The following is a 115,343-nucleotide window of genomic DNA, read 5'->3' as shown; positions in this document are numbered from 1 at the left end:
TGCATTATAATGACCGCCAGAACGATAACGCATACGCGCCATTTGTCCACTTATAGAATCCATTACTTCAAATACGAAGCCGAAGAATTGAATTTCTGGTACTGGACGAAATCCTTCTAATGCTAAACCGATCGCAAGTCCGCCGATTCCAGATTCAGCAAGTGGTGTATCAAACACACGATCTTCACCAAATTCATCTTGAAGACCTTCTGTTGCACGGAATACTCCGCCATTTTGTCCAACGTCTTCACCAAAAACAAGCACGTTTTCATCATTTTTCAATTCTACGCGCATTGCATCAGTGATAGCTTGAATCATTGTCATTTGTGCCATGATTTACTTCGACTCCTTTTCTTTATAAATTTCATTTTGCTCCTGTAGATGAGTTGGTAGCTCTTCGTACATATTAGCAATTAAATCAGTAACTTTTTGTTTAGGTTGCTCTTCTGCTTGTTTGATTGCTTTTTTAATATCTTCTTTTGCTTGCTCAATAGCTTTATTTTCGTCTTCTTCTGACCAAAGCTTTTTGCTTTCAAGGTACGTACGGAAACGAACGATTGGATCTTTTTTCTCCCATTCGTTGTCCATATCTTCCGTACGGTAACGAGTAGGATCGTCCCCAGATAAAGTATGTGGACCAAAACGATACGTTAATGTTTCGATTAATGTTGGACCTTCACCGTTAATTGCACGTTCACGAGCAAATTTAGTTGCAGCATATACTGCTAAAACATCCATACCATCAACTTGTATTCCTTCGATTCCGGCAGCAACTGCTTTTTGTGCTAACGTTTTAGCATTTGTTTGTTTTTCTACTGGTACAGAAATAGCAAAACGGTTGTTTTGAACTACGAAAATTGCAGGAGCTTTATATGCACCAGCAAAATTAATACCTTCATAGAAATCACCTTGGGAAGTACCACCATCACCAGTGTAAGTAATAGCTACATTCTTCTTACCACGTTTTTTAATTCCAAGTGCTACACCAGCAGTTTGTACATACTGTGCACCAATAATAATTTGTGGGCTAAGAGCTCTTAATTCATCAGGGTATTGGTTACCGTGAAAATGTCCTTTAGAGAATAAGAATGCTTGATATAGCGGAAGACCTTGCCAAATTAATTGTGGAACATCACGATATCCCGGTAAAATAAAGTCTTCTTTTTCTAGTGCGAACTGGCTTCCAAGTTGAGAAGCTTCTTGTCCAGCAGTTGGTGCATAGAAACCTAATCTCCCTTGACGGTTTAAGGCAGTTGAACGTTGATCAAGTATACGTGTGTATACCATACGTTTCATAATCTCCTTAAGCTCATCATCAGATAGATCGGGCATATCATCTTTGTTAACTATTTTTCCATTTTCATCTAGAATTTGGAACATTTCGAACTGACTCTCAATATTTTCAAGTACTTGTTTCAAAATGGTTCACCTCTTCCTTTCCATATATGCTTTATTATTTTCTTTCCTAGCCTACCCAAGATCGCAAAAAATTACATATTATTCGTCTACCCTTTCTGAGAATATCATAATCATGTCATTCTCCATAAGAAATCTGTTACAAAAATATCCAGAAAGATAATGATACAATTTTTTGTCTCCTATATATTATCTTATTTTCCTATTATGGTCAAACACTTTGTATTCTTAGAATAACACATTTAATAACGATTTCAAAAAACACATTACATCAAATAAAGCATTCCAGTAAAACTGTATTATTATTGAATAAGAACTGTATTAATAAAAAAGATACAGATACTCTATTATGTGTCGACATTATTTGGAACATTTAGAACATATTGTTCTACTCAAACAGTTTATATATCATAAATGAAATTGATTTCAGTGAGAAGTTCTTCTTCCAATTATGCTCTTCGTATAAGCTTTTTAATCTTGAAAGGTCTATCACTCAAGTAAAATATCCCATCAAAAAAACACGCGATAAAACTTGTTTATCGCGTGTTTTTATAAATCTAATTTACTCTTTTTGTTCTGCTTCCGGTTCTTCATCATATGTTACATTTAAATCCGTACTTTCATAAAACTCTCGTTTTAAAGCATTATACTCAACTGTAAATTCATTAAATCCTTCATTCGCTTCGATTACTTTTTCATAACTATCGTTTACAGCATTTATTTGTTCCGTTAATTTTTCTTGCTCTAGATCTTCTTGTTGTAATAGTTCGTATAATTCCTTTTCTAAGCTTAATGAATTCATATATGCATCATTCAATGTATAATAAGATTCATAACGTTGATTCATTACTTCTACCATATTTTCTGCATTTGTTAACGATTCTTCTTTATCAATATCATTAATTAGTTCTTCAATATTGCTAAATTCTTCCTCTGATGCTTCAATACTTCCCCTCTCAGCAGTAATCTTTTCTTCTCTGTCTTCAATAACTGTTATTGCCTCATTTGCCAGTTCATTTATTTTATCAATTTCATCTACGCCTAAATCGATAATTTGATTGTAAATCTCTTGTTCCTTTTCTTCTAACTCCGTAATCTCTTCTTGTTGATTCTCAAAATCCTCTTCTAATGCAACAGCCTCTTCTAAATGACTATGTATTTTTTCCTCAGTAGTTTCATTGTTACAACCTGTAATAACTAGAATAAATATAATTGATAATACCGTTAGCAGTCCCCTCTTAAACACTAATAACTCCTCCTATATCTCTGTTTCGATGTTTACAGTATTTTTGTAAATTATACCATAAATAATTAGATGAAAAAGTAAATAGTTTCCTTAATTCACCTCTATCATATGTATATTCTATGAAGGAATGAATATGATTATGTTAAAATGATAGAGGTATAAAAATGAAGTAACTTTCATTATTATATATGAATACCCATTTATAAACTAATTTACACATGAAAAGGAGTTAGTATCATGATTACAATGAAAGATATTGTTCGTGAAGGCCACCCGTCTTTAACGAAAAATGCAGAAGTTGTAGAAGTACCATTATCAAAAGATGATAAACAATTACTAGAAGATATGATTCAATTCTTGAAAAATAGTCAAGATGAAGAGATAGCAGAAAAATACGGATTACGAGCTGGTGTGGGTTTAGCAGCTCCTCAATTGGGAATTGAAAAACAGATTATCGCTATCCATTTTGAAGACATAGATGGAAAATTGTATAGTATGGGATTAGTAAACCCTAGAATAATCAGCCATTCAGTAGAACAATCTTATTTATCGAGTGGAGAAGGTTGTTTATCCGTTGATCGCCCTGTAGAAGGCTACGTTCCTCGCCATGCAAGGATTACTATTAAAGCAACCGATATCAATGACCAGCCGGTTAAATTACGACTAAAGGGATATCCAGCAGTTGTATTCCAACATGAGATTGATCATATTAATGGAATTATGTTTTTCGATCGGATCAATAAAGAAAATCCATTTAACATCCCTGAAAATTCTTCTCCAATTGAGTAAGTTAGTGTCGGGTTGTTACTACCCGATACTCAGGGATTAATTACGTTAATCCGAGATAGCGAACTAAAAATCGGATTTCTCGGATTTATATTTTTCATTATTGTACATATTAACTTATAACATTGTATATTAGCTTGATATTAGCACTAACATAGTATTTACATCACACGTATAGATTTGTTACTTTGGTAAATCATACTAAATAGATGGTTAAATAATGAAACTATTTTTTATAATTTATGGATTTTTATTTAATTATTTACGATTTCGTACTATACTATAGATAAGAGGATTGGACGGTAGAGGGTTAATGTTGCTTTTCGTAAAATATTGGAAGGAGACGTGAGTCCTCATGCTGAAGCGCCTAAAAGAAAAGCTGAAGAAACGGTTTAAAGATTTTTTAGGCAAAGAAGGACGTGTACCAACTACTTTTAGATAATACCATTTTATGTTTACCAATCAATGCAATTTGCCATTTATCAAAACTAGGTAAGCCCACGGAAACTTACCTAATATAACGGAATGTAATATCATAGAGATAAAATTAATTTTTTATATGTTAGGAGAGATGAAATGATTTTTAAAGTTTTATATCAGGAACTTCCAAACGAAGTTCCAGTAAGAGAACGCACCAAGAGCTTATACGTAGAAGCTGAAACTATACGTGAAGTCCGTAAAAAAATAAGCAATAGTGACCATAACTATAATATTGAATTTGTTCAACCGTTGGATGAGGCACACCTCCAATATGAAAAAGACACTGGAAAATTAGAATTGGAGAACCTCTAGCTCATGAAATTTGTTAAAAATGATCAAGCTGCTGTTTTCGCTCTAGGTGGACTAGGTGAAATCGGTAAAAATACGTATGCCATTCAATTTCAAGATGAAATTATTTTAATTGATGCTGGGATTAAATTTCCTGAAGATGAACTTTTGGGAATTGACTATGTTATCCCTGATTATACGTATTTAGTACAAAACGAAGATAAGATAAAAGGGTTAATTATTACCCATGGTCACGAAGACCACATTGGTGGTATTCCATTTTTACTGCGTGAGATTAATGTGCCAATTTACGCAGGTCCATTAGCAATTGGACTAATTCGCAATAAATTAGAAGAGCATGGCTTACTAAGAAATGCAAAACTAATTACAATTCAAGAAGATGATATTATTAAATTCCGAAAAACATCCGTTAGCTTTTTCCGTACGACACATAGTATTCCTGATTCTTATGGAGTCGTAGTAAAAACACCACCAGGTAACATTGTTCATACAGGTGATTTCAAATTTGATTTCACGCCTGTTGGCGAACCGGCTAACCTTGCAAAAATGGCAGAGATTGGTTCTGAAGGTGTATTATGCCTTCTATCAGACAGTACAAATAGTGAAGTACCTGGTTTTACAATGTCCGAACGTGTCGTTGGAGAAAGTATTCACGATATATTCAGCAGAGTCGATGGCAGATTGATCTTCGCAACATTTGCTTCCAACATCTATCGTTTACAACAAGTTGTGGAAGCAGCTGTTAAGCACAATCGTAAAGTAGCTGTATTTGGTAGAAGTATGGAATCTGCTATAAACATTGGTTTGGAATTGGGTTATATCCAAGCTCCGAAGGATACATTTATTGAAGGTAACCAGATTAATCGTCTTCCAGCTAACGAAGTAACGATCCTCTGTACTGGTTCCCAAGGTGAAACAATGGCGGCATTGTCTCGTATTGCCAATGGTACACATAGACAAATTCAATTAATTCCAGGAGACACTGTAGTATTCTCTTCCTCTCCAATCCCGGGGAATACTGTCAGCGTGAGCAGAACCATTAATAAATTATATCGAGCAGGTGCAGATGTTATCCATGGTAAGTTGAGTAACATTCATACCTCTGGTCATGGAAGTCAAGAAGAACAAAAACTAATGCTTCGTTTAATTCGTCCGAAATTTTTCATGCCAATACACGGAGAATACCGTATGTTAAAAGAACATGTTAAATTAGGAGAACTTTGTGATGTAGAAGCTGAGAATTCATTTGTAATGGATAATGGTGATGTTCTTGCACTAAGTAAAGACCATGCAGCTATCGCTGGAAAAATACCTTCTGGTTCCGTTTACGTAGATGGTAGTGGAATTGGTGATATAGGAAATATTGTACTAAGAGATCGTCGTATCTTATCTGAAGAAGGATTAGTAATTGTTGTAGTCAGCATTAACATGAGTGATTTCAAGATTGCTTCTGGTCCAGATATTATCTCTCGAGGTTTTGTATATATGAGAGAGTCTGAAGACTTGATTAATCAAGCTCAAAAATTAGTATCCAATCATTTAGAAAAAGTAATGGAACGCAAAACAACACAATGGTCGGAAATTAAAAATGAAATTACTGACACGATTGCTCCATTCTTATATGAAAAAACAAAAAGACGTCCGATGGTACTTCCAATTATCATGGAGGTTTAAAGAACACAGGCGCAAGCGCTCGTTTAGAAACGAAGCGCTTGCGCCTGTATTTTCAAATGAGATTGCGACATGTGGAAAGAAGGCCGAGGCGAGATCCCGGAATTCGGAGCCAGAGGCTGACCAGTCGAATTAGAATAACCGGAGTATATTTCTGAAGCGGGATTTCAAAACTTATTCATTCGCACCTTTCGCGTAAATACTTTTGTCCCAAACTCTTTTTCCTTTGAGATAAAGGAATCACGGTGGGGTGACAAACCAATAATAGATTTCCTATATAATAAAAACAAGAACTATCTTCTGAAGGGTTTTAATTACCGCTCTTGAAGATAGTTCTTTTTTATGTGAAAAAGGCCTCGTTAATCAATAACAAGCTCTCTTTCAAATCTTGTGATATCTTTATCCGCTCCAATGACAATTAGTACGTCCCCTTCTTGTAGTGCTTGTTCAGCACTTGGAGATACATTAATATCATGCCCCTTTTTAATTGCTACTATGTTGCAACCAAAATTAGCCCGGATATCAAGCTCAATCAAACTCTTTCCAATCATTTTTTCCCCTGCTTTTACTTCAACAATACTATGATCATCCGATAATTCTAGATAGTCTAAAATGTTACTTGAAATAAAATTATGTGCTAATCGCTTGCCCATATCTCTTTCAGGATGAACAACCTGATGTACTCCAATTTTATTTAAGATTTTTTCGTGATAATCATTTTGTGCTTTAACGGTTATTTTATTTACTCCCATATCCGTCAAAATTACAGCTGTAAGTATACTTGCTTGAATATTTTCTCCTATCGCTACAACTACATGATCAAAATTACTAATACCTATTTGTTTTAACGCATCTTCATCTGTTGAATCAGCTAGCACTGTATGATAGGCTATATTCTTATACTCATTAATTCTTTCTTCATCTGAATCAATCGCTAATACATGCATTCCTTCTTTACTAAGCTCGCGACAAATACTTCCTCCAAAACGACCTAATCCAATTACAGCAAAATCTTTATTCATTATATAGCCTCCAATTATAAACTACAACTACAACTATCATACTAGCACATAAAAAAAGGAGCAACTAATTTTAAAATTGCTCCCCATTTGCTTTACATTGCTTCTAACATGGTAAACTGTGACTTCACTAGTTCATAATACTTTCCTCTTTGTTGTATTAACGATTGATGATTTCCTTGTTCCAAAATTTCTCCTTGTTCAAGAACAAATATTTTATCTGCTTCTCGAATTGTAGAAAGCCTATGCGCAATAATGATAGAAGTTCTTCCTTTTAACAATCGTTTTAAAGCTTTTTGTATCTTCACTTCTGATTCTGTATCAATACTGGCAGTTGCTTCATCAAGGATAATAATACTAGGATTTGCTAACAAAGCTCTGGCAAACGATAATAACTGTCTTTCACCAGCTGAAAGAATATTTCCTCTCTCTTCCACTTCTGTCTGATACCCATCTGCCAGACGTTGAATAAAGTCGTCCGCTCCTACTACTTTAGCAGCATCGATAACTTCTTCGTCGGTTGCAGTCGGTCTTCCAAAACGTATATTTTCCATAATTGTTCCAGAGAATATAAATGTATCTTGTAATACTACACTAATTTTTTGACGAAGACTATCAATCGTAACATCTCGTAAATCTCTTCCATCAATTTTTACTGCTCCAGAAGTAGGGTCGTAGAATCTACTTATTAGATTGGCAATTGTAGACTTGCCGCTTCCTGTATGACCAACTAAAGCAATGGTCTCGCCAGCATTAATATGAATAGATAGTTTTTTCAATGCAATTCTATCTTTATTGTAAGAGAACTCAACTTCATCAAATTCGATTTCTCCATGCATCTCGTCAATGTTATACGCATTGGTCTTTTCTGCTACATTAGGGCGTTCATCCAGGAATTCAAAAATTCTCTCAGATGATGCCATTGCCATTAAGAGCTGATTATACATCTGCCCCAGACGTGATATGGGTTCCCAAAACATTCCCAGAAAAAAAGCAAAAGAAACAAATGTACCCACTGTTATGGTATCATTTAATATTAAATATGCTCCATAAGAGATAAGTATAATTGTACCCGCAGCATCACAAATATCTACAAGCGGACGAAACATGGCACTCTTCTTAGCAGCATCACGAAAACTTTGGAAAAACCCAGTATTTACACCGTCGAAGAACTCCGCATTCTCTTTTTCCTGTGAAAAAGATTGAGTAATACGCATCCCTTGAATACCTTCATTTAAGTGTGAGTTCATCCTAGATTGATGCAGTCTTACCACTTGCCATGAACGACGTATTTTACGACGTAATGTTGTTGATATTAAAAACATTAATGGAATAATAATAATTACTGCTAAAGCAAGCGGTGGACTTAATACAAATAGTATTACTAAAATCCCCGATAACATTAATAAATCCATTAATAAGTTGATAATTCCATTTGTAAATAATTCCTGCAGAGAATTTATATCATTGAGAATTCGAACTAAAATAGATCCTGCTGAACGGCTATCAAAAAATCGGTGTGACAATCGTTGAACATGAGAAAATAGCTTTTGTCGCAAATCATAGATAACATTTTGTCCTAAGATATTCACCCATTTAATTCGAAATGTATTCGCAACAAAACTTATACCATAAAGAATTGCAATACCGATTACTAAATATGTTAATAACGTAGTATCTTTATTTGCAATTGCAACATCAAATGCTACTTTACCAATTAAAATCGGTATTGCTAAGCGGATTGCTGTTGATACCATCATTGCTAAAACTGCTCCAGGTAAATAAGTCTTCGAATACGGTTTTAAAAATTGTAAGAGCCTCCACATCTGCTGCCAGTTAAAAGGTTTTTCAATTGCTTGATCAATTGTATAATGAAACCGTTGTAAATGTTTACTTTCTGATTTTAGATTATCCTTATTTTTCGCCATCTATCTCACCTCCTATTTAACCGCACTCAATATTTCTTCTCGATCTTGGTATTGAATCTTAAATATACGTTCATACGGACCATTATTGTTTACGAGATAATCATGTGTACCTCTCTCTACAATTTCTCCATCTTCTAACACTAATATTTCATCTGCGTGTTTTAACGAAGAAATACGATGAGCTATAATAAAGGAAGTACGATTCTTCATTACTTCACGTAACGCTTTTTGAATATTAAATTCCGTTTCCATATCTACCGCAGAAGTAGCATCATCAAGAATGAGTATACTAGGATTAATACAAATCGCACGTGCAATTGCTATCCTTTGTTTCTGACCACCTGATAATCCCATACCCCTTTCTCCCAGAAGCGTGTCATATCCATTCGGTAGTTCCATAATAAAATCATGTGCTTGAGCTCTTTTCGCTGCTTGAATTATTTGATCTTCTGTGACCTCAGGATTTCCATAAGATATATTTTCTCGAATTGTTGTAGAAAAAAGGAACGGCTCTTGTAATACAAATCCAATCTGACTTCGAAGCGTCTTTAGCTTATAATCACTTACTGGAAGTCCGTCAAGTAAAACTTCTCCTTGTTCAGGTTCGTAAAATCTAGTAATTAATTGGGTAATACTTGTTTTTCCAGATCCAGTTGCACCAATTAAACCAATTGTTTTTCCAGGAGGAGCATCAAAACTAATATTCTTTAATGCTTTATCATCGTTCTTAATATAAGTTAATGTGACATCATTAAATTGTACATGTCCTTTTATAGTTGCTTCTATTGCTGATTCTTTCTCAACAATATCTTCCTTCGCTTCTAATATTTCTAACAATCTTTCTCCAGATGCTTTCGCTTGGGAAAACTGATTAATAATAAATCCTAAATTCATTAATGGTCCCATGATATACCATACCAGACTAAAAAAAGCGACCAATTCCCCTGGATTCAAGGATTCATTAATAACTAAGAACCCACCATAAGCTAGCAGAATCACTGCGGATACATTACCTATAAACTCCATCATTGGAAAGAATCTTGCCCACAGTTTTGATGTAAATAAATACTTCTGTCGATAATTATCATTACTATTAGAGAACCTTCCAATTTCAAAGTCTTCTCTGGATAATGATTTGACAGTATTCATCCCACTTATATTCTCTTGAACTCGTGTATTTAATTGTCCAAAAGATTTTCTTACATTACGAAAAGCTGGATGAACGCGTTTATCAAACTGAAAGACAACGATTGCTAAGAAAGGCATAGCTGCCATTGTTACAAGTGCCAATGGAACAGAGTAATAAAACATAATAGATAAACTAATAAGTATGAGTGATATTATTCGTAACAACTCTGCAAATCCAACTGAAAGAAAAAACCTAAACCCTTCTACATCAGCAGTTAACCGGGACATAATATCTCCAGTTTTAGCATTATCATAATATTTAAATGCTAAAGTTTGTAACTTATCATAAAGAGATTCTCTTAGCTTATAGACGGAAGTCATACCGAATAGATCGCCTAAGTATTGGAACGAAAACGTAGAGAAACCTTTGATAACCATTAACCCTAAGAAAAGTCCGCAAATCCATGGAATTAATTCATAACGTGACTGAAGTACAACATCATCAATCGTAATTTGTAGCATAATCGGATATACTACAGTAATCGAAGTAACAACTAACATAAACAATATAGACCATATAAAATACTTTTTATAAGGCCAATAAAAACGTTTTAGTTTCTTAAATGTTTCCAAATTTATTCCTCCTTTCACTTTTTACGTAATTATTAATATAACGGTTTCCGAAATAAATATCCACTATATTTTTAAATTTTTTTAAAATTATTTTTTTGCGCACTATTTTATGTAGTTAGATAAGCATACAATTTATGTATAAAAAAAGCAGATGGTTGTGTAAGCATCTAACAAGGAACATAAGAATGTAAAGAAAAGTTTTTAAGTCTATATTTACATTCAACTTGTTCCCATCTGAACCTCACAGTTTCATCTGCTTCTTATACTCTAATCGAATTGATATCAATAAATTTTAAATTGAATCAATTTCATAATTGTTTTATTACACTTTATCTCCTGGATAATCTTGCTATTTTGTTTTCAAGTAACGATGTATTACTTTTTCCTGACTGACTAAAACGAAGTTTACTTTCCTGATCAAATAAATAAAATGCAGGTACATATTTCACCCGAAACAATTGGCTTAAACTTTCATCCGTATCTGCAATTTTTGATGCAATTACATTAAATTGTGAAGACTTGTTACGTATTTTATTTAAATCATTGTCTTCATCAACTAGTGGTGTATGAATAAGGATTATTTGAGTATCACTAAAGTTATTTTGAAGTTTAGATAATTGTCTCATTGCCACGGAACAACTATCACAGCTAACCGACCAGAATACAATTAATAGTGGCTTCCCTAATTGAACAGAACGACCTTGATACCATTTTCCTTGTCTATGAAGATTTTCTGGCAAAGTATCATTAATTCGCATATATATTATTCACCTCTTGGAATATAGTCTTTTCTTATATATGTAAGTAATTGCTAATCTGACACAAATAACTGTATTTAAACTTTCCCAAAATAAAAAACTTGTGGAAAAATTATTCTCCACAAGTTTTTTGCGATTATATTTTATTATGATAACTTTTGGTCTACCATGTCACAAATTTGATTGGCACTTTGACCATCAGCATTAATCACAGGGCCAGCAATACTCGTTGTTTGTATCCCCATAACATTATTATCTTGACCAGATACAACACAACAATCACAATTTGATGCATCTTGTTCTGTACGAAGATCTACTACATCATGTCCCATTTCAGATAAAGCTTGCTTTACATCTGTTAAGGTAGATTCTACTGCAATTCGAGCCATTTAATTAACCTCCTAGAAAATATATTTCTAAGAATTAGCTTCTCTAATGCATCCAAATATTATTCATCAAAAAGATTGAATCATTGAAATCACAGCATTCACACCGACTCCAATTGCCTCTTCCTTTGGATTTAACCTTGCATTATGCAATCCATAAGAAGAATCTACTCCTAACCAAAACATAAAACCTGGAATCTCTTTTAACATGTCTCCAAAGTCTTCACCTGTCATTGCAGCACTAGCCTGTTGATAAGCAATGTTTTGTTTTTGATTTATTACATCTTTAAATTGCTGCACATAGGTAGCATTGTTTACTACTTGGTAATAATTAGCACCATAATCTACTTTAATAGAACAATCATAGCTAATTTCAAAACCTTTCATTAAACGGTTTAATTTACTCTTAATCATATCTATTGATTCTGCATCCGTTGATCTTATAGTTCCTTCTAAACGAGCAGTTTCTGCAATAGCATTTTGAACATATCCACTTTCCATTTTTCCTATCGTAATTACAGACCCATCAAGTGGATTTAGTCCCCTGGAGACTATTTGTTGTAATTGTACAACAAAATTACTAGCAGCAACCGTCATATCTTTTGTTAAATGGGGATATGCCGCATGTCCACCTACACCTTCAAAATCGATAAATAATTCACTTGTATTCGCAAATAATAAACCAGGTTTAGAAGAAACAGTTCCTATAGGAAGTTCAGGAGAAATATGCAATGCAAAAATCATATCTGGTTTCCATTGTTGAAATTCCTCAGATTCTAGCATTGGCCTAGCTCCACCGGGGCCTTCTTCTGCAGGTTGGAACACAAAAATAACATCATCATCAATTGGATCTTGAATGACTTTTTCCATCGCCCCTAGCGCAATCGTCATGTGTAAATCATGTCCGCAAGCATGCATCCTTCCTTCATGCAATGATGCATAAGGTAGATTCGTTTGCTCTAAAATTGGCAATCCGTCTATATCTGCACGAAAACCAATTTTTCTAGTTGGAGATTTACCGTGAACGTATACAAGAATTCCGGTTTTCCATTGTTTTATTTCAACATTATCTTTAGCAATTTCATTAATTCGTTCTAAAAGATACGTTTGCGTTTTTAATTCCTGAAAGCCTAATTCTGGTATTTGATGTAAATCCCTTCGAATTTGTTGTAAATTTAACATCATTCAACGCAACCTTAATTATCTAATTTACGAAGTTCTTGCTTAATTTCTGTTTTAGATTTTGTTTGTTCATCAATTTCCTTTAGTACTTTGGCTGGTGTACCACCAACAAGCGTATTAGGAGCAACATCTTTTGTGACGATTGAACCAGCTGCCACAATAGATCCTTTTCCAACAGTAATCCCTTCTAAAACAACAACGTTAGCTCCAATTACTACGTCATCTTCTACAATTACTGGCTTAGCAGAAGGTGGTTCGATTACACCTGCAAGAACGGAACCTGCTCCAATATGACAATTCTTTCCTACAGTTGCTCTACCGCCTAACACTGCATTCATATCAATCATTGTTCCTTCTCCAATAACAGATCCGATGTTAATCGAAGCTCCCATCATAATAACAGCCCCATCACCAATCTCTACTTGATCACGAATGATAGCACCAGGTTCAATACGAGCATTGATATTTTTCATATCAAGCATTGGAATAGCTGAATTTCTACGATCATTTTCAACGACATAGTCTTCAATTAATGATTTGTTTTCTTCTATGTATGCTTGAATATCTTTCCACTCACCAAATAATGTTCCACTTTTAGAATCAACAAACGTTTTTATTGAATTAGTCACTGAAAGCTTGTCTAATTCACCCTTTACATATACCTTAACAGGTGTACTTTTTTTACTATCTGATATAAATTGTATAATTTCATTAGCATCCATCATTATTTCAATCCTCCAATATAATAATCTCTTTATTACTTTAGCAGACGGTAAGTTATGTCGCAACTCAGACTATGTAGATTTTTTGTTTTAGAATTAAAAAAATAAACAGCCTCCATAAAAGAAGCTGTTATTTTTTATAAGCATTTATATATATGTTTTTCTTTACTTGTTTTAGAATTGCCCTTCTAGTTAGTATTCCATCAAAATAACCTTCATTATCTACAATACATATAAACGCATGATTAATTACTGCATTTAAACCATCTAGTATCGTATGATCCCTTGTTAATGTTGGTACATCTGTGTTCATTACTTCTTCGACCTTTATTTCAGCAAGTCTTTCCATTTCAAATTTCTCTAGACCTAATGTTTCATTTAAAATGACTGTTTTCCCTATAATTCCTACAAATTTATACGAGGAATCAAGAACCGGTACCGCTGCATAGCCTGATTTTACTAATACTAATAAAGCATGCTCTAATGGATTATTTATCTGTACATGGGCAACTTTTTCTGAAGGAACAAAATAATCACTAATTAACAAGTCAGATAATTGGGTTTCCTGAATCGTACTCAATACACTCGCCCCTTTCTATTTACATCTTGCAAAATAAGTCCATTCATTCTCCAAAACACTCCAACTATATTTTACCATATAAAAATAAATGACACCTCTATATCGTATTCTCTTTTGCAAATTCCAGAAATAAATTATACAATATGAGCATATGATCATATTGTAAAGGGATGAATCCAATGTCTATTAACTATTTAGAAGAAAACTCAATTGAACATATTTCACAGATATTTAAAGCATTATCTGATCCTACTCGTATTCGTATTTTGCATTTACTATTCCAGCAAGAATGTTCCGTTAATGAGATTGTTAAACATTTGAATCTTACGCAATCAGCTATTTCTCATCAATTAAAATATCTAAGACAATTGCATTTAGTTAAGAAGAGGAGAGAAAAGAATATGTACTTTTATTCTCCTGACGACGAGCATGTTATTAAATTGTTAGAACAAGCTATTGAACATATGAAGCATACAACTAAGGAGGAATAATAATGGATCACAACCATGATCATTCCCATCATCATCACCATACAACAAATAAGAAAGTTCTTTTCTGGAGCTTTATTATTATTTTTTCATTTATGATTGTAGAGGCTGTTGGAGGCATACTCACCAATAGTCTAGCTTTATTATCTGATGCTGGGCATATGTTGAGTGATGCAGCTGCTTTAGGATTAACTCTTCTTGCATTTAAAATCGGAGAAAAGAGCATTACCGCTAATAAAACATTTGGTTATAAACGCTTTGAAATTATTGCTGCCTTTATTAATGGTGTAACGCTTATTTTGATTTCAATTTTTATTTTTATCGAAGCCATTCGACGTTTTGTTGAACCACCTGAAGTTAGTGGAACTATGATGATTATTGCCTTTATTGGTTTATGTGTTAATATACTGGTTGCTTGGCTCTTAATGAGGGGAAATGCTGAAGAGAACTTAAATTTAAAAAGCGCACTACTCCATGTAATGGGTGATTTATTAGGATCTATAGGAGCTCTGGTGGCTGGAGCCTTTATTTTACTTTTTAATTGGCATATTGCTGATCCTATTGCGAGTATTATTGTAGCAATACTAATTATTATATCCGGTATTCGTATAACTAAAGATTCGTTGCATATTTTAATGGAAGGTAAGCCAACTAATATTAATATCGCTGAAATGAGAAGAAGTTTATTGTCATTAACTGGAGTAAAAGACGTACACGACATTCATGTATGGTCTATAACTTCCGAATTTCCATCCATGAGCTGTCATATACAAGTAACAGAACAAACAAATAGAGATCAATTATTAGAAGAAGCAACAAGATTACTTCAAGAATCTTTCCGTATATCGCATAGCACTATTCAAATAGAAGGAATGAACATCTCCTCTTGTGAATCATGTGACCATTCATAACACATTATACTAAAGCTGAAAGAAACTAAATGATAAAACGCCAATTATTAACTGTGTAGTTATCTTTCAGCTTTTTCTTTTGTTTACTTTCAATTCATTCAAAACAATTCACTTTATAATTAAAATTTGTATATATTCATGCTATACTTTGTACATCTGTTTATTAAGAGAGGCATGAGATAGATGAACCGAAGAACTTTTATAAAACGCTCTTTCGGGAGTTTAATAACTTTAGTTGGACTTAGTGGTGGGACATATTTTTATGCACGTGATATAGAACCAAATCTATTAAAAATCACTGAAGAACCCATTCACTATCCTAATATCCCAGCTGCCTTTCATAATTTTAAAATCATTCAATTCTCCGATACACATATCGGCTTCCATTATGATTTAGATCAGTTTAAAGAGCTTGCTATAAAAATAAATCAGCTTCAACCAGATTTAATACTATTTAGTGGCGATTTAGTTGATAAACCAAATCAATTCTATTGGGACGATCGAATCGTCGAAATCCTTCGCTCGATGAATGCAGAGCATGGGAAATATTGGATATATGGAAATCATGACCATGGAGGTTATGGTACGGAGATTGTAAAAGATATTATGGAAGCTGGAGAATTTATATTACTACAAAATGAATCTGTACCCATAAGTAAAGATGGTAGTTATTTTACTCTGGCAGGTATTGATGATGTTATGTTAGGAAAACCTGATTTAAATACGGCTTTGCAAAATCAACAAGAAAATGATTTTACTATTCTATTATCCCACGAACCAGATTTTGCCGATATCACCAAAAACTATCCTGTCCAAGTTCAATTATCTGGTCATAGTCATGGTGGTCAGGTACGTTTTCCATTTATTGGGGATCTTTATACTCCCCCCTACGCTGAAAAATATGTACAGGGAAAATATGAACTTCATCAAAATTTTACCCTTTATGTAAACAGCGGAATTGGTACTACTAGGCTTCCCTATCGATTTTTATGTAAGCCAGAACTTCACATGTATGAATTAAAGGCAAAACGATAAGCACCTTCACACCGTTGTGGTTATCGTTCTGCTACCACTAAATATTAGTACTACAAGGCTATGAATTGGTCATTTATGGACAGTTTATCCCTAACTTATCCTTTTTTGCTTAGCCTCTTTTTTTAAAGTGTGGGAATTACTGACTGTTTTATTCGAATAAATGTCATAAATCGTTCATCACACTCTATTCATTTACATGATACAATTACCATAAAATAGTATTGAAAGGGAATTTATAAAAAATGAGAAATTTAATATTATTACTTTTATTAAGCATGGTTCTTGTAGGTTGCGGTGAAGATTATAATATTGAATCAACGATGTCAGAAAAAGTTACTGATTTTCAATTTACCAATCAAGACAATGAAGCTGTTTCATTAGGCGATCTAGAAGGCGAATGGTGGGTTGCCAACTTTATCTTCACTAATTGTACAACGGTATGTATGCCAATGACATATAATATGTCACAGCTACAAGAAATGATTGAAACTGAAAATCTGGATGTGCAGTTAATTTCATTCAGTGTAGATCCCGAAAACGATTCCCCAGAAGTATTAAAAGAATATGCACAAAATTACGATGCCAGCTTTGATAATTGGTCATTATTAACTGGATATGAATTTGAAACAATTCGAGAATTATCGATAAAATCATTTAAAAACTTTGTTCAAGCTCCTCCTGAAGGCACAGATCAAGTAACGCACGGCACCTCATTTTTCCTAGTGAGTCCGGAAGGTGAAGTAATTAAAAATTACAATGGAATAGAAGAACAGAGTATGGAAACAATTGTACAAGATCTAAATAAGGTACAATAAATAAATATAAAATCCCAGAAGATCCCATCATACTTATTTTGATAGGATCTTCTCTAATTTATAAAGTAAAATACTCTTTCAGCTATTTCCTACTATAAAAACGATATTTTTAAATTGTTTTTACTACAAGTTATTGAAAATGGACAAGCGTTGCGTTAGGATATAGTATATCTTTTCTTATTGGGAGGAGAAAGAAAAATGTCCGACGATGTATCCGTGCATAAACTTGCACAAGCATTATTTTCTATAAATAAACACGCAAAAACCGCTCCAGAGCCAAAGCACTTATACCAAATTAAAAAGAAAGCAATCCATCAATTATTAAAAGAAAAAAAAGCCAGAAAAATTGGATTGCATTTTTCTGACCATCCAAAACTTAGTAGCCAACATTCTACATTACTAGTAAAAGTAGACCACTACTTCTTTCATATCCCTCCAACGAAGGAAGATTTTAAAACTTTGGAGCATTTGGGTTCATTAGATCAAACATACCGAAATCCTCATACAAAGATGCCACTTTCTCAAGCAAAAAAACTAGTTTATCAATATATTGGTTGGAAACCAGAAAAAAAGAATCCTTCTCAAACAAGAAGATATCAATCGAATTATTATACCCCTTCTTCTTTAGGTAAAATGGAATGGCCACCAACTAAATCAAAACGTTTTTAAGATGTTATATTCATTCTTCTTTTGGGTATAGAACAGAAAGGAGGAATGAAGACATGGAACTTCAAGACTTCATTTATGAATTACACAAGTATGCTGAACAAACACATGTATTAAAAGACAAATTTGAGAAACTATCTGAAACAGAAAAGCAACTTGTGATGAACGCAGCTCCAGATAGTTTAAAAACACCTAATGAATATTTCCATCCGGTATATGAATGGTTGGAAAATACTACAGAACAATTGCATACCCATCAAAATATAAAATAACCAAAGGACAATGTCCTTTGGTTATTTTGCTGGTTTTTTTTGCAAAAAACGTGCTATTGGAGATACAATTATGATACAAAATCCAAATAAAGCACTAATCTGTAAACCAACTTTTAATGCTCGGTTTAATTGAAAACTATCAACATAATTTGTCACAATTAATATGAATATAACTAATAAGAGCGTAACTACTATATAAGACATTAAACGATTCATCTTTCTATTTATTGCCCAACGAGATAGTGGTCTGATAAAGTAATAAATAAGCATGCAAAATAGGAAAAAGAGAATTACATAAACATATAATTCATCAATACCTATGTTTCCAAATGTAATAATATCTTGTAACAACATAATCATCTTCCTATATTTATAGTTTATCTTGCATTATTGACATATATAGAAGAGATATACATATTGTTATCATTCATTTCGTTATAAGATCGTCAAGGGGGACTTTAATGTTAAATCGACATATAATACTCATTGTTATTGGAGCAGGACTTTGGGGTACGATTAGTTGGTATGTAAAACAATTGAGTCAATTTGGATTCACTTCGATGGAAATTGTAATATTACGGGCGTGGTCCACAGCAATTATTTTAGTACCTTTCTTATTAATGACCAATAGAAATCAATTAAAATTAAAAGCTTGGTCTGACCTTAAATATTTTATAGGTACTGGAATTTTTAGTATTATTTTCTTTAATTATTGCATGTTTACTGCCATAGAATTAACAACAATTCCAGTTGCTACTTCTTTACTTTACACAGCACCAGCTTTTGTTACTATACTGTCTTGGATTTTATTTAAAGAACAACTGTCCTTATATAAAATTATTGCTTTATTTAGTACACTAATTGGAACTTGTCTAGTTGCTGGTATTGCTGGATCTAGTTGGCAAAATATACATATAACTGGGATATTATTTGGACTAGGTTCAGGATTCGGATATGCACTATATAGTATATTTAGTAAATATGCGCTTCAAAAGTATTCAAGTTTAAGTGTTACCACCTTTACTTTTATCGTCGCAGCTGTTGCATTGATTCCATTTTTCCCATATCAAGCAAAGATGCATTTACTTTTGGATCCAGCTCCTTTCCTTCTTGCTATCGGGCTCGGTTTTCTGCCTACTGCTTTAGCCTATATCTTATATACATATGGTTTACAATTTGTAGAAGCTTCAAAAGCTTCTATATTATCAACGATTGAACCAGTTGTGGCTACATTTATAGGCATTGTAGTTTTTACGGAACCATTTTCTATTATACAATTTATAGGTATGCTCGCGATTATTGGAGCTGTCCTAATCATGCAATTTTCCAATAAACAACAAATAAGACAAGGAACCTAAATACGGTCCCTTGCAGTTATTTTCTCTTAATTCTTTTGTCTCTCAGCAAGAACGATTGCTTCTTGTTTATTTTCTAATCGAAGCTCAATTTGTGTTATACTTTCTTCATCATTTAAAAGTTCTTGTTTATTTTGATTAACTAGCTGCTCAAAATCTAGCGCTTTAGGTCGCATAAGTCATCCTCCTATTTATCTGTTAGTATTATTATACCCGAAAAATATATTATAAATCTAAATTATTTGAACATTTTATTAAAATTTTCCTTAATTATGAAAAAGGTATGGTGAATTATATGGAACATTTATTAAATCAACAAGTACAAAACATAGAAATATCAGGAATTCGAAAGTTTTTTAACCTAGTTTCTAATGAAGAAGACATTGTTTCTTTAACCATTGGTCAACCTGACTTTTATACTCCTAATTCAATTAAACAAGCTTCTATACATGCAATTAAAAATAACCAAACAACTTATACCGCAAATGCTGGTGTTTTGGAATTACGAAAAGCGATTGCTAATTATTACGAATCTCGTTATCAGATTTCATATCATCCAGAATCTGAAATCATTGTAACTTCAGGAGCTTCAGAGGCTATTGATATTACACTCCGCACGATTTTAGAGCCTGGTGATGAAGTAATCTTACCTGCACCCATTTATCCTGGATATGAACCATTAATAACACTGTCAAGAGCAATATCAATCCATGTAGACACAACAAAAACTAATTTTAAATTAACGAAACACCAACTACAAGAAGTAATTACGGACAAGACCAAATGTATAATTATCCCTTCTCCTTCCAATCCAACTGGTGCAGCCTATACAAAGGAGGAGCTAGATGAAATCGTTTCTGTATTAAGAGATAAAAAGATATTTATACTTTCTGATGAAATTTATAGTGAAATTATTTTTGATCAATCTCATGTATCTATAGCTTCATACCCTGAGATGAAAGATCAAACAATTGTAATTAACGGCTTGTCGAAGTCGCATTCCATGACTGGCTATCGTATCGGATACGCTTTAGCACCTAATTGGTTGTCTAAGCATATGTTAAAAGTTCATCAATATAATGTTTCTTGCGCTTCCTCCATCAGTCAATACGCTGCACTAGAAGCTTATAAATCTAACGATAACCATTTACAATTAATTAAAGATACTTATAAAAATAGAAGGGATTTAGTGTATGATCGACTTACTTCAATGGGGGTTGATGTTCAACTACCACAAGGTGCGTTTTACATGTTCCCTCGTTTTCCAATGAAAAATGAAAACTCATTTGAATTTGGTTTGACATTAGTAAAACAGGCGAAAGTTGCACTTGTACCTGGAAGTAGCTTTTCACAACACGGAGAAGGCTTCATGAGATTATCATATGCCTACCACGAAGATGTATTAAATAAGGGTCTAGATCGAATAGAAAAGTTTCTAAACCAGTAAATAATGTTGAGAAAATTTAAGATAATTAATCTCGAAAAATAATAAAATTTATGCTACGATTAATATAACCTATATCATCGGAGGATGGTCCACTGTGACTAACAAAAAAGATAAAAATGAATGGGTCAGTGGCATAAAAGCAATTGTATTAGCTATTATTGTCGCCCTTTTTTTGCGAACGTTCATATTTGCAACCTCTATTGTAGAGGGTGAAAGCATGGCACCTACACTTGAAAACGGGGAAAGAGTTATATTTAATAAAGTAGTTTATATGCTTGATGAACCTGACCGGGGTGATATTGTAATTATTCATCAACCTCCTAAGAATTATGTAAAACGTATTATCGGATTACCTGGAGAGGAAATCGAAATAAAAGATCATCAATTATATATTAATGGAGATGCTTATACGCAATCCTTCCTCTCTAAAGATGCATTATATGCTACAAGCAACTTCGGTCCAATCATCATACCCGAAGAAAATTACTTTGTGATGGGAGATAATCGACTTATTAGTAAAGACAGCCGAAATGGACTTGGATATATACCAAAAGAAGATATCATCGGTAAATCAGAATTAATAATTTATCCTTTTAATGAACTGGGCAGAACAAATTAAAAAAGACAGATTCGATTTTTTAACGAATCTGTCTTTTTATTATTCATTATCCATTAAGCAGTACCCGATATTTAGTACAATAATTCCAAAACAAACAACACCGAATAATAGTTCCATTAAAAAGGCACCCCTTTCCTTTCTATGTACAATTCTATAATTGTAGTATATCCCGCTTCTTTCATATTACCAATAAACCATTTGAAAATAAACATATTTCTCACCTTTTTACAAAAAGGTTTTTTTCATACCCGGTACAAACGTCTATACACATTTACCATATATGCATACAGTATTAATGTAACATCGGGAGGTGAAAAAGCATGGGCTATGGATACGGCGGATACGGCTGTGGCGGTGGCGGTAGCTACGGTAATGGTTTTGCATTGATTGTAGTGCTTTTTATCTTGTTGGTAATTGTAGGTGCTGCATTTTACTGCTAATTTTAGTAAATCAAGCAATGGCTTGTGCTGAACAAAATGCACAAGCCATTTTGTTTTGGGAGTTATGAAAGGTAACGATTGGTGTTATTACTGTTCATTTCTTTAACTTAACCAATTATAATTCTTTCTTTCGGAAAATGATATTTGGCTTTCTTCTTTTTCCGCTTAAAAATAAGTAAAAATGTAACAATTCCAATTCGACCTATAAACATTAATAACATGATTAGAACCTTACTTATATTTGATAATTCACTTGTGATACCTAGTGATAGCCCAACTGTTCCAAAAGCAGAAGTTACCTCAAAAATAATTTCTTCTAATGAAAAAGGCTCTATGGCAGTCAAAATCAATGTTGAAAAAATAACCAATGTAATAGCGAATAATGTGATTGAAACTGCTTTTATTAAATCTTCATTATATACTTCTCGATTAAAAATACGTACACTATTTCCTCCTCTAATATATGTAAAGACAAAGATAATAGCTAAAGCAAAAGTTGTAGTACGTATCCCGCCTCCGGCACTACTCGGTGAGGCCCCAATAAACATTAACCCAGACATAAACAATTGATTTGTCTCTGTAAGTAAGCTAACATCCATTGTTGCCAAGCCACCGCTTCTAGTTGTCACGGATTGAAAAAATGCGTAAAATAAACTCTCATGCCACGTCAAATCTTTAAAGAATGCATTCATATCTAATAAATAAATTCCAAGAGCACCGATCACAATAAGTACAAAAAAAGTAAATGTAGTTACCTTCGTAAATAAACTAAAGTGAAATAAATTTTTTTCAGTCCTTTTACGGAAAAGATACTCTTTCAACTCAATTAATACAGGAAAACCAATTGCTCCAAATATAATCAATAAGATATTAATAAATTGTACAAAATAATCATCCTTAAAAAGAATCAACGATTGTCCAGTTATATCGAAACCACCATTAGAGATAGCACTAATTGTTCCAAAAAAACCTTGTAAATAGGCCTCTTTAGCAGTAGGAAAATATTGTAAAAAATAGGTCCCCAAGATTAAAAATCCAATCAATTCAATGATTAGTAATACATAAATAATTCCTTTGATTAACCTAACCATACCATCAAAATGAGTTTGATTTTGATCAGTCATTATCATACTGCGTTCTTTGAACCCTATTCGTTTCCCTAATACTAACCATATTAATGTTCCAATCGCCATAATACCTACTGCACCAAGCTGCATGATGATTGCTAAAAATATAATTCCGGTTGTACTAAAACTATCCACTATGGTTATTGTACTTAAACCCGTTACACTAATTGCACTAACAGCTGTAAACATGATATCGATAAATGGTATACTCACATTCGGTTTGTGAGCAATTGGTAAAGATAAAAGGATCGTTGAAAAAACGACTGCAATACCATAAAACAGTAATAGTAATTGTACCGGTGATAATTGATTTAGTATATTACGTTGATATTTACTCTTCTTAAACATATATTTTCTCCTAGATAAGTATAATAATTAAAAACTCTTTTTAAATTCACGAATAAGCTCCAGGCCTTCGTAACCTTCTTTCACTAACTTTGTTAATAAGTCCTCTACAATACTTTTTCCTTTATCAACAATCTTTCCTAACAATAATACATTAATTTGATTACCAATTTTATTAATTGATTGTATATTGGTAATAAAAGTTGCTGGTTCATTCGTATCCTTTGTAATAGTGGCTTGTATCATTATTTCTTGGTTTTGTTTCTCTATGAAATAATCCTCATAAGCTTTATCAATATAAGCTTCTACTAGCCATTGATCATGTTCATCTTCTCTATTAATAATTAATCCATCTAGTAATTTTATTTCATATGGATCCATTTGTTTATCGTGCTCAAGTATTTCAAGTTTGCGTAGTTTAAATGTTTTCATAATATCACCATCCTGACTAACATTTTATCCATATACTATCGAGTGTACCAAAAAAAGTACTCTGTGGTAAAAATAATTCTTAATATCCAATTTTTATTATTTACAGAAAAGTAACACAAAATAATATATAATAGGAGTTATATACTAATAATCTGAGGAGAAAAGTCTTATGAAATACATATCCCTTGCATTTTTTATATGCATCATTTTCTTATTTGGATTAGTTGCTTGTTCGGATAATAATGATGCAATTATTAAGAAAGTGGAATCTGCTGAAGAAGTGAAAGACCCTGTACTTATCGAGGAAGTAGATGAAAAAGACGAAGAAGTCGATCAATACATTGAGTTCTTTCTAGAAGATGAACAACTCACCATTAATTTAAATAGAGTCGCTATACTTGATTATTATTTACAAGGAGCTGAAAACAGAGAAGAAGCAATAAGGAATATGAATATGCAACGTCTTCCAATTGAAGAGCAACCAGTATATTTACTTGAATTTTCTTGTATTAATGATAGATGTTCGTATCTTATCTTTAACGATAATGAGAGTAATGCTGCAATATTATTAGCTGATGTTGCAGGTTATTCAAACTACTATGTTTCCCCTAATAACGAAAATATCATTTTTCAATTTATAAGAGAATCGCAAAATGTTCCTTTATCTCATTTAGTTTCTATTGATTTAGACGAGTGGAGTGTTGTTTCTTTGATTATGCCTGAGAGCGATGATACGATAATAGAATATACAAGACCAATATTAGGAGTGGATTGGATAAATGATCATGAGATTAGAATAAAATCACCAAAACTAGACGAATTAACAATCCAATCATACCGTTCTTGGAATGAATCTGAAGAAAAAAAATACGAACATCACACCATGATAATCTCAAAAAAGAGTAATAATGACTAGGAGGTATTAAAATATGAATAAAATTATTGAAACACTTAAAAACCATCGATCGGTTCGCAAATTTACGAATGAGCCTCTAACAGATCATCAAATAAAAGAAATTATTGAATCTGCCCAATGTGCATCTACATCTAGTAACGTTATGGCATATACTATTATTGGAGTTACCGATAGTGCACTGAAACAAAATCTGTATGAAATCTCTGGACATAAACATGTAAAAACAAGTGCACATTTATTACTATTTTGTGCGGATCTCCATCGTATACATCACCTTGAAGAAAATCCAGATGAAAATCCTGACTATCTAAACAATTTAGAAAGTACGGAACAATTTATGGTCTCTGTTATTGACGCTACCTTAGCTTCACAAAATGCTGCAATAGCAGCGGAATCAATGGGATTAGGAATTTGTTATTTAGGAAGTTTGCGTAATAATATACGTAAATTTAATGATTTATTACATTTACCTCAACATGTTATACCATTATTTGGGTTAGCAATTGGATATCCTGATCATCAACCCGATATCAAACCACGCTTGCCTATGGAAGCTATATACCATGAAAATACTTACAGACCATTCGAAGATCAGAAAAGTTACATCCAAAAATATGATGAAACAATAACGGATTATTATGCAAGTCGTTCTTCAAATAATAGAATCGATACATGGACCAATCAAATGAAAAGGAAATTCGCCATTCCAACACGTATGGATGTTAGCTCTTTTGTACAAGAAAAAAATATGAACAGAAAATAAAGTGAAATTTCATTTAATTGGGCTTACCGTTCTTTCCCACCTATCTTCTTCGGCAAGGATTGCTTATTGCCTATTATTACATGGAGATAAACAAAGACCGAGGTTGTTAAGAAATCTAAACGACCTCGGTCTTTTTATATATCAAATTTAATTTTTTCCTTATATTCAAACTCTACATCTTCCCCATCAACTTTGCATTTCACCTTAATTTGAATATATTCATTATCTTCAGGAAAATCTAAATCTGTCTTAGGTTGATAATAAATACTTCCATTACTCATTTGTCTTTGAACCATTTCTCCATCAAATGAATGTGTATTATACGATACAGAGATTAAAGGTTGTTTATGTTCTACTACAACTGTATCATCTCCTAAATACTGTATTGAGTTTTGTACTTGAACTCCCTCTTCTGTCTGTTGAATACGTATATGTAATAAAAAATCATCTTCAAAGGATACTGTTGACGTTTTTCCTAATACTACTTTTTCTTTATCCAAGTTTAAGAAAACCACTATTCCTGTAATTAAAATAAGACAAATAATCCATCGAATCCATTTTTGCATTTTACCTACTCTCCCTACTATATTAGACGACTTACCCAAGTAAAAAGTTTCACTTATTTCACCTGTCATTAAATGGAAATGTATTAAAAGAATAAAAAACGCAGGGTGTTTACAAAATAAATATGTATATCTTTTAAGAAAGGATGAGGTAATGTGACTGTCGGAACACAAGTAAAACAGACCATCGCTGGATTAAAAAGCGCACAAGCAAGCTTTGAACAATTTGCTCTTCAAACAGATAACAAACAAGCGCAACAAATTTATCAACAAGCTGCACAACAAACACAAGCCATTTTAGATAGTGTTGAGCCACGTATGCAACAAATTGAACAAGAAGAACCCCAATATCGTCAATAATTGTTAGAGATTAGGGATATAACAAAAAGGATTAATTCAAAAGATAAATTATTATTCATTGTTGCTTACTCCTTTATGATAAAAGGTAGCAAAAACTAAGAAGGTTTTCTAAACCTGGTACGTTTCATTGTTTATTTATTCTTTGATTGGATGTCTTTTGATTAAGCACTTTTTGTCCCTCTCTCTTTTACATACAAAAAGCGAGGTATTTGATATGAGGAAAATGATTCTTAGGATAGCTATTATGTGTTTATTTATTCTATCAGCATGTAATCAGGAAACAGGTCAGAATACACAAGATCTCAATAATAATCCATCTATTGAACAAATAAATACCAATTCCAACATCACTAGTCAACAACCTTCTAATAAAGCAAAAAAATTACTTTCACAATATGAAGAAGTTACGGAAGTACATGCAGTCAATACGAAACACACATTGCTTGTCACCGTTAATATTGAGCATCATGAACGTTTTACGCTTGCTAAGAAACGTAAACAATATCAAAAGATGTTGGAACAAGAATTTAAAGGTGAACATGTTGAAGTCTCAACTGATAAGAAAATATTAATTGAAACTCGAAAAATTGAAAAGAAAATTAAAGAAAATACGATAACTAATCACAAGATTAATCAGGAAATAGATAGAATTATTCACTTAGCTAGAGAACAAACATAAAGAAAGAGTGAGACAAAATGGCAAATAATAAAAAAAAGAACCTCCCTCCTGAGCAACAAAAATATCAGGATTTCCAACAAAAAAGAGAAGCAAAACGACCGATTCTAATAAATTGTATCAAAGCATTTCTAATTGGCGGTTTGATTTGTCTTATAGGGCAATGTATCTCGACCTTTTATTTATATCAATTTAATTTTACCGAACAAACTGTAGGTAACCCTACGACTGCCACATTAATTTTTATAACTATGTTATTAACAGGATTCGGTGTTTACGATCGAATTGGTCAATTTGCTGGAGCTGGATCTGCGGTGCCTGTTACTGGATTTGGTAATGCGGTTATTTCAGCTGCGATTGAACATCGCACTGAAGGATTTATTTTAGGTGTCGGAGGCAATATGTTAAAGCTAGCAGGACCAGTAATTGTCTATGGGGTATTTTCAGCATTTGTCGTTGCGTTAATTAAAACTATTCTTATTCAATGGGGTGGATTGTAATGTTAATCGGACATCGTACGTGGCAGTTCATCAATAGACCATCAATTATAACAACCGGAACAGTTGGGGGACCTTTCGAAGCAAACGGAAAAATTCCAGAAGCCTTTGACACCTTACACGAAGATATGTGGATCAATCAAGATTCCTTCGAAAAAGCACAACAAAAAATGCTAGAAGAAGCATGTCAAATAGCAATTAAGAAATCCCCTATCGAGAAAGAAAATGTCGGTTTTTTTCTCGGTGGTGATCTAATAAATCAAATCACCCCAACCAGCTTTGCTGCTAAAACAGTAGGTTCACCATACTTAGGAGTGTTTAGTGCTTGTGCAACTTCTATGGAAAGTTTAGCTCTTGCAGCAACAATCATTAATTCAGGTGGTGCAGATTATATTTTAACCGGGGCATCGAGTCATAATGCTGCAGCAGAAAAACAATTTCGTTATCCAACAGAATATGGCGGACAAAAACCACCTACTGCTCAGTGGACAGTAACAGGCGCTGGTTGTGCATTAGTAGCAAAACAAGGAAATGGGCCCTATGTAACATCTGCTACGATTGGAAAAATTGTGGATATGGGAATGACCGACCCATTCAATATGGGTGGAGCAATGGCAGCAGCTGCAGCTGATACAATTGAGGCACATCTACAAGACAAGAAGATTGATCCTTCTTATTATGATTTAATTATTACTGGAGATCTTGGTCATATTGGTAGAGAAGTTTCGTTAGATTATATGCATGAACGAAATATCGATATTAATCCGGATCAATATGTAGATTGTGGCTTAACCATTTATCGAGAAGGTCAGCCAGTGTTAGCTGGTGCAAGTGGTCCAGCTTGTTCAGCTATCGTGACTTACGGACACTTTCTAAAGCAAATGGCAGAAGGTAAACTAAAACGTATTTTAATAGTAGCAACTGGCTCGCTTCATTCTCCATTATCGGTGAATCAAAAAGATCCTATTCCATGTATTGCCCATGCAGTATCTATTGAATCAGGGAGTGATAACGAATGATTTTTTTCTGGGCTTTTGTTGTTGGTGGCCTCATCTGTGTGATCGGCCAACTAATGTTTGATGTATTTAAACTTTCTCCTGCACACACGCTAACTATTTTAGTCATTAGCGGTGCAATTCTCGATGGAATCGGATTATATGAGCCCTTAATTGATTTTGCGGGTGCTGGAGCAACTGTTCCTATCACTAGTTTCGGTAACTCCCTTGTACATGGAGCAATGCAAGAGGCCGAGAAGCACGGACTGATTGGAGTAGTAACAGGAATGTTTGAGGTTACTAGTGCTGGTATTTCAGCGGCAATCATTTTTGGAGTAATTGGAGCATTAATATTTAAACCAAAAGGATAGGGGATGTCATTTATGACTGTAGGATCACAAGTAAAAAGCTGTTACGCTTCTATAAAGAGTATTGAAAGTGCCCTAGAGTCTCTACATGAGACTACTCGAAATAATGAACTGCAAACCGCTATTGAACAAGCAAATATACTTCTATATGAAGTAAAAAATGATATGAACAATCAAGTAATAAAATTGACAAAAGAGGAACCACAGTATAAATCTTAGGAGGATGTCATATGCCAGAATGGACAATTGTAATATTTCGCTCCTTCACTTTGATTATTATTCTTTTTCTTTTAGTTAAATGGCTTGGCACAAAACAAATATCACAATTAAATGTTTTTGAGACCATTACAGGTATTGTGCTAGGAGGAATAGCCGCTGTCCATACAATGGATCCAAGTACTAACTTTTACTATGCACTGCTTGCTATGTTTATCTGGTTTATTGTACCTTTTGGAATAGAAAAGTTCTCGTTAAAAAGTAAACGAGTTAGAGATTTTACAGAGGGAAAAAGTACTGTTTTTATACAAGATGGAAAGATTATGGAGGATAATTTAAAAAAAGAAGGATACTCGACCGATGAATTGATGGAAAAACTAAGGGATAATAATGTTTTTTTAGCATCCGATGTAGAATTTGCTGTACTTGAGCCTTCTGGTACATTCAATATTCTTCCTAAAAAAGAAAACCGACCTTTAACTGCTAAAGATTTAGGGATAACCGTAGCACCTGATAAAGAACCGCAAACAGTAATTATGGATGGCAATATCATGCTAGAACCATTGGCAAATGCTGCTTTAAATCCAGAATGGCTTCATACAGAATTAGAAAAACAAAATATAACACTCGAAAATGTATTCCTAGGACAAGTAGACCACCAAGGTCAATTGTACGTTGATCTTTACGATGATCATCTTGCAGTAGCTACTCCGAATCAATCGGCTTTACTATTAGCAACAATAAAAAAATCACAAGCGGATTTAGAACTTTTTGCCTTAGCAACAGATAATCCTACTTCAAAATCCATCTATCAAGCTTGTAGTGAAAAAATGAACAAAGTGCAAAACATTTTAGAACCACATTTAAATTAGAAAATAAACATACTAAGATTATTTAGTAAGAGGAAGACAGAAGTATTTAGTCAAAATATAAACCCAAATGATTTGATTCAACAATCCGTTTTTAGAAATATACTCCGCCTATCCAACAGGCTGCTGGTGAGCCTCCGGTGTCTCATGAACCGGAGCTCCCTATGCCTTTACCCTCAAACGATTATCAGTATATTACTTACGATTATTTATTATTATCCTTTGTTAATTACATATAATGGTTCTAAGAGATGCGTATTGCTATTTTCCCAAATTGTTTTCCTGCTTTTAAATACTCTAAAGCATCTAAGCTTTCTTCTAAATTAAAAACCTTATCTACAACTGGATGCGTTTCATATTTAATGTAATGATCCAATGCAGCCTCTAACTCTTCTTTACATCCCATCGTAGTACCAATTAGCTGGTATTGTCCATAGAAAAATGAACGTAAATCAAATTCAATTACATCTTCCGTAGTTGCTCCAAATGTAACAAACCGTCCACCTTTTTTTAATACAGCTAAAGAACGATGAAAAGTGGCTTTCCCTACACTGTCAATAACCATATCTATGGTTTCTTCCTTTAAAGCTTTTTCCCAATCATCCGAAGTATCCAGTACAACGTCTGCCCCTAAATGTTTCGCTTTTTCTTGTTTATCTTTACTACGTGATGTAGTAATTACTCGAGCTCCATGATTTTTAGCAAAATGAATTAGAAATGATGCAACTCCGCTTCCTGCACCAGGTATAAATACAGTCTCACCGGGTTGTAACTTACCCTTCGTAAAGATTGCTCGATAACCAGTAATTGCTGCCAAAGAAAACACGGCTGCTTCTTCCCAAGACAAGTAAGCTGGCTTTGGTTCTACTTGGTCTGAGGCAATCACTATTTTCTCAGCTATGGTTCCATGATCGGGCATCCCTAAAATGTCAAATTCTTCTGGGGGAGCATCACTGTTTTTTTTCCATCGTAATGACGGATTAATCATTACTTCATCTCCAACTTGTACGTTCTGCACTCCATCTCCGATAGACTCTATCACTCCAGCACCATCAGAACCAAGAATTAAAGCCTCTTGATTACTGCCTCTTCGTTTCGGAATTGCTAAGTCTCTTCGATTTAAACCTGCTGCCTTTAATTTAACAATAACTTCATTTGAAGCTGGTGTTGGCTCGTCCATATTTTTGATTGTAACTCGATCAAGCTCGTGTACTAATCCTCTCATCTAATCATCCCTTCTACATAAAGCTATTCATTTTCTCTAATTGCTCCATACTTGTTATATCTTCGGTAAATAATGGGATTGTAACTTTATTTTGGCTTTGAAAATACTCATTGATTAAATCCATATACTGTTGTTCATGTTCTTTTCTTCTTTTATAAAACGAGCCATCTACATTTTCAGGTAATACTTTATTTATAATTACAGTATCAACAAGAAGATGGTATCGCCCTAACAAAGCAATTGCTTTTTTGGTTTCCAATATAGGAAGTCTTTCAGGATTTAATACGAATAGAAAACCTGTTTGTTGTTGATCAAGTAAGATTTCCCTTGCTTTAGAAAAGCGAAGCTGTCTTTCGTGTAGAACATCGTATATCGGATCTTCTACAGCTGCTCCGTCATTTAGTAGTTGTGAATAATTATCGTTTGTTTTCTTACGCTTTTTTAATAATCCCTCTATCCATATCCCCATTAATTCCGGTAGAGTTAACAAGCGAATTGTATGTCCAGTTGGAGCAGTATCAAATATTAGTTTATCAAACTGATTCCCTTCCTCCAAAATGATTGAAATCAATTTATCAAATAAAGCTGCTTCGTCGGCACCAGGAGAAGCTTTTGCAGTATCCAACTGTCGGTTAACCTCGTCAATCATTCCGACATGCACCACACCTTGAATATTTTCCTTCACGGATCGAATATAAAAATCGGTCTCTATTTCAGGATCAATTTCTAAGCCATAAAGAGAATCAGCTAATTTTTTTATTTTCCCACCTATTGTTGTTTGAAATATATCACCCACATTATGTGCAGGGTCGGTTGATATAAGTAATGTCTTATTGCCCTCCTTTGCTAATTTCCAAGCAATTGCAGCAGCAGAACTTGACTTACCTACTCCACCCTTACCTCCAACAAAAATAATCCGTTTATGTAATACTTCCATCCCAAATCCCCTCTCTTCTATTAGCAACAACGAATACCACTTAATGGAGATTTATCCATTCCCATTCGCAAATGCCAATCATGAAAATCTTCGATAATATACGGGTACAACTCTAACGTATAGTAGTAAACTGGGTTCGGGATTCCAAGCATTTCAGAATAAAGTAATAATAAGAAGAAATCATCTTCATTTCGTAATTCTCTAGCCACTTCTTGCCGATGTGGCAAACTAATGACTTCCTCGTAATAATAGATTAGTTTCTTGATTTTTTCCAACATCAATTATGAACGCTCCTTTCTTCTACAGCGAATATGAAAATACTGCCTCAAACCAGCACAACATGTATTTATTGTTCCAGTTATTGAGACAGTATCATCAACGTTATTCTCTATCGAATGGATCATCTTGTTTTTTCGTTAATTCATGAAAGGCGGTGAAAGCAATCCAAATTGCAAATACAAAAATAATTGCTCCTAATACAAACAATAACATATTAGATCCAGTTCCAAACCAAGACCATTCAAAGAATACTTGTTGGAACATCGCAAATAAGGTCATAAATATAACGAAAATCATCGGAATAAGTGTAACGAGATAGTTACTTCCTCTACGTTTTAACCAAATAGAAATAAGGAATAAACTTATTGCTGCTAGGAGTTGATTTGCAGTACCAAACAATGGCCATATGAGATAACCACCAGACCCAAATCCATTCGGTCCCTCTGGAATCAATACTAGAGCTGTACTGGATAATACTGCAACCGAGGTAGCAACATGTGTTTTTGTTAATGGCTTAATATTATATTCAATACCTAACTCTGCAATAATATAACGCATAAGACGTACGGATGTATCTAATGTTGTTGCTGCAAAGCTAACAACTATGATGGAAACTATTGTTGTAGCTATATCAGTCGGAATCCATAAACCCTGCGCTAAATTAGCTGCACCTTCTACAAAATTACCTAGTCCTATCGCATTTGCGTCTGAAAATGATGCGTATGCTTGAGAAAATGCATCTGTATTTGCAAATAACGTCCCAACTGCAAGTATAGATACAAGAGCGAGTACTCCCTCACCTACAGCACCAAAGTATCCTACAAATCTTGCATCCGTTTCTTTATTTAATTGTTTCGATGATGTTCCTGATGACACTAATCCATGAAAACCAGAGATAGCTCCACAAGCTATGGTGATAAATAGTAATGGCAATAGACTTTTATCTGGACTCTCATTAATAGCTGGTGCTGAAATACTAGGATTTGTGAAGATGAGTCCTAAATAGAGAATGCCTAATCCTACTACCAACTGATGCGAATTAATAAAATCTCTTGGTTGTAGTAATTTCCATACCGGCAATGTCGAAGCAATATAAACATAAACCATTAAAATGACAATCCAAATTAAAAATGCTGTTGATACACTTCCTAATCCAAACAACCCAGCTCCATCTTCTCCACCCATAAAACGCACAAGATCAATTTGTAAAAAGTCAAATCTACTTGCTAAAATTGCTGTTAAATACATAATTGCAAGCGCAACAAGTGAAGGGATTAACATTTTTTTACTTCGTTTATAAGCAGCGTATCCAATCCAAATTGCTAAAGGGATTTGAATGAATACTGGCAAAACACTAGATGGATAACTAATAAATAAATTTGAAATTACCCATGCAAAAACTGCATTTACCATCAAAACTAATATTAATATAATAAATAAAAATAATAGCTTTCCTCTTCTACCAATTAACTTATCTGCGATAGTACCGACGGAGTATCCTTTATTTCTAACAGATAATGCTAATGTTCCAAAATCGTGAACTCCTGCAGCAAACACCGTACCTAAAACTACCCATAAAAAAGCAGGTAACCATCCCCAGTAGATTGCAATTGCGGGCCCAAGTATTGGAGCAGCACCTGCTACAGAGGTAAAATGATGTCCCCAAAGAACAAATTTATTGGTCGGAACATAATCCACACCGTCCTTATAACGATGTGCAGGAGTGACATAGTTTGGATCTAATCGAAAAATCTTTTCCGCTACAAACTTAGAATAATAACGATAACCCAATATAAAAATAACAATACCGATTAGAGCAATAACAATAGCATTCAATTGCATACCTCCTCTTAAAAATATATTTGTATCAACTTATGTGTAAGCGCTTTTATTTAGTACAACCTAACTACTCTGAATCTATTTTTTATGTACTATCTTTTTTACAATTTAAAAATTGAATACTTTTCGTCATCAATTATCATCACCTCCTTTATTATATTATTAGAATTATTCTAACATATTCGACAAATTTGTATAACCTATTTTTAATTAATTTCAATTAAAAAATGCCCTCACACGTTCTGTAACCTCCAATTATTATTGAAATTGAAGTCTACGAAACAAGTAAAGGCATCGTAATTTGATTGTCTTATCACAGTTCTAAAGAAAGATAACTCCTACGATTGTTGCTATAATTAATCCGACTATTACAGGAATGAAATTCTTTCTAACCAAATCCATTACAGATACTCCACAAAAACCTGCTATTGCAATTAATGATGACCAAGCAACAATGGTGCCGCCACCCGTCCATATAGCTCCTAATTGACCAATACTTGCTAGTGTAGCAGCATCTACTCCACTTGTCTGAAGAGAAGCAGCTAATGCTCCCGTTAAGGGCAATCCTGAAAAACCAGAACCGTCTAAACCAGTAATAATTCCAATGATTAACACACTGAAAGCAACTAAAAATGAGCTTTCTGGTAGATATTGTTGAATGGAAGCAACAATATCAAATAATAATGCAGGCCCTTCTTCTACACCTAATATTTTGCCTGAGAACTCGGGACTACCAAGAAAGAAAAAGCCAGCGATAGGTATAACTGGCCCCATAGCTTTAAAAGCAAATACAAAACCATTAGTAATATGACTTCCTACATAGTCTAGTGCGTTTTGTTTTCCAAACGCTACTGTTGAGAGCAATAACAATATTACTGCAACTCCACCAACAAATGCAGCTCCATCACCACCTACTAATTCTGTATTCGCAATAAACTTACCATACATCATATACACGACTACAGCCAACAAAGCAATTGGTACAATAACTGCAAATAGTTTACTCCATGTTTGTAACTGTTTCGTTTTAGGATGGTGTACAGAATGCTCCGATTGCTGCAGCTGTTCTAATTCTCTTTCATTTTCCGGATCATTTTTTGAACGAATATGTTTGCGATAGAGTGTGTATGCAATTACGATTGCAACTCCACCAGCAACTAATGAGAGGATAAGTGAACGATCTGCAACGATACTTGTATCTATATTTGCTGCAGTTGCCGATAGGTTTGGAGCAACTTGGACGATATAATCAGATGATAATGCCATGCCTTGACCGGCAATTGCAATTGCAACTGCAGCTACCATTGCCGGTAACCCCGCACTAATTGCAGCAGGTACCAATAATGCACAAATTAACGGTACCGCTGGAGTCGGCCAAAAGAATAATGAAATTACATAGGTTACCCCTATTAATACAAAAAATGATACGTGCCCATTTACCATTACTCTTTGTATTGGCTGTATCATTCGCACATCTGCTCCGAGGTCTTTTAATGAATGTAATAAGGCAAGCATAAACGTAATAATCAAGAATATACTGAATAACTCTTGTGCTGCAACTAGATTAGCATGAAAGATGGCTGTAAATCCTGAAACAATACTGCCATTAAATACCCATGATAATATGAAAGTTCCTAATAAGGTCGGCAGTACAATCCCTTTTCGAAAAATCATTGTGATGATAATTACGAGTGTAAACAACCCATAAATGAAATGCGCTAGAGTTAATGTCATCCTACATTCTTCCTCTCTTTGAATGTACTATAGCCTATGCAAAGAGAAGTGTTTTCGCTACTGTAACTATCTTTCACTTAATAATAAAAGCCTGAGAACTTTTGGTCCTCAGACTTTGTTTGTGTGAGCAAATTGCCTACTTTGATTGAAGTAATGTTTTTGGTTGTTTATGGAATAAAAAGAATACAGCTAAAGCACTCAGTATAAAAGAAGGTAACATATACGAGCCATTATACAGAAGAGAATATAACCACGCTGGTTGTCCTTCTACTGCAGATCCAAAGAATACAATCCCTGCAATATAATGTGCAATAAAACGTGCAAATGAACCGATAAATACCCCTAGAGTAATTAAAAATAAGTATGATTTGATCTTATTTTCTCGAACATTTTTTTGTACTGCTTTTGCTACAACTCCTGCTAAACCAATAACTGTAAATGCGATTGCGTAATCTATGAATCCTTGTAATGGCACCATTACATATGCAGTCCCTACAGCAATTTGTAACATTCCCCATAGAAATCCTGATAATAAGCCACCTTTTAGTCCCCACCGAAACGCAACAATGAATATTGGAATCATCGCAAAATCAATAGAGCCGCCTTGTGGCCATAATTTTATTTGTAACGGAATTAAATCTAGTAAAAGTGCAAGCGCCGTAAATACAGCAACCTCGACTAAAAATAATGTCTTTATTTTTGTCATTATCTACTCTCCCCTTTAAGGTCAGAAACCGTTTTTTCACACAACAAAAAAGTAATGCCAAAGGGAAGCTTCTTGATGGGACTGCATTATACAGCCTTTGCTCCGCTCACACATTACTACTAACCATCAAAAAGACTACAATCCCTACGCTAGTATTAACTATCAGGTTCAAAGGGTCAGAACAATCATTGTCCACTCTCAGCCATATGGCTCCCCTTGCAGGCTTTTCTATTTACTTTTTTGCTATATTTTATTGTACGTTAAACTGGTTATTTATACAATAGTTTATAATTGAAGAAATGTCTCAACATCTTCCACACATAAGGAGATTGCCTCTTCCCAAAATCCATCTTTAGTTAAATCAACATGTAAATGTTTTTGTGCTAATTCTTCTACAGACATTCTTCCGGTATCCCTCAGTAAAGCTATATAATCATCTTCAAAACTTCCACCTTTTTCTTGGGCATGTTTATAGATTCCGAGACTAAATAAGTACCCAAATGTATACGGGAAATTATAAAAAGGTACTCCAGTTATATGAAAATGCATTTTTGAAGCCCAGAAGTTTGGATCATATTCATCCAATCTATCGCAGTACGCTTCTTTCTGTGCTTCTACCATCAATTGATTTAAGCGGTCTACCGATACCATTCCTTTTTTTCTTTCTTCATAAAAACGCGTCTCAAACAAAAATCGGGCATGTATATTCATAAAAAATGCAATACTACGCTGAATTTTCACTTCGAGTTGGGATCGCTTTTCTTCCTTTGTTGCCGCAGATTGTACAGATGCATCTGCAACAATCATTTCCGCAAAAGTAGAAGCAGTTTCAGCTACATTCATTGCATATCTTTGATTCAATCCATTAACATCATTCATTACATGTTGGTGATAAGCATGTCCGAGTTCATGAGCCAACGTCGCGATATTAGAAGACGTTCCAGAATAAGTCATAAAAATTCTTGTTTGTTCACTGTTTGGAAAGCTTGTACAAAATCCACCAGGACGTTTTCCTGGTCGATCTTCTGCTTCTATCCAATTTTTTTCAAAAGCCATTTGAGCAAAGTCTGCCATTTTAGGACTAAATTTCGCAAAATGATTAACGATAAATGCTGCACCATCTGAATAACTTTTCTTTTCTTCTTTTTTTCCAATTGGAGCACCAATATCATAAACACTTAATTTATCCAGTTCTAATAATTCAGCTTTCCTGTCTAAGTACTTTACAAAATGATGTTTATTTCTTTCTATTGCGCCCCACATCGCATCAAGAGTTTCTTGCTTCATACGATTTTTTTCTAATGGTTCTTTTAAAACGTTATCCCATCCATAATGCTTATAGGTTTGTAGTCGAAATCCTGCCAGATGATTTAATGTTTGGCTGATTAAATCTGCGTCTTTTTTCCACGCTTTAGACATTTGATCGAATACATACTTTCTGTTTTTACGATCTGGATGATTTGCTTTATTTGCAGCCTGTCCAACGGAGTACGCTTTTATTTCTCCATCTTCCTCAAGTTCAACGTTCATCTTCCCAACAATAGTTCCATACATTTGATTCCATGCATGATATCCATCAACGGAAAGGTCATTTTTTAACATTTCCACTTCTTTCGATAATTGTTTCTGTGCTTTGTCTCTTTTTTCTCTTAACACAAAGTCTAATTCTTTTAATTCAGGTGTGCTTATTAATTCTTCCCATTCTTTCTCTGGAACTCCAGCTACTTTTTGATCAATTAATGTGATTAATCCTTCCATCTCTGCCAATAAATCACTGCGCTCTGCAACAAGAAGATTGGCTTGCTCATCTTTTACGTCTTGAGCGCTTAGACAACTAACAAAAGCAGATGCTTCACGAAATTCTTTTTGTAACTTCTCCAAATTTATAAAAAGTTTAGCCCATTCATCTAAATTAATAGATGACAGATTGATGTGGGTAACTTGTTGTGATAATAAAGTTATATCTTCTCTTATCTGTTGAACATGCTCCCGATATTCCTTAGAATCGCTTCCTCCTGGGAAGATCGTATCTAAATCCCAGACTGGTGTGAGTGTAACTGACATCAAATCTCTCCTTCATTTTAGAAAAATCTTTTATCTTCTTATTATAACGAAAGTTTTGAAAATAAACACTAAAAGAGGTTGGAACCAACAAAGTAATTGATCAAAAAAGAACTATTAACTGCGAGAAATATACTCGCTGACTGCGGGCGATAAGTAAGCGCCACCTTATGCTAGAATGAGAGGGCAACTCTCTTAGTCTTTTCTCATAGCAGTCTACTTATATTCCTTTAGCTTTTTAACAATCGTTCGCCTTTTAAGTTAAACTTTGTATGTTCCAACCATTTGTTGCAGCATCACTTATTTCGTTTTTTTCTTTTGCTTTGCCTGATTTCTTCGATGTGCTTTCTCGATATCAGATTTTGACCTCTTATTTCTAATCCAGGCAATTATAGCGGTTGTTACGGTGAATACTGCAGATAGGAACTGTTCTATAAGTCCACTATCAATTGGCATCGGGGATTTTCCTAATAATACAAATACTTGGTTGACTGCTGCAACAATTACTGCAATGATACTTATAATTGTACCTTTGTCCATTTTTTATAACCCCCTTGTAAACCTTATATTCCATTATTTTCAAATCCCGATGTTTTTGTAACGGCTACCAACCAGTCAGCGTGTTTATTTTAATAGTTATAGGGAAAAATACTAAAAATAGGAAATTACAAACTAATATATTTTTAATTAAAGATACTTGACTTTAATAGTTAATTATTTTACACTTAGTAACATAAAGTAAGTTAGTATAAAATAATCATTATTCGAGAGGATGTTAAGAATGGCAAAAACAAATTGGAATGTCGATCAAGCACATAGTGAAATTGGTTTCTCAGTAAAACACATGATGATTTCAAAAGCGAAAGGTACTTTTGATCAGTTTGAGGCTACTATCGAAGCAGATGTTGAAGACTTAACAGATGCAAAAATTGAATTTGTAATTGATACTAACAGCATCAACACACGTAATAAAGACCGTGATGACCATTTACGCTCTGCTGACTTTTTTGATGCAGAAAATTATCCAAAAATTACTTTTGTAGCGACAGATATAAATAAGACTTCTGGATCTAATTATGAAGTTACTGGTGACTTAACTTTAAAAGGCACTACAAAACCAGTAAAATTAGACGTTTCATTTGAAGGTCAAAGCAAAGATCCAATGAGCGGCTCCACAGTGGCAGGTTTCAGTGGTTCCACTAAGATTAATCGTAAAGAGTTTGGACTTACTTGGAATGCTGCAGTAGAAACTGGTGGCGTACTGGTTGGAGAAGACGTAAATATTAACTTTGAGTTAGAGCTTCACAAAGCTGAATAAGAAATATTAAATAAATACACTAAAATTAATTACCAAAAAACCACATGATTAAGGTTTATATCTTCATTCATGTGGTTTTTCCTCATTCATTTTTTGTCTGTAAATCCATGGTCTCTTTTTTGAAAAGATCAATGTTCTCTGAAGAATAAACGAAAATAGACAACTTCCCTTTTTCCGACCTTGCCCTAATTAATAACGGCTCATTATATAAATTTTTAAATGCAAAGTCAGGTCCCCACCAACTTACCGTTGCATCTCTTCCTGGAGGAACATAAGGAACTCTCTTACTATGTGCATACCTTTCTGTTATCTGTATTCCCTTTAAATCAACTGCATTAAATAATGTTGATGATACCTGACATATTCCCCCTCCAATATCTTCATCTAGCTCACCTTTGATAATAACAGGAGCTTTTTGATATCCCCTTTCTCTTGTACGTTCCCCAACAGTATCATTAAATGAAAAGACTTCTCCCGGAAACAATACTGTATTATTTATCGACTCTGTAGCTAACTTAATATTATTTGCTCGCTGTTTATTACTTTCACGAAATGTAGTAGTATAAAATCCAATTTGTTTTTGACTAATTTCTCGTAATAGTGCATGATTAACCCTAGCATGAATAGGGCGTGTCGGGACTGTTATTTTGTCAGTATTTTTCGTGTAATAAATTTGATAAATAAGCTCTAAGAACCTTTCTCGATCTAGAGTATAACCTTCTTTTTCTATTTTTAGTTGCCCAGCGGAATCATAGTAAGCGTCTTTTGGTTCTGTGTACACTTCATTTTGTAATTCATCCATAAATGAATATAACTTCTGTAAATTCAAAAATCCTTCATTTCCTAAAAGCTGATATTGATTTAAATCCAAATTCCCACGTTCTCTTTCATCAATATACAGTTCAATAATTCCAGCATTTGTTACCTTAGGAACCATAATTATAAGACAAATAAAAAAAATCATACAATATACCTTCATTTCATACCACCTCAAATGTAGTATGCGATTTCCATCATGTTCTATGTAAAAATACTGCTAGCAATAAAGAGAAACATTATCCAGTTTGGAGGTTTTTTGTTCTTCCTCGTCCTTTCACTCAAATTTTAACGTTTTGAAGTGCGAGTATTACTGACTATCATGTATGCAAGGTAAAAAAAGAGGCTTAACAGGAAATTTATCCTGTTAAGCCTCTTTTTTTATCTAAAATCACGATTGTCTTCTAAATACTCACTTGCAGCTCTATACCCTACTAAAGCTGTCACGACAAGTAAAAGATAGCAAAATAATTTTCTCATATTTAACCTTACCTCCCTATGGAGCTTTTTATCATTATTTGATTTTATTATAGAGCTTTTTAACAGTTAGAAAGGACGGAATTTACCTTTCTTCAGTAGCACTTTTGGTCCACCTACAAGGAATAGTGAACGGTCGTCAACAACTTTTTTCATTGCAGCCGCAGATTTCCCTCGAAGTTTGTTACCGTTTAACACATTACCAATACCATCTGATAATCCTAGAGAAGCTACAGTACCTTTATTACTGTAAACAAAATCTTGGATTGGTTGATTGCGAATAAGAGCTGAAATATTTTCTGCTACTTGAGCACCCTCTTGAGTTGCTAATTGTCCAGTTGGTGGATACGGGCGGCCAGTCTCCTGATCCAATGTCCATGAGCAATCACCTACGATAAATACGTTTTCTTCCCCTTCAGGTCGAAGATCTGGACCTACATTAACCTTACCTTTAAATAACTCATAACCAGATTTAGCAAGTACAGGGTTACCTGTTACTCCACCGGTCCATACAACCGTACCAGCTTTAATTAATTCTTTATCATCACCAACTATGAATCCTTCTTCCGTGCACTCTTTAATTGGTGCTCCAATGCGGAATTCTACTCCACGATCTTCTAAGGCTTTCTTCGCATAAGATACTAGATCGTCATCAAATACCGGTAGGATAGAAGGTGCAGCCTCAACGTTAATAATTCTTGCCTTACTGCGGTCAATATCATATTTTTGACATAGTTCTGGAACCTTATCAGCTAATTCACCAACAAATTCTATACCAGTGAATCCGCCACCACCAACTAGAATAGTTAATTGATCATCATTTTTATTCTCATCTGTGGAATACTGAGCAAACTGATACTCAATATGTTCTGCAATATGACGACTAGAATCAATATCTGTAATTGCAAATGCGTGCTCGTCCATTCCTGGGATTCCAAATGTGTTAGAAACAAATCCTAATGCAAAAACTAAGTAATCATAGCTCACTTCACTGTTATCTAGAATAACACGTTGTTCATCCCGATTCACCTCAGTTACAGTGTCATAAATTAAACGAACGCGCTTTGGATTAACAGCATCAGTTAACATAAAACGAGCTTGGTTCGGATTAATCGTACCTGCTGCTACTTCATGTAGCCATGTGCTCTCGTAATGATAATTATGTTTGTTAATAAGTACAATTTCAGCTTCATCTGCTGATAATTTTTGTGTTAAACGTCTTGTTGCAACAAGTCCTGCATAGCCAGCTCCAAGTACAACAACTTTTGGCTTACTCATAAATCATTTTCATTCCTTTCCATCATTCTATAAATAACATAAAAGTAGTATAAGCGCTATCATCTATAGTAATTCATTCTACAAACGTATAGAAACTTATTACTCCATAAAAATATAATATCAAATTTTTTTAGAATAGGCTAATTTTCCTTATTAATATTGTAAATATCGTTTAATACGACTTACATATATTATTCTTTATTTAGAAGTTTGAGGGCGAGGGTTTGGATCCTGCCCACCATCCCCAGGTTCATTTTCTTGTTCAGGGTCTTCTACTTGATCTGGATCCTTCTCTTCTTCATTATCACCATCTGGCGCTTCCTCTTTTGGGGGAATATCCGGGTTTGGTTCACTAGTTCCGTTTTCTCCATCTTTCTCGCCTTCTGGTTTTTCTTTTTGATCAGTTTTATCCTTGTTTTCTCCCTTTTCTTCACCCTTGCCTTTATTTTTATCAGTACCAGTATTCGAGTCATTGTTTTTCGGTTTAGTATCATCTTTTTTCTCAGCGTTAGGAGATGATGACGTTGTTTCCTTCACATTACTAGACCCCGAACGGTTACTTTCATTACTAGAACTAGCAGAATGGGTTTCAATGGTAACCTGTTTGTTGGATTGATTCAAATTACTATTATGTGTATTACCAGTCGGCACTTCCACTTCGTCACCTTCTGTTGACGCTTCTTTTACATTTCCAGAATTTAACACGAATGATCCATTATCTCCTCGTTCTAATAAATTGCGTGGTTTATATATCTCTTTTCCTGAAAAGACAACTTTTTTACTTAATTGAGATAGTCCGGATATTTGCGTGGATTGATTCTCTCGTTTGCTTTTGCTAATAGATGGTTGTTCTTCTTCCGTTGTTGCGTTCACTCTTGAAATCCCAATAATAACAACGACCATAAAGACAAAAAGGATCCCGAGATTTACAAAAAGTAATTTTTTATTCCTCACATCTTTCCGCTCCTATTTTAGACTATATGTATATATCTAGTTGCACTCTTTCCTATTGTAAGCCTAAATCGCCATTTTTTTCAAATCTTTTTTTCAGATTCGACATCTATAAAAAAATTTTGTTTAAGAGGTGCAGTCTCCGCTTCCTTTTCACCCAAAAAAAAAGGATGAAAAACCGCTTCTACGATTCTTCATCCCTTTTTATTTACTTACATTAGCCCTTTACGAGCCCTAAATCTAATTTCCACTGCAACCATAAATGTTCCCTTGTCTTTCTTGGCAGGAATTGTCGTATATCGTCCTCGTGATAACCTACTTGAAAACGTTTTTCATCCATTAATATCGGACTTTTTAATAATCTGGGGTGTTCGTGGATTAATTCTAACAAGGTCTGTAATGGTAATTCTTCCAAGTTTAAATTAAGTTCCTTAAATATTTTTGAACGTGTAGAAATAATCTCATCTGTACCTTCTACCGTCATCCGTAAAATTTCTTGTAATTCGTTAATTGTTAAAGGTTGTCTTAATATATTTCTTTCTTTATAAGCTATTCCGTGTTTTTTAAACCATTGTCGAGCTTTTCTGGTTGATGAACAAGATGCTCCATATATATTGACTGTCATGTTCATTCTCCTTATTTTTTTGACATTCTAAAAAGGACATCTAGTATCCTACATCTAAACCTTATCACTGAAATGTGGTAAAATTATGGTAAAGTAGTGGAAAATTATTTCACTACTATTTTTTACTCACTATACCTTTGCACTATCATGTGCATGTATGTAAGCGATTATTTCATCCTCAATCTCTTTACCTATTTCTTCATCAATTAAATTATTCAACAAGATCGAGAAGATCACCCTTTGCTCAGTCTTCACATTAATATACCCAGATAAAGTACTTACTCCTTCTATTGTTCCGGTCTTCGCTTTGACAGAAAATCCTTTCATACGTTCTCGTAAAGTCCCGCCCACCATTCGATTTTGCTCGCCTGCTACAGGTAGAGTATCTAACAGCAAAGGAAACCATTTTTCCGATTGAATTCGATATAATAATTTGGACAACTCATTTGCGGGTAACAAATTACTGTGCGAGATTCCTGAACCGTCCTTAATTTGCAATGTTTCCATATTTACTCCATAGGATTGAATTTGTTCTTTTACTACCTTTAATCCTGCATCCCATGTACCTTCTCCATATACAAAACGCCCCATTTCTTTTACAAGTATTTCTCCAATTCCATTATTACTTAATTTCATAAATGGAATTAAGATCTCTGCTAATTTTGGAGAAGAATGTTTACATATACACATGGTGTTGTTTGGAACGGCTTTTCCTGTTTTAGATTTTCCTTTAATCGTTATTCCCATTTCTTTTAATGTTTGAACAAATGTATCTACTACATAATCCGTCGATCTCCATACAGCCATCCATTCTTGCCTTACATCATGATCAATACCGATGTTTCCTTTCATATAAATATGGTTACCACCATGTTCTCTAGTAATACACAATTCTTCTTCTTCAGCTTGAGCTACGGTAACCGCATGGTTCTCTATGGTGACATAAGATGTGTTAGGATATAGTCGATATTGAGGTGGTTCACCCAATTGACTCGGTTGAATAATAATTTTTACAGATCCAGTATCATAATCCTCGTCAGGCGATATTGTTAATGCTGATACTTCCGCTCCATAATAATATTGTGCATCCGACCAAATTAAATCTTCCGATAAACGTATATCATCGTACCATGTATCATCCCCAATAATTCTACCTGTAATTGTTCTGATACCATACTTGTAGAGAATAGCTGCAAACTTCTGATAATCATTAATTTGCAAGGTAGGATCACCTTTGCCAACGATATAGACATCTCCTTCCCACACATCCCCAACAAGTTTTCCGTCCAATCTTATCTCCGTCGAAAATTTATAGTCCGGTCCTAATATTCGTAAAGCAGCTACAGCAGTTAGGATCTTCATATTCGAAGCTGGATGCAGTCGAATATCTCCATTATGACTTAGATAAATATCTCCCGTGTCTGCAGAACGAATACTAAGACCAAGTATCCCACCTGCCCATTTTTTCTGTTTACTGATATATGTTAAAAGCTCTTCCATTACTCCCACTCCTGTTCTCAAGTGAAAAACATACCTTTATTTAATTATATTTCTACAGAAACCAATGAGATTCCTTTTTAATCGTAAACTTATGCGGGTCTTAATTCATATGGTGCTAAACGGATGATCTACACTTTTCTTGTAATTTTTATGTCCATGACTAGTGAATCGGCCCTCCCTGTTCTTTATTTCCGCACATATAATAGCCATATATCGTAGGAGGTGGTAAGTATGAGCGAATATGAAAAACGTGGTGAATTTGGCTTTACTTTTTTGGTAGTATTATTTATTTTGCTTATCATTGTCGGCGGCTCTTACTGGTACTAGTAAAATCGAACCCCTCTTCATGATTAAAAATTCTTTCCTCCTCTCGTATGTCGGATTGAAGGATGCTTCCTGCATCCTTTTTTTATTTCTTGTTATTTCCCTGTAACAAATTTCCATTGTTATTTTTTATTGTTCTAACATATAATAGAACATACGTTCTTATGAAAGGGTGATAATCATGGATTATTCCAGTTATCCACGTAATGATGTTCTATGTATCGACATGCGTTCATTTTATGCGAGCGTGGAAGCAGTCAAACTCAATTTAGATCCAATGAAAGTAATGCTTGCTGTTGTTGGCGATCCAAATCGATCAGGGAGTATTGTACTTGCCGCTTCTCCTGAGTTAAAGCGACGTTATGGAATAAGTAATGTAAGTCGTTTTTTTGAATTACCAGATGACCCGGAAATTCATATTGTCCCTGCCCATATGGCGGATTATATACACATGTCTTTACAAATTACTGATTTACTGCAGCAATATGCACCTTTGGAAGCTATTCATCCTTATTCTGTAGACGAAGTGTGGATTACAGTCAACGGTTTACAACACTTATTTGGAACGCGAGAAGAAATCGCGAAAAAAATTAAAGCGGATATTTTAGATTCCTTTGGCATTACTTGTTCCATTGGAATTGGAGATAATAAATTTTTAGCTAAAGTTGTCATGGATCTTCATGCAAAGAAACAAGGAATTGCAGAATGTACGTATGAAGATGTAGAAGAAAAACTTTGGCCTCATCCGATTGAATCCATCTGGGGAATTGGTGGACGAATGAAGCGAAATTTGAATCGAATGGGAATTATTACGTTAGGTCAGCTTGCTAATTATAATCTTGACCATTTAAAGAAACGATTCGGAGTAATGGGGGAGCAACTTTATTGGCATGCGTGGGGAATTGATTTAAGTCCTGTGTTCGGAGATTTTTCAAAACAAGAACAAAAGGGTTTTGGCCATGGTATATCTTTGCTACGCGATTATACAAAAGAAGATATTCCTTACTGTATTCTCGACCTCTGCGAAGAAGTATGTCGAAGAGCACGTACAGCAAATAAATCAGGTAGGACCATTCATTTAGGAATTTCTTATTCAAAAGAAACCGGCGGAGGATTTTCTCGATCACAATCCATTGATCTTCCAACAAACATTACCTTAGATGTCTATGATATTTGCATGCAGCTATTTAATAAATTTTACGATGGTAAAAGTATGGTTCGTCACGTATATGTAACACTAACCAACCTTAGAGACAAGCAAGAAACACAGCTGGATTTATTTGAAGATCGTACAAAGAAAAATGATATTGGATATGTCATGGATGCAATCCGTGATAAATATGGATCCACTTCCATCCTTCGTGCATCAAGTTATACCCAAGCTGGGATCACTATCGAACGAAGCAAAAAAATTGGTGGGCACTACGCTTAATATAAAGCGAAACTTCATTTAGTGAGATACTACTATCCCATACATACGGGATAAACTAAAGCACATTCTAAATTCCAATCATGTAAAAATCCATGCTATAATGACATTAAAGTGAGACTATGTAAGCAATATTTATCCAAGTGTTAGCGTCCGTCATCACATACATTGGACAATTATTAAAGATAAAGGAGAACTAAAATGAAGCAAAGATATCTATTTATACTAATACTAATGATTACTTTTCTTTTATCAGCATGCTCTGATACTGAAGAAACACCGAGCGAAGATACTCAATCGGATGATAACCCGATAGCTACAATTACAATGGAAAATGGACAAACTATTACCATAGAACTTTATCCCGATATTGCTCCTAACACAGTAACTAATTTTATTTCTCTAATTGAAGATGGATTTTATGATGGATTAACTTTCCACCGAATTGTCCCCGAGTTTGTTATCCAAGGTGGCGATCCTGAAGGAAATGGAACTGGAGGACCTGGATACTCTATCCCCGGAGAATTCACTTCGAATGGATTTGAAAATAACTTAGTCCACGAACGTGGAGTACTTTCAATGGCTAGAAGTCAACACCCTGATTCTGCAGGATCTCAATTCTTTATTGTTTTAGACAAAGCCGACCATCTCGATGAAGATTATGCAGGGTTTGGAAAAGTCACGGAAGGCATGGAGACCGTAGATAATATTGTAGAACAAGGAACTTCTGAAGAAGAAGTATCAACCATAAAACAAATCACTGTAGATACCAAAGGACAAAACTACGGAGAGCCAGAAAAAACAGAATAAAATATATCTATAAGCACGGCTTTAGCTAACTCGGAAAAGAAAGTCACTTTTCCGTACGAATCTTCAGCTCGTGCTTTTCCCATAGAGTGAGACCCTTTCATTCTATAATTGTCCGCCCTGTTTTCGCTGCAGAAGAAATTATGCGTCAATAATCTTTTCAACTCTATTATTAACGAACCACTCTGAATGATATTCTACCATGAAAATATTTCATATTTTTCGTCAATTTCCATAGCTATGCATAATCAAATCTAGTAAAATAGAGTTTACATATACATAAGAGAGGTATTCTTCATGAATGAAAAAAGAAAACATTATTTAACTGATAGTAAGGTACAATCCGCCATAGATCAGACAACCATGTTTTCCATCATAGATGTAAATGGGGATTTAATTTATGCGAATGATTCTTTTTGCAAGCGACTAAATTACTCAGAAGAAGACTTATTCGATAAACCTTTTAATCGATTACTAAAGTCCCCTTTCCACTTCCATATAGTAGAAGAACATGAAAAAGAAGCTATTTGGAAAGAAGAAATTCAAATCCAAACAAAGGACGATACAACTTGTTGGTTTGATGCAGCAACGGTACCTTATTATGATCAATTTGGGAATCTAGAAAAAATGGTAACGACTTACTACGACATCACTGCACGAAAACATCATGAGCAATATATCGAAGGAATTGCATATACGGATTATTTAACGAAGTTACCGAATCAGAATCAACTCTATCATTGGGTAGATAATCAACAAATTAATATAAATGATGTAAAGGCCATATTATATATTTCTTTAGACAGGTTCAAACAAATCAATGAAACATTCGGTAAACGTATTGCGGATAAAGTAATCACGATGGTAGCAGAACGATTGCAAAATTTCCAAACGAAAGAAAACTTTCTTTTTCGTAAAGATGGAGATGAATTTGTTGTAATTGTAAAAGAAGAATTAGACCAAGAAGAATGCATGGCGAAAGCAGAGAATATCGTTAATAAATTACGTATTCCGTATAAAATACAAGATAGACAAATTTCATTAACAGTTAGCATTGGGATTAATTTCCCCTACAAATCAACTTATACAAATGGACATTCAAAATATGATGGGATAGAAACTTCCTTAAAACAAGCAAGAAAAGCAATGGTTCTCGCTAAAAAGAACGGCGGAAATCGGTATTGTATACATACTAATCAGCAGAAAAAAACTCTAGAACGTGGTTATTTGATAGATTTAGAATTAAAAGAAGCTTTAGCTCGTGAAGAATTTAGCATCATGTATCAACCAATTATTAATTTGAAAAGTCATAAAGTAGTAGGGGCAGAAGCATTATTACGATGGAATAATCGAGAATTTGGTTTTGTTTCGCCGAGTGAGTTCATACCAAAATTAGAGGAATCCGGAATGATTGTTCCTGTCGGCAAATGGATATTAGAAAATGTATGTAGAAGAATGAAATCTTGGCAAGAAAAAGGATTACTTATGCAACGCATTTCCGTAAATGTGTCTCCAATACAATTTAAAGATAAGTACTTTGTACAAGATGTGAAAGGAATTCTAAATAAAACAATGCTAGATGCCTCATATCTCGAGATTGAAATAACAGAAGGTACCATTCTTAATTTAGAAAGTTCGATGATGACAATTTTAGAATTAAAAAGCTTAGGAATGCATGTATCTATCGATGATTTTGGAACTGGCTATTCATCCTTAAGTTATCTGAAACAGCTTCCTATTGATACATTAAAAATTGATAAGTCGTTTATCGATGACCTTGATCGCGATGGAGAAATTATCACAAATACAATTATTAATATGGGTAAAAACTTGCATTTTCGAATTATTGCTGAGGGAATAGAAAGTGAAAAACAACTCGAATACTTGAAAAGTCAACAATGTCATGAAGGACAAGGGTATTTCTTTAGTAAACCTGTTCAACCAAATGAAATAATGACAATGCTGCTTCAGCAATCATCATAAAGAGAAACTTCATTCAGTAGGGGTTTTCATACATAACAGTAGTTAGAATCTTCAATTAAAAAGACGCTTAGTATAATCACTGGTAAGCGTCTTTTTTCACTACTATTTATTATTATTGGAAGAAGATTGATTTAACTGCTTCTCATTTTTTTTATCTTTCTGTTCTTCCTCATCCATCATACTATTCGCAGAAGATTTAAACTCACGTAGAGTTTGTCCGGCAGCTTTTCCAATTTCAGGTAACTTTTTAGGTCCAAAAATGATTAAAGCGATAACAATTATTAAGATTAGACCCGGTATACCTATATTTGCGATACCCATAGGATATCACCTCCATCCTGTCCATATTATAAACCTTTTTTCAATATTTTTAAACACTTACTTGCTATACAATTAATTAGTCAGGCATAGAATTTTATAACTACTAAAAAGGAGTGCTCTACATGGAAACAACCATTACTTCCTTGATAGAAGAATTGAGCAAACACTTAGAAATATCGCAAATCACACAAAACGAAACGCTGTTAGAACAACATAGCAAAGATGAATCTTACCATGTACCTCATAAGCCATTAGCAGTCGTATTCCCAAAAAATACAATAGATGTCCAACACATAACGAGATGCTGCTCACAATATGAAGTACCAATCTATCCTTTTGGTGTTGGTTCAAGTTTGGAAGGTCATGTGATTCCAAATGATCCAGGAATTTCGGTAAACTTCTCGTTAATGAACAACATCCTAGAGATTAATCCAGAAGATCTAATTGTAAGAGTACAACCAGGCGTTACCCGTACGCAGTTAGAAAAGGAACTGAAAAAGTATGGTTTATTCTTTCCTGTTGATCCCGGAGCTGATGCGACACTTGGAGGAATGGCCGCTACAAATGCAAGTGGTACACTAACCGTAAAATATGGGACTATGCGAGATAATGTACGAACAATGGAAGTGGTCCTTGCAAACGGCACCACGATTCAAACAGGTACAAAAGCTGCAAAGTCTTCTTCTGGTTATCATCTAAATGGCTTGTTTGTTGGTTCAGAAGGAACATTAGGGTGCATCACCGAACTCACGTTAAAAGTTTTCGGTATTCCAGAACATATCGCTGCCGGAAGAGCTACCTTCCCTACCGTACATCAAGCTATTGAAGCAGTAGTTTCCGTACTTCAAGCAGGAATTCCAATTGCGAGAATAGAGATAGTCGATGAAGATTCTATTTTACAAGTCAATCAATATAGCGAACTAGACCTTTCGATAGAACCTACCTTATTCGTTGAATTTCATGGAAACAAAGCTGGACTTGCAGAAGATATGGCATTTACAGAACAACTATTTGAAGATTTTGATTGTACAAATATCACCTTTGAATCTGACACTGCAGCTAGAAACCAACTTTGGGAAGCTAGACATAATCTAGCATATGCATATGTGCATGGCTATAAAGGTAGGAAAATGATGATTACCGATGTTTGCCTGCCAATCTCTTATCTAGCAGATGCGATATCACATGCTAGGTTAATGCTAGATACCTATGGGCTACCTGGTGGCATTACAGGACATGTCGGTGATGGTAATTTTCATATTGTCTTGATGTTTGATCAACATGACGAGCAAGAAGTCCAATACGCTCAAGAACTAAATGAAAAAGTTGTAGCTTATGCTTTAGAACGAGGCGGTACCTGTACTGGCGAGCATGGAGTCGGGACTGGCAAGAAAAAGTATCAGCAACAAGAACATGGAGAGGCCTTAACTGTAATGAGACAATTAAAACAAGCTCTCGATCCAAACCAAATCATGAATCCGAATAAAATATTTTAAAAAAGGTCTTGAAATCAATATAAGAACTAGCAAAAAATGTGAGCTACTTTCCTCAGGCATGTATGCTTCAGCTTACCTTGAAAATGTTTTTCAAAGATAAGCGTTGGGCTTATACACCCTTCGGAGTCGCTCACATTTTAGTGCCAAATGTTATTGTTCGATATTGCTTATCCAGTTTTTATCATTGGTTATTTTTTTGAAATATATCCTATCAATTCTCTGAGCATCTTTGGGAACTGTTCAAACGCATTAACAGTATGCAATCTTTCCGTACGTTTATGTGCATCATATCCAAATGGTCCTACGTTAATTACTGGTGCCCGTAGCTGACTCATCTCATCAAAAGGAAGATGGTACGTATCCCCCCAAACTGGTGTATTGTGTTCATATTCTTCCCATCCAACAAGATCCTCCGAATAATTCACATAACTTAAATCGCATATACCATTTAAGTAATGAACCTGTTTAATATCCAACTGAAAATCTTCTTTTGCTTTTTCAGTTAAAAATGTCGTACATTCTTGTACTAACTTATTGTCTGAAGAGTTCACTGCTGGATAATACGGTGGCGCAAATAAGATAATCATCGCTGGTGCCAATTCTTGACAACGAATCATTAATTGATCGGTAATTCGAAGCGATTTTTCTCTATCATCCCATTCATCATTATAATAAATATCGGCTTTAATCTCTTGAATGATAGATTCACCTAGTTTATCTGTAGCATATTCTAATAAATCCTTATAGCGAATTACTTTTACCTTTCCTATCGGTGGTACCACTTGTTGTCTACAAATTTCATTATAGGCTGCTGTACACTTATTTGCAGCTTCAATCGCTACTTTCTCAAATAAGTCAAAAGCTTCTGAAGTACTTCGTTCCATCAAAAATAAATTATAAAGCGCAGAAGAGCGGTATGGTGTCTGGGTCGAATAATGTAAACGCAGATCGGTTTGTTGTAACGTGACCGGTAATGGTGTAGACTCGCCTCTTACCGTTTCTCTAAATTTTGAATTCCATTCCATTTCTTGCGTCAGATATGAAGCCATATAAGGCGATGTCATGCCACTTAAAGGCTCTCCAGCATGTGTCTCTTTACCATAAAATAAAGCAGCTGCTAGTACCTTCCCAATAGTACCCGTATAAATATAATGCGAATTATCCGTTGGCTCTTGTCGAAACGTCGGTTCACTATTTAAAAATAAAGTGTATGTAAAACCATACTTTTTCTGTAACTCAACCAACACTGGTACTGCATAACGCATACCAGATGAATTCACCTCTTCATCCGGAACTGTTAATAGGACAAGATTAATTGGCCACTCTTCTATACTAGCTTGCTCAATTAAGCTCATATGCATAACTAGCCCCATCTTCATATCCATGGTTCCGCGACCAAATAAAAAAGCTTCCGATTCCAAATCTTGGTGAATCTCAAACGGTAACTCTTCCTTTTTTTCCATATATAATTTAGTAAGTTCTTCCGGTTGTGTAGCGAGCGGTTCCATAGATCCGTATTCTTCTGTATTAACAGTGTCAAAATGACTAATAAGACAAATCGTTTGTGTAGCATCTGGATGCTTATAGATAGCGGTTAATAATTTTCTACGCTCATCTGCGTCATGCAAAGATAAGCGATCTGGATATTGGTGAAAATAATCTAAATCCTGTAACTTGGCATAAAGTTTCATTGGGAATTGCCGTTCCCCTTCAGAAAACGTAATACTTTTCCAACTGACTAATTCATTTAGTAAAGTCCTTAATTGACTAGGGCTATTCCATTGTAATGTTGTCATGTAAAACCCCCCATTTCCCCTTGTTTCTATAGTTATTATTATAGCAGGTAAAAGACTGATTTACATGTTTTTTCAGAAGATAGCAAATACATTAATGCTCATAAATAAGTCTATAAAGCTAATTAGTATCGTATTTGTTAGCTACTCTCATCGTCCTTTTTAATATTCTGAATTTCCTTCAACCCAACTTTCACCAATAGTTTTCTTGCTCCTATATTTTTCTCAGTGGTTTCCGACTCTAAGAATAATACTCCTTGATTTCTAGCCACGTAAATATATTCGTTCTCTTTCATTATTTACACCTTATAAAAAACAATTGTGTATTATTCTTACAAGTTAAAAAAACAACCTACTCCAAGAAGGACAAGGTTGCCGTGGGCGCTTGTATGAACAAGTTAATAAAATGTATTTATTCCATGGTTAAGAACAATACAAAGTACGATTACTCGTACGCAATCTCAATGGACCGTTAATATCATAATGAATTATCATTAAAAAAGAAAGACTTGAGGTCTATTACCCATGCCTAAATAATTGATTTTCATTAAAAAAGTAACAGGAAAAACTCTTGACTACTCGTATTTCAAAAGTCGTATGATAGCTAGAATCAGCACAAGAAATATACGGAGACTCCTTGAAAATCAAAATCGATTTTCTGCGTGCGATGCAATGCTGTCAAGGTCTTCCTTGTCCTGTGGGAGTGAGACCCCGGATTGCGGAGCACCGGAGGCTCATCAGCTGCCCACGGAAAGCGATATTTCTAAAGCGGGTTTTCAAAACCTATTCATTCTTATTTAACTTTTGTAATCATCTCTTTTTTATGATTAAGTTATAAGAATTTCACACACACTACTTCAGGTACTTCAATTTCGCTATTTGTTGGAGATAACTTCCCGGTTGCAGTATTACGTTGAAATAAAACAATATTTCCACTATGTTGATTAGATGCAATAAGGAATTGTTCTGTTGGATCCAAGACGAAGTCTCGTGGCCATTCGCCTCCAGATGGTGTGATTTCCACCAATGTTAACGTTCCTGAACTGTCATCAACGGAAAATACAGCAATACTGTTATGTCCTCTATTTCCTGTATATATAAATTTACCATCTGAAGAAATATGAATCGCACTGGCATCATTCGTATCCTTAAAAGATTCAGGAATCGCTTTGATCGTTTGTTTTTGTTTAAATTGTCCTGTTTTTTTATTATAATCAAGAACAATTACTTCTGAACTTAATTCCGTTAACAAATATGCCACAGGTTTATCCGGGTGAAAGACAATATGGCGTGGACCGCTTCCAGGTGCAACATTTAATGTACTTACATGGGATAAAGAATCCCCTTCTATGCGATAAGTGACAAGTTCATCTGTACCTAGATCTGCCACAACTACATAACTTCCATCTGGTGTAAATCCTGTATAGTGGACATGTGGTTTTTCCTGTCTTTTATGAGGGCCGTTGCCTTCATGCTTTAAAAATTTACCTTGTTCTAGTTGAGCATTATTTAAGAGATGTACTCCGATATCTCCTTTATGGTAGTTACCAGTAACCAATACTTCACCGCGCACATCAAGATGACATGGCGGGGCACCTTCAACTAACTGACCATTTATCAACTTTAACTCTCCACATTCTGAAGAGACGTTAAAAGATTGAACGCCCCCCATTTCTCCTTCTTGCGCTATCGAATAAAGATGTTTTTGATCATCGGATATCGTCAAATACGTCGGGTTGTCTATTCGTGCTGCTAATTCTAATTTCTCTAATTGTTTTGTCTCAGTATTTAATAAAAAACGATAAATACCTTTGCTGGCTTTTCTAGTATACGTGCCCGCAAAACCTATAAACGTTTTATTTTCTCCCATATTAACGCCTCCCTGAAATCAATAAATAAATACTGTTAAAATTAATCTTGTGTCTATCGTAAACTTTTTCTCAATAATGTTCTAGTAATTATGCTTGAATTCTTTTTCTTCGTTTGGTTTAATAACAACATATCTTTTTTCTTATAGTAAGAAAAATTATTTTCCCAAATACAGATTAATTAATGAAGGAGAATTATAAATATGACATGGTATATTAGTTATATAGTCTTATATTTCATTCTCATGTTCACCATGGGGATTTATTATTTTTTTAAAGTAAAGACTTACGACGAATATCTAATCGGGGGATGGAATACTAATTTCTGGCCAATTGTCGGTACAATTATAAGTACATGGTGTGGAGCAGCTGTGTTTATCGGTTGGGTTGGTATGGGTTTCACTGTAGGACTCTCAGGTTATTTTAAATTTGCTTTACCGGGAATTCTATTTTGTCTCTTACTAATCATAGCTTTTGCTGGTCCACTAAGACGTCAACGACTTTACACTATAGCAGACTTATTCGGAGAACGTTTTGGAGGAAAATCAGGAATTATCCCATCCGTTCTATCAGCTTTCATATATTCCGTTCCCACATTAGCTCTACAAATGGTGGGAATGTCATCAATTTTTACAATTATACTCGGAATTGATGTAAATACAGGTATAGCACTTTCATTCATTTTAATAGTGTCATTTACTATCTTAGGTGGATTACCAGCAACTATAATTACGGATGCAATTCAATCCATTATTGTGATCATTGGAATTATTGTATTAGCTTTATCAAGTATAAATTTTGCTGGAGGATTTGAAAATATTATAGCAAATACACCTTCTGATTACATATCTCCTCTTGGAGCTGAAGGACTTGGGAGTATATTACTTTATGCATTGTCAGTAGGTCCGTTTTATTTAATTTGGCAATCAACTTGGCAACGAATATTTGCTTCCAAAAGTGAAAAGATAGCGAAAAAAGCAGGAATAACAGGGTTCATTATTGCCGGGTTGATCTCCATATTACCCTATACCATAGGAGTAATAGCAAGACAATACGTACCTAAAGATATGAATCCGGATTTAATCTTTTCATATATAACTGCAGAATTACTACCTCCTTCAATAGGGGGAATTGTTTTTATAGGTTTACTAGCTGCTTTAATGACTGGCGCTACTTCATTTATTTTACAAGGTAGTTCAAACCTAACTAGAGACTTATACCAACGTATGGTACGGCCTAATGCAAATAATAAACAACTTATGCTTTCGGCAAGAATCTCAGTTATTATAATTTCCTTACTTGGTCTTATAGCAGCATATTTTGTTACTAATATTGAAACAGCATATCAATGGGCATTACGATTATCTGCAACTGTTTTAGTATTTCCTTTCCTTGCAGTTATGTTCTGGCAGAGGGTCACTAAAAAAGGTATGATATGGAGTATGATAGCTGCACTAATAGCAACGATGTCATGGCCATATTTAGGATTAAATATTGACCATACTATTTTCGGATTTAGTGTATCTATTTTAACATTAGTTATAGTTAGTTTATTAACTAAGCATGATGATTCTGAACAAGTAAGAGCTGTTTACTGGAATGATCTTGATTCAGCAAATACTAAAGAAACAAAATCTAATTTATAAAGGAGTATACATTAATTCTATGAATACGATCATTACAAACGCCAAAATTATTACTATGAATTCGGAGAATGACATTGCTGGGTCATTCTCTATTAAATTTGGGAGGGTAGAAAAAATTTGGCACTCTCCTTTACCTCCAAAAGAGGTATTGAATAGTGTAAAAACTGAACAAATCCTTGATATGGGAGGTAAGACATTACTACCAGGATTTATAGATACTCATAGCCATTTATTAATGTATTCTCTATTTAAAAATCAAGCTAATTGTAGCTCACCTTTAAATCAATCAATATCTGATATTCTCCATCAATTGAAGTTAAAATTAAAAGAAATCTCAAAAAATGACTGGCTCTTAGGTTGGGGTTATGATAATACATTATTAAAAGAAAATAGACATCCTACTCGTTATGAACTAGATCAAGTTTCAACCGAGGTTCCTATCATGATTCGTCATACTTCAGTTCATTTTGCAGTTGCAAATACAAAGGCTTTAGAAATTGCCGGACTACATAAAGGTAGTAAAGATCCTCAAGGTGGACATCTAGGCAGGGATAATGAAAGTGAGTTAAATGGCGTACTCTACGAACTACCTGCATTAGATTTAGTACAAGCAGTTATTCCTAACCCTTCTATTGAAGAGATGACTAAGTCCATAGAAGTTGGAGCAATTGATTATCTTGCTGAGGGTATTACTACTTGCACAGATGCAGGTGTAGGACTTGATTTAGGTATAGCAGAATATAATGCTCATATTCAAGCTGTAAAAACATTAAAAAACCCTATGCGTATGCGTTATATGATATTACATCATATATTAAATAGTGAGTTTCGAAATAAAAGTGCTACCGAACTGAATAATGACATTATGAGAGAAACCAATAATCGAGCAAAGTTAGATAGTGCGAAGTTATTTCAAGATGGCTCTATTCAGGGATTTACCGCATCTTTAAGAGAACCTTATTATACAAAGCCTCACGAACAAGGAGAATTACTTCATCAGCAAAAAGACTTTGAAAAAACCCTCCTTAACTTCCATCAAAGAGGATTTCGTTTAGCTATACATGGTAATGGAGACCGTGCCATCTCCTCTATTCTAAAAGGATATGAATATGTTCTATCTAAATCACCTAAAGAAAATCATTTACATCGTATAGAGCATGTGCAAACTGCTACAGAAGATGACTTAGATCAAATGAAAAAACTTGATGTAGCAGCATCTTTTTTCATAAATCATATATACTATTGGTCTGACCGTCATAAAAAATACTTTTTAGGACCTGAACGCACCTCAAGATTGAACCCTTTAAAGGATGCTACCGATCGTGATATTCTCTATACTCTTCATTCCGATTGTCCTATTACACCTATTTCGCCATTGTTCTCCGTTTGGGCAGCAGTAAATCGTATAAGTATGGAGCAAGAGATATTTGGAGAAAATCAACGAATTTCAGTTAAAAAAGCAATAGAAACTATGACAATTGATGGTGCTAGGCTGAATAATGATGAGCAAAATAGTGGAAGTATAGAAGTTGGAAAATATGCTGATTTCATCATACTTGATAACAACCCATTTGAAGTTGATAAAATGTATATTAAGAATATAAAAGTACTTCAGACATTTATTTCTGGAGAGAAGGTTTATCAAAGAAAATAATTTTTTCCGTAAACACTTTTAGCTATAATAAACAAGAAAAGCAGAAATACTTTTTCTTACTGTTAAAGGAACCGGTTATCTCGAATAGATAACCGGTTCCTTTAACAAATATTATTAAGATGTACTTTTATGATCTTTTAGACGTTTAACTGTTTCATCAAATTCTTTTTCCACTTCTGGATTCGGTTTATACGTAAGTATGCTTACTACAACAATCACAATCGTACTTAGTATAAAACCAGGAACTAATTCATAAAGATAGTCCGCTAATGGTGAATAACCCCATAAGAATACCGTTATTGCACCAACAATCATCCCCCATAAGGCTCCAGTACCTGTTGTTTTTCTCCAGAATAAAGAAAGTAACACCACCGGACCAAACGCAGCACCAAATCCTGCCCATGCGAATGATACAAGTCCTAAAATAGTATCATTCTTCTGCCAAGCAAATATAATAGCGATAAATGATATTAGTAGTACAGCTGCTCTACTCAACATCACATACGTTCTATCTGAAGCATCTGATTTAAAGACTGCTTTATAAATATCTTCCACAAGTGCAGATGAAGTAACTAGTAACTGAGAAGATACAGTACTCATTATTGCTGCAATTACTGCTGCTAAAAGTATTCCAGCGATAAATGGATGGAATAGAATCTGACCAAGTACTAGAAATACAGCTTCTGGGTCTGCTAAATTAAATTCAGGATTAGCATGGAAAAATGCCACACCAACTAATGCAGTTAATACAGCACCAATCAGAGAAATCACCATCCAGCTAATTCCAATGCGACGTGCGGATGTGGTCTCTTTTACTGATTTAATAGCCATGAAACGAACGATAATATGTGGTTGTCCAAAGTAACCAAGCCCCCAAGCAAGCGAAGAAATAATTCCTGTTGTAGTCGCTGCTGCGAAAAAGCTTAAGAAATCTGGATTAACATCTTGAATTAAATTTACTGTCTCTCCAACTCCGCCTAAATGAAAAATTGCCATTGTCGGCACAAGAATTAGAGCCAAGAACATCATCGTCCCTTGCACAACATCAGTAATACTTACGGCTAAGAATCCTCCTAGCAAGGTATATAAAATTGTAATAACAGCTACAATAATAAGACCTAAATGATAATTAAATTCAAATGAGCTTTCAAAGAAAACTCCTCCGGCCACCATTCCTGATGATACATAAAATGTGAAATAAATAAGAATAACTGCACCTGAAACAATTCGTAATATCTTGGAGTTATTTTTAAAACGATTATCTAAATAACTTGGAATTGTAATCGAGTTATTAGATACTTCCGTATACGTTCGTAACCTTGGTGCTACAATTAACCAATTCAACCATGCACCTATTGCTAAACCTATCGCAATCCAACCTTCTGCTAAACCAGATAAATAAATTGCTCCTGGTAGCCCCATTAGTAGCCATTGTGACATATCAGAAGCACCCGCACTTAACGCAGATGTAACCGGTCCTAGGCTTCTACCTCCAAGCATGTAATCGTCTAAGTTTGACGTTTTTCGATATGAGTATAGTCCGATAGCTATCATCGCTAAAAAGTATAGTCCGATAGCAATAAATTGATACGTAAATTCAGACATCCTATCTCCCTTTCGTCTTTTAATAATATATATATAACAAGCTTTCACACTTGGAATTTGTGGTACTTACGGTACTAATCATCCAATGTTGATTTGTTATTACATGTTGTCTTAAAGATGGAAAAAGGCTGAGACAGGAAGGAATTAAGAAGGGAAGGGAAATACCAAAGACTCTAGGGCAATCCCTTCAGTAACAATACAAATTGTCCTTAAATTTATTTTTTCCTTTTTTTACTAACAAACATCAATAACGATAGAGCAGCCACACCAGCTATAACTGGTTCTTTCTTTAGCTTATTCTCTTTCGTATAAAAAACATCTTTTAAAACCAAGTTAATATTCTGCGGTCGCTCTGCAAGCCTCCGCATGAAATAACCAAACCAATCGCTTCCAAACGGAATATACGTACAAAAATGATATCCTGCCTGTGCCAGTTCCTCATGCATTTCAGTTCGAAAACCATAAAGCATTTGAAACTCAAAAACATCTCTAGAAATATTATGCTCCTCAACAAAAGTTTTTATTTCATCAATGATATTATGATCATGGGTAGCAATGGAAGTAAATGTATTACCTAACAGCCTTTTTTTAGCAAGTTCCATAAAATTACGATCAATATCTTCTTTTGATGGATAAGCAATGGATGCATCTTCTTTATAGGCACCTTTCACAAGACGTATTCGTACATCCTTTAAAGCGGCCAAATCGTCCTCCGCACTATACAAATATGATTGTATTACCGTACCGACGTTGTCATACTCTTTTCGGAGCTCGTTTAGAGTCTCCAATGTTTTACCATAATGGATATGTTTCTCCATGTCAATATTAATAAAAATCTCAAAGCGTTTTGCAACTTTTAAAATCGCACGAATATTATTTAAACAAAAATTTTCATCAATGTCTAAACCCAGCTGAGTTAATTTTACAGACACATGGCAATCTAATCGTTGCTCATAAATCTTATAAAGCATGTCGATGATATCATCTCTCGCTTCAATTGCTTCTGATTTTTCTGTCACAAACTCACCAAGGTTATCTAGTGTACAAGATATTCCTCTACCATTCAAATCTTTGATTATTCCGATAATACTGTCAAAATTAGTTCCTGCGACAAACTTTTCCGCACCTAAACGAAATCCATATTTCTTAGCGTTGGTGTTCAACAATTTATTATTTGATAATCCTATAAAGAAATCTCGTGTTAGATTTGCCATCCTTCTATCCCCTTATTAAGAAACTAACAGCTTATATACGAGACTGGGACATAAAGTAGCTATTCATGCCCCAACCCCTCCCTTAATTAAAATCGTTCAGTTACAACTTTTGCATTTAAGAAATGCTGAAGGTAATCTGGTCCACCAGCTTTTGAGTCTGTTCCTGACATTTTAAAGCCACCGAATGGTTGATAACCTACAATTGCTGCAGTACAACCACGGTTAAAGTATAGATTTCCTACAAGAAACTCTGTTTGTGCTCGGTTAAGATTTTCGCGGTTATTCGAAATAACTGCACCAGTCAAACCATATTCTGTGTTATTTGCAATATCCAGTAATTCATCAAAATCCTTCGCTTTCGCAAATGCGACCACTGGTCCAAAAATTTCTTCTTGCATAATACGAGCTTGTGGATCTAAATCTTTGAAAATGGTTGGATGTACAAAGAAACCTTTACTATCATCAGTTTCTCCTCCAAAAACAAGCTCACCTTCTTGTTTTCCGACTTCAATATAATCTTTTATCTTATCGAATTGTTTTTGATTAACTACAGAAGCCATGTATACATTATCTTCCGTAGGGTTACCTACTGTAAGAGTTTTTGTGAGTTCTACTGATTTCTTAATCACCTCATCATAAACCGATTCATGAATAACTGCACGAGAACATGCAGAACATTTTTGACCGGAAAATCCGAATGCAGAATGAACAATTGATTCTGCAGCTAAATCTAAATCAGCTGACTCATCAACGATAATCGTATCTTTTCCACCCATTTCAGCTACCACACGTTTTAAATGAGTTTGGCCATCTTGAATTTTTGTTGCACGTTCAAAAATACGAACTCCCGTTGCACGAGATCCAGTAAAGTTAATAAAATGCGTGTCTTTATGATCGACTAAATAATCTCCGATTTCTGCTGGGTCTCCAGGTACAAAATTTAGAACACCTTTTGGTAATCCTGCTTCTTCAAGTACCTCTACTAATTTATAGGCGATTACAGGTGTATTTTCAGATGGCTTCAACAGTACAGGATTTCCTGCAACAATTGGAGCTACTGTTGTTCCACAAACAATTGCAAATGCAAAGTTCCATGGTGGAATTACTACACCTGGTCCCATTGGCTGATAGAAATATTTATTATCTTCATTTGGTCGATCTGCTAACGGTTTTCCTTGTTCAAGTTCAACCATATGACGTGCATAATACTCTAAAAAGTCAATTCCCTCCGCAGTATCCCCATCTGCCTGATCCCAAGGCTTCCCGGCATCATATGATAACCATGCTGAGAACTCATGTTTACGTCTTCTTACAATTGCTGCCGCTCGATATAGGACACGTGCACGATCTTCAGCAGACCAAGTTTTCCACTCTTTAAATGCTTCCTTCGAGGAAGAAAAAGCCTCTTCAATATGTTGTTGTGTTGCTTTCGATACTTGACCTACTACTTCTTTTTTATTTGAAGGGTTTACAGATACCAGTTTGTCATCGGTATATATTTTTTCACCGTTAATAACAAGCGGATAATCTTTTCCTAATTCTCCTTTAACCTTGGCTAATGCAGCTTGATAATCTTTACGGTTTTCCTCCACCGTAAAGTCTGTAAATGGTTCATGTTTAAATGGTAATACCATAAATAAAAACCTCCTTGAAAAATAATTCATAAAGAGTATTTATACTCTCTACTATTTTACTAGCAAAAAGGATGCCAACTTTCTGAAATGTATTCGATTTCAATGGGTTAGCCATTGGTATACCTGTTTTTTCAATTTTTTTCTAAAAACATAATCATTTTAATCCATGGAAAAATCAGAAATTTATTGTATACTATAATTACAGTTATTGTTTAGAAAGTTTACACTCATCTTTACAATGAAGGAGGATTTTTCTCAATGAATGATTATTTCTTTGAGCAATTATTAGAAGCCGAAGACGATGCAATTACAATTGTAGATACAAATAAAACAGTATTATATTGGAATAACGCAGCAGTAGATACGTACAACATTGAAAAGTCCACAATTATTGGTCAACCGATTACAAACTTTTTTGCTTACGATGACTTGATGGTAATGAAAGTTTTAGATAGTAAACAAGCAGTGCAAAATCAATACCATCGCCCACGAAAAGATAAACATGTAGTTGTAAACACTCTCCCTGTATTTGATAACAATCAATATTTAATTGGGGCCATTTCTGTGGAAAGAGATATCACCCAAATTGTAAAGTTAAACGACAATCTAGAGACTACTTCTGCAGAATTAAATGAATTACGGCAAAAAGTTTACCCAGCAAATTCCGAATCTCCATTTGTAAAGCTAAAAGGAAAAAGCGATGCTCTACAACAGATAATCCAATTGGCACGTAAGGCTGCGAGCACAAATGCAACTACATTGATTTTAGGAGAAAGCGGAACAGGAAAAGAAGTCTGTGCAAAGGCTATACACGAAGCAAGCGAGCGACGAAACCAACCTTTTATCCCCGTAAACTGTGGAGCCATACCGAGTGCTTTATTTGAAAGTGAACTATTTGGCTATGAAGGCGGCTCGTTTACAGGAGCAGAAAAGAAAGGTAAAGCAGGTAAAATTGAAATGGCTGATGGTGGGACACTATTTTTAGATGAGGTTGGAGAATTACCATTAGAGATGCAAGTAAAACTTTTACGAGTATTACAAGAGAATCGAATTTATCGAATTGGAAATTCACAAGGAAAACAGGTCAATGTTCGGTTTATCGCAGCAACCAATCAAAAATTGGAGCAACTAATGGATGAAAAACAATTTCGTTCCGATCTTTTTTACCGATTAAATGTGATCCAATTAACGATGCCACCTCTTCGTGAAAGAATAGAAGATATTGAAATACTAGCCAAAAGTTTTTCGAATCAATTTGCAAATAAATACCAAGTATTAGCACCTAATATTTCGGGGGAAGCATTTGAATATTTACTTCAATACCACTGGCCAGGTAATATCCGTGAACTACGTAATTTAATGGAGCGAATAATCATTCTTCACGAGAATTCACTTGTCCAAAAGGAAGATATGCAACTTTATCTGCCACAAGCAACTAATTTCAATTCTTACGAGACAATATCCAATCTACCAATGGAAAAAGAGGCAATGGAAAAACAATTGATAGAGACAACATTACAGCAGCTAGAAGGAAATAAATCAAAAGCAGCTAAAAAACTAGGAATATCAAGAGTAACTCTCTATCAAAAAATTAAAAAATATAATATAACTGTATAATTATTCGCATATATACTCTACTATTTTTTTGTTTTCGACATTATTTTCCGATTAAATGTAAGCATTTTCATCTAGGTAATAACTACTCTTTAATTATCCTAAAAAACGAAAGATAGCTTTCGTATTCCAAATAACGACTAAATTCGACATTATTAACGCTAATTTCTATTCTAAAAAATTAGAATAGCTTTTCTATTAAATTATTTTTCCTCCTTATAAATTAGGTCATATGAAGGTATTTCGAAAGTAGGATATATATTATACATTTTTATTGCATGAATATAATATCTAGTTTTGTCGAAAAGGTTTATTTTTATTTAATAATTTGAGATAATCCTAATCGTGTGAGACAAGCTAATATAAAAGTAGAGGTGCAAATAGAATAATGTATACAAAAATGAAAAAAAATGATAGAGAAAGTATCGTTCTCTCGATTGTAAAAAAAAGGGATGAAATGTTACGAATTGCTGAAGAAGATGGATTATCCTCTGAAAACACGATTATATGTAGCCAAGAATTAGATAATTTGTTAAATCAACTCAATGAATATACGAATCTTTCCACATAAAAAGGGGCTGCAGCTAATTGACAGCTCCTTTTTATATTTATTTTCCGTTATTGAGAAAACAATCTCAAAAAATAGTGTCAAATAGATTTACTATTAATAGGTAAACACCCAAACCATAACACCCAAAAAAACATAAAAGATAGTAATATGTTTTTATCGGGAGTGGAATAAATGAAATTAACAAAATTTGTAGATAAGCTTCCCATTATCTCTACATTAGAACCAACAAAAGCAAGCAATCGTTTAACATATTATGAAGTGGTTATGAAAGAATGTTGGCATAAGCTTCACCGCGATTTACCACCAACAAGGTTATGGGGGTATAACGGTCTATTTCCAGGACCAACCATAGATGTTTTCGAAGGGGAATTAGTACATGTTAAATGGATCAACCAGCTACCACAGAAACTCATATTGCCTTTAGATACTTCGATACATCACCTAGATCAAATGCCACAAAGTCGAACGGTAACGCATGTTCATGGAAGTGTAACAAAACCAGATAGTGACGGTTATCCAGAGGCATGGTTTACACGGGAATTTCAAGAGACTGGACCGGATTTTTCTCGAGAAGTATATGAGTATCCAAACAACCAACGTGCTGCTACACTTTGGTATCACGATCATGCAATGGGAATTACTCGTTTAAACGTATATGCAGGCCTTATAGGAATGTATATTATTCGTGGAGAAGAGGAAAAAGCCTTACAACTTCCGTCCGGAGAATATGAAATTCCTTTGGTTATTTGTGACCGCACACTTAATCCAGATGGTTCATTATACTATCCTTCTGGACCTGATGAGCCTATTCCAGGAGCACCATCCCCTTCTATTGTACCTGCTTATTTAGGAGAAGCTATTCTCGTTAATGGGAAAGCATGGCCTTATATCGATGTTGAACCGAGAAAATATCGTTTTAGACTATTGAATGCATCGAATACTCGAACGTATCGATTATCTATGAATGAGGAATTACCTATATATCAAATTGGTTCTGATGGTGGTCTATTACGTAAAAGTATTCCTACTCGACAAATCGTTATGGAACCCGCAGAACGTATCGATATTGTGATTGACTTTACCGAATTTGAAGGAAAGAGTCTGACTATAAACAATGATTTAGGCGAGGATGCAGATCCAGAAGATCAAACTAATAATATTATGCAATTTAAAGTTACAAAGCCTTTAACGACAAAAGATACGAGTAGAATTCCTAAACATTTAACGCATATACCTTCATTAAAGCAGAATTCAATAAATACCATTAGAAATCTAAAACTTGTAGGATCAGAGGATCAATTCGGAAGACCACTTTTATTACTCAATAATCAGTTATGGCATGATCCAATAACAGAGAAACCTCAACTCGGTGATACTGAAATTTGGTCCATTGTAAATGTTACTAATTTTACGCATCCCATTCATCTTCACCTCGTTCAGTTTCAGGTTCTTGATCGTCAACCCTTTGATCTAGAGAAATATAATGAAGATGGATCAATGATTTACACTGATGCTCCTATTCCACCTGCTGAAAATGAGAAAAGTTGGAAAGATACTTTAGCAGCACCATCCGCTCAAGTAACGCGCGTGATTGCAAAATTTGAACCTTTTACAGGAGATTACGTGTGGCACTGCCATATACTAGAACACGAGGATTACGATATGATGCGACCATTTACGATCGTAGATAAAGAAGAACCAGGAACTTCATAATAACTTCCGTCAGCGGGGATTTTATTTATCCTCGACTGATGGTTAAGGATTAATCCAAAAGTGACATAGTTTGTCATCATTTTTTGTTTAGTCAACTTTCTAGTTATAAGGAACTTCTTTGAAAGTTCGATTATCCGATTGTTTAAACAACGCACGAATACCTTTACCTACATACTTTTCGTCATCATACCTGGGAAGAATATGCAAATGCGCGTGAAAAATATGCTGCCCTGCAGTTTTCCCTGCATTCCACCCGATATTATAACCATTTGGTTGATGATGAACATCTATCCACTTTTTTGCTTCCTTTAATAAATCAAATGTCGACCTCCATTCTTCTTCAGAAAGATCAAATACTGTTTCACGATGCGCTTTTGGAACAATTACCCCTGCTCCTTCTAAAGGCGCTCCTTTTTCGAAGGTATCATTTAATTGCAAAAACATTGTATATTCATTCGATAGAATAACCGACTGTAATGGTTCATTTTCTACTTTACAAAACACACATTCATACTCCATTGGTTCCCTTCCCTCGTTTATTCATATTTGATCAATAAAACAAGTTAGTACCATGGCACCGCGATCATTTACTGGCAAAAACAAATGAGGTTTGGAACCCGCAAAATAAGCACTATCCCCTTTTTCTAAAAATTGCTTTTCTCCATTATAGAGTAGTTCCATTTCACCTTCTAATATGTAAATAAATTCATCTTGTGAGTGCGTATATGTCTTATCCTGACGTAAATTTCGATGTTTGGGCGTAACATGTACAATAGTGGGTTCTATTCCACTATACTTCGATCGATTGGCCAGTAATTCATATGAGTATCCCATACTTTCATCCCCGACTTTTGAAGGACGGTTATACTTTCGTTGAATAACTAAGTCTTGCTCTTCCTTATCATCAAGCACCCAAGCTAACGGTACCTTTAAAGCATCTGAAATCTTTGATAAGGTGGCGATAGCTGATGCTGTTTGACCGTTTTCTATTTTAGATAGAAGGCTTTTGGAAATCCCACACTCATCAGCGATCTGTTGTTGTGTTTTTTTATTTCTCAAGCGAACTTGCTTAATTTTATCTCCAATACTTTGCAGGTCGATGGGAACCATTCCTTCCATAATTTAATTAAAATCAATCTAATCATAATCTAGCATTGTTTACGAGTCAATCCATATTGATAGATAAAATGAGGCTTTTCTCTAAAGCCCAAATTTTAACCATAAATAAAACCCCAAACTATAATGCAAAATGTAGATACATTTGGTACTATAGTTTGGGGTTAATTATGCGTTTTTTAAATAAGCTAATGATCGACTAGGCAACGTTTTGTCTAATTTGTTTTGAATAAATACACCAGATTCCTGTAATTTCTTTTCGTCAATACCGGTATTGATGCCAAGCCCTTCTAATAAATATAAAACATCATTTGTAGCTACATTTCCTGCAGCTCCTGGAGCATATGGACAGCCCCCTAAACCACCTATGGTACTATCAAAACGATAAATTCCGTAATGCATGGCAGTCATAATATTAGCGATTGCCATTCCTCTCGTATCATGAAAATGCAGGATCAATTTCTCTTTTGGATAATGTTGTAACAAGAGTTCGAGTAATTGCTCGACTTGCGTCGGAACTGCTGTGCCTATGGTATCGCCTAACGATAAATCATCTACTCCACTGTCGATTAATTTCTCACATACCATCAGCACTTTCTCAGGGGCTATTTTCCCTTCATAAGGACAATCAAATACAGTAGAAATATATCCTGTTACATGCTTCCCAGCTTGTTTTGCTTCAACAATTACTTTATCTAAGACTGGATACGTATCTTGAATCGTTTTATTAATATTTTTTTGATTATGTGTCTCACTAGCAGACATAAATACGGACGCTCCATCAATTCCCGCTTCTAGCGCATATTCTAACCCTTTAAGATTTGGAACTAAAGCAGAATACGTAACATCCGGGTTTCTAATGATCCGCTTACCTACTTCCCTTGCATCTGATAAAGCTGGAATCATTTTGGGATTAACAAACGATGAATATTCGATTTCCTTTATCCCTGAAGTAGATAACATATTAATCCAATTTACTTTATCTTCTGTAGTTATCCACGTCTTTTCATTTTGAAGTCCGTCTCTCGGGCCTACTTCTTTTAATTGGACATAAGATGGTAATGAACGCATTGGTTCTCCCCCATTCCTATAATTGAATGCGCTTACAATAGGATATACGTAAATATCTTTATTGTTCTAATCAATTTCATAATTAGATATTTTATGTAAAATCTGGATGTTTGCTGCATAGATTTTTATTAAAGACGGACGCTTTCGGCAGGAGTTGTCGTCTTTCAAATGAAATTTAACAATTATGAAATTGACTCGTTTTAGAAAATCACAGATTTCAATCAAGTTTCTTTTCATTCAACTTTGTTGAATACAGTATATAATAAATATTCTTTCAATGTCAATTAGAATAAAGTACATTTCGTTCTTCCCTCAACTTGTGTTTCCTGAAAAGAATCGGACACTTACGGTTAGTTTATTCCACACTTAACCTCTTTTGCTAAGCCTGGTAGATACTAACTAAAAAACCTTAAGGGCTGATCATCCGAACACCTTAAGGTTTTCATTATATTATATAAATATATTATTCTTTCGTTTCTTCCTTCTTCTCCATAGTAAAAATAAAACGAGTATTATTATCGCTCCAACGACTCCAATTCCAATATAGAGGTATAGAGAACTTGTATTGTCTTCTTGATCTACATTTTCAATTTGATTATTCTTCATCATTGTTGGTTGTTTTTTCTCGACATTGTCCAACTGAAATTCTTTCAATAACTCTCCGTTGTCCTCTATAACAAGTTTCCCATTTTCATTAATTTCTTCCTCTACCTTTGATCCTTCTTCATGAACATAGGTTAAATCTTCACTATTTTTAAATTCCTTGCCATTCGCCATAAAAGAAGTGCCTTCATCAATCGTAGAAGGCTCGTAATGTTCAAAACCATAATCTAATAACTTTACCGTATCGGCATAGGTTTGTTCAGCAAGAGGCGTCTTCAAAGTGACTGCAATTAAGTGCATCCCATCTTGCTCGGCAGTTGTAACAAGGGTATAACCAGATTGAGACACAAATCCATTTTTCCCTCCGGTCACCCCATCATAAGGTATTTCACCTTTTACCATACGATGATGATTTAATATCGTTGTTTCCCATGTTTTACTTTCCCAATCCACGGACTTCATTCCAAATAACTTTACAAATTTATCATTTTGCAAAGCATATTTCGTTATTTTTGCAAGGTCCTCTGCCGTTGTATAATGATTTTCATTATACAAACCATGCGGATTATCAAAATTCGTATTTTTTATTCCTGCTTTTTCCTCGAAAAACTTCGTCATTTCTTCTGAGAACTTACTAACACTACCACTCATATGTTCCGCGATTGCTACACCAGCATCATTTCCTGAATTAATTAATAAGCCTTTAACAAGCTTACCGAGAGAGACTCTTTCTCCCTCAGCCAAAAAAACAGTAGTACCATCTGCTTCAGTAGCTTCTTCACTTATTTCTACTGCATCAGATAAATTCCCATTTTCTATTACATAAATTGCTGTTGCGATTTTCGTTACACTTGCTGGATACATTTGCTGATTTGCGTTTTTCTCTGTAAGAATTTGTCCAGATTCTGCTTCCATTAATATAGCTGATTCACTATCTAATGAAAGGTCTTCATCTGCTAACGCAGTAGTTGTCCAAATACAAAAATTAAGCGATGCTATTATAATCATGAGGTAAATTTTCTTCAGCATATCCAACGACTCCTCCAATTCATTCCACAAATAAGGATAATAGACATGTATATTCATGTAAATATATGAATAAAAATTGTAAACAATCTATAATATTACTGGAATAATTTGGTATAATTATTTCATCTGATTAATCACAGTTATCTTAGTTGTTATTTTATTTTGAATTTGATAATATAAAGTTACTTTCCTCATTTGCATAAAGGAAGTGCTGAATTTATAGGGACAAGGATAGATGGCTATCGTTGTTTTTTTGTGTATATTAATTATTTTACTTTCACAAGTCAGGAGCATGGCCATGATAAAACTGTATATTAATGGTGTGATACATACATTTCAATCAAATCATCCCATTGTCGAAGCAGTAGCAATCGAGAATAATCGATTTAAAGACATCGGTACAACAAAGGATATCTTATTAAATTGGAAAACAAAAAGTGCGGAAATCATTGATTTACAAGGATTGACGGTAACTCCTGGATTAACAGATAGTCACCTACATCTTTCTATGGTTGCAAGCAAATTTGTAGATTTAGATGTAACTGGAGTAACTTCAAAACAAGATATGCTCGAGTTTATACGTCGACATTCCCATACATTAAAGCCAGGGGAATGGCTTGTTGGGAGTGGTTGGGATGAAAATCTATTTAGTGACGGTGGTATTCCTACACTAGATGAACTAGATCAGGTCGCACCGCTTAACCCGTTGTATATAACTAGAATATGCGAACACGCAGCAGTCATTAATTCCAAATCTTTAGAAGCAATTAATTATTCTGAAGATATTTCTATCCCTGAGGGTGGCAAAATCATTGTTGATTCTACTTCCGGTAAACCAACAGGATTAATATTAGAATCAGCTTCTACCTTATTCCAAGTACACATTCCAGAAAAATCGTACGAAACATGGAAGGACGCATTACGAAAAACGATAGAAGCTACGATACAGCATGGTATAACAAATGTTCATTCTAATGATCCTTTATACTTAGGTGGACTTAAACAAACCTATGAATTATTCGATGAACTATTAAACAAAGAACAACTTGGCTTACGAACAAATCTATTAATTAACTATGAATTTTTAGAAGACTTAGACGCGATGAATATGTACACAGGGTATGGTAATGATACGTTACAAATCGGGGCAATTAAAATCTTCGCAGATGGTGCATTTGGACGGAGAACTGCTCTTTTACGTGAACCCTATCACGACAGCCCTAGCCAATATGGTGAGGCAATGTTCTCACAAGAAACACTCTATGACATTGTTAAAAAAGTACGAAATCGTGGAATGCCGGTTGCCGTACATACCATTGGCGATCAAGCATTAATAAATGTTTTAGATATCTTAGATCAATTTCCTCCTTCTAATTTTCGTGACAGACTGATACACGTGCAAGTGATAAATGATAATTTGGTAAAACGGTTAGCAAGTAATCATCGAATTGCAGATATTCAACCGCGATTTCTAGCAAGTGATTATCCTTGGGTAAAAGATCGATTAGGTGAAGAACGTATACCAAGGGCATATGCGTGGAAGACTTTACTAGACAACGGAGTAATTTGTGGTGGTGGCTCCGATGCTCCAGTGGAACCGATGAACCCATTACTTGGCATACATGCTGCTGTAACACGAAGAGCTCCCGGTGAAGACCATGAAGGTTGGTACAAAGAACAAAAACTTTCCATGTATGATGCCTTTCGCTTATTTACAGAACAAGCAGCTTACACGACAAATGAAGAACATAAAAAAGGAACGATTGAACCTGGAAAGCTAGCCGATATGACCGTATATTCAAATAATCCTTTTCAGATGAATAATCCGGATGAACTATTCCAAACCTCAATTGAAATGACGATTATTGGAGGAGAAATCAAATACAGCCGATAAAGGAGTTGCAATTACGAATGAAACAAAAACGCATTCACCCATTAATTATTATTGCCCTTTTCCTATCTTCTATAGCAAACGGTTTAAATGCTTATCAATATTTTGGAAGACAAGATACGAGTTCCGGTTGGGTGTTTACTACATTATGTGTTGTTACATTTTTATGCGCAATCACCAGCTTATTCATCAATAAAACAATGAACAAAAGGAAGTCATTTAATTGACTTCCTTTTGTTCATGTAATTGGGTTATAAATTTACAAAACATTAATTAGCCAAATGTAACAAAAAATCCAGTAACAGCAACGATGAAAACTGCACCTAAAACCCACATAACAATTTTTCTTCCAACGTCACTTTTATGAAATAAATAAACCAATAGAAAATAAATGATTACTGCTACTCCTATAAAAGACATACCTTCTATCATGTATTTACTTGAAAAATAATCTTTGTCTAAGAAAAACATTAATCCCCAATATAGAAATAAAATAATGCCATAGATATAAAAACCTTTTTGCAATTCTACCTTTTTATGTTCACTCATATTTGAACCTCCATCCATACATCTACTATTTAATTAAGTTTTCCTACATAAAATTTAATATCAACTTAATAACCAAGTTACTGAACCGTTACAAAGAGATATCATTTATTATACTACGATGTTTTAACGATCATCAATTCTAACAGACATAACACTAGTTTGAGTAAATTCCGTCGGACCACACTCATACTTTCCATGAGTTATTACATGAATAATTTCCAAATAATACTACAAACTATTATCAATTATGTACTATACTTAGAATGAAAGGAGTGTTCAGAGATGAGACAATATAAATTATCATTTTTAATCATTGTTATGACAATTGGTTTAATAGCATGTGGTACGAATAACAATAATGACACAGATACAAATTCTGACGCACCGACAGAAAATAACAATAATCAACAAGAAGGTTCAACATCTCCCCAATCAGTAGAGGATGTACAACTAACTCCTGAAGAAGCTATGCAGATTTTCACGGATACGTATACAGGAGCTGCAATCTCTTCTATTGAATTAGATGAACATAATTTTGAATATACCTATGAAATAGAGGGATTTGATGACGCAAAAGAATATAAGACTGAAATCGATTTAGAGAAGAACATGATCGACCAAGAAGAAGAAAATAGAGAAAAAGATGATAATTATCAAGAACTCGTTTTTGACGACTATGTAAGTCACGAAGATGCATTATCTACAGCTTCCCAAGCCCAAGAAGTACAAGAACTAGTTCCTACTAGCTGGAATTTAGAAATAGATGATGGAGTAGCAACTTATGAAATAGAATTTGAAAATGACAATCAGAAAGACGTAACTATAGTCATTGATGCTAAAACAGGAGAACAACTAACAGTAGACGTAGATGATTAATTAGCGTGAACTTCATTAAGTGGAAGTAATACTGCCCGTTCACCGTTCATGCGGGATAATAAGTAACTGGTTTTATTTTAACTCCCCTTTAGTATAGACAGGAATAATACATTCTGGTTCTATACTAAAGGGGAGTATTATTTTCATAGCATCTCTATATTTATACACGTACTTCCTTATTATCTATAAGTTGAAAGTATTCCGTAAAGCCCATAAAACTACTATTTATAAAGCTTAAAACGTGCTATTGGAAATCGATGCAATAAAATTATGAGAATGACATAAAGGAAAAACGATATTAACAAAAAATTAAACAAATGAGAAATAATAAAAATGAACATCAATAGCAAAAACAACAAAAAGATAAAAAAGATAATCCTTTTTTCTAATATAAATCCCTTTCTTCCCTTTTCAATATAATCTTCTATCATACTGGGTGTTATATATATCTGAACCATTTCTTTATAAGCGAATTTTTTTAATATCCATCTCCCCATAAAATATCCACCAATCATAAAGATAGCTATTAGATATATAATCGGGATATCAATCGTAAACTCTTGAATTATTCTTAATAGGATAGTAGCTGTGAAAAACGCTAACCAATACATTTTTTGACCAGGTTCTCTATGATAAGCTTTATATACTAGGTGAGATCCTTGTTCTAAAAAGATAGTATAGTTTGTACCGTTTTTTATGCTCAACGTATAAATTGGAACTAACTTCACAACGATTTACTCCTTTATCTATTTACTTTATTAACAAAAATTCCGTAATTCGAAAACACTATAATTGAATTTCATCATTAATAAACTTATGTAATATTTTGTACCGTTTAATTGGAGAAGTTAGGAATATCATATGAAGTGGTACTAATCCTAAACCAGTTATTACTAAAAATTCAATTTTATCTAATATGAAAAATAACGGCATCCCAAAAACTGTAAACCCTAATGCTATTCCCCCTCCTAAGTAAATTTCCATCTTCCATTGTTTCAGTCCTTGAATTGCATAATCTTTCAATTTATTTTTATCAATCAATAGATGTCTTTGTGTAGCTTTATCATAAAATGAATAAAATATATTCCTTGCCAGTAAATAGCTCAAGATAAAAATTACTATTAAAAGTAAGCTATTAAAAAAGAAATTAGCATAGGGTAGATAAATTTTATTCAATGTTCCTGAACCGTACAGTAAAAAAATAAATACAACTAAGTAGATGATATAAGAATTCTTTCTATGTGGAAATCTATAAAGTTTTGCATGATAAACATCGTAGAATAGTGTATATATATTATCTTCACGATATATTGGTATTTCAAGTTTCTTCACGTATTCACCCTTCCTACATATATAAAATTCATATTAAGTATCATAATCAGCACATGCTCACTATATAGCATCTATCTTTAGAAGACATAAAGTAACAAACATTCCAAATCTATTCATCTTTAGTTAATAGTTTAATTCTTTCCACAGAAAGGCTATTTAGTAATACTCCAACTATAGTAAATAACATAAATGTAAAAACTAACCAAACTATCCAACTGTATATGATGAACAAAACAGCTAATATCAACGATATAATTAATAGAATACTAATAAATATAATTTCAATTTTTATTAACTTTTTTCCTTGTTTGAGGAGCTCTTTGATTTCCAAATGATTTAGAAATATTTCTACTAGACTTCTAGTATACTTCTTATGTAATAGCTTACCTATCCCTATACCTAATCCTCCAATAAAAATAACAACAGCTGACTTTATTAGTATAGGAAATTGCGTTAGATAAATTCCTGAAATGGCTCTTAAAAGACCTAATGTCAATGCAAACATGATCCAGTAAGTAGTTTGATTATAATCTTTATGAAATGCTCTATATACTTTATTTGTACTACTATCTAAAAAGATCGTATAACCCGTATCTCTTTCTTTTCTTTCAGCGTAAATTGGTATAGGTTTATGCCGCATTTGTTTACACCTCAATATTATCCATATATTGTTTCGTAAATATTGAAAGTACGTTTCATTTAACTCCTTCCACTATCGTCTAAACAAAAGAAGCATAGTTTTAAATACTTCTTGATGAGATAATTTATTTTTTATTTCAACGGTCCTGACACAGTTCCTTTTTCAAATGTATTTCCATTTTATTCCATCCAACTACAATAAATCTCTTGAAAAAGTTCTTCTTCATCTTTATACCCTTCAGATACTACTTTATCTATATTTTCCTCTTTAAAGTACAGTACATTATTCTGATCTAATACATCCCGAATAGTCATACATTATCCCTTTTTGTTCTTTGCCCTCTGCTGGAAGAATTGGTGCACGGTTTAAAATCATTAACTTACTCGTACCTTCTTTCAAATATACTATTGATCCAATTGGTGACATAAATTCCATAGAATTCTTGGTAGCAAAATTCTACAATTTTTTTGGCATATACGTAGATAAGCCATAAGTATTGTGCATGTAACTAATCTTTGAATCTTACCGTTGTATTACCAACAAGTATAGTAAAATAGTTAATCATATATGTTATAAATAAACAAAATATCCCACCAAAAAAAACGATTATATTTCCTGTTTCAATAAATCCCATTAATGGGACAACTGTTAATGCCATAAAAAACAAATAAAAGAAACATAAGCTAGAGAAAAACTTTAATGATGGCGGCCTTATCCATAATTTTTTTCTAGGGTAATGCTTATAATCAACTATTGCAGTTAAATTTCTTTTACTTCTAGTATTTATATATATAAATACTGATAAAGCTATTATTACAACCAAGATAGTAATAATAAAATTAATCAATGATGTACTTGGTATATGAAACATATTTGCCAGTGGTCGAATTAAACTAGCTAGAAAAACTCCAATGAGTCCTCCCAAGGCACCCGTTCCTGCACTTATTGTCTTTGGTTGTTCCCGTTCTGGCACTGCTAATTTATCTACAATTTCATTATTTATTTTATACACGGGATTAGGTAATATCCAGTGTAAGAAAGGAAAGATAATTTTCCAAATTGAATTTCCCATATCTAGAATATATTCTTCATCATTTATTTCAAGAATTCTATACCTTATATTTTTAAAAACACCTCGTACATTACACTTCATGTAATATCTTCACTCCTAAATTATTGAACTTGCCATAGGTTAAAAACTAACTTAACGGATTAATGCTATCAAGTCCACTACTAAAAGCATCACCAATTTTATTTACTTGATCTCCTACCCAGCTTATGCCTTTATTCACTTGTTCGTCTACCCAGTTAAAACCATTACTTAACTGTTCTCCAGCCCAATCCAATTTTTGACCTGTCCAGTCTACTCCGTCTTGAATATTTAAGAAATTATTATCATACGCCCAATTAGCTAATGTTGTTGCAATGGTTCCTCCGACAACAGTACCAGCTAATGCCCAACCTATTGGATTAGAAATTAACCCCATTGCTCCTAAACCTTTAAACCCTACTGTAATTCCAACACCAGTAAGAAAACCAAAACCGCTAGAATAAGTATTTTTTACTATTGCCTCTCCTGCAGTTTTATCAGTTTGTGTGAGATCACTATACGTACCGATTGCAATACTAACACCTAGTAAGGATCTACTTACCGCTTTTCCTATCTTCAACATTTTGTCACCTTGATTTTTTAAAAACAATGAAGTAGAAGATGGTTTGTTAGCATTCATATGCTTTACTAGTTCAGATCTAGTTAAATTATTTTCACCCACATCATTTATACTTTGACTTATAAAACCAGCGATTCCATTAAAGTTAAAATTTTCCTCGAAAACATCAAAATTATCAATCACATATTTTATAAAATTCTCCGATACTTCTTCGTCCATATCTTCTTCATTTTGAAGCTTCTTCAGTTCATTCATGTAGCTGTAGTATTCTGATTCTTCAATTTCACCATTTTTTAAATCCGTATATGCTTTATTTAATATTTCTTGCGAAGATTCATCCATATTCTTTAATGCAGAGTCCTTAGCTTTTCTAGCTTCATCAAGCATGACTTCTCTTTTTTCAGTATTATAATCTTTTAAATAGGATAACCCTAAAGTCGTAGAAGTACCGATATAATCAGTAAATCTTCCTTCACCTTCTACTGTCCCTGCATTTTCAATTGTCATAGCTACTTGTTTTAGCAGATTTTCTATACTAGAGGTTTCTTCTTGTCCTACACTAGTAAACGAATTTAAATCTTCTTCTAGATTTGTAATAATCTCTATTACATCACTTTTATCGGTATCTGTCCGGTAATAATTTGGATGAATGGCACTAGTGATATCGGATACACTCTTAATTGTTTCTCTTACAGTATCTTGTTCTAAACTTAACTGTTCCCAATCGTCCTTGATATCTAATTCTAAGTCTTTGCCGTAGCTACTAACAATAATAGCAGATTCACTTGTATCCACTCGTGATTTGAACAACTCTAAATGTTTTCTTAGGTAATCATCCAAATCTGTAAATAAGTGCTCAAAAGTTATTAAAATAGTCTTATGGAGATCATTAAAATAATTTTTTGCATTCGTTACAAAACCTGTAACTGTCTTACCTAAACAAAAGAAGCATACTTATATATGCTTCTTGATGTAAAAATAGTTTATTTTCTTATTTTAACGGTCCTGATACAGTTCCTCTTTCAAATGTATACCCATTTTCTTTCATCCAACTATCATAAATCTCTTGAAAACGATCCTCTTCTTCATCTTTATAACCCTCAGATACTACTTTATCTATATTTTCTTCATTAAAGTACAGTACATTATTTGGATCTAACCCTTGAGGATAAATACATGCAGAATAGTCATACATAACACCCTTCTGTTCTTCGTTCTCTGAAGGAAGAATTGGTGCACGGTTTAAAATCATTAACTTGCTCGTACCTTCTTTTAGATAAACTATTGATCCTATCGGTAACATAATAAAGTTTCCTCTCTTTACTTTTTCTTTTTCAAAGCTAAATTACTTTTTCATAATCCTTAAATCTCACAGTAGTATTTCCTTCTTCAACTGTTACTCGACTAGAAAGAAGAAGGAGATAAAATAACCCTGAAGTTAAAATTAATACCATGATATTACCTGAATGAATATATAATGAAAAACTCCATATAACAAATACTAGAAGAGAAGTATAGGCAGCTACCAACTTGAAAACGAGCTTCGCAGAGCTTGGTACTATCCATAATAAGTTCCTCGGTAATGTCTCAATTTTAATAACACTCTCCAATTTTTTTTTATGTTTACGACTAATAGAAAAATAGAGAAGAGATACAGTAATTAAAGTAAGTATAAGTAAAATAATGTTCGTTAGTTGCGAACTTGGAATTATAAAATATCCCATTAAAGGTGCTAAAAGTATGCCAATTGCATACGCAAAACCACCTAGGGATACCGGCGAGCTTTCTGCTTTTTCGATAGTTTCCCCCTTCAACTGTTCCACAATATGATGTTCGTCCACTTTATATACAGGACTAGGTGTAAGCCAAAATAAAAACGGAAAGATAATCTTCCAAAATGACCGCTTCATATCCATGATGTAGTATTCACCATTAATAATTAAAAAACGATACCTCATGTTTTTTTCTAAGTGTTGTACTTCGCAATTCATTAAGTATCTCCTTTCACTATAAAAAATTAGCTTTAATATGTTGAAAACGGATTAAGGAGATTCCAACTGTTGTGTAAAGCCTGGCCGAGGTCCCCTGCCCATTGCGTTACCGTCTCCCACCCCTCATCAAATTGTTGCCCTGCCCAATCCAAGCTATCTTGTATACCATAGTAATTCGTTTTATACCCAAATTCAAAAGTCACAATACTTATTACACCTGCTGCCCATCCTACTGGATTAGAAACTAAGAAAGCTCCAATTGCTGTAACTCCAACTCCAGTAATTATCGATGCCAAATTATGTGCATAAGCTTCTCCCACAGATTTATCATTATTAAGTGTATCTGTATACATACCATATCCAAAGCCTATGGTACCAAAAGCAGGACCTGCTGCTTTTCCATATTCTGCAACCTTGCCAGCTTTGTCAATTAAAGAACTAGAAGTATTCTTTAAAGCATCTGTACTTACTACATTCGTTAAGTAAGCTGCCAATTCATTCATTGTTTTACCAAGTTTATCAGCAAAAACCGCTAACGCACCAGGAGTTGCTTCCCAGGCTACTCTTGGTAGGTTATTTACAACGTAATCTACAAAATTCGGATTGTCAGTTACATATTGATCCAACATTTTTTTATCCTCAAGGTATTCAATAAGAATTTTGGCTTCTTCATTGTTGATATTATCCTCATTAATACTTCCCTTTGTTTTACTTAATGAAGATAAAATTGAATAAAATGTCTCTTTATCTATGTCTCCATTCTCAAATTCACTATATGCTAAATTAATGACGTCTTTAGATGACTGCTGATCCAACTCTTTAATAGTTTTATCTCTAACTTCTCTCGCCTTTTCGATCTCAGCTTCCCACTGTTTTCCTTCATTATAATCTTTCAAAGCAGCTAAACCGCTATTGTCAGAAGCACTTGTATAATCCGCAAATCGGTCTACCCCTTCGTTTTTTTGAGCCCTACTCATGGTAGATTCAATTTGATGAATTAAATTTTTTATTTCAGAAACTTCATTTCCACTAATAAAAATCGCTAATTTCTCATCTAATTCTGTTATTACTTTATTTGATTCATTTTTATCTTTGTTCACTGAATAAAATATTGGTGCAGTAGCAGTACTAATATCCGTTACGCTATCTACTGCTTCTTTGATAGCCTCATACTGGCTATATAATTTTTCGTAGTATTCACTGATATCTGCCTCTGTGTCTTTTAGGTAGTCAGATTCAATTATCGCAAACGCATTAGAATCAACATCTGTTTCAAATTTTTCTAAGTGCTTATTCAAATTCTTAACTAAATCATCGAATAAACCTGTTAAAGATTCTGCGAGTGTTTTATGAAAATCATTAAAGTAATTTTTTGCTTCCATTGCTGCCTTACCTGAAAAAGAGGTCAAGTCAGTAAGTTGGTTAATATTTTCTTTTACTTTTTTTAAGTTTAATGTAATGTCATCAGATGCCCTATTCAAATCATCTGAGAAGTCATTAATCTCAGATACATCGATTTTATGTCCCATTGATACTCCTCCTAAGTATTAATTGGTTTTGCACCTGTCATATCATTTGTTAATGTCGCTATTCTTTCATCGTTTTCTTTCATTGTCTCTCCAATATTCTCCAACGTACCTATGTCAGTTTCCAAAAGTTTTTTATATCGTTGTAATAGTTCTATTGCTTCAATTGTATTTTCTAAGTCTTCTACAAATGGTTTTATATTTGTTTTATTAAAGGTGTAGTTAGTTTTTAAACTACTCTCTAAACTAGAGACTGAGGTTCGCAAATTGGTAATGGTGGATTGGAACCCACCTATATTAACCCCTATTTCATTCATCTATATCACCCCTTTTGTGCTTGACTTATTTGACTCTCAAGAGAATCAAGTGAATTAGTTAGATAATTTAAATTTGAAGAATAGGTTGTTAATTCAGCTTCATATCTTTTAATGTCAGTATCAATAGTTTCTTTTGCATCATTTGATTTGGAAAGATAATCCTTAACACTCACTTCATACTCACTATAGGTCTCATTAAATTTAGACTCTTTTTTACCTTTCCACCTTGTATTATCAATTTGTAAACCATTAATAGAACTTTTAATAGATTCTACTTCAGATATACTAGTTGATAAAAGACTAGATGCTTGTTGTAATCGAGATATCTTATCTTCCGTACTTGAAATCATATTTCTTGAATCTGAGATACCATTTAACAAAGTATTTTTTTGATTATATAGATAGCCGATAGACGTCATCTACACATTTCCCCTCCCTACTCCGGTATTTTCACTTTCACATGTTGGTGATCCAATGCCACGTAACATTCATATTTATTCGGGTATTTCTCTTGTCGTATAAATGGTTGTTTAAACATATCTTGATCTCCAAGACGCATGCTAAGCAGCCCAATCATCGCTTGACCACGGAAGTATTTTGGTACTTGTTCATAACTCATGCCTAGATAACTATATTCACTGCAAATAATGAAATGAATGCCGACTTTACTTCCTTTATCAATCATGGTTGAAGCATCGTCTATAGATAGGTCTGTTCGTTCAACAAAGTCTTGTAGATTTGCAATTTGAACTAGCCATTTTTGTTCACTAGTTACTCCATCTTTTGAACACTTTTCAATTTCATTAACGAGTTCTGCTTTCATTGTTTGTAAGCCATCTGTTTCTGACATATACGTATTCATATTGCTGCCGATGTCTTTGAATTTTTGATCTGCCGTATCGATAAGCATCGTTTGATAGGAACCCTCCATCATTGCCACGTTTTTGGCAACGGATTGGATCATTCGGTCTAAACCATCTTTTCGATCACTCATTACGGTTAGATTTTCATACTGCGCTGGGTTAAATCCTACTGGCATAACTTCTTCAAAATCCAGTCCTAGCGGAACTTTTTGTTCTTCTACTAGTTTTTTCGTACGACGTTGGTTCTTGAATTGTTCAAAGTCTACAACGCCTTCTGGCATCATCGGAATTGGCTCAGGGTATTCTCCATCCCACGCTTCGTTCATGGCTTTCGCAGTTGCTTGGAGTTTATCAATAATTTCAAGAGCTTCTGCACCATTTTCAGGGAGCATCGTCTGGAATAACGCTGGTTCTTCTAGTTTTACAAGTCCTCGACCAGCAATTTCTTCAAGTTCAATGTCTGTTCGTCCAACAATCGATCTAGCTTCTGTTGTTTCAATTAAATACAGCGCAATTTGCGTTTTAATATTTGATAGTAAAGGCATACGCATTGCACTTTGTCTGCCTGCACTAATAATTAGGTGAATACCAATGCTTGCACCTTCTCTAGCAATCTGAGTGATAGTTTTCTCAAATTCATCTACAAATTCCGCATCTCGTACAGATTCATAGTTATCGATAACTAGACTAATATTCGGTACCGTTTCGCCACTCGCTTTCTCAAACATTTCAATATTTGCTACTCCGTACTTACTTAGCTGTTGTTTTCGTTGTTTTACAATTGTGGAAATCATACGAACGAGTTTTCCAATTTTTTCTTCCTCATCTATTAAGAATGTATCAGCAACATGGGGAAGATTTTTCAATGGAAGTAATCCATTCGTACCGAAATCTAGTAAATACACATGGAAATGTTCTGGATTATGTTGTCGAGCTAAATCCATTACTACTGTTTGTAAGAACGTAGATTTTCCATATCCAGGACTCGAGAATACAGCTAAGTGCCCATCTTTTGATAAGTTTAATGTTAATGGTGATTGTTTCTGTAATTCTGGTTGGTCAAGCAGCCCGATCATTGGTTGTAAAGGCTTCTTTGGTTCTTTCCATGCTTCTTCAAACGCAACTGGATGTAATTCTGGTCCGAAGATTTTCTCAGGCAATGGCGGTAACCATGGTTTTGCTAAAGGTTCCATTTCCTGCTGAGCTGTATAATCTGCAATATGATCAATGACTGCATCTAATTCTGTAGGTATTTTTTCTACTTCTTCTTTATGTTCCAAACCACTGAGATCTTCAGTTAAAATATCATATTGACCGAGCTCATTGATAGCATAAATAGTCATGTCAACATAATCTTGTTCATTTTTATCTGGGATATAGTCAGCTCCGCTCCATGCACTCTGGAATAACTCATAGATTTCATTGTTACCGACTTGCAAGTAAGCTCGCCCTGGTAATGTAATTTCAGCAGCATCTGGCGTTTTTAAAATTTCATTTGAATCCCCTGCATTTTGTACTTTTAGAGCTAGCTTAAATTTTGAGTTGGACCAAATTTGGTCGTCAACCACTCCACTTGGTTTTTGTGTCGCAAGAATTAAGTGAATTCCTAAGGAACGACCAATACGTGCGGTAGATACTAATTCTTTCATAAAATCTGGTTGTTCAGATTTCAATTCCGCAAATTCATCGGAAATTAAGAATAGATGCGGCATTGGTTCAGTAACTTTTCCTTGTTTAAATAGTTTCTGGTATTGATTGATATGGTTTACTTGATGTTCTCCAAATAATCGTTGTCGTTTCTGTAATTCTGCTTTGATCGATGCAAGTGCACGCATCGATTGTGCTTTATCCAAGTTCGTAATGGTTCCCATGAGATGCGGTAATTTAGCAAATAAGTTCGCCATCCCTCCACCTTTGTAGTCAATAAGTAGAAATGCGACTTCATAAGGATGGAAGTTAACTGCAAGAGATAAAATATACGATTGAATGATTTCTGATTTACCAGAGCCTGTCGTACCTGCGACTAACCCGTGTGGTCCATGGGCTTTTTCATGCAAGTTAAGTTGGACTAGATCTTCTTTCCCTCTTAATCCTAATGGAACTGCTAAACTTTTATATGTCTCGTTTTGACTCCAACGAGTTTGGATATTTAATTCTTCTATTTTTTCCACATTGTATAGCTCTAAAAATGTCACCTGTTCCGGAATCGAGTTCTTCAGATTTTGCAAATGATTAATTGGAGCTAATGCACGAGACACAACCTCTTTATTAAAGTTTTTTGGAAAATGGTCTGGTTTAAAGCTTTTGTTTACAAGTTCTGTTTCTTCCAGAATGATTTTTCCTTCATTTGCATCACGGATATCAATTACTGTCTTCACATGTTCCGGTAAAGCTCTCATCACGTCTTGCACAAATACGATTGACACACCCAAATCACTAGGATCTTCATTAAAGAATTCCATAATCGTATGGTCGAGAATTAATTTCTCATCAGTGACGAGAACAACATAATGTGGTGAGAAATATAATTTCTCATTTGTATTACTTTTCTCTTCAACGAGCTGTTTTCGCTCTTTCAATACTTGATACATGGAATGAAGTACTTGGTCACGAGAACGTTCATGATATACAAATCCACGTACGTTGATATCTCTTACACTGGCATGTGGCAGCCAACGCATCCAATCCCATTCTTTCTTTTCTTCTTCCGGAAAGATCGTAATAAACTGTAAATCATGATAACTATGAAATAATGATAATTGCATCACAATTAATTGTAATTGTTCCAACACTAATTTACGTTGGCCAATGTATCCCACCGGTCCTTTTGCTAAGGAAGTAACAACTGGAACATTTCGCAACTCATTAAACTGCCCTAATAAATCACGAGCCGCATCAACTAGCTCGTCTTCCTCTTGAGTAAATTCTTCTTCGTTAAATTCGATTTCAAAACTTGAATCCACTCGTCCTAGTCCTGTCCTGAAATTAAGAAAATCATGGTGGTACATTGTTTTTTCATAGATTCTTGCTTCAATATTTGTCACCATTTCACTAATTTTCTCTACATCCGGATAATGATAGTGTAATGCGTGGCGCTGCTCCTCACTGGCCTCAAATAATTCTTTTGTTTTTCGTTGTAAATACTTTTTATATGTTTCTTCACGGTGTTTCATATCTGCTTTATACTTTTTCACACTTTTCACATAAGAGGTGATCGAGAAGATAATGGTAACCACTGTAACTGCTAACATGGCAATAATAAATATCCCTCGTGGCTGCACCAATGAAATAATAACTAAAGCGGCTATCATAACCAACGGTGGTACAATCGTTCGTGCTAATTGTTCGCTTGGTTTAGCCGGTTTATTTGCCGGTTTTGCAATGGTTCGCTTATCTTCTGGCTCCCTATAAATAATTCTCGGAGAACGATGATAATCGGGATAATCACCCTCATAAGGATTGTCTAAATTGATTAATTCCGTTAATCGTGACTTGATTTCTTTATTAGCCCTTAATTCTATATGTTCTGGATGAACTGTAATAGAAACACCATCGATAAACAATTGATCTCCAATATGAAGAATCCTGTCTTCTTTGATATAACCGTAGTTATAGAAAACATCTCCATCTTGAATATCTAAGTAAAAGGTAGAGTGATTCTCATCTCTTACCAGCACAATATCTGCATCCCAACCAGATATAGATACATCATTATATTCTTGAGATCCGAAAGTAATAGAGTTATAGCCAGCTATATCATAATAGTTTGTTTGTTCTTCATCGAGTACATAAAAATATATTTTTTTATCCTTCATATCTACTCGTTTAGTCATATTAATTTCGTTTTCCAGATAGATTAATTTTTTGCCATCCCATTCTAATGTAATTTCCTCATCTATCTCAGGTATTGTTACTTGATTTGACCAGGAATTACCAATCGTTATCACTCGATCTGTATTAGCTGGTAAATGGCATTTATGCAATTGATCTTGAAATGCTACAAATAAAATATGTCCTGCCATCTTTTTGTTCTCCCTTTCTATTCAAGCTCTATCTCTCAACGAAATTACTCTTCGTCCCCATCGTTGTTATTCTCTTCTTCATTAGAATCATTGTTACTTTCAAGGTTGTCTTCTTCATTGTTGTCTGTAGATGCTTCATCATTACTCGTGTCTGAATTTTCGGCACCTTCCCCAGAAGCAGGTTCATTTTGCTCTTCTTCATTAAAAGGATCTAATTCGTACTCTTCTAAATAACGATCTAGTTCACCTTGTAATTGATTCAGTTCTTCATCTCGTTCAGTTCCGCTTAAATCAGGATTATTTCTTACTTGATCACGATTCTGAATTAGTCCATGAATAATAAGCTGTGGATCATCGATATATTTCGCTTTCTCCAACGATTCCTCAAAGTTTCCTCTACCGTTATAAATCCAGTACAATAAATAATCCTGGTTACTATTTAAAGATACATTATTTAAAATAGAACTCTTCTGCTCATCTGGTAAGCTCTCTACCTGTATATAGGAATAAGCCAACATATATTTAGTTTGACTAGGGAAGTTTTCTGGATTTTCACCAGAAAGTGTAGTAATGACTCCATTGTAATTATTCCCTAAAAATTCTCCATACGCATCTAATTGTTTGTCTTGAAATGGGTGATTGATTAAAGCGTAATAAATAAGTGGAGCTGCTAACAGAACCGATACAATAATCATAATAATCGATAACTGTTTATATAAACGAAATCGCTTAGTAGGAACAAAGCTCATCGTTTTTTCTGTTTTTTCTTGTTCACGTTCATAGCTCTCTTTTAAAAATTCCTTTAAAGCTTTTATACTGGTTATTTGTTGAACTTTTTTTTCAAAATCAGTTTCATTCGCTTTCTCTAAGGAACCATAATAAAGCTGATCGAAGTTATATTTTTTGGAGAATAAAGCGATGACAAAGCATTTATACTGCTTTAGGAATGCTTCTTCTTGCATATGAAATGGTGGTACAACATCTCTTATGCCTCGATGAATAATAGACGGTAAATAATTATCGTCAAATACCACGTTTTCTGGATGAATGAAAAAAGTAATTCTAGAGGTTAAAAAACGATCTAGCTTTCCTACATTACACAAAATTCGCAATTTCTCATTCCGATTTAATTTTTGGATTTCTGCCCAAGACTTCCTTTTATGATAAAGCTGATAATCGAAATGAATGGTATCTTCTTCTTCCTTAATATCCATTGGCACGAAAAACTCCGAAGCCTGCAGCATTAAGTCCAACTGACGTATATTTTTCATTCTTGTTTGAGAAATTGGCAAAGATGTACGAACAGTATTTTTATCTTGCTTGAACGTATATGTAAAATTATCTATCTCTATTGTTTTTTCGTTCATTTTTTTAACTCCTTCACAAATATGCATAGAATATTAGATTTATAAAACTACTAGAATATCCCCATCAGCTACAGGATGGTCATCAATAAAATCGTCATCAGCAAGAACGATATTTTTAGTGACAATTTTTATAGATGACTTTGTATTCGTCCTTTCGATATTTAACGTTTCCATTACGTTTAACAATAATTGTTTTACTGTTAATTGCGTTGGAATACGTAAATCATATACATATCCTCCAGATGCTTTTTGACGAAAATCCATTGTTATATTAATATGTGTTGTTTTCGGCATACTTCGACTCTCCTAATCTAATAATCTTTGCATTAAGACATACAAACCTCCACATAGAGCTACTGCAATACCAGCAAACGTCATCAAAATGATATTGCTTGAACTGGAACTAGATGATTCCTCTTCTGCATTACTGCTACTTGTTGCAACGGATTCATAATCAGATTGAAATAAGGAGTCTTTCACCTCTTGAATCGCTACATTCCCTTCCACATCTTCAGAAAATAAATTTTGCTCTATATATTCGATTTTATCTTCTTCCGCATTTACTTTTTCATTAATTTCTTGGGAAGTTTCCGAAGTGAAAAGGCTTGGGAATATTCTTTCTAGTTCTGTTTCTCGCATTTCATTTTTTTCATCTTTATCTTTAATTATTCGATCAATTTGCATTTGCAGACTTCCATCTTTTATAGAACCTGATTCTGCTGATACTCCAATTGGAAGGAGTATCAGCAGAATCATGGAACTTACAAATGCCAAATTAACCAGCTTCAGCTTGGTTTTCATCGGTCATTTCTTCCTCTCTATCAGGTCGGTTGATAACCAATAGGTTTCCGAGTGCACCAATTAATAATAACATTAGCACGATGAATATTGCTCCACCATAGTTAACCGTTCCTTCCACAATTCGCAGGAGGAATGTCTCCATATATTGCAGTGGAGAAAACTTCTCTAATACTGGGAATGGCGCTGAACCAGAACCTAAAGCATCTGTAAAGAACAAGTACAAACTAAATACAGCTAACAATAAGAACATTCCTATCATTTTTATCTGTCTTAGTAAATAAGTTGCTACAAGTAACATCCCTGTTACCAATAAAGCCATAATAATGGTTAACTGTAACATATTGAGATCACTAATTGGTAAATAATAACTTGAAACAATACCAATAACGATACCTTCCAGTATACCTATACCTACTGTAATGATCGTAATAGGCATATTCGTCCCCATCAATGAAGCTTCTGATGCAAATTGATCTTGGTTCACTTTCTTTTGATTAATTGTTGAAATTACATAAGCTGTGAATAATACAACGATAAAGCTAATTAACACTAAGAAATATGGTGTAAATGTATTATTTTGTGTCGTAATAGTTCCTTCGTTACTCGTTTCTACTGGATTTGACAAGAAATCATATAAGTTTTCATTTTGGCGATCTCCGACACGACTATTTGCTAAAACACCTGTAAAGTTCTCAATAAATGTTTCATCATTTTCTAGCTTATCGGTCATCTCAACAGCAAGATTTTCAGCATTACTTACTAAATTCGTACCACTTTGTTCAATCTCCGTTGCTTGATTATCGATATCTTCAAAAGTCTGATAAACATTTTCAGCTGTATTTAAGTTATTCGAAGCTTGATCTGCTAAGTTTTGACTAGAAGATAATATCGGCTGGAAGTCGCTTCCTAAAGTCATAACAGCACTCTGTTCACCTTCTGCACTCGCTTGAATATCCTGTTGCTGTTCTAATAAGGACATGGCTTCATCGCGCCAAGATTGTACGCCTTCAATAGTATCCGTAAGATTTGTATTTAAAACAGCTGCCCTTTCCCTTGCTTTTGCAACTTCCTCAGACAATTTAGCAGCGTCACGAATTGCTTGTTGAACACCAGCTTGATATCTATCTACCTGTGTTTTAAAGTTTGCAACTGGTGTTTTTAACTCTTGATTCATACTATTTACAATTTCTGAAGTTATAAAATCTATCATTAACTCGGATATTTCTACTTCATTGAAGAGATAGTAAAGAGATTCTCTTGTAGCAACATCTTTTAGATTTACATCTTCAGGCTCAGTATTTCTTGATAAACTATGAATATCATTACCAAAATAACTTTCAAATAGTGATTGTAGTTTTAGGTATCCTTCTATAGAATTACTTACCGTATTTATCAATGTAGTTGTTGTATCTCCTAAATCCTCAACTGGTGTCATTATTTTGTGAGATATAGTGTTGTTCTTAATGATCAGTTTCTCTGGTTCTTTAGGTAGTTCTTCTTCTGGATTTTCCTCTTCTGGTGCCTCTGGCTGTTCTTCTGGGTCACTTGGTTCTTCTGTTTCTACAGGGTCAGTTGTTTCATTAGCCCCCTCATTCTTTCCGCCTTCACCAGAGTTGTCATCGTCACTAGTTGGGTTATCTTCGCCTGTGGAATCACCTCCACCTGGTTTTCCTCCATCTGTTAGCGTTCCGCTTGAATCGTTCTTAGACATCTCTTCTTCGGTATTTATATTAAGAACTTGAGTAGAAGCAACTAATTGCAGATCTGACTGATGATAAGCAACATTTTCTGGTTTATCTACATCATCTAAATCTTCTTGTTTTAACTTCCAGGACCATTCAAGTGGTTTATAAAAATCAAATATTTCTTCTCCAGGTTCAGTATTAACTTTTATATTGACAGTAAAGGATCCGGCTCTATTTGCAGGTAATTGTACTCTACCATTTTCATCAATATATTCTGTGTAGTTTCCTTCCTCTTCACCAGGAAGTTGAATTCCTAAATATTGGAGATTAAATCCTTCTGGGATTTTAATGGTAAATATTTGACCCTCTTTTTCATTTTTGGGTAGCTCTACTGTATCTGATAATGTAATACCATTTTTAACTTGAGTGCGTAAACTTTCAATTTGATCTTTCAGAAATTTGCTACGGTCACCTTCAATTTCCACACTTTCAAATTCAGACCTGTATTGTTCTGTTACTCGAATAACATTTTTTATATCTTGTTCAAGGTCTTTTGGTAATCCTACATTTGAAAAGTCATCTTCATTTAACGAAGGTAATTGGCCAATAGCGTTATTAATATCTTCTAACGCAACTCCATCATGTTGTTGAAATAATTTATTAATATCAATATCATCTTCAGTAGAGTCTTCTAGAATTGACTCTATTTGTTTTCTAATTGTATTTTCAAACTCTTCATTACCATTTTCCAGATAATTGTTCACATCACCTTGTAAAACAGATACCTGTTCAGATGAACGTTTTAAATAGTTTTGAAGTTTTAATGTAGCTGTGGCGATATTATCATTTGCAGGATTGTTTTGAATTCTAGCTACAGATGCTACTGGATTTTGACTACTATTATTCTGACCGGCAGCCAACTGCTGGTTGATTTGATCATTAGCTGTTTGTAAATTAGATAATTTCTGATCCACTTCTGCTGCTCTCATACCCTGATTAAACTGACTAAACATGTCATTAAATGCAAGTAATTGAGATAAATTATTTTCTTTTAGTTCAACTACGTCTTCGATATTTGATACAAACGCTTCACCTTGCTCTGCTTCTTCCAATAATTGATTTTCATAAGACTCTATTAGTTCTTCAAAGCTACTAAAACTATTGGTAGAATGTTCCGTTTGATCTTTGATTGTATTGAACTGGTCCGTATATCCTGATAATGGTTGATGAACATTACTGTTGAAAGCATTAGTATGTAAGGCCTGTCTATCAACCATTGCACTTACATTATCCTGAGCATCTTGAAGATTTCCAATTACGCTTGCAAAATATACGTCAATAATACGTCGATTAAAATCATTTAATATATTGCTAGCCGTTTTTTCTGCTTCTTCTTTTATTCTTGCATTCTCTGATGCGTTTATTTTATATTGTAAAACAACTGGCTCTGGATCTTCTGCATTAATGTTTAATGATTTTTCGGAGAAATCATTGGGAATGACAACCATCATATCATATGTATTATTTTCTAAGCCGCTCTCTGCCACTCCACGACTAACCACAAACCATTCATGGTTATTGTTGCGATTAATCGATTGCGTAAATGCATCTCCAAAGGCCAAGTCTGTTCCATTAAATGTTGATCCTTGATCCTCATTAACAATTGCAATAGCCATCGTTTGTGTTCTATTTGGGTTTTCTGTCTCCGTTTCTTGATGTAACGATAAAAAAGATAACCCTGATGCCAATGCAACAATAAGAACCAGAAATAAGATCCACCGTTTATCTACTTTTTTCATTATTTCTCACTCCTGGTGATTAAAACTAATAATCTATTTAATAGTACATTACATGCACGTCGAAAGAATCAATACGAAAGTGTAAGAAAAGGCTACTAATCTTCTAAAAAAGCAGCCTTAAATAGTTCCAGGCATTAGACGAGCCACATAACCAATGTCATGCAGCTCACCCAAAAACCTTCTCTTAATCTACTACCTTATCTTAAACCGAAGTTTTGAGACAATTGCTCATCTTGTTGCGCAACCGCTTCAGCAGTTTTAATAAGTTGATTCTCAATGTCTAGCATAAGTTGTGAGAAGTCTTGTACTTTTGGCTTAAGTTCTTGGAATTGCATGTCAAACTTTTCAAAAGCACGGCCTTCCCATTCTCCGCGTAACTCATCTTGAAGACCTTGTAAATCTCTAAGTACTTGGTCAATTGTTTGTGAACTTTGTCCGTACCTCTTTGCCTTAGCCTGTAATTGCTCTGGACTCATACGAATTTGTCCTGCCATTTTGCTCATCTCCTCATATAATATTTTTTGCGAAGGTGCTCGCAGTTGTTAAAATATTCATGTTACCTTCTCAAGTAAATCCTAAAGAAACGGGATTTTAATGTCAACGAACTATCTAAAGTTTTCCAAAAATTGAGTGATAAGTCCTAAAAAAACACGATGAATTATTTAAAATTTAAAATATACCAGTAAAAAAGACACCCCACCTTTCATCCGACGAAGGAACTATTTTCATACAATAGTAATTTTTTACTTGGTGAATATTTACCCATACCAAAAATAAATCAAACCTATATTTTCAAAAAAATTAATTATTTTTCAATTCTACGTACTGGTTTATTGACATATTTAAATAAATAAGTTAAATTACAAAAGGCGAACGTTTTATTGTTATTAAATAAAAATCATCCGTATTTAGGAGTGTATATTATGGAAAATGTATTTGATTATGAAGATATTCAACTAATACCCGCAAAATGTGTGGTGAATAGTAGATCAGAATGTGATACGACAGTAACTCTTGGTAAAAGAACATTTAAATTACCTGTTGTACCTGCTAATATGCAGACTATTATTGATGAAAAGATTGCTAGATATTTAGCTGAGGAAAATTATTTTTATATAATGCATCGTTTTGAACCCCAAAAACGAATGAATTTTATTAAAGATATGCATGAGAATAATTTATTCTCTTCTATAAGTGTTGGAGTAAAAACAGATGAATATGGATTTATCGAAGAATTAGCAGCTCAACAATTAGTTCCTGACTATATAACGATCGATATTGCACATGGTCATTCGGATGCAGTTATTAAAATGATCAAGCATATCAAAGAAAACTTACCTAGTTCTTTTGTTATTGCTGGTAATGTAGGAACTCCAGAAGCTGTACGTGAATTGGAAAATGCCGGTGCCGATGCTACAAAAGTTGGAATAGGCCCTGGAAAAGTGTGTATTACAAAAATTAAAACTGGTTTTGGCACAGGTGGATGGCAATTAGCTGCATTACGTTGGTGTGCAAAAGCAGCAAGTAAGCCCATTATTGCAGATGGCGGGATTCGTACACATGGTGACATAGCAAAATCAATTCGTTTTGGAGCTTCCATGGTAATGATAGGTTCATTGTTTGCGGGACATGAGGAATCACCGGGGGAAACAATTGAAAAAGACGGAAAAAAAATTAAAGAATATTTTGGTTCTGCATCAGAATTTCAAAAAGGTGAAAAGAAAAATGTAGAAGGTAAGAAAATGTATGTAGAGCATAAAGGCCCCCTTCAAGATACATTAACTGAAATGGAACAAGATCTTCAATCTTCCATTTCCTATGCAGGCGGTCAGCAATTAGAGGCTATTCGAAATGTAGATTATGTAGTTGTTAAGAATTCGATTTTTAATGGTGATAAAGTATTTTAATTTATTATCATATAAATAAAAAATCGCAGTTATCACCCAGTGATACTGCGATTTTTTATTACTAATGTTTTTAGAATCTTCCCGAACGAAAGATAGAATAAAGTAACCATAGGAACATCCCTATTGCCACGACAAATCCTATCTCAATTACAGGTAAGCTCCACAGATAAGAAGATTCTCCTGCTAAAGCTGATCCAATAATTAACCCTACCATAATAATACTGAATGCAAGCAATACAATGCTAAACGAAAGTCGATTACTTATCCGATCGAGTTTTCTTAAAAATGCTTCCACTCGCGAAACGGATATTTCTAATGGTAATTTTCCTCTGCGGATGACTTTATACAAATGATTAATATGATCCGGAAAATCCATTATTAAATCTTTATAATCTTCCGCTTGTTGGTATACCTCATCAGCTACTTTTTTGGGTTGATATTTTTCTTTTAATAATCTTTTTCCAAATGGTTCTGCGATTTTCACAATACTAATATCAGGATCTAGTCTTTCGACTGTCCCTTCAAGTGTTAATAGTGATTTACCTACTAAAGATAAGTCAGTTGGAATCCTTATTCCATGTGTGGTTGCTACACGGAATAAATCATTAATTGCTTCTCCAATACTTACTTGACTGAATGGGATATCGTAATATTTGTCTCTTAAATCATCAATATCTGCATACATATAGTCGGCATCAACATTCTCTGATACAATTCCCATTCGATAAATAGCTTTAATTATTGATTTTGTGTTTTGTCTCATTATAGCTACAATGAGCGACGATAAATGATCTTTCATTGACGATGTTAATCTCCCAACCATACCGAAATCCATGAAAAGAATTTTATGGTTGGGGAGAATCATTACATTACCAGGATGCGGATCCGCATGAAAGAATCCGTCGATAAGGATTTGCTGAAATTGCTTTTGAATTAATTTTTCTGCAATTAATTGTGGGTTGTAGCCTTCACGAACAAGCTTCTTATTCTCATCTAGTTTAATTCCTTTGATATATTCCATAGTGAGAACTTTTTCAGTTGTAAGGTTCCAATAAACATCAGGTACAACTACATCCTCATGTTTCTTAAATTGTTGTGCAATCCGATGTGCATTTCGCCCTTCTAATGTATAGTCTAACTCAGCAATTAACGAATTGGAAAATTCTTTTATAATTGCACTTAATTGATATTTTTTCGCCCATTCAAGCCTAGACTCTGCTAATTTTGCTATACTCATTAATATTTCCAAATCAGTATGTACTTTTTCTTCTAAATTTGGGCGTTGTATTTTAACAGCGACTTCTTGTCCTGATTGAAGTACCCCATAATGGACTTGCCCAATAGAAGCTGCAGCAATTGGATGTTCATCAAAAGATTTGAACACGGCGTTTATAGGTTCTTGTAATTCTCTACCTATTATTTCTTGCACATCAGAAAAAGAGAACGGCGCAACTTGATCCTGTAGTTTTTCTAGTTCTTCAATAATATTTTTTGGGATTAAATCTTGTCTTGTACTTGCAATTTGTCCAAGCTTTATAAATGTAGGACCTAATTCCTCTAAGAATAACCGTATTCTTTCACCAGTTGTTTTATTATGTACTTCTTTATCTCCTTGTTCATATAAACGCTTTGGTAGGGAGGTAATCTTATGCAATCCTAACTCTCTTACAAAATACCCAAATCCATTTCTAGAAAAGGCAACAACAATTTCTCTATATCTTTGCATATGACGTATTCTTTTTTTAAAAATATCAATCCCTCCCTTACTAACAATTTATTCATTCTTATTCTATACCCTATTATTACCATTTCATAACAAAAATCTTTTCTCTATTATATCGATAATTTAATAAAAATACTTAATTTTTAAGTAAAAATTAAGTATTTTTATATTTTTTACGTCAATTAATTAAACTCTATGTTAGTATTTCAATGGCATCCCTTATATAATAAAAAAGGAGGTGTTAAAATTTGGATAATAGAATTGGGCAGATTATAAAACATTATCGATTACAAGCCAATATGACCCAAGCAGAACTTGCAGATGGACTGATTTCCGTATCGTATTTGTCCAAGATTGAAAACGGCAATCAAATACCTCCAAGGGACATAGTTGAACTCCTCAGTCAACGATTAGACATACCTGTGGAGTTAATGAACCAAAGTAAGGATGAGCATGATAAGTTAATCGAAAATTGGATTGATTATTTACTTCGAGAAGACGTAGATAGTGCAACTAATATGTATGAAAATAGTATTAAGCAAATTTTAGAAATCACTAATTCTACCATTGATATTCCCATTGAATTACACAAATTCAGGTACTTCTTGTTATTACATGACTTAGATCAAGCAATGCAACAGTATCAACATCTAAATATGCAATCCAAAAAATTTAATGAAATGGAATTATATTATTGGTATAAATACTCAGGAATTTTTTGGGATCTGCAAGAATACCATTCTCGTGCATTACAATTATTTTTGAAAGCAGAAAAACATATGGATAAATTCGTTCTTCACGAACAAAAGGAGCACACAGATTTATATTATCGATTGGCTAAAGCAGCTTTTGCTTCAAAAGATTTACACAAAATTTTCCACTATAATAAAAAAGCATTAGAACTCTTTCGGAGTCGTTATTTATTAGAGGAATGTTCAGAATCTCATTTGTTATTTTCCAATTACTTTCGACAAATACATGACTATACTCAAGCATGGAAATGTACCGAAATTGCAGAGGACATTGCTAGTAAGATAAATTGTCCCACTCTGCTCGCTAAATGCAATGAAAGCTATGGTTCCATAGAAATTGATCAACAACATTTCCAAGCAGGTATAGACTACTTGTTAAAAAGCTATGAACTTTGTATCCATAGTAATATGGAACAAAAAATAGGCCTCATACTCAAACTTATTAAAGTCTATTATATTCAAAATAGCTCTGATGAAGTTACAAAGTGGCTAGAACAAGTAATAATATCCGCACAAAAATTTTACGGGAATAAAATTAATAAACAAACACTTGATATTAAAATGTTAGAGCATCGGATTAACGAAACGAATCCCTATGCACTTGAATCTTTTATAAAAAAAGATATTATCCCATATTTTGAGGAAAGGTCGTTACATTTTGAATTACAACTATATCTACGTCAGTTAGCAGATGCTTATTACTATCATCAACAATTTCAGTTAGCTGCTTATTATTATCAAATGTCCTTAAAGACGCATAACTACTTACCAATCTAAAAGACGCTATAAAGAAATTACGAATTTAAAGAGGATGGGACAAAATTATTTACCCAAAAGATAAATCCAGATAAAAAGGTTTTGAAAACCCGCTTCAGAAATATACTCCGCTTATCCTAATGCGGCTGGTGAGCCTCCGGAAGCTTATGCATCAGAGTCTGCTCTTTAGTCTTCCTCTCATAGGAGTACTGTATATTTCTTACGCTTATTCTATCTACATCCGTCTTTTGAGCAAAACTTTTTACTATATCCCAACCTCTTTTGAAATAAAATAATAGCATTGAGTAATTAAAATAGGAGAAATTGACACGCACTTACGGAAGGAGCACTAGTGGAAAATTCCACTAGAAAAAGCATTTTTTGTAAAGTCTAATACCCCACTCCCGATAATCATCCTATTTTATATACTGTAATGCTATTTTATCTTAATCTTATGTTCTATTAATTTTTCTTTCTTTTACGTACAAAAATAGTTTTCAAAGATAATCCTATCATTAAGAATGTAGAAGGAATAACTATGGCAACTAAAATTAGTTGTTCATGTAAAAATGCTAAATAGATAAAAGGTATACTGTTCATGATCAACCATACATTCCAAGCTGATTGCTCTAAGGAAGTAATCAAGATAGGACCTAAGTATAAAACTATATTATAGATAAGTATAAGTGAAACAGACAAAAGATTATGCAGCATCGTTGGCTGTACTTTTAGTACAACCCCACCTAAAACATAGAGCACCATTAATATAACTAATGTCTGCGCAGCTTGACTAGTCTCAAAGCTGAGATCCATCGTAAAAGAAGCTATAATTAAAATTAAGAAATGTAAAAAAAAGGATGGTAAATTCATCACAACATATTTAATTACTTTTTCTTTCATGCTTATTTTTTCATTCATTATATACTACCTCAATTCTTTAAACCTTAGTAACCATCTTAAAGCAAATCTATTTACTAATCTAGCATTAGAAAGGGACTAAGTAATTAGTCCCTACCCATCATTTCTAGAACTCTTTAATTTTTGATCACGTTGATTTCTCTCTATAGCAAGTTCTATTAATTTCTCAATTAGTTCTCGATAAGAAACTCCACTTTCTTCCCATAATTTTGGATACATGCTTATTTTTGTAAAACCTGGAAGTGTATTTATTTCATTGATTACAATTTCATTGTCATTTGTTAAAAATACATCAACTCTTGCCAGGCCTTCACAATTCAATGCTTTAAAAGCTTGTAAAGCAATATGTTGTATATTCTCTACTACCGGATCTTCTAGTTTAGCAGGAATTTGAAGTATTGCCCCAGTTTCATCAATATATTTTGCTTCATAAGAGTAAAATTCTCCAGTTGGTAAAATTTCACCTGGTACAGAAGCTGCTGGTTTTTCATTGCCTAAAACAGCACACTCAATTTCCCTGCCTAGGATTGCTTCTTCAACAAGTAATTTGTGATCAAATTGAAAAGCATCATTAATTGCATAATAAAATTGTTCTTCGTTTTCTACTTTGTGAACACCAACTGACGAACCTTGGTTTGCTGGTTTAATAAACATTGGTAGTCCCAAGTCTTCTTTGAGACTTTCATAATTAATACTTTCCTTATCTACACTTCGATAAGCATACCCTTTTGCTACTTTTAATCCAGCGTCTTTCAATAGGCGCTTAGCGATATCTTTATCCATACTAATAGCAGAACCCAATACACTAGAGCCGACAAATGGAATGTTTGCCATTCGCAGCATTCCTTGTAAGCTTCCATCCTCCCCGAGTGTTCCATGGACAATTGGGAAAATTACATCTAACTGATCTACAGAAGTATCTGAATTTGAAGTAACTATCTGATTTTTTTCTGCTCCAGGAATAACGGCTATTCCTTCATTTGTTTTGTTTAATGAAATTAATTTAGGATCCTCTTCATTTATCAAGTAATGCGATCGATCATTCACATGCCAATTTCCTTGCTTATCAATTCCTAATAAGTATACCTCGTATTTATCTGAGTCAATTGCATCTACAATATTCTTAGCAGATTGTAACGAAACCTCATGCTCTGCAGACTTACCTCCAAATACAATACCAACTTTTTTCTTCATGTTATCCTCTCCTAACAAAACCAGCGATTAGTTCATACATATTTCTCTAATTTCATACTATGTAATGTACAAATTTTACTTGCATTGTATCGTTATTTTATCACAGACTACTCCATTTAGTGTTGTTTAATTTCATATTGCCCATTTTTTCCAACCAGGTAAAGTTGTGTATGTAAATAAGTTTACCGTGCTTCCCTTTGTACATAAATGAAGAGGTTGAGAAACACTTATTTAATCAACGGAAAACTTTGGGAGATCACCTAAAATACACTTTACTTTTTACAAGCTTAAGATAAACATCCTTTTACTAAACTTGGAATGCCACCTTCTGCACGAATTTAAGTATATTTTGTATGATAATCAACAGCATGGTTTTCCTATAATTAAATTACTTAGTGATCTCAACCTCAACATTCTATTAATATACTAATCTACAATACTGTATAAATAATTTATATCCTCATTAATTTCTACTACCGCCTCCTCCTCTATTATTCCTTCTTCACCTAAATGTTGAATAGTATTATCTAATCGTTCAAGGTGTCGCAGTAATTTATCTACATTATTGGTTTTATGATAATGCTTTAATACATTTATTTGTCCCGTTAATGCTGAGTGAATGCGTTGATCATGAAAAGCTGCTTGTCTTTCATAATAATCAATTAACCATTCCAATCCTTCAAAAGAAGTCGAATGATTCCCAGAGACCACTTCAATTTCTGCAATGACTGGCAAGTGATCAGAGGATTCCACATCATTTTGTACTTCTGCAGCGTTTACTTCCATACGTTTCGAGGACATTATATAATCAATCCGTCGATCTGGATTATGCGCCGGAAAAGTATCTCCATTTGTATCGTTCATATCCCACACATCTACAAAATCTGTAAATAACGGACTTAACTCTGTAGCTTTAGGCCTAGCATTCATGTCCCCTACAAGAATATTATAATTCCCTTCACTCATAATTTCTTGCATATCGGCAACTTGCATTTCACGTATAGTTGGGTCTGACCGGTAGTCTAAATGGGTTACATAAAACATTACTTCAGCGCCTTCAACATTAATTTTCGCTTGTAAAAATCCAGGTTCAGCTGTTGGAGTAGGATTGGGAACTTGTGTAGATAACCTTGTGATATTTCTATTTTCTGCTTCTATTATTGGATATTTACTTAGAACTCCCACACCAAACTGCCTATTAGGATCACCTTCATTAACTGGTTCTAGATCATAGATTGGCGCAAAAAAGTATTCCATATCTAATCTACTCGCTAACTCCTCCATCATATGATCAAAATTACTTCTATATCCCCAATGAACATCAACTTCTTGTAGTCCAATTATATCCACATCTAAATCACTTATGGTATCAGCTAATCTCTCGATATTATATTCACCATCTAAACCGTTACCGGCAGCTACATTAAAAGTACCAACCTTTAAATCTATTCTCTCGATTGAACTGGAGTAAACAATTTCTACTGGAAAACTAACAATTACAAACAAACTTACAATAACAGCGGTGCTTAACCATCGAATCATTTTCAATGTGCTTCACCTCGTTAGATTTATTTCCATTGATAAATCATGTCTGTTGTTTCGGCACTTAAATCTTCATATGCTAGAGTAGACATCTTACCAGCTTGTAATTGTTGATCTAATAGTAATTGGAAGCTTTCCATATGCTTTGCCACTTTAGAAGCATCTTTTCTTTCCTCAAAGCGTTCTACTGCAGTCAAATGCATTTCAAATTTTCTCTTTGCATCATCTTGAATATCTCCTGACTCTGAATATGTTTCAATTAAATTATGGATATCTTCTACTTGTATCGTATAAAGTAGATACTCTCTACGTACATCTTTGAAATCATACAAGTCTTCTTCCCATTGATTTGCTAATTCTTCGACAGGTACGCCATTTTCAATTCCATCTCTAATCCAGCCATTTCCAATCAAATTATCAAAAAAAGAAATTCCATTACTATTCTCTGCTCTAAATTCAAAATCATCTGGATACGTATCATGCAACATTTGTACAACATGTAGTCCTGTTAAGATTGGGTCATACATCTCTTTATCTGTAATATGAATCTGAATACCATGACTCAAACTGCCACTATGCTTGGAGAACATCGGTGTAAACGATGCAGCACGAAACGTAACTCCTGGAAGATCCAGCCCATTTAATGAAGCAGCAAATTCTGTACTGTTCACAAAAGGTGCACCAATGAATTCAAACGGTTTAGTTGTCCCTCTACCTTCTGATACATTTGTCCCTTCAATTAATGCAGCTCCTGGATAGACAAAAGCTGTATCTTCGGTTGGCATGTTTGGTGAAGGTAGTACAAATTCTAAATCCGTATCTTCATAGTGCATTCCTCGTTTCCACCCTTCCATTTCTATTACTGTTAAATCTACATTTATATCAAATTCCCCATTAAAAAATGAAGCTAATTCGCCAACAGTCATTCCATGTCGCAACGGAATAGGATAATTCCCAACAAAAGAAGCATAATCTAGATCTAACACTGGACCTTCAACTTTATTACCACCTAAAGGGTTTGGACGATCAAGAACGATAAACTCCTTTTCATTCTCTGCTGCAGCCTCCATTGCATAGGCCATCGTATAAATATAGGTATAAAAACGAGCCCCTACATCCTGAATATCAAAAATTAATACATCAACATTTTCTAACATTTCTGGAGTTGGTTTCCTAGTCTCCCCATAAAGACTATATACAGGAAGTCCTGTTTGTTCATCAATATAGTATTCTACATATTCCCCTGCCTGTGCATCTCCACGAACCCCATGTTCTGGGCCATAAAGTGCTGTTAACTCTACATTCGGATCTTCGAAGAGACGGTCAACAATACTATTTAATTCCTGATCTACACCAGTCGGATTCGTAATCAATCCAACTCTTTTCCCTTCAATCAAGTCCATATGACTCTCTAATAACGTATCTACTCCTAATTCAATCACATGCTCATCGGGAGTTGTTTCATCTGCTGTCGTTGGCATCAGTAAATAAGTCATCGTTATCGCTACACCTAATACAACAATTAACATACTTGCTAGCACCCATCTTTTGTTCATCGACTTACACCCTTTTCATTTAAATTTGATTAGAGAAATAGATACATTATGCATCTATTTCCCATAAATCCAAAATTAGGTATGTTTCTCTTAATAAACGATGGTAGACATCTTCAGAAATCTTTCCATTATCATAAAAATGGTTCACAAGTACTTCCATATTCTCAAGGTGTTTTATAGCTTTATTCATTTGATTCGTTTCTTTAAAATGTTGAACAGCTGACAAATGGGTAAGAAGGGTTTGTCCTGCATCAGAACTAATTTCTCCATTCTCCACATTCATTTCTACTAATTCAATTAATTCAATAATCCCTGGAAAATCATCAAAAGATAATCCAATTGCTGTTCCCTCTCGAGTTGAATCCGCTGCACCAAAATACATGCCTGATTCTTGATCAAGCACAATACTATTAACATTACCGATTTCTCGTGGGCTCGTTTCAAAACGATGCCCTAGTTGTTCCATTCTTTCTCGAATAGATTCTCCAATCCCATATTCCCAACGAATGGAAGGATAAGTGTTACTATAAATACGAGGTTCTTCAATAGCATCTTTTATACTCATTTCATACCCAATTGTATTGACAATAGTTTGTGTTACAGAGGTAATAATAGTAGCACCACCAGGAGAACCTACTGTCATATAAGGTCTTCCTTCATCTAAAACAATTGTCGGTGTCATACTACTAAGTGGTCGCTTATTTGGTTGTACTTCATTGGCTCCACCTGGAATAGCATCAAAATCCGTCAACTCATTGTTCAACATAATGCCATATTCCGGTACCATGATTCCAGATCCGAAAACTTGTTCAATTGTTGTTGTATAAGAAACAAGGTTTCCCCAACGATCAGCAATTGTAAAATGCGTCGTTTGACCATCAACTTTATCATCTGGTTGATCAATGAATGAGCTTGGTTCTCCACCTTGATATTCGTAAGGATTTCCTGGTTCTACATGATCATTCGCTCGGTCAGGAGAAATTAACTCTATCCTTTCAGCTACATAATCTGGATGCAATAGTCCTTCCAAAGGGACATCAAAAAACTCTGGATCTCCCATATATGCACCTCGATCCGCATAGGCTAAATGCATCGACTCTGTCATGTAATGATATTTTTCCATAGAACGTATATCGAATTGTGTAAGATCCAATTGCTCAAACATTTCAAGCAGCTGAAGCATCGTAATTCCTCCAGAACTTGGTGGTGGCATAGATGCTATGTCATATCCCATATAATCTCCCCAAACTGGAGACTCTGCTGTTGTTTGGTAATTACTTAAATCTGACAATTCCATACTACTGCCGCGGTCACCTACTTCTTCGGCAAGTGCTTCTCCAATTTCCCCATTATAGAATACTTCTGTTCCCTGCTCTTGAATTAATCGAAAACTTTTTGCTAAGTCTTCCTGAACTAATAAATCTCCTTCTTCTAACGGAGTTCCATTTGGCAAGAAAACATCTTTAGCAGCCGTTTTCGATAATTTGTCCTGATTACTTTCAATCGCATCAGCCAGAGCCCAATTAACTGGAAATCCATCTGCAGCTAAATCAATTGCAGGTTCAATCAATTCATCTAATTCCATCGTTCCCCTCTGCTCAAGTGCATCTTCTAACCCTTTTAAGGTCCCTGGAACACCTACAGATAAACCACTCTGTACTCGTTCAGAAAACGGAATCACTTCACCAGCAAAGGTTTCGATATTCCAATTATTAGGTTCAGAAGCATCATCTTCCCAATGTTTTACACGTAATTGATTGCCTTCCACTTGAAAACGTAGATTCTGCCAATCAGTAGTTCCACTTATAGAAAAACTACCTAAAGTAGAAGTGGTAGAATCTTTTGACTGCAATACACGTACTTCATTTGTATTCGAGTTTATTTCTATTCCGTAACCGTTCTTAACATATGTTGTACCAGTTGAACGATATTCATCCGCCCGTAACCATAATCGTAGACGACGGTCTTCGCCAGGATCATCTGTACGAAATCTCAATGATAATTCACTATCTTCTATTTCATCCATTATTGCAGTGGTTTGTCCAAAAGAGGATGAATTATTACCATACGGCGGACCAAATAATATTTTTCCAAGTCCACTAGATTCAGAGAATGTAGTTCCTCGCTCATAAATATTAAATTTATCGGCATCCCAAGACCCTTCTCCTCCCTCAAAATCCTCTTCAAAAATCGTTTGTGAAGACTGTAAATCGAACACTTGAATATCATCAACATGAAACTTTGCACCACCACTATCTCCGTTTAAATCAATTGCTCCAAGCATGAATTTTCCTGGGTCTGTAACAATATTACTTCTATCAATAAACATATCAGGTGATGCTCCTTGTGGCGCACGTTCTCTGCTATTTATGATAGAGATATCTTCTGATGCAGCATCATAATGCATGAGAAACCCCCCACCGCCAATGCCAGACATCATTGGTTCAACCACATTTAGTGCTAGTTGGGTCGCAACCGCTGCATCAACAGCATTTCCGCCTTTTTTTAATACTTCTGACCCTACTTCCGAAGCTAGTGGATGAGCAGTGACTACCATCCCTAGATTACCTTCATCTGTTTGTTCATCTTTAATTCCTGGATTTTCAGGTTCATACCCAGTATTGTCTGCAGCAACTTGAGTTGAAGGTAATATCACGCCACATAATAAAACTATTACGAAAAATATATTTATTTTTTTACGCACACGATCATTCATTACATTCCTCCTTCCTCCATTACATAGAAATGAGAGATTGGGACAAAAAATTCACTCAAAAGATAACACGAATGATTTGGTTTTTGAGAAACCACTTCAGAAATTTACTCCGCTTATCCAGCGGCAGCTGGTGAGCCTTCCTCTTACAGGACAAGGAAGACCTCGACAGCATCGCACGCAGAAAATCGATTTTTGATTTTCAATAAGTCTTCGTATATTTCTTACGCTTAGCTAATTTTCATTCGTCTTTTGACCAAATAACTTATGTCCCAACCTCTTCTATCTACTATTATTTATCTTCGCCTTCTGTTTGTAAGGCTGTAAATGTCCAAGACAATTCTAGTGAATCTTCTTGAAATTGATTTTGATCTTCACCATTATCTACAAATTGAAATTGAACAACTAAATCGTCAATTGAATCTACCGGAAGACCTTGTTCACCTAGTAAAGGATAAAATACATTTTCATTGACTGCTTCAGGTGTCATTTCTTTTAATTCTGCCAAAGTAGTTTCATAGATAACTTCATCAAGCTTGTCCGCATTGTAAAGGAATTCCACTCGAATATGATCACCAAAGTCCTCTGAATTATCACCGTTTGCATCAACTACAGTATAGTCTGTATCTAATAACACTTTCTCAATATCAAGTGTTCCATTATTTTGCAACTCGAAATCTCGTGTAATTACATCACCAGGTTTAATATTATCAACGGATATAATTTCTGTAGGATCCACCCCTAAATCAATTGTACCTGCAGCAAACGTATTATTTGTGGTTACAGAATCACTAAAATAAGCATAAGTTCCGCCTCCAATAAGCGTTAATCCTAATACCGCTGAAGCAATACCTGTTCCTAATTTCTTTTTAATATCCATTTAATTTCCTCCTCATTTTTTAAGCTGTCTTCTCTTCTACTAATTGTTTTACTTCTTTTAATGCATTTCGAATAGTAATTATCGAATAACTAACTAATAATATTCCTGGAAGAATAAATAATAGTGCTGCTCCTTGTGCAGTGGTGGCAAAATGCAGCACATATCCTACATAAGGAATGGTAATGCCGCTATATTCACCGACGATGTTCGATACTGGAACAGGACTCACGTCAGGACCATTATTTGCATCCCCTTTTGTAATAAATTGCGTTCCACTATTTTGAATCTCTTGAATTCGGTGAGTAATTAACATCCCTTCTTCACCAGTAAATGTAACAATATCACCACGTTGATAGTCAGTTGCGCTCGTCTTCGTATTAATAACAATGATGGACCCTGTCTGGATACCAGGTTCCATTGAACCAGATAGTACCGATTTCACCTGATATCCCAAAATACTTCCATCGTTCCCATTTGCTTTTGATACTAGTGCTAAAGCTAAAAAGGCTATTAATACTACCCAACTACATGTGAATATAAATTTACCGACTTTTCGAAAAATACCAGATATACGCATAGCATTCACCCCCTCCCTAATCTATGAATCTTCCTCTATTTCATCTTCGGAATTCGTTGTTTCACTAGATTCCTTTTTATTCGTTTCTTTCTCCTCTTCATCCATGTCCGAACTAGTCTCATCCTCTTCATGATGATTCCCATTCCCTTCCTCAGAAGGTAATTGCTTATCTTGTGTTGTATCTTCCTCTACTTGAACTTCTTTTTCTTTAGATTGATTGTCTTTCTCACTGTTTAATTTATCTTTTTCTATTTCATTTTCTTCTATTGATTTAGTTTCTTCAGTTTCTTTTTCTCTTTCCTCTTTATCAACAGTAATTTTTCCTTGAATTTCCATGGAATCGGAAAATACTGCAGAGGTAGGTGAATGAATTTGTAATAGCGTCAAGAGTACTAAGCAAAAGAGAATAGATAATTTTATTAATGATTGAAACAACATATTTTTCTTCCTTTACTGCTTGGCATTATTTTTAGTCTTCCCATTGGTCAATCAGACGAAGACTAGTAGTTTCTAGATAGTTATACGCCTTTTTACTAAATGCCTCTTGTTTATTGTAATGATCTATTAATGTTTGAAAACTCTTCAAATGTTTGATAACTTTCGTTGATTGATTTGTCTTTTCAAATTGAGCCACTGCCGTTAAATGTCTTTCTAACGCCTTCTTCGCTTCTTCGGAATTTAATTCCTCATTTGTATGGAGTTCTTCTACGAGTGCTTTAATATCATTAGCACTTTCCGCACCGACATAATCAATGCCATCTCCTATTTCATTTAAATCTGGAATTGTCACCGGTAATTTTCCATAAGGATTAATATCCCCGATTAACGAAGCAGCAACCGCATCTAACGAAACATCTAAATAGCTGTACGAGTTAAGGTAAGCATCAACATTGGGAAATGCCATTAAATCATACGGATTTCGATGAGCAGACACTATAATTGGTTTATCCAGTTCTTGCAATGCTTCCACTAGCATTTGTTGTCTTTCATTTGTATTAGCAGTATAGGTTGTAACAACAATTTTGTCTGCTGTAACCGCTCTATCCACTGCTTCTTCAATTTGATTATCTGTTGGACTGGTTGCAGTACTATAATGTGTACTATTAATATCTTGTTCTCCTAAAAGATTTGCTATCTTATTTGGAAATGCAGCTGAAGGACCAGTAATAAAAACTTCTTCCCCTTCTTGAAGCGGTAAGACATCTCCATTATTCTTTAGTAAAGTAATACTTTTCTCTGCAATTTCACTAGCTGTTTTGAGATGTGACTCTGAACCAATGACATTTAATTTACTACTCTCTGTATATGGATCTTCAAATAATCCATACTCCATTTTTGCAGAAAGAATTCGATACACCGATTCATTTAATCGTTCTTCACTAATCTCCCCTGACTCTACAGCATCCATCACACCTTCATAAGCTACAGGTACGTCTGGAGGATTTAGTAAAATATCAGCTCCAGCTAAAAAAGATTCAACTGCTACACGATGCGGTGGAACAACATTTGCTCCAGACATTCCTAAACTATCCGTAATAATCAACCCTTCAAATCCCATTTCTTCCCGGAGCAGTTCAGTTAATATCGGATAGGATAATGTCGCAGGTAATCCAGAATCATCTAATGCCGGAACAACAATATGCCCTGTCATAATTGCCCCTACCCCAGCATCAATTGCTGCTTGAAATGGAGGCAAGTCAACCTCATGTAAAGTATCTAAATCATGATCGATAACTGGAAGACCATAATGAGAATCTACATCCGTATCACCATGCCCAGGAAAATGTTTCGCCGTAGCTACGACATCTTGATTTTCATATGCTGTAATTTGTGCTGCTCCCAATTGTGATACCATCACTGGATTTTCACCAAAAGAACGCACACCAATGACTGGATTAGCAGGATTAAGATTAACATCTACAGTTGGGGCAAAATTCATATTAATACCTAAAGCATCCAATTCTTTTCCTAGAATTTCACCACTTCTGGATGCAAAATCTATTGAATTTGTAGCTCCAATCGCCATATTACCCGGGAATACCGTACCAGGGGAAATCACTCGCTGTACGATACCACCTTCTTGGTCTGTTGAAATAAATAACGGTATTTCGGATTCTTGTGCCAAGGCAATATCTTGTAGTCCATTTGATAAATCATGCACTTGTTGTTTTTCTAATGGGGTACCGATGTTTTGTGACCAATTGAAGTAAATGATTCCTCCAATATGGTAATTTTCAATTACCTCTTGAAAGTTCTTACCACCACGGTTATTTGTGAGATTTGTTGATTCATAATTTGAATCAGTTGGAGTTTGTCCATACACGTGGACAATAAACAATTGCCCTACTTTTTCTTCGACAGACATATTATCTATAATCGTCTGTATTTCATCTTCTTGTTCGGCAAGCGCTGACATCGGTAAAGTCGTGAAGGTTAATACGATTGATAGAAATAATAGAAAGAATTTACGGAACATCTGTATACCTCCCTTAAGTCGATATGAAAAGCACTTTCAAAATTCGTCATTCCCCCTTCCTTCGATAAAACAAATTTTGAAGTAATGTAGTTTTTGTAATTGCTAACTAGACTTTAGCAAACCTTGTTTGAAAATGTTGTAGGAATATGTTGTAAATCTGTTTTGGAGTGCAAAATGAATACGAAGGACTAAGTCTACTTTTCACAAAACAAATCAACAGGAATTAAGAATTATTTTTATATTCAGAATAAAACAAAATACCAATACAAAAATCATCCTTTATATCTATTATTCATTATTACGAAAGTTCCCAGATAAATTTCTTCAATAAATTTATAAATTTTCTTCGACAAGAATTGTCCTTTCATTGTCGAAAAAAGGTGAATACCCTCTTTTATGTCGAAGAAAACAATCAATAAAAAAATATAGAACTCTTCTCGATCAATCAGAGAGTTACTGTCATACTATTTTTCTTGACTTAAAACATTTACAAACACAATATCAATACATCAAAAAAGAAGGGTTCATCACTTATGGCGCAGTTGTCACAGGTCCAGTAAAAGAATTAAAAAACTTAAGGACTTACCTTTTGTTCAGAATGAAGAATTAGACGGGGTAGAATTATGGAATTGGGATAGGTAAAAAAAGTAGTGGATAAATCAAAGAAGGCCCAAATACTAAACTACAAATAACTGGGCCTTAATTGATTTAAATATGGAACATTCGATTTTCACATCGTTGAATACTTTCTTTTAAATAGATTGGTGCATTACTATTTTGATTAATTTCTTCAGAGCTCATCCATTTTATCTTATCAATCTCTTCCTTACTGTTAATAATTGGCCTCCCATTTTCTTCTTGATATAAACAAGCAAAGACAATATTAACTACATGTTTATCTGCATCAAATGTAAAGTAATTACTATAAATATAAACGGGATTATTTATGACAATTCCGACTTCTTCCATTACTTCCCTTTTCAACGCGTTTTCGATTATATCTATCTCTATCTCGGAATGCTCTACTTTACCGCCTACAAGAAATAATAAACCTCCCGCATGTGCTTCTTGTTCACTTCTTTTTATAATCAACCACTTTCCTCTATTATAGATAGCAGCTTCTACGTTAATTATAAACAATGGATATGCATTCATTCTATTCCCACATCCTTATACTATAGTGATACCAATTATAACAAATCCTTACCCGACTCATCCTATTTATTCAGCATATAAGGCACAGGTAACTCATATGATGTTCTAAAAAAGGTGGTAATCAGATGAACACAAGAGAACCAACACAACTACGTTACCCCGAAGATTATCTTCAAATCATCGATAATGGTATCGAGGAGAAAAGTACTCCAAAACGAATTATTATTATTGGTGCTGGTTTAGCTGGATTAGTTGCCGGACATTTACTAAAGGACGCTGGACATGATGTAGTGATTCTTGAAGCAAATAAACGTATTGGAGGAAGAGTTTACACAATACGTGAACCATTAACAAAAGGAAATTATTTAGATGTTGGCGCTATGAGAATTCCTAATTATCATCGACTAGTACATGCGTATATCAAAAAATTCGCTCTTAAACTTCATCCATTTATAAACGAAACTCCTGAAGATATCATCCTTGTTAATAATATTCGAACGACTAGAGAAGCGTATGAAGCGAATCCTGACATATTAAACTTCCCCCTACCTGATCATGAAAAAGGAAAAACCGCGGACCAACTTCTTCAAGAAGCCATTGATCCATTTGTCGAACTATATACAAATAGTAATGAACAGGGACAAAGATTACTAGAAGAGAAATATAAAGGCTATTCTATTGGAGAATTTTTACAAAATAATCCATTAGGTCCATCCCTTTCTCCAAATGCAATAAGATTAATTGGAATAATTTCTGGACTTGAGGGATTTCCACAAGGTAGTTTTGTAGATGTCATTACTGATATTCTAGAGCCTTTAACCGTAGATAACGTTCATTTCGATGCTATCAACAACGGAAATGACCGATTGCCGTATTCTATCTCTAAGCAGCTGGAAAAAAATATAAAAACAGAACAAAGGGTCATCGCAATTCGTCAGTCATCTTCACATATTACTGTCCAAACTGATAAAAAACAAACCTATAAAGGAGATTTTGTAATTAACACTTCGCCCTTCTCTGTATTTCAATTTATTGATGTAACCCCCTATGAATCTATTTCTTTTGAAAAATGGCAGATTATCCGTCAATTACTTCATATACCTTCTGTAAAAATAGGCATCGAATTCAAAGAAAGGTTCTGGGAAGGTTTAAATATGGGAAATGCTATCTCTGACCTCCCAAGTAGATTTTCTTACATACCTAGTTATGGTAAAGGCATGAAAGGACCAGCTGTTTTATTAGCTAGCTATAGTTGGGGTGAAGATGCACTACTCTGGACTAGTACGACTCCCACCCTTATGGTACAAATGATTTTAAGAGATCTTGCTCAAATATATGGGAATATAGTATACAAACAATTCTCTCGTTCAGTATATTTCAACTGGAGTCTCAATCCATATTCAGCTGGATGTTTCACCCTATTAACTCCTTTAATCGGTGCTGCAATTACGGAAGACATTATCAAGAAACCTGAAGGGAGAATTCATTTTGCTGGAGACCACACCTCTAATTTTAACGGCTGGATAGAAGGTGCTATTCAATCAGGAATAAGAGCAGCAATGGAAGTGAATCAGCAAGAGTAGCCACAGAGATATTCTGTATTCTTTTCAAACAAGCCAAGTCTCAATACGTATAACAAATAAACGGAGGTAAATATTTATCATGAAGAAAATAATCGTTCTTTTACTAATTTGTTTTACCTTGTTAGCTGCATGCAATAATGAAACGGTTGAAGCAGACTACAGGAAAATGTTGAATAGTCTGGAATTAGGTGACCACGCTGATGACGAGATTATTTCGAGTGGTACTTCGGTTAATTTGCATGGAAAAATAAAAAAAATTAATGAAGACCAACAAACACATGTAATGAAAAGCTCAGATAGTGAAGACGTACAACATGAAGCATTTACTTTGAAAGAAAGTAACCATATTCACATTGAAGATGCAGAAGGTGATATTTATGTTATTGTTATTGATTCAATTGAAGAATGGACAGAAGATGATAATGTTCAGGTAACTGGAACTTTTGAAGGCATTGATAGAATGGCATATCCAATTATTACAGATGCAAAAATAGAAAAAGAATAGTTGTTTGTAGAAAATACAGATGTGATATCTGTATTTTTTGTTTACATAATTTTTACTTATTTCCATTGATTTGGGGTATATCATCTATATACTTATATGTGGTGAAGACGATAAGTTATGTTGGAGGAATGCTTCATGAAAAAATGTATATGGTTACTATTAGCTGTCTTAATAATTATAGGTGGTTGTGGTATGAATAATGATCAAGAAGAAAACTTACCTCCTTCTAAAATAAATGCTGAAGACTTACCCGATGTTCCAGCCCTTCAAGATGAGTTCACACGAGAATTTATACAATCCACAGAACCTGTGCGTGAAGGTTTCTACCCTTTCTTATCCAAGTCAAAGAGTTTTACGATGGACTTTCCACAGGACATGATTGTAAATATTGAAAGTCATATAGTTGGTCCGGACAATAGAAGCGAAACTATTACTTGGGGATCTTCTAATAGAAATTTAGAAGTATATCCAAATTATATTTTACACTATTATAGAGGAGAGCCTGTCGAAGAAAACAGTAAAAATACAATTTCACTTAGCCACGGCAGAGATTTAAATTTTGAAGATATAAAAACAAATAATGAAACCAATTTATCCATTGCAGACTACAAGTTTAATGAAAAACTTTATTCTATAGCAGCATTAATTTGGAACGAATATGGCCAAATCCACCTTAACGTAAGTTTCACCTGTACTGAAGCGAATCAATGTAAAGAACATGTAAACAAAGAAAAAGATAATATTATTGAAATATTAAAAACCATAGATGTAATTAATAATGAAAGTAAATGATTTTAAAACAAACTTAAATTAATTCATTTCACTTTCACCTCTTTTAGTCAATAATACTTACGACACTTGTATTATTTTCATAATTTTTACTTATTTTTGTTGATTCCGGGTATATAATCTATATACTTATATACGATGAAGATTAAGACCTATGTTGGAGGTATGCCTCATGAAAAAATATATGTGGATATTATTAATTGTCTTATTTATCCTAGGAGGTTGTGGTATGAATAATGATAAAGAAGAAAATACGTCTCCTTCTGAAATGAAAGCTGAAGATTTAGCCGATGTTCCAGCTCTTCAAGATGAATTCACCCGTGAATTTATACAATCCATAGAGCCTGTGCGTGAAGGATTCTACCCTTTCTTTTCCAAGTCAAAAAGTTTTACGATGGACTTTCCAGAGAAGATGCTTATAGACGAAAAAAGTCATATCGTTGGTCCAGATAACCGTAGTGAAACACTAGTTATAGGTTATAGAGAAGCAATTAATGATATATTTATAAGTCATACATTCAACTACTTTAATGCTATCTCTAGTCCAGATAGTAGTAAGAAGCAACTCTCGCAGAGTGCGGATTATGACCTAGAATTTAAAAATATTGATAGTAATTCAAAAACATATGATGTCGCGGAGTATAAAATAAACGATAAGAGGGTAATGCTAGTTTCATTATTATGGAATGATAATCAACAAATTCAAATAACCTCCACCGTAAAATGTACTAATGAATTGAACGATAATAATTGCGAAGTCAAGATAAATAACCATAAAAATAGTATCATTGAACAATTTAAATCGATAAAATTTGAAGATTATAAAAGTGAGTGACTTATATGAATCCAAATTTATTTAATACCCCTGAAATTAAAACAAGAATTATAGACTTAGAATATAAGCATTTTTCTCCTAAAGCACTACAAAATATACCTTTAGAAAAAGCCAAAAATAATTTTGAAATTGAGGTAAAGGAAATTTTTTTAGAAGAAACTGGAAAACTACTCGATGAAGACTTGAAGATATTTCACTCATCCGAGTCAAATGATCTAGAAGTTCAACAATCAGGTTATGACGGTACTGCTATTTATATTAATAAAGGAGAAACAGAAGAAGTATATGTAATTTCTCAAGGCACTCAAGATATACAAGACTGGGAATATAATTTAAAAGCAATGTTTGCAGGACAATCAAGTGATCAAGCAATTGCCACTAATAACTTTACCAACGATGCTTATACTGAATTTGATATAGATAATAACACTAATACAATAGGACTCGCACATTCATTAGCACATAATAATAACACAACTGCTCATTTAGTATTTAAC

110 protein-coding genes, 4 pseudogenes and 1 riboswitch (2 of these 115 cut by a window edge) are annotated in these 115,343 nt (G+C 34.2%); of the genes and pseudogenes, 44 read left to right on the top strand and 70 right to left on the bottom strand.

Features of this window, described 5'->3' with window-relative positions:
• From AQ616_RS12430 to AQ616_RS12420, 3 genes are all read right to left on the bottom strand, one after another.
• Positions 1 to 333, bottom strand: the 5' portion of a protein-coding gene (locus AQ616_RS12430; RefSeq protein WP_069685922.1) for an alpha-ketoacid dehydrogenase subunit beta. The gene continues 645 nt to the left of window position 1, outside the view; only the first 333 of its 978 coding nucleotides appear in the window; it begins with the start codon at positions 331 to 333; its stop codon lies beyond the left edge, outside the window.
• Positions 334 to 336: 3 nt separating this feature from the next.
• Positions 337 to 1,419 carry a pyruvate dehydrogenase (acetyl-transferring) E1 component subunit alpha gene (pdhA, locus tag AQ616_RS12425; RefSeq protein ID WP_017796535.1) on the bottom strand — a complete coding sequence of 361 codons (1,083 nt, stop codon included), beginning with the start codon at positions 1,417 to 1,419 and terminating at the stop codon, positions 337 to 339.
• A 559-nt stretch (positions 1,420 to 1,978) separates the two neighbouring features.
• On the bottom strand, positions 1,979 to 2,662 hold the full coding sequence (locus AQ616_RS12420) for a YkyA family protein (RefSeq protein WP_017796534.1): 684 nt from the start codon (positions 2,660 to 2,662) through the stop codon (positions 1,979 to 1,981).
• 237 nt (positions 2,663 to 2,899) lie between these two features.
• Between AQ616_RS12420 and def the strand changes: the two genes are divergently transcribed.
• The 3 genes from def (at position 2,900) to rnjA (ending at position 5,911) form a co-directional block, all read left to right on the top strand.
• Positions 2,900 to 3,451 carry a peptide deformylase gene (gene def, locus AQ616_RS12415; protein WP_017796533.1) on the top strand — a complete coding sequence of 184 codons (552 nt, stop codon included), beginning with the start codon at positions 2,900 to 2,902 and terminating at the stop codon, positions 3,449 to 3,451.
• Between the two features lie 573 nt (positions 3,452 to 4,024).
• Positions 4,025 to 4,240, top strand: coding sequence for a DNA-dependent RNA polymerase subunit epsilon (locus tag AQ616_RS12410; RefSeq protein ID WP_017796532.1), 216 nt, complete (start codon positions 4,025 to 4,027; stop codon positions 4,238 to 4,240).
• Positions 4,241 to 4,243: 3 nt separating this feature from the next.
• Entirely contained in the window at positions 4,244 to 5,911 is a 1,668-nt protein-coding gene (gene rnjA / locus AQ616_RS12405; protein ID WP_017796531.1) for a ribonuclease J1, read from the top strand.
• A 356-nt stretch (positions 5,912 to 6,267) separates the two neighbouring features.
• Here rnjA and AQ616_RS12400 read toward each other — a convergent pair whose 3' ends face one another.
• The 8 genes from AQ616_RS12400 to cbpB all read right to left on the bottom strand — a co-directional run bounded on the left by AQ616_RS12400 (position 6,268) and on the right by cbpB (position 14,244).
• On the bottom strand, positions 6,268 to 6,930 hold the full coding sequence (locus AQ616_RS12400; protein WP_017796530.1) for a potassium channel family protein: 663 nt from the start codon (positions 6,928 to 6,930) through the stop codon (positions 6,268 to 6,270).
• A gap of 92 nt (positions 6,931 to 7,022) precedes the next feature.
• Positions 7,023 to 8,855: an ABC transporter ATP-binding protein gene (locus AQ616_RS12395; protein ID WP_017796529.1), complete on the bottom strand. Its 1,833-nt coding sequence runs from the start codon at positions 8,853 to 8,855 to the stop codon at positions 7,023 to 7,025.
• Between the two features lie 12 nt (positions 8,856 to 8,867).
• The gene (locus AQ616_RS12390) at positions 8,868 to 10,616 is read right to left on the bottom strand and encodes an ABC transporter ATP-binding protein (RefSeq protein ID WP_069685921.1); all 1,749 of its coding nucleotides are present in this window, start codon (positions 10,614 to 10,616) and stop codon (positions 8,868 to 8,870) included.
• A gap of 329 nt (positions 10,617 to 10,945) precedes the next feature.
• Complete coding sequence (locus tag AQ616_RS12385; protein ID WP_017796527.1) at positions 10,946 to 11,374, bottom strand: TlpA family protein disulfide reductase; 429 nt, start codon at positions 11,372 to 11,374, stop codon at positions 10,946 to 10,948.
• 146 nt (positions 11,375 to 11,520) lie between these two features.
• Positions 11,521 to 11,763, bottom strand: a complete 243-nt coding sequence (locus AQ616_RS12380; protein ID WP_017796526.1) for a YkuS family protein — start codon at positions 11,761 to 11,763, stop codon at positions 11,521 to 11,523.
• Positions 11,764 to 11,829: 66 nt separating this feature from the next.
• A complete protein-coding gene (locus AQ616_RS12375; protein ID WP_069685920.1) occupies positions 11,830 to 12,945 on the bottom strand; it encodes an N-acetyldiaminopimelate deacetylase in 1,116 nt (371 codons plus the stop codon).
• An 11-nt stretch (positions 12,946 to 12,956) separates the two neighbouring features.
• Positions 12,957 to 13,667: a 2,3,4,5-tetrahydropyridine-2,6-dicarboxylate N-acetyltransferase gene (dapD, locus tag AQ616_RS12370; protein ID WP_017796524.1), complete on the bottom strand. Its 711-nt coding sequence runs from the start codon at positions 13,665 to 13,667 to the stop codon at positions 12,957 to 12,959.
• Between the two features lie 127 nt (positions 13,668 to 13,794).
• Positions 13,795 to 14,244, bottom strand: coding sequence for a cyclic-di-AMP-binding protein CbpB (gene cbpB, locus AQ616_RS12365; RefSeq protein ID WP_017796523.1), 450 nt, complete (start codon positions 14,242 to 14,244; stop codon positions 13,795 to 13,797).
• 179 nt (positions 14,245 to 14,423) lie between these two features.
• Between cbpB and AQ616_RS12360 the strand changes: the two genes are divergently transcribed.
• The 6 genes from AQ616_RS12360 (at position 14,424) to AQ616_RS12335 (ending at position 18,431) form a co-directional block, all read left to right on the top strand.
• Complete coding sequence (locus AQ616_RS12360) at positions 14,424 to 14,735, top strand: ArsR/SmtB family transcription factor (protein WP_017796522.1); 312 nt, start codon at positions 14,424 to 14,426, stop codon at positions 14,733 to 14,735.
• A gap of 2 nt (positions 14,736 to 14,737) precedes the next feature.
• Entirely contained in the window at positions 14,738 to 15,643 is a 906-nt protein-coding gene (locus AQ616_RS12355) for a cation diffusion facilitator family transporter (protein WP_069685919.1), read from the top strand.
• Positions 15,644 to 15,826: 183 nt separating this feature from the next.
• Complete coding sequence (locus tag AQ616_RS12350) at positions 15,827 to 16,678, top strand: metallophosphoesterase (protein WP_017796520.1); 852 nt, start codon at positions 15,827 to 15,829, stop codon at positions 16,676 to 16,678.
• Between the two features lie 242 nt (positions 16,679 to 16,920).
• On the top strand, positions 16,921 to 17,493 hold the full coding sequence (locus AQ616_RS12345) for an SCO family protein (protein ID WP_069685918.1): 573 nt from the start codon (positions 16,921 to 16,923) through the stop codon (positions 17,491 to 17,493).
• A 198-nt stretch (positions 17,494 to 17,691) separates the two neighbouring features.
• Positions 17,692 to 18,162: a YkyB family protein gene (locus AQ616_RS12340; protein WP_017796518.1), complete on the top strand. Its 471-nt coding sequence runs from the start codon at positions 17,692 to 17,694 to the stop codon at positions 18,160 to 18,162.
• 53 nt (positions 18,163 to 18,215) lie between these two features.
• On the top strand, positions 18,216 to 18,431 hold the full coding sequence (locus tag AQ616_RS12335) for a hypothetical protein (RefSeq protein WP_017796517.1): 216 nt from the start codon (positions 18,216 to 18,218) through the stop codon (positions 18,429 to 18,431).
• Positions 18,432 to 18,452: 21 nt separating this feature from the next.
• Here AQ616_RS12335 and AQ616_RS12330 read toward each other — a convergent pair whose 3' ends face one another.
• On the bottom strand, positions 18,453 to 18,785 hold the full coding sequence (locus AQ616_RS12330; protein ID WP_017796516.1) for a hypothetical protein: 333 nt from the start codon (positions 18,783 to 18,785) through the stop codon (positions 18,453 to 18,455).
• A 107-nt stretch (positions 18,786 to 18,892) separates the two neighbouring features.
• On the opposite strand from AQ616_RS12330, the gene AQ616_RS12325 reads away from it, so the two are divergent.
• Positions 18,893 to 19,789 carry a DMT family transporter gene (locus tag AQ616_RS12325; RefSeq protein ID WP_017796515.1) on the top strand — a complete coding sequence of 299 codons (897 nt, stop codon included), beginning with the start codon at positions 18,893 to 18,895 and terminating at the stop codon, positions 19,787 to 19,789.
• Between the two features lie 26 nt (positions 19,790 to 19,815).
• Here AQ616_RS12325 and AQ616_RS19270 read toward each other — a convergent pair whose 3' ends face one another.
• On the bottom strand, positions 19,816 to 19,962 hold the full coding sequence (locus tag AQ616_RS19270; RefSeq protein ID WP_017796514.1) for an FbpB family small basic protein: 147 nt from the start codon (positions 19,960 to 19,962) through the stop codon (positions 19,816 to 19,818).
• Positions 19,963 to 20,081: 119 nt separating this feature from the next.
• Here AQ616_RS19270 and AQ616_RS12320 point away from each other — a divergent pair, with 119 nt between their 5' ends.
• The 3 genes from AQ616_RS12320 to AQ616_RS19265 all read left to right on the top strand — a co-directional run bounded on the left by AQ616_RS12320 (position 20,082) and on the right by AQ616_RS19265 (position 22,292).
• A complete protein-coding gene (locus AQ616_RS12320) occupies positions 20,082 to 21,233 on the top strand; it encodes an aminotransferase A (RefSeq protein ID WP_017796513.1) in 1,152 nt (383 codons plus the stop codon).
• A 94-nt stretch (positions 21,234 to 21,327) separates the two neighbouring features.
• Entirely contained in the window at positions 21,328 to 21,852 is a 525-nt protein-coding gene (lepB, locus tag AQ616_RS12315; RefSeq protein WP_017796512.1) for a signal peptidase I, read from the top strand.
• 320 nt (positions 21,853 to 22,172) lie between these two features.
• Positions 22,173 to 22,292, top strand: a complete 120-nt coding sequence (locus AQ616_RS19265; RefSeq protein WP_017796510.1) for a YjcZ family sporulation protein — start codon at positions 22,173 to 22,175, stop codon at positions 22,290 to 22,292.
• A 107-nt stretch (positions 22,293 to 22,399) separates the two neighbouring features.
• On the opposite strand, the gene AQ616_RS12310 is transcribed toward AQ616_RS19265, so the two are convergent.
• Both AQ616_RS12310 and AQ616_RS12305 read right to left on the bottom strand, forming a co-directional pair.
• Positions 22,400 to 23,767: a TrkH family potassium uptake protein gene (locus AQ616_RS12310; RefSeq protein ID WP_017796509.1), complete on the bottom strand. Its 1,368-nt coding sequence runs from the start codon at positions 23,765 to 23,767 to the stop codon at positions 22,400 to 22,402.
• A 27-nt stretch (positions 23,768 to 23,794) separates the two neighbouring features.
• The gene (locus AQ616_RS12305; RefSeq protein ID WP_017796508.1) at positions 23,795 to 24,196 is read right to left on the bottom strand and encodes a YwpF-like family protein; all 402 of its coding nucleotides are present in this window, start codon (positions 24,194 to 24,196) and stop codon (positions 23,795 to 23,797) included.
• Between the two features lie 169 nt (positions 24,197 to 24,365).
• Between AQ616_RS12305 and AQ616_RS12300 the strand changes: the two genes are divergently transcribed.
• Positions 24,366 to 25,112 carry a hypothetical protein gene (locus AQ616_RS12300; protein ID WP_017796507.1) on the top strand — a complete coding sequence of 249 codons (747 nt, stop codon included), beginning with the start codon at positions 24,366 to 24,368 and terminating at the stop codon, positions 25,110 to 25,112.
• Positions 25,113 to 25,125: 13 nt separating this feature from the next.
• Positions 25,126 to 25,875 (top strand): oxygen-insensitive NADPH nitroreductase, encoded by a 750-nt coding sequence (gene nfsA / locus AQ616_RS12295; protein ID WP_069685917.1) that lies wholly within the window; start codon positions 25,126 to 25,128, stop codon positions 25,873 to 25,875.
• A gap of 134 nt (positions 25,876 to 26,009) precedes the next feature.
• On the opposite strand, the gene AQ616_RS12290 is transcribed toward nfsA, so the two are convergent.
• Positions 26,010 to 26,441: a hypothetical protein gene (locus AQ616_RS12290; RefSeq protein ID WP_017796505.1), complete on the bottom strand. Its 432-nt coding sequence runs from the start codon at positions 26,439 to 26,441 to the stop codon at positions 26,010 to 26,012.
• 153 nt (positions 26,442 to 26,594) lie between these two features.
• Here AQ616_RS12290 and AQ616_RS12285 point away from each other — a divergent pair, with 153 nt between their 5' ends.
• From AQ616_RS12285 to AQ616_RS12255, 7 genes are all read left to right on the top strand, one after another.
• A complete protein-coding gene (locus AQ616_RS12285) occupies positions 26,595 to 26,798 on the top strand; it encodes a DUF1657 domain-containing protein (RefSeq protein ID WP_017796504.1) in 204 nt (67 codons plus the stop codon).
• A 214-nt stretch (positions 26,799 to 27,012) separates the two neighbouring features.
• The gene (locus tag AQ616_RS12280; RefSeq protein WP_077596357.1) at positions 27,013 to 27,477 is read left to right on the top strand and encodes a YhcN/YlaJ family sporulation lipoprotein; all 465 of its coding nucleotides are present in this window, start codon (positions 27,013 to 27,015) and stop codon (positions 27,475 to 27,477) included.
• A gap of 17 nt (positions 27,478 to 27,494) precedes the next feature.
• Entirely contained in the window at positions 27,495 to 27,974 is a 480-nt protein-coding gene (gene spoVAC / locus AQ616_RS12275; protein ID WP_069685915.1) for a stage V sporulation protein AC, read from the top strand.
• Positions 27,974 to 28,990 (top strand): stage V sporulation protein AD, encoded by a 1,017-nt coding sequence (gene spoVAD / locus AQ616_RS12270; protein ID WP_017796501.1) that lies wholly within the window; start codon positions 27,974 to 27,976, stop codon positions 28,988 to 28,990. The genes spoVAC and spoVAD overlap by 1 nt, the downstream gene beginning before the upstream one ends.
• Positions 28,987 to 29,337: a stage V sporulation protein AE gene (gene spoVAE / locus AQ616_RS12265; protein ID WP_017796500.1), complete on the top strand. Its 351-nt coding sequence runs from the start codon at positions 28,987 to 28,989 to the stop codon at positions 29,335 to 29,337. The genes spoVAD and spoVAE overlap by 4 nt, the downstream gene beginning before the upstream one ends.
• Positions 29,338 to 29,349: 12 nt before the next feature.
• On the top strand, positions 29,350 to 29,553 hold the full coding sequence (locus AQ616_RS12260) for a DUF1657 domain-containing protein (RefSeq protein WP_017796499.1): 204 nt from the start codon (positions 29,350 to 29,352) through the stop codon (positions 29,551 to 29,553).
• Between the two features lie 11 nt (positions 29,554 to 29,564).
• Complete coding sequence (locus tag AQ616_RS12255; protein ID WP_017796498.1) at positions 29,565 to 30,422, top strand: DUF421 domain-containing protein; 858 nt, start codon at positions 29,565 to 29,567, stop codon at positions 30,420 to 30,422.
• Positions 30,423 to 30,663: 241 nt separating this feature from the next.
• On the opposite strand, the gene AQ616_RS12250 is transcribed toward AQ616_RS12255, so the two are convergent.
• From AQ616_RS12250 to AQ616_RS12215, 8 genes are all read right to left on the bottom strand, one after another.
• Complete coding sequence (locus AQ616_RS12250) at positions 30,664 to 31,644, bottom strand: zinc-binding dehydrogenase (protein WP_069685914.1); 981 nt, start codon at positions 31,642 to 31,644, stop codon at positions 30,664 to 30,666.
• Positions 31,645 to 31,657: 13 nt separating this feature from the next.
• Positions 31,658 to 32,581, bottom strand: a complete 924-nt coding sequence (locus AQ616_RS12245) for an ArsA family ATPase (RefSeq protein ID WP_017796496.1) — start codon at positions 32,579 to 32,581, stop codon at positions 31,658 to 31,660.
• 20 nt (positions 32,582 to 32,601) lie between these two features.
• Positions 32,602 to 32,859: a cory-CC-star protein gene (locus AQ616_RS12240; RefSeq protein WP_017796495.1), complete on the bottom strand. Its 258-nt coding sequence runs from the start codon at positions 32,857 to 32,859 to the stop codon at positions 32,602 to 32,604.
• Positions 32,860 to 32,962: 103 nt separating this feature from the next.
• Positions 32,963 to 34,696 (bottom strand): carbon starvation CstA family protein, encoded by a 1,734-nt coding sequence (locus AQ616_RS12235; RefSeq protein ID WP_017796494.1) that lies wholly within the window; start codon positions 34,694 to 34,696, stop codon positions 32,963 to 32,965.
• Positions 34,697 to 35,020: 324 nt separating this feature from the next.
• Positions 35,021 to 36,433, bottom strand: coding sequence for a hypothetical protein (locus AQ616_RS12230; RefSeq protein ID WP_017796493.1), 1,413 nt, complete (start codon positions 36,431 to 36,433; stop codon positions 35,021 to 35,023).
• A gap of 136 nt (positions 36,434 to 36,569) precedes the next feature.
• Positions 36,570 to 37,139: an energy-coupled thiamine transporter ThiT gene (thiT, locus tag AQ616_RS12225; protein ID WP_017796492.1), complete on the bottom strand. Its 570-nt coding sequence runs from the start codon at positions 37,137 to 37,139 to the stop codon at positions 36,570 to 36,572.
• Between the two features lie 123 nt (positions 37,140 to 37,262).
• Positions 37,263 to 37,366, bottom strand: a riboswitch (TPP riboswitch).
• A gap of 58 nt (positions 37,367 to 37,424) precedes the next feature.
• Positions 37,425 to 39,203 carry a M3 family oligoendopeptidase gene (locus AQ616_RS12220; protein WP_069685913.1) on the bottom strand — a complete coding sequence of 593 codons (1,779 nt, stop codon included), beginning with the start codon at positions 39,201 to 39,203 and terminating at the stop codon, positions 37,425 to 37,427.
• A 297-nt stretch (positions 39,204 to 39,500) separates the two neighbouring features.
• Positions 39,501 to 39,740 (bottom strand): phage holin, encoded by a 240-nt coding sequence (locus AQ616_RS12215; protein WP_017796490.1) that lies wholly within the window; start codon positions 39,738 to 39,740, stop codon positions 39,501 to 39,503.
• A 241-nt stretch (positions 39,741 to 39,981) separates the two neighbouring features.
• Here AQ616_RS12215 and AQ616_RS12210 point away from each other — a divergent pair, with 241 nt between their 5' ends.
• Entirely contained in the window at positions 39,982 to 40,518 is a 537-nt protein-coding gene (locus tag AQ616_RS12210; RefSeq protein WP_017796489.1) for a YceI family protein, read from the top strand.
• An 82-nt stretch (positions 40,519 to 40,600) separates the two neighbouring features.
• Here AQ616_RS12210 and AQ616_RS12205 read toward each other — a convergent pair whose 3' ends face one another.
• The 5 genes from AQ616_RS12205 to dacB all read right to left on the bottom strand — a co-directional run bounded on the left by AQ616_RS12205 (position 40,601) and on the right by dacB (position 46,165).
• Complete coding sequence (locus tag AQ616_RS12205; RefSeq protein ID WP_017796488.1) at positions 40,601 to 41,497, bottom strand: VanW family protein; 897 nt, start codon at positions 41,495 to 41,497, stop codon at positions 40,601 to 40,603.
• A gap of 383 nt (positions 41,498 to 41,880) precedes the next feature.
• Positions 41,881 to 43,089, bottom strand: a complete 1,209-nt coding sequence (locus AQ616_RS12200; protein ID WP_017796486.1) for an NAD(P)/FAD-dependent oxidoreductase — start codon at positions 43,087 to 43,089, stop codon at positions 41,881 to 41,883.
• 198 nt (positions 43,090 to 43,287) lie between these two features.
• Positions 43,288 to 44,043: a hypothetical protein gene (locus AQ616_RS12195; protein ID WP_069685912.1), complete on the bottom strand. Its 756-nt coding sequence runs from the start codon at positions 44,041 to 44,043 to the stop codon at positions 43,288 to 43,290.
• Positions 44,044 to 44,257: 214 nt separating this feature from the next.
• Positions 44,258 to 44,665 (bottom strand): Spx/MgsR family RNA polymerase-binding regulatory protein, encoded by a 408-nt coding sequence (locus AQ616_RS12190; RefSeq protein ID WP_017796484.1) that lies wholly within the window; start codon positions 44,663 to 44,665, stop codon positions 44,258 to 44,260.
• Between the two features lie 129 nt (positions 44,666 to 44,794).
• A complete protein-coding gene (gene dacB, locus AQ616_RS12185) occupies positions 44,795 to 46,165 on the bottom strand; it encodes a D-alanyl-D-alanine carboxypeptidase/D-alanyl-D-alanine endopeptidase (RefSeq protein ID WP_069685911.1) in 1,371 nt (456 codons plus the stop codon).
• 231 nt (positions 46,166 to 46,396) lie between these two features.
• On the opposite strand from dacB, the gene AQ616_RS19260 reads away from it, so the two are divergent.
• The 4 genes from AQ616_RS19260 (at position 46,397) to AQ616_RS12170 (ending at position 50,708) form a co-directional block, all read left to right on the top strand.
• Positions 46,397 to 46,492, top strand: a complete 96-nt coding sequence (locus AQ616_RS19260; protein WP_017796482.1) for a YjcZ family sporulation protein — start codon at positions 46,397 to 46,399, stop codon at positions 46,490 to 46,492.
• A 178-nt stretch (positions 46,493 to 46,670) separates the two neighbouring features.
• Positions 46,671 to 47,921 carry a DNA polymerase IV gene (locus AQ616_RS12180; protein ID WP_026133752.1) on the top strand — a complete coding sequence of 417 codons (1,251 nt, stop codon included), beginning with the start codon at positions 46,671 to 46,673 and terminating at the stop codon, positions 47,919 to 47,921.
• Positions 47,922 to 48,119: 198 nt separating this feature from the next.
• Complete coding sequence (locus AQ616_RS12175; RefSeq protein ID WP_069685910.1) at positions 48,120 to 48,728, top strand: peptidylprolyl isomerase; 609 nt, start codon at positions 48,120 to 48,122, stop codon at positions 48,726 to 48,728.
• A gap of 294 nt (positions 48,729 to 49,022) precedes the next feature.
• Positions 49,023 to 50,708: an EAL domain-containing protein gene (locus AQ616_RS12170; protein WP_069685909.1), complete on the top strand. Its 1,686-nt coding sequence runs from the start codon at positions 49,023 to 49,025 to the stop codon at positions 50,706 to 50,708.
• 102 nt (positions 50,709 to 50,810) lie between these two features.
• Here the strand turns inward: AQ616_RS12170 and AQ616_RS12165 are convergent, their stop codons facing one another.
• Positions 50,811 to 51,029 carry a twin-arginine translocase TatA/TatE family subunit gene (locus tag AQ616_RS12165; RefSeq protein WP_011065764.1) on the bottom strand — a complete coding sequence of 73 codons (219 nt, stop codon included), beginning with the start codon at positions 51,027 to 51,029 and terminating at the stop codon, positions 50,811 to 50,813.
• A 122-nt stretch (positions 51,030 to 51,151) separates the two neighbouring features.
• On the opposite strand from AQ616_RS12165, the gene AQ616_RS12160 reads away from it, so the two are divergent.
• Positions 51,152 to 52,525: an FAD-binding oxidoreductase gene (locus AQ616_RS12160; protein WP_069685908.1), complete on the top strand. Its 1,374-nt coding sequence runs from the start codon at positions 51,152 to 51,154 to the stop codon at positions 52,523 to 52,525.
• Positions 52,526 to 52,713: 188 nt separating this feature from the next.
• Here AQ616_RS12160 and AQ616_RS12155 read toward each other — a convergent pair whose 3' ends face one another.
• From AQ616_RS12155 to AQ616_RS12150, 3 genes are all read right to left on the bottom strand, one after another.
• Positions 52,714 to 54,321 (bottom strand): M20/M25/M40 family metallo-hydrolase, encoded by a 1,608-nt coding sequence (locus AQ616_RS12155; protein WP_069685907.1) that lies wholly within the window; start codon positions 54,319 to 54,321, stop codon positions 52,714 to 52,716.
• Between the two features lie 137 nt (positions 54,322 to 54,458).
• A complete protein-coding gene (locus tag AQ616_RS20090; RefSeq protein ID WP_276206862.1) occupies positions 54,459 to 54,590 on the bottom strand; it encodes a hypothetical protein in 132 nt (43 codons plus the stop codon).
• Positions 54,591 to 55,150: 560 nt separating this feature from the next.
• Positions 55,151 to 56,188, bottom strand: a complete 1,038-nt coding sequence (locus AQ616_RS12150) for a lactonase family protein (protein ID WP_069685906.1) — start codon at positions 56,186 to 56,188, stop codon at positions 55,151 to 55,153.
• 201 nt (positions 56,189 to 56,389) lie between these two features.
• Between AQ616_RS12150 and AQ616_RS12145 the strand changes: the two genes are divergently transcribed.
• Positions 56,390 to 57,832 carry a sodium:solute symporter family protein gene (locus tag AQ616_RS12145; RefSeq protein ID WP_069685905.1) on the top strand — a complete coding sequence of 481 codons (1,443 nt, stop codon included), beginning with the start codon at positions 56,390 to 56,392 and terminating at the stop codon, positions 57,830 to 57,832.
• Positions 57,833 to 57,851: 19 nt separating this feature from the next.
• A complete protein-coding gene (locus tag AQ616_RS12140; protein WP_069686005.1) occupies positions 57,852 to 59,486 on the top strand; it encodes an amidohydrolase in 1,635 nt (544 codons plus the stop codon).
• 114 nt (positions 59,487 to 59,600) lie between these two features.
• On the opposite strand, the gene putP is transcribed toward AQ616_RS12140, so the two are convergent.
• The 3 genes from putP to pruA form a co-directional block, all read right to left on the bottom strand.
• Positions 59,601 to 61,091: a sodium/proline symporter PutP gene (putP, locus tag AQ616_RS12135; protein ID WP_069685904.1), complete on the bottom strand. Its 1,491-nt coding sequence runs from the start codon at positions 61,089 to 61,091 to the stop codon at positions 59,601 to 59,603.
• Between the two features lie 215 nt (positions 61,092 to 61,306).
• The gene (locus AQ616_RS12130) at positions 61,307 to 62,305 is read right to left on the bottom strand and encodes a proline dehydrogenase family protein (protein WP_017796472.1); all 999 of its coding nucleotides are present in this window, start codon (positions 62,303 to 62,305) and stop codon (positions 61,307 to 61,309) included.
• An 86-nt stretch (positions 62,306 to 62,391) separates the two neighbouring features.
• Positions 62,392 to 63,939 (bottom strand): L-glutamate gamma-semialdehyde dehydrogenase, encoded by a 1,548-nt coding sequence (pruA, locus tag AQ616_RS12125; protein ID WP_069685903.1) that lies wholly within the window; start codon positions 63,937 to 63,939, stop codon positions 62,392 to 62,394.
• A gap of 258 nt (positions 63,940 to 64,197) precedes the next feature.
• Between pruA and AQ616_RS12120 the strand changes: the two genes are divergently transcribed.
• The 3 genes from AQ616_RS12120 (at position 64,198) to AQ616_RS12110 (ending at position 67,837) form a co-directional block, all read left to right on the top strand.
• Positions 64,198 to 65,556 (top strand): sigma-54 interaction domain-containing protein, encoded by a 1,359-nt coding sequence (locus AQ616_RS12120; protein WP_069685902.1) that lies wholly within the window; start codon positions 64,198 to 64,200, stop codon positions 65,554 to 65,556.
• Positions 65,557 to 65,953: 397 nt separating this feature from the next.
• Positions 65,954 to 66,124: an aspartyl-phosphate phosphatase Spo0E family protein gene (locus tag AQ616_RS12115; RefSeq protein WP_139136359.1), complete on the top strand. Its 171-nt coding sequence runs from the start codon at positions 65,954 to 65,956 to the stop codon at positions 66,122 to 66,124.
• 171 nt (positions 66,125 to 66,295) lie between these two features.
• The gene (locus tag AQ616_RS12110; protein ID WP_017796468.1) at positions 66,296 to 67,837 is read left to right on the top strand and encodes a multicopper oxidase family protein; all 1,542 of its coding nucleotides are present in this window, start codon (positions 66,296 to 66,298) and stop codon (positions 67,835 to 67,837) included.
• 99 nt (positions 67,838 to 67,936) lie between these two features.
• On the opposite strand, the gene AQ616_RS12105 is transcribed toward AQ616_RS12110, so the two are convergent.
• The 4 genes from AQ616_RS12105 to AQ616_RS12090 all read right to left on the bottom strand — a co-directional run bounded on the left by AQ616_RS12105 (position 67,937) and on the right by AQ616_RS12090 (position 71,656).
• Positions 67,937 to 68,356 (bottom strand): HIT domain-containing protein, encoded by a 420-nt coding sequence (locus tag AQ616_RS12105; RefSeq protein WP_017796467.1) that lies wholly within the window; start codon positions 68,354 to 68,356, stop codon positions 67,937 to 67,939.
• A 21-nt stretch (positions 68,357 to 68,377) separates the two neighbouring features.
• Positions 68,378 to 68,956 carry a helix-turn-helix domain-containing protein gene (locus AQ616_RS12100; RefSeq protein WP_240490503.1) on the bottom strand — a complete coding sequence of 193 codons (579 nt, stop codon included), beginning with the start codon at positions 68,954 to 68,956 and terminating at the stop codon, positions 68,378 to 68,380.
• A gap of 165 nt (positions 68,957 to 69,121) precedes the next feature.
• Complete coding sequence (locus AQ616_RS12095) at positions 69,122 to 70,024, bottom strand: hydroxymethylglutaryl-CoA lyase (protein ID WP_069685901.1); 903 nt, start codon at positions 70,022 to 70,024, stop codon at positions 69,122 to 69,124.
• A 450-nt stretch (positions 70,025 to 70,474) separates the two neighbouring features.
• The gene (locus tag AQ616_RS12090) at positions 70,475 to 71,656 is read right to left on the bottom strand and encodes a serine hydrolase (protein WP_069685900.1); all 1,182 of its coding nucleotides are present in this window, start codon (positions 71,654 to 71,656) and stop codon (positions 70,475 to 70,477) included.
• A gap of 298 nt (positions 71,657 to 71,954) precedes the next feature.
• On the opposite strand from AQ616_RS12090, the gene AQ616_RS12085 reads away from it, so the two are divergent.
• Positions 71,955 to 73,550, top strand: a complete 1,596-nt coding sequence (locus AQ616_RS12085) for an amidohydrolase (protein WP_069685899.1) — start codon at positions 71,955 to 71,957, stop codon at positions 73,548 to 73,550.
• A gap of 17 nt (positions 73,551 to 73,567) precedes the next feature.
• Positions 73,568 to 73,774 (top strand): hypothetical protein, encoded by a 207-nt coding sequence (locus AQ616_RS12080; RefSeq protein ID WP_069685898.1) that lies wholly within the window; start codon positions 73,568 to 73,570, stop codon positions 73,772 to 73,774.
• A gap of 46 nt (positions 73,775 to 73,820) precedes the next feature.
• On the opposite strand, the gene AQ616_RS12075 is transcribed toward AQ616_RS12080, so the two are convergent.
• Entirely contained in the window at positions 73,821 to 74,096 is a 276-nt protein-coding gene (locus tag AQ616_RS12075) for a hypothetical protein (protein ID WP_017796461.1), read from the bottom strand.
• Between the two features lie 282 nt (positions 74,097 to 74,378).
• On the opposite strand from AQ616_RS12075, the gene AQ616_RS12070 reads away from it, so the two are divergent.
• Complete coding sequence (locus tag AQ616_RS12070; protein ID WP_069685897.1) at positions 74,379 to 74,972, top strand: PepSY domain-containing protein; 594 nt, start codon at positions 74,379 to 74,381, stop codon at positions 74,970 to 74,972.
• Between the two features lie 221 nt (positions 74,973 to 75,193).
• Here the strand turns inward: AQ616_RS12070 and AQ616_RS12065 are convergent, their stop codons facing one another.
• The 17 genes and pseudogenes from AQ616_RS12065 to AQ616_RS11985 form a co-directional block, all read right to left on the bottom strand.
• The gene (locus AQ616_RS12065) at positions 75,194 to 75,700 is read right to left on the bottom strand and encodes a hypothetical protein (protein WP_069685896.1); all 507 of its coding nucleotides are present in this window, start codon (positions 75,698 to 75,700) and stop codon (positions 75,194 to 75,196) included.
• Between the two features lie 58 nt (positions 75,701 to 75,758).
• Positions 75,759 to 76,304 (bottom strand): hypothetical protein, encoded by a 546-nt coding sequence (locus tag AQ616_RS12060; protein ID WP_069685895.1) that lies wholly within the window; start codon positions 76,302 to 76,304, stop codon positions 75,759 to 75,761.
• Between the two features lie 109 nt (positions 76,305 to 76,413).
• Complete coding sequence (locus AQ616_RS12055) at positions 76,414 to 76,944, bottom strand: hypothetical protein (protein ID WP_069685894.1); 531 nt, start codon at positions 76,942 to 76,944, stop codon at positions 76,414 to 76,416.
• 179 nt (positions 76,945 to 77,123) lie between these two features.
• Positions 77,124 to 77,370: pseudogene (locus AQ616_RS12050) on the bottom strand (DUF4176 domain-containing protein).
• A gap of 82 nt (positions 77,371 to 77,452) precedes the next feature.
• Entirely contained in the window at positions 77,453 to 78,097 is a 645-nt protein-coding gene (locus AQ616_RS12045; protein ID WP_069685893.1) for a DUF443 domain-containing protein, read from the bottom strand.
• A 46-nt stretch (positions 78,098 to 78,143) separates the two neighbouring features.
• A pseudogene (locus AQ616_RS12040) lies at positions 78,144 to 79,514 on the bottom strand (T7SS effector LXG polymorphic toxin); the annotation flags it as partial.
• Positions 79,515 to 79,605: 91 nt separating this feature from the next.
• On the bottom strand, positions 79,606 to 79,917 hold the full coding sequence (locus tag AQ616_RS12035; RefSeq protein WP_069685891.1) for a DUF4176 domain-containing protein: 312 nt from the start codon (positions 79,915 to 79,917) through the stop codon (positions 79,606 to 79,608).
• 37 nt (positions 79,918 to 79,954) lie between these two features.
• Positions 79,955 to 80,605 carry a DUF443 family protein gene (locus AQ616_RS12030; RefSeq protein WP_069685890.1) on the bottom strand — a complete coding sequence of 217 codons (651 nt, stop codon included), beginning with the start codon at positions 80,603 to 80,605 and terminating at the stop codon, positions 79,955 to 79,957.
• Positions 80,606 to 80,637: 32 nt separating this feature from the next.
• Complete coding sequence (locus AQ616_RS12025) at positions 80,638 to 82,134, bottom strand: T7SS effector LXG polymorphic toxin (protein WP_069685889.1); 1,497 nt, start codon at positions 82,132 to 82,134, stop codon at positions 80,638 to 80,640.
• Between the two features lie 11 nt (positions 82,135 to 82,145).
• Positions 82,146 to 82,448: a TIGR04197 family type VII secretion effector gene (locus tag AQ616_RS12020; RefSeq protein ID WP_069685888.1), complete on the bottom strand. Its 303-nt coding sequence runs from the start codon at positions 82,446 to 82,448 to the stop codon at positions 82,146 to 82,148.
• A gap of 5 nt (positions 82,449 to 82,453) precedes the next feature.
• Complete coding sequence (locus AQ616_RS12015) at positions 82,454 to 82,867, bottom strand: YwqH-like family protein (RefSeq protein WP_069685887.1); 414 nt, start codon at positions 82,865 to 82,867, stop codon at positions 82,454 to 82,456.
• Positions 82,868 to 82,884: 17 nt separating this feature from the next.
• Complete coding sequence (gene essC, locus AQ616_RS12010) at positions 82,885 to 87,333, bottom strand: type VII secretion protein EssC (protein ID WP_069685886.1); 4,449 nt, start codon at positions 87,331 to 87,333, stop codon at positions 82,885 to 82,887.
• 44 nt (positions 87,334 to 87,377) lie between these two features.
• Positions 87,378 to 88,700, bottom strand: a complete 1,323-nt coding sequence (gene essB, locus AQ616_RS12005; protein WP_069685885.1) for a type VII secretion protein EssB — start codon at positions 88,698 to 88,700, stop codon at positions 87,378 to 87,380.
• 39 nt (positions 88,701 to 88,739) lie between these two features.
• Positions 88,740 to 88,994: an EsaB/YukD family protein gene (locus AQ616_RS12000; protein WP_011065718.1), complete on the bottom strand. Its 255-nt coding sequence runs from the start codon at positions 88,992 to 88,994 to the stop codon at positions 88,740 to 88,742.
• A 12-nt stretch (positions 88,995 to 89,006) separates the two neighbouring features.
• Positions 89,007 to 89,501, bottom strand: a complete 495-nt coding sequence (essA, locus tag AQ616_RS11995; RefSeq protein WP_069685884.1) for a type VII secretion protein EssA — start codon at positions 89,499 to 89,501, stop codon at positions 89,007 to 89,009.
• Positions 89,476 to 92,985 carry a type VII secretion protein EsaA gene (gene esaA / locus AQ616_RS11990; RefSeq protein ID WP_069685883.1) on the bottom strand — a complete coding sequence of 1,170 codons (3,510 nt, stop codon included), beginning with the start codon at positions 92,983 to 92,985 and terminating at the stop codon, positions 89,476 to 89,478. Before esaA ends, essA begins: the two co-directional genes overlap by 26 nt.
• A gap of 197 nt (positions 92,986 to 93,182) precedes the next feature.
• Complete coding sequence (locus tag AQ616_RS11985) at positions 93,183 to 93,479, bottom strand: WXG100 family type VII secretion target (RefSeq protein WP_017796447.1); 297 nt, start codon at positions 93,477 to 93,479, stop codon at positions 93,183 to 93,185.
• 429 nt (positions 93,480 to 93,908) lie between these two features.
• Between AQ616_RS11985 and guaC the strand changes: the two genes are divergently transcribed.
• Positions 93,909 to 94,892: a GMP reductase gene (gene guaC, locus AQ616_RS11980; protein WP_017796446.1), complete on the top strand. Its 984-nt coding sequence runs from the start codon at positions 93,909 to 93,911 to the stop codon at positions 94,890 to 94,892.
• A gap of 70 nt (positions 94,893 to 94,962) precedes the next feature.
• Here the strand turns inward: guaC and AQ616_RS11975 are convergent, their stop codons facing one another.
• Positions 94,963 to 96,618, bottom strand: a complete 1,656-nt coding sequence (locus tag AQ616_RS11975; protein WP_069685882.1) for an ABC1 kinase family protein — start codon at positions 96,616 to 96,618, stop codon at positions 94,963 to 94,965.
• A 245-nt stretch (positions 96,619 to 96,863) separates the two neighbouring features.
• Between AQ616_RS11975 and AQ616_RS11970 the strand changes: the two genes are divergently transcribed.
• Complete coding sequence (locus AQ616_RS11970; protein WP_069685881.1) at positions 96,864 to 98,144, top strand: helix-turn-helix domain-containing protein; 1,281 nt, start codon at positions 96,864 to 96,866, stop codon at positions 98,142 to 98,144.
• Between the two features lie 441 nt (positions 98,145 to 98,585).
• Here the strand turns inward: AQ616_RS11970 and AQ616_RS11965 are convergent, their stop codons facing one another.
• The 10 genes and pseudogenes from AQ616_RS11965 to AQ616_RS11925 all read right to left on the bottom strand — a co-directional run bounded on the left by AQ616_RS11965 (position 98,586) and on the right by AQ616_RS11925 (position 109,979).
• Positions 98,586 to 99,041, bottom strand: a complete 456-nt coding sequence (locus tag AQ616_RS11965; RefSeq protein ID WP_069685880.1) for a hypothetical protein — start codon at positions 99,039 to 99,041, stop codon at positions 98,586 to 98,588.
• 93 nt (positions 99,042 to 99,134) lie between these two features.
• On the bottom strand, positions 99,135 to 100,235 hold the full coding sequence (gene ddlA, locus AQ616_RS11960; RefSeq protein ID WP_069685879.1) for a D-alanine--D-alanine ligase: 1,101 nt from the start codon (positions 100,233 to 100,235) through the stop codon (positions 99,135 to 99,137).
• A 426-nt stretch (positions 100,236 to 100,661) separates the two neighbouring features.
• Entirely contained in the window at positions 100,662 to 101,777 is a 1,116-nt protein-coding gene (locus tag AQ616_RS11955; protein WP_240490502.1) for an endonuclease/exonuclease/phosphatase family protein, read from the bottom strand.
• Between the two features lie 26 nt (positions 101,778 to 101,803).
• The gene (locus tag AQ616_RS20210) at positions 101,804 to 102,049 is read right to left on the bottom strand and encodes an FIMAH domain-containing protein (protein ID WP_397351693.1); all 246 of its coding nucleotides are present in this window, start codon (positions 102,047 to 102,049) and stop codon (positions 101,804 to 101,806) included.
• Positions 102,050 to 102,067: 18 nt separating this feature from the next.
• Positions 102,068 to 103,273 (bottom strand): annotated as a pseudogene (locus AQ616_RS11950) (exo-beta-N-acetylmuramidase NamZ family protein); the annotation flags it as partial.
• Positions 103,274 to 103,379: 106 nt separating this feature from the next.
• Positions 103,380 to 105,914: pseudogene (gene ggt, locus AQ616_RS11945) on the bottom strand (gamma-glutamyltransferase); the annotation flags it as partial.
• Positions 105,915 to 106,338: 424 nt separating this feature from the next.
• Entirely contained in the window at positions 106,339 to 106,926 is a 588-nt protein-coding gene (locus tag AQ616_RS11940; RefSeq protein WP_069685875.1) for a CalY family protein, read from the bottom strand.
• Between the two features lie 19 nt (positions 106,927 to 106,945).
• Positions 106,946 to 107,503: a signal peptidase I SipW gene (gene sipW / locus AQ616_RS11935; protein ID WP_017796437.1), complete on the bottom strand. Its 558-nt coding sequence runs from the start codon at positions 107,501 to 107,503 to the stop codon at positions 106,946 to 106,948.
• Positions 107,504 to 107,524: 21 nt separating this feature from the next.
• Positions 107,525 to 107,941, bottom strand: a complete 417-nt coding sequence (locus AQ616_RS11930; RefSeq protein WP_069685874.1) for a hypothetical protein — start codon at positions 107,939 to 107,941, stop codon at positions 107,525 to 107,527.
• Positions 107,942 to 107,972: 31 nt separating this feature from the next.
• Positions 107,973 to 109,979 carry a glycoside hydrolase family 3 protein gene (locus tag AQ616_RS11925; RefSeq protein ID WP_069685873.1) on the bottom strand — a complete coding sequence of 669 codons (2,007 nt, stop codon included), beginning with the start codon at positions 109,977 to 109,979 and terminating at the stop codon, positions 107,973 to 107,975.
• Between the two features lie 367 nt (positions 109,980 to 110,346).
• Here AQ616_RS11925 and AQ616_RS20205 point away from each other — a divergent pair, with 367 nt between their 5' ends.
• Positions 110,347 to 110,589 carry an anti sigma factor C-terminal domain-containing protein gene (locus tag AQ616_RS20205; protein ID WP_168156643.1) on the top strand — a complete coding sequence of 81 codons (243 nt, stop codon included), beginning with the start codon at positions 110,347 to 110,349 and terminating at the stop codon, positions 110,587 to 110,589.
• A 98-nt stretch (positions 110,590 to 110,687) separates the two neighbouring features.
• Here the strand turns inward: AQ616_RS20205 and AQ616_RS11920 are convergent, their stop codons facing one another.
• Positions 110,688 to 111,134 (bottom strand): NUDIX hydrolase, encoded by a 447-nt coding sequence (locus AQ616_RS11920; RefSeq protein ID WP_084822476.1) that lies wholly within the window; start codon positions 111,132 to 111,134, stop codon positions 110,688 to 110,690.
• 125 nt (positions 111,135 to 111,259) lie between these two features.
• Between AQ616_RS11920 and AQ616_RS11915 the strand changes: the two genes are divergently transcribed.
• The 5 genes from AQ616_RS11915 to AQ616_RS11895 form a co-directional block, all read left to right on the top strand.
• On the top strand, positions 111,260 to 112,717 hold the full coding sequence (locus AQ616_RS11915) for a flavin monoamine oxidase family protein (RefSeq protein ID WP_069685872.1): 1,458 nt from the start codon (positions 111,260 to 111,262) through the stop codon (positions 112,715 to 112,717).
• A gap of 79 nt (positions 112,718 to 112,796) precedes the next feature.
• Entirely contained in the window at positions 112,797 to 113,222 is a 426-nt protein-coding gene (locus AQ616_RS11910) for a hypothetical protein (protein WP_017796432.1), read from the top strand.
• A 192-nt stretch (positions 113,223 to 113,414) separates the two neighbouring features.
• Positions 113,415 to 114,014, top strand: coding sequence for a hypothetical protein (locus AQ616_RS11905; protein ID WP_240490501.1), 600 nt, complete (start codon positions 113,415 to 113,417; stop codon positions 114,012 to 114,014).
• A gap of 226 nt (positions 114,015 to 114,240) precedes the next feature.
• Positions 114,241 to 114,846, top strand: a complete 606-nt coding sequence (locus AQ616_RS11900) for a hypothetical protein (RefSeq protein WP_230199322.1) — start codon at positions 114,241 to 114,243, stop codon at positions 114,844 to 114,846.
• 5 nt (positions 114,847 to 114,851) lie between these two features.
• Positions 114,852 to 115,343, top strand: partial view of a DUF6792 domain-containing protein gene (locus AQ616_RS11895; protein WP_069685870.1) — the 5' end (the start) only. Its footprint extends 1,383 nt past the window's final position; 492 of the gene's 1,875 nt are visible here — the first part of the coding sequence; its start codon is at positions 114,852 to 114,854; the stop codon falls past the right edge of the window.

It is taken from the genome of Oceanobacillus sp. E9 (assembly GCF_001741975.1).
In the GTDB taxonomy this organism is placed as follows: domain Bacteria; phylum Bacillota; class Bacilli; order Bacillales; family Amphibacillaceae; genus Oceanobacillus; species Oceanobacillus kimchii.
This window is presented reverse-complemented; position numbering and strand designations above follow the sequence as displayed.

Excerpts from the sequence above, each read along its gene's own strand:
- spoVAE (WP_017796500.1), top strand. The coding sequence starts at position 28,987 with ATGATTTTTTTCTGGGCTTTTGTTGTTGGTGGCCTCATCTGTGTGATC.
- AQ616_RS12105 (WP_017796467.1), bottom strand. The coding sequence starts at position 68,356 with ATGGAGTATGAATGTGTGTTTTGTAAAGTAGAAAATGAACCATTACAG.
- AQ616_RS11905 (WP_240490501.1), top strand. The coding sequence starts at position 113,415 with ATGAATAATGATCAAGAAGAAAACTTACCTCCTTCTAAAATAAATGCT.
- AQ616_RS12255 (WP_017796498.1), top strand. The coding sequence starts at position 29,565 with ATGCCAGAATGGACAATTGTAATATTTCGCTCCTTCACTTTGATTATT.
- AQ616_RS11965 (WP_069685880.1), bottom strand. The coding sequence starts at position 99,041 with ATGAATGAAAAAATAAGCATGAAAGAAAAAGTAATTAAATATGTTGTG.
- AQ616_RS12080 (WP_069685898.1), top strand. The coding sequence starts at position 73,568 with ATGAAACAAAAACGCATTCACCCATTAATTATTATTGCCCTTTTCCTA.
- essA (WP_069685884.1), bottom strand. The coding sequence starts at position 89,501 with ATGAAAACCAAGCTGAAGCTGGTTAATTTGGCATTTGTAAGTTCCATG.
- AQ616_RS12120 (WP_069685902.1), top strand. The coding sequence starts at position 64,198 with ATGAATGATTATTTCTTTGAGCAATTATTAGAAGCCGAAGACGATGCA.
- AQ616_RS12310 (WP_017796509.1), bottom strand. The coding sequence starts at position 23,767 with ATGTTTAAGAAGAGTAAATATCAACGTAATATACTAAATCAATTATCA.
- thiT (WP_017796492.1), bottom strand. The coding sequence starts at position 37,139 with ATGACAAAAATAAAGACATTATTTTTAGTCGAGGTTGCTGTATTTACG.
- AQ616_RS12170 (WP_069685909.1), top strand. The coding sequence starts at position 49,023 with ATGAATGAAAAAAGAAAACATTATTTAACTGATAGTAAGGTACAATCC.
- AQ616_RS12100 (WP_240490503.1), bottom strand. The coding sequence starts at position 68,956 with ATGGAAGGAATGGTTCCCATCGACCTGCAAAGTATTGGAGATAAAATT.
- spoVAC (WP_069685915.1), top strand. The coding sequence starts at position 27,495 with ATGGCAAATAATAAAAAAAAGAACCTCCCTCCTGAGCAACAAAAATAT.
- AQ616_RS12160 (WP_069685908.1), top strand. The coding sequence starts at position 51,152 with ATGGAAACAACCATTACTTCCTTGATAGAAGAATTGAGCAAACACTTA.
- AQ616_RS12115 (WP_139136359.1), top strand. The coding sequence starts at position 65,954 with ATGAAAAAAAATGATAGAGAAAGTATCGTTCTCTCGATTGTAAAAAAA.
- AQ616_RS12190 (WP_017796484.1), bottom strand. The coding sequence starts at position 44,665 with ATGACAGTCAATATATATGGAGCATCTTGTTCATCAACCAGAAAAGCT.
- AQ616_RS12075 (WP_017796461.1), bottom strand. The coding sequence starts at position 74,096 with ATGAGTGAACATAAAAAGGTAGAATTGCAAAAAGGTTTTTATATCTAT.
- AQ616_RS12385 (WP_017796527.1), bottom strand. The coding sequence starts at position 11,374 with ATGCGAATTAATGATACTTTGCCAGAAAATCTTCATAGACAAGGAAAA.
- AQ616_RS12150 (WP_069685906.1), bottom strand. The coding sequence starts at position 56,188 with ATGGGAGAAAATAAAACGTTTATAGGTTTTGCGGGCACGTATACTAGA.
- AQ616_RS12220 (WP_069685913.1), bottom strand. The coding sequence starts at position 39,203 with ATGTCAGTTACACTCACACCAGTCTGGGATTTAGATACGATCTTCCCA.
- AQ616_RS12045 (WP_069685893.1), bottom strand. The coding sequence starts at position 78,097 with ATGAAGTGTAATGTACGAGGTGTTTTTAAAAATATAAGGTATAGAATT.
- AQ616_RS19270 (WP_017796514.1), bottom strand. The coding sequence starts at position 19,962 with ATGCGACCTAAAGCGCTAGATTTTGAGCAGCTAGTTAATCAAAATAAA.
- AQ616_RS11910 (WP_017796432.1), top strand. The coding sequence starts at position 112,797 with ATGAAGAAAATAATCGTTCTTTTACTAATTTGTTTTACCTTGTTAGCT.
- AQ616_RS12025 (WP_069685889.1), bottom strand. The coding sequence starts at position 82,134 with ATGGGACATAAAATCGATGTATCTGAGATTAATGACTTCTCAGATGAT.
- AQ616_RS12130 (WP_017796472.1), bottom strand. The coding sequence starts at position 62,305 with ATGGCAAATCTAACACGAGATTTCTTTATAGGATTATCAAATAATAAA.
- AQ616_RS12140 (WP_069686005.1), top strand. The coding sequence starts at position 57,852 with ATGAATACGATCATTACAAACGCCAAAATTATTACTATGAATTCGGAG.
- AQ616_RS12095 (WP_069685901.1), bottom strand. The coding sequence starts at position 70,024 with ATGCGTTCATTACCATCTTATGTCCAATTAAAAGAAGTAGGCCCGAGA.
- AQ616_RS11985 (WP_017796447.1), bottom strand. The coding sequence starts at position 93,479 with ATGGCAGGACAAATTCGTATGAGTCCAGAGCAATTACAGGCTAAGGCA.
- AQ616_RS11940 (WP_069685875.1), bottom strand. The coding sequence starts at position 106,926 with ATGGATATTAAAAAGAAATTAGGAACAGGTATTGCTTCAGCGGTATTA.
- AQ616_RS19260 (WP_017796482.1), top strand. The coding sequence starts at position 46,397 with ATGAGCGAATATGAAAAACGTGGTGAATTTGGCTTTACTTTTTTGGTA.
- pruA (WP_069685903.1), bottom strand. The coding sequence starts at position 63,939 with ATGGTATTACCATTTAAACATGAACCATTTACAGACTTTACGGTGGAG.
- AQ616_RS19265 (WP_017796510.1), top strand. The coding sequence starts at position 22,173 with ATGGGCTATGGATACGGCGGATACGGCTGTGGCGGTGGCGGTAGCTAC.
- AQ616_RS12000 (WP_011065718.1), bottom strand. The coding sequence starts at position 88,994 with ATGCCGAAAACAACACATATTAATATAACAATGGATTTTCGTCAAAAA.
- AQ616_RS12070 (WP_069685897.1), top strand. The coding sequence starts at position 74,379 with ATGAGACAATATAAATTATCATTTTTAATCATTGTTATGACAATTGGT.
- AQ616_RS12015 (WP_069685887.1), bottom strand. The coding sequence starts at position 82,867 with ATGACGTCTATCGGCTATCTATATAATCAAAAAAATACTTTGTTAAAT.
- AQ616_RS12340 (WP_017796518.1), top strand. The coding sequence starts at position 17,692 with ATGTCCGACGATGTATCCGTGCATAAACTTGCACAAGCATTATTTTCT.
- AQ616_RS11930 (WP_069685874.1), bottom strand. The coding sequence starts at position 107,941 with ATGTTGTTTCAATCATTAATAAAATTATCTATTCTCTTTTGCTTAGTA.
- putP (WP_069685904.1), bottom strand. The coding sequence starts at position 61,091 with ATGTCTGAATTTACGTATCAATTTATTGCTATCGGACTATACTTTTTA.
- AQ616_RS12380 (WP_017796526.1), bottom strand. The coding sequence starts at position 11,763 with ATGGCTCGAATTGCAGTAGAATCTACCTTAACAGATGTAAAGCAAGCT.
- AQ616_RS12155 (WP_069685907.1), bottom strand. The coding sequence starts at position 54,321 with ATGACAACATTACAATGGAATAGCCCTAGTCAATTAAGGACTTTACTA.
- dacB (WP_069685911.1), bottom strand. The coding sequence starts at position 46,165 with ATGGAAGAGCTTTTAACATATATCAGTAAACAGAAAAAATGGGCAGGT.
- AQ616_RS11925 (WP_069685873.1), bottom strand. The coding sequence starts at position 109,979 with ATGTTCCGTAAATTCTTTCTATTATTTCTATCAATCGTATTAACCTTC.
- AQ616_RS12020 (WP_069685888.1), bottom strand. The coding sequence starts at position 82,448 with ATGAATGAAATAGGGGTTAATATAGGTGGGTTCCAATCCACCATTACC.
- AQ616_RS12325 (WP_017796515.1), top strand. The coding sequence starts at position 18,893 with ATGTTAAATCGACATATAATACTCATTGTTATTGGAGCAGGACTTTGG.
- AQ616_RS11975 (WP_069685882.1), bottom strand. The coding sequence starts at position 96,618 with ATGCAAAGATATAGAGAAATTGTTGTTGCCTTTTCTAGAAATGGATTT.
- AQ616_RS11915 (WP_069685872.1), top strand. The coding sequence starts at position 111,260 with ATGAACACAAGAGAACCAACACAACTACGTTACCCCGAAGATTATCTT.
- AQ616_RS12210 (WP_017796489.1), top strand. The coding sequence starts at position 39,982 with ATGGCAAAAACAAATTGGAATGTCGATCAAGCACATAGTGAAATTGGT.
- AQ616_RS11955 (WP_240490502.1), bottom strand. The coding sequence starts at position 101,777 with ATGATTCGATGGTTAAGCACCGCTGTTATTGTAAGTTTGTTTGTAATT.
- AQ616_RS12305 (WP_017796508.1), bottom strand. The coding sequence starts at position 24,196 with ATGAAAACATTTAAACTACGCAAACTTGAAATACTTGAGCACGATAAA.
- AQ616_RS12230 (WP_017796493.1), bottom strand. The coding sequence starts at position 36,433 with ATGACATTAACTCTAGCGCATTTCATTTATGGGTTGTTTACACTCGTA.
- AQ616_RS12215 (WP_017796490.1), bottom strand. The coding sequence starts at position 39,740 with ATGGACAAAGGTACAATTATAAGTATCATTGCAGTAATTGTTGCAGCA.
- AQ616_RS12330 (WP_017796516.1), bottom strand. The coding sequence starts at position 18,785 with ATGTTGTTACAAGATATTATTACATTTGGAAACATAGGTATTGATGAA.
- essC (WP_069685886.1), bottom strand. The coding sequence starts at position 87,333 with ATGGCAGGACATATTTTATTTGTAGCATTTCAAGATCAATTGCATAAA.
- AQ616_RS12375 (WP_069685920.1), bottom strand. The coding sequence starts at position 12,945 with ATGATGTTAAATTTACAACAAATTCGAAGGGATTTACATCAAATACCA.
- AQ616_RS12395 (WP_017796529.1), bottom strand. The coding sequence starts at position 8,855 with ATGGCGAAAAATAAGGATAATCTAAAATCAGAAAGTAAACATTTACAA.
- AQ616_RS12180 (WP_026133752.1), top strand. The coding sequence starts at position 46,671 with ATGGATTATTCCAGTTATCCACGTAATGATGTTCTATGTATCGACATG.
- AQ616_RS12055 (WP_069685894.1), bottom strand. The coding sequence starts at position 76,944 with ATGCGGCATAAACCTATACCAATTTACGCTGAAAGAAAAGAAAGAGAT.
- AQ616_RS12240 (WP_017796495.1), bottom strand. The coding sequence starts at position 32,859 with ATGTTGGAAAAAATCAAGAAACTAATCTATTATTACGAGGAAGTCATT.
- esaA (WP_069685883.1), bottom strand. The coding sequence starts at position 92,985 with ATGAAAAAAGTAGATAAACGGTGGATCTTATTTCTGGTTCTTATTGTT.
- AQ616_RS12400 (WP_017796530.1), bottom strand. The coding sequence starts at position 6,930 with ATGAATAAAGATTTTGCTGTAATTGGATTAGGTCGTTTTGGAGGAAGT.
- AQ616_RS12410 (WP_017796532.1), top strand. The coding sequence starts at position 4,025 with ATGATTTTTAAAGTTTTATATCAGGAACTTCCAAACGAAGTTCCAGTA.
- AQ616_RS12355 (WP_069685919.1), top strand. The coding sequence starts at position 14,738 with ATGGATCACAACCATGATCATTCCCATCATCATCACCATACAACAAAT.
- dapD (WP_017796524.1), bottom strand. The coding sequence starts at position 13,667 with ATGATGGATGCTAATGAAATTATACAATTTATATCAGATAGTAAAAAA.
- nfsA (WP_069685917.1), top strand. The coding sequence starts at position 25,126 with ATGAATAAAATTATTGAAACACTTAAAAACCATCGATCGGTTCGCAAA.
- AQ616_RS12260 (WP_017796499.1), top strand. The coding sequence starts at position 29,350 with ATGACTGTAGGATCACAAGTAAAAAGCTGTTACGCTTCTATAAAGAGT.
- AQ616_RS12290 (WP_017796505.1), bottom strand. The coding sequence starts at position 26,441 with ATGCAAAAATGGATTCGATGGATTATTTGTCTTATTTTAATTACAGGA.
- def (WP_017796533.1), top strand. The coding sequence starts at position 2,900 with ATGATTACAATGAAAGATATTGTTCGTGAAGGCCACCCGTCTTTAACG.
- AQ616_RS12345 (WP_069685918.1), top strand. The coding sequence starts at position 16,921 with ATGAGAAATTTAATATTATTACTTTTATTAAGCATGGTTCTTGTAGGT.
- essB (WP_069685885.1), bottom strand. The coding sequence starts at position 88,700 with ATGAACGAAAAAACAATAGAGATAGATAATTTTACATATACGTTCAAG.
- sipW (WP_017796437.1), bottom strand. The coding sequence starts at position 107,503 with ATGCGTATATCTGGTATTTTTCGAAAAGTCGGTAAATTTATATTCACA.
- AQ616_RS12250 (WP_069685914.1), bottom strand. The coding sequence starts at position 31,644 with ATGAGAGGATTAGTACACGAGCTTGATCGAGTTACAATCAAAAATATG.
- AQ616_RS12200 (WP_017796486.1), bottom strand. The coding sequence starts at position 43,089 with ATGAGTAAGCCAAAAGTTGTTGTACTTGGAGCTGGCTATGCAGGACTT.
- spoVAD (WP_017796501.1), top strand. The coding sequence starts at position 27,974 with ATGTTAATCGGACATCGTACGTGGCAGTTCATCAATAGACCATCAATT.
- AQ616_RS12350 (WP_017796520.1), top strand. The coding sequence starts at position 15,827 with ATGAACCGAAGAACTTTTATAAAACGCTCTTTCGGGAGTTTAATAACT.
- AQ616_RS12360 (WP_017796522.1), top strand. The coding sequence starts at position 14,424 with ATGTCTATTAACTATTTAGAAGAAAACTCAATTGAACATATTTCACAG.
- AQ616_RS11920 (WP_084822476.1), bottom strand. The coding sequence starts at position 111,134 with ATGAATGCATATCCATTGTTTATAATTAACGTAGAAGCTGCTATCTAT.
- AQ616_RS11900 (WP_230199322.1), top strand. The coding sequence starts at position 114,241 with ATGAATAATGATAAAGAAGAAAATACGTCTCCTTCTGAAATGAAAGCT.
- guaC (WP_017796446.1), top strand. The coding sequence starts at position 93,909 with ATGGAAAATGTATTTGATTATGAAGATATTCAACTAATACCCGCAAAA.
- AQ616_RS12030 (WP_069685890.1), bottom strand. The coding sequence starts at position 80,605 with ATGAATTGCGAAGTACAACACTTAGAAAAAAACATGAGGTATCGTTTT.
- AQ616_RS12280 (WP_077596357.1), top strand. The coding sequence starts at position 27,013 with ATGAGGAAAATGATTCTTAGGATAGCTATTATGTGTTTATTTATTCTA.
- AQ616_RS12090 (WP_069685900.1), bottom strand. The coding sequence starts at position 71,656 with ATGCTGAAGAAAATTTACCTCATGATTATAATAGCATCGCTTAATTTT.
- AQ616_RS12110 (WP_017796468.1), top strand. The coding sequence starts at position 66,296 with ATGAAATTAACAAAATTTGTAGATAAGCTTCCCATTATCTCTACATTA.
- AQ616_RS12175 (WP_069685910.1), top strand. The coding sequence starts at position 48,120 with ATGAAGCAAAGATATCTATTTATACTAATACTAATGATTACTTTTCTT.
- AQ616_RS12320 (WP_017796513.1), top strand. The coding sequence starts at position 20,082 with ATGGAACATTTATTAAATCAACAAGTACAAAACATAGAAATATCAGGA.
- AQ616_RS12085 (WP_069685899.1), top strand. The coding sequence starts at position 71,955 with ATGATAAAACTGTATATTAATGGTGTGATACATACATTTCAATCAAAT.
- rnjA (WP_017796531.1), top strand. The coding sequence starts at position 4,244 with ATGAAATTTGTTAAAAATGATCAAGCTGCTGTTTTCGCTCTAGGTGGA.
- AQ616_RS12035 (WP_069685891.1), bottom strand. The coding sequence starts at position 79,917 with ATGTTACCGATAGGATCAATAGTTTATCTAAAAGAAGGTACGAGCAAG.
- AQ616_RS12165 (WP_011065764.1), bottom strand. The coding sequence starts at position 51,029 with ATGGGTATCGCAAATATAGGTATACCGGGTCTAATCTTAATAATTGTT.
- AQ616_RS12245 (WP_017796496.1), bottom strand. The coding sequence starts at position 32,581 with ATGGAAGTATTACATAAACGGATTATTTTTGTTGGAGGTAAGGGTGGA.
- AQ616_RS12335 (WP_017796517.1), top strand. The coding sequence starts at position 18,216 with ATGGAACTTCAAGACTTCATTTATGAATTACACAAGTATGCTGAACAA.
- AQ616_RS12300 (WP_017796507.1), top strand. The coding sequence starts at position 24,366 with ATGAAATACATATCCCTTGCATTTTTTATATGCATCATTTTCTTATTT.
- ddlA (WP_069685879.1), bottom strand. The coding sequence starts at position 100,235 with ATGAAGAAAAAAGTTGGTATTGTATTTGGAGGTAAGTCTGCAGAGCAT.
- AQ616_RS12205 (WP_017796488.1), bottom strand. The coding sequence starts at position 41,497 with ATGAAGGTATATTGTATGATTTTTTTTATTTGTCTTATAATTATGGTT.
- AQ616_RS12145 (WP_069685905.1), top strand. The coding sequence starts at position 56,390 with ATGACATGGTATATTAGTTATATAGTCTTATATTTCATTCTCATGTTC.